General features: G+C 35.0%; 103 protein-coding genes (2 of these 103 only partly in view). 36 read left to right on the forward strand and 67 right to left on the reverse strand.

Annotated elements, in window-relative coordinates; translation table 11 throughout:
• Together rocD and ACSVH7_RS06035 are read left to right on the forward strand one after the other, a co-directional pair.
• A protein-coding gene (gene rocD / locus ACSVH7_RS06030) for an ornithine--oxo-acid transaminase (protein ID WP_438065788.1) crosses the window boundary here: on the forward strand, positions 1-1,192 show its 3' portion. It extends 92 nt beyond the left edge of the window; the window shows 1,192 of its 1,284 coding nt (coding positions 93-1,284); its start codon lies off the left edge, out of view; its stop codon occupies positions 1,190-1,192.
• Between the two features lie 8 nt (positions 1,193-1,200).
• The gene (locus ACSVH7_RS06035) at positions 1,201-2,157 is read left to right on the forward strand and encodes an arginase (protein ID WP_438065789.1); all 957 of its coding nucleotides are present in this window, start codon (positions 1,201-1,203) and stop codon (positions 2,155-2,157) included.
• A 165-nt stretch (positions 2,158-2,322) separates the two neighbouring features.
• Here ACSVH7_RS06035 and ACSVH7_RS06040 read toward each other — a convergent pair whose 3' ends face one another.
• Positions 2,323-3,699, reverse strand: a complete 1,377-nt coding sequence (locus ACSVH7_RS06040) for a RagB/SusD family nutrient uptake outer membrane protein (RefSeq protein ID WP_438065790.1) — start codon at positions 3,697-3,699, stop codon at positions 2,323-2,325.
• A 12-nt stretch (positions 3,700-3,711) separates the two neighbouring features.
• Positions 3,712-6,708, reverse strand: a complete 2,997-nt coding sequence (locus tag ACSVH7_RS06045) for a SusC/RagA family TonB-linked outer membrane protein (protein WP_438065791.1) — start codon at positions 6,706-6,708, stop codon at positions 3,712-3,714.
• A 607-nt stretch (positions 6,709-7,315) separates the two neighbouring features.
• On the opposite strand from ACSVH7_RS06045, the gene ACSVH7_RS06050 reads away from it, so the two are divergent.
• Both ACSVH7_RS06050 and ACSVH7_RS06055 read left to right on the forward strand, forming a co-directional pair.
• Positions 7,316-8,266 (forward strand): NAD(P)H-dependent flavin oxidoreductase, encoded by a 951-nt coding sequence (locus ACSVH7_RS06050; protein WP_438065792.1) that lies wholly within the window; start codon positions 7,316-7,318, stop codon positions 8,264-8,266.
• Position 8,267: 1 nt separating this feature from the next.
• Positions 8,268-8,804 (forward strand): DUF4442 domain-containing protein, encoded by a 537-nt coding sequence (locus ACSVH7_RS06055; protein ID WP_438065793.1) that lies wholly within the window; start codon positions 8,268-8,270, stop codon positions 8,802-8,804.
• On the opposite strand, the gene ACSVH7_RS06060 is transcribed toward ACSVH7_RS06055, so the two are convergent.
• Complete coding sequence (locus ACSVH7_RS06060; protein ID WP_438065794.1) at positions 8,788-9,345, reverse strand: DUF6642 family protein; 558 nt, start codon at positions 9,343-9,345, stop codon at positions 8,788-8,790. The genes ACSVH7_RS06055 and ACSVH7_RS06060 overlap by 17 nt on opposite strands.
• Before the next feature lie 193 nt (positions 9,346-9,538).
• On the opposite strand from ACSVH7_RS06060, the gene ACSVH7_RS06065 reads away from it, so the two are divergent.
• A complete protein-coding gene (locus tag ACSVH7_RS06065; RefSeq protein ID WP_438065795.1) occupies positions 9,539-10,096 on the forward strand; it encodes a DUF4494 domain-containing protein in 558 nt (185 codons plus the stop codon).
• A gap of 78 nt (positions 10,097-10,174) precedes the next feature.
• On the opposite strand, the gene ACSVH7_RS06070 is transcribed toward ACSVH7_RS06065, so the two are convergent.
• The 14 genes from ACSVH7_RS06070 to ACSVH7_RS06135 all read right to left on the reverse strand — a co-directional run bounded on the left by ACSVH7_RS06070 (position 10,175) and on the right by ACSVH7_RS06135 (position 29,314).
• A complete protein-coding gene (locus ACSVH7_RS06070) occupies positions 10,175-10,432 on the reverse strand; it encodes a DUF6952 family protein (protein ID WP_438065796.1) in 258 nt (85 codons plus the stop codon).
• Between the two features lie 48 nt (positions 10,433-10,480).
• The gene (locus ACSVH7_RS06075) at positions 10,481-10,789 is read right to left on the reverse strand and encodes a thioredoxin family protein (RefSeq protein WP_438065797.1); all 309 of its coding nucleotides are present in this window, start codon (positions 10,787-10,789) and stop codon (positions 10,481-10,483) included.
• 83 nt (positions 10,790-10,872) lie between these two features.
• On the reverse strand, positions 10,873-11,511 hold the full coding sequence (locus tag ACSVH7_RS06080) for a peroxiredoxin (protein WP_438065798.1): 639 nt from the start codon (positions 11,509-11,511) through the stop codon (positions 10,873-10,875).
• A 481-nt stretch (positions 11,512-11,992) separates the two neighbouring features.
• Complete coding sequence (locus ACSVH7_RS06085; RefSeq protein ID WP_438065799.1) at positions 11,993-13,669, reverse strand: response regulator; 1,677 nt, start codon at positions 13,667-13,669, stop codon at positions 11,993-11,995.
• 374 nt (positions 13,670-14,043) lie between these two features.
• Positions 14,044-16,965: a chemotaxis protein CheB gene (locus ACSVH7_RS06090; protein WP_438065800.1), complete on the reverse strand. Its 2,922-nt coding sequence runs from the start codon at positions 16,963-16,965 to the stop codon at positions 14,044-14,046.
• A gap of 457 nt (positions 16,966-17,422) precedes the next feature.
• Positions 17,423-18,541 (reverse strand): GTP cyclohydrolase, encoded by a 1,119-nt coding sequence (locus ACSVH7_RS06095; protein WP_438065801.1) that lies wholly within the window; start codon positions 18,539-18,541, stop codon positions 17,423-17,425.
• 587 nt (positions 18,542-19,128) lie between these two features.
• A complete protein-coding gene (locus ACSVH7_RS06100) occupies positions 19,129-20,055 on the reverse strand; it encodes a transporter (RefSeq protein ID WP_438065802.1) in 927 nt (308 codons plus the stop codon).
• A 160-nt stretch (positions 20,056-20,215) separates the two neighbouring features.
• On the reverse strand, positions 20,216-22,516 hold the full coding sequence (locus ACSVH7_RS06105) for a TonB-dependent siderophore receptor (RefSeq protein WP_438065803.1): 2,301 nt from the start codon (positions 22,514-22,516) through the stop codon (positions 20,216-20,218).
• Between the two features lie 245 nt (positions 22,517-22,761).
• Complete coding sequence (locus ACSVH7_RS06110) at positions 22,762-23,763, reverse strand: FAD:protein FMN transferase (protein WP_438065804.1); 1,002 nt, start codon at positions 23,761-23,763, stop codon at positions 22,762-22,764.
• A gap of 72 nt (positions 23,764-23,835) precedes the next feature.
• Entirely contained in the window at positions 23,836-23,970 is a 135-nt protein-coding gene (locus ACSVH7_RS06115; RefSeq protein WP_438065805.1) for a hypothetical protein, read from the reverse strand.
• A 380-nt stretch (positions 23,971-24,350) separates the two neighbouring features.
• Positions 24,351-26,534, reverse strand: a complete 2,184-nt coding sequence (locus ACSVH7_RS06120; RefSeq protein ID WP_438065806.1) for a PepSY domain-containing protein — start codon at positions 26,532-26,534, stop codon at positions 24,351-24,353.
• Between the two features lie 111 nt (positions 26,535-26,645).
• Positions 26,646-27,125, reverse strand: coding sequence for a DUF2271 domain-containing protein (locus tag ACSVH7_RS06125; protein ID WP_438065935.1), 480 nt, complete (start codon positions 27,123-27,125; stop codon positions 26,646-26,648).
• A 65-nt stretch (positions 27,126-27,190) separates the two neighbouring features.
• The gene (locus tag ACSVH7_RS06130) at positions 27,191-28,702 is read right to left on the reverse strand and encodes an ankyrin repeat domain-containing protein (RefSeq protein WP_438065807.1); all 1,512 of its coding nucleotides are present in this window, start codon (positions 28,700-28,702) and stop codon (positions 27,191-27,193) included.
• Between the two features lie 189 nt (positions 28,703-28,891).
• Positions 28,892-29,314 carry a DUF6265 family protein gene (locus ACSVH7_RS06135; protein ID WP_438065808.1) on the reverse strand — a complete coding sequence of 141 codons (423 nt, stop codon included), beginning with the start codon at positions 29,312-29,314 and terminating at the stop codon, positions 28,892-28,894.
• Positions 29,315-29,830: 516 nt separating this feature from the next.
• Here ACSVH7_RS06135 and ACSVH7_RS06140 point away from each other — a divergent pair.
• Both ACSVH7_RS06140 and ACSVH7_RS06145 read left to right on the forward strand, forming a co-directional pair.
• Positions 29,831-31,672, forward strand: coding sequence for an AHH domain-containing protein (locus tag ACSVH7_RS06140; RefSeq protein WP_438065809.1), 1,842 nt, complete (start codon positions 29,831-29,833; stop codon positions 31,670-31,672).
• Entirely contained in the window at positions 31,669-32,394 is a 726-nt protein-coding gene (locus tag ACSVH7_RS06145; RefSeq protein WP_438065810.1) for an imm11 family protein, read from the forward strand. Before ACSVH7_RS06140 ends, ACSVH7_RS06145 begins: the two co-directional genes overlap by 4 nt.
• A 127-nt stretch (positions 32,395-32,521) precedes the next feature.
• Here the strand turns inward: ACSVH7_RS06145 and ACSVH7_RS06150 are convergent, their stop codons facing one another.
• Positions 32,522-33,784: an aminotransferase class I/II-fold pyridoxal phosphate-dependent enzyme gene (locus tag ACSVH7_RS06150; RefSeq protein ID WP_438065811.1), complete on the reverse strand. Its 1,263-nt coding sequence runs from the start codon at positions 33,782-33,784 to the stop codon at positions 32,522-32,524.
• A 353-nt stretch (positions 33,785-34,137) separates the two neighbouring features.
• On the opposite strand from ACSVH7_RS06150, the gene ACSVH7_RS06155 reads away from it, so the two are divergent.
• Complete coding sequence (locus tag ACSVH7_RS06155) at positions 34,138-34,911, forward strand: NYN domain-containing protein (protein WP_438065812.1); 774 nt, start codon at positions 34,138-34,140, stop codon at positions 34,909-34,911.
• 159 nt (positions 34,912-35,070) lie between these two features.
• Here the strand turns inward: ACSVH7_RS06155 and ACSVH7_RS06160 are convergent, their stop codons facing one another.
• Positions 35,071-35,739 carry a carbonic anhydrase gene (locus ACSVH7_RS06160; protein ID WP_438065813.1) on the reverse strand — a complete coding sequence of 223 codons (669 nt, stop codon included), beginning with the start codon at positions 35,737-35,739 and terminating at the stop codon, positions 35,071-35,073.
• A gap of 168 nt (positions 35,740-35,907) precedes the next feature.
• Between ACSVH7_RS06160 and ACSVH7_RS06165 the strand changes: the two genes are divergently transcribed.
• The 3 genes from ACSVH7_RS06165 to ACSVH7_RS06175 all read left to right on the forward strand — a co-directional run bounded on the left by ACSVH7_RS06165 (position 35,908) and on the right by ACSVH7_RS06175 (position 39,417).
• A complete protein-coding gene (locus ACSVH7_RS06165) occupies positions 35,908-36,486 on the forward strand; it encodes a non-canonical purine NTP diphosphatase (RefSeq protein WP_438065814.1) in 579 nt (192 codons plus the stop codon).
• 193 nt (positions 36,487-36,679) lie between these two features.
• Positions 36,680-38,560, forward strand: a complete 1,881-nt coding sequence (locus tag ACSVH7_RS06170; protein WP_438065815.1) for a DEAD/DEAH box helicase — start codon at positions 36,680-36,682, stop codon at positions 38,558-38,560.
• An 89-nt stretch (positions 38,561-38,649) separates the two neighbouring features.
• Complete coding sequence (locus ACSVH7_RS06175) at positions 38,650-39,417, forward strand: carboxypeptidase-like regulatory domain-containing protein (RefSeq protein ID WP_438065816.1); 768 nt, start codon at positions 38,650-38,652, stop codon at positions 39,415-39,417.
• 1 nt (position 39,418) lies between these two features.
• On the opposite strand, the gene ACSVH7_RS06180 is transcribed toward ACSVH7_RS06175, so the two are convergent.
• Positions 39,419-39,808: a LytR/AlgR family response regulator transcription factor gene (locus tag ACSVH7_RS06180; protein WP_438065817.1), complete on the reverse strand. Its 390-nt coding sequence runs from the start codon at positions 39,806-39,808 to the stop codon at positions 39,419-39,421.
• 215 nt (positions 39,809-40,023) lie between these two features.
• Here ACSVH7_RS06180 and ACSVH7_RS06185 point away from each other — a divergent pair, with 215 nt between their 5' ends.
• The 4 genes from ACSVH7_RS06185 to ACSVH7_RS06200 all read left to right on the forward strand — a co-directional run bounded on the left by ACSVH7_RS06185 (position 40,024) and on the right by ACSVH7_RS06200 (position 43,710).
• The gene (locus ACSVH7_RS06185; protein WP_438065818.1) at positions 40,024-40,404 is read left to right on the forward strand and encodes a hypothetical protein; all 381 of its coding nucleotides are present in this window, start codon (positions 40,024-40,026) and stop codon (positions 40,402-40,404) included.
• A gap of 209 nt (positions 40,405-40,613) precedes the next feature.
• On the forward strand, positions 40,614-41,414 hold the full coding sequence (locus tag ACSVH7_RS06190) for an MbnP family protein (RefSeq protein ID WP_438065819.1): 801 nt from the start codon (positions 40,614-40,616) through the stop codon (positions 41,412-41,414).
• A gap of 248 nt (positions 41,415-41,662) precedes the next feature.
• The gene (locus ACSVH7_RS06195; RefSeq protein ID WP_438065820.1) at positions 41,663-42,703 is read left to right on the forward strand and encodes a cytochrome-c peroxidase; all 1,041 of its coding nucleotides are present in this window, start codon (positions 41,663-41,665) and stop codon (positions 42,701-42,703) included.
• Positions 42,704-42,747: 44 nt separating this feature from the next.
• The gene (locus ACSVH7_RS06200) at positions 42,748-43,710 is read left to right on the forward strand and encodes a transporter (protein ID WP_438065821.1); all 963 of its coding nucleotides are present in this window, start codon (positions 42,748-42,750) and stop codon (positions 43,708-43,710) included.
• 280 nt (positions 43,711-43,990) lie between these two features.
• Here ACSVH7_RS06200 and ACSVH7_RS06205 read toward each other — a convergent pair whose 3' ends face one another.
• The 3 genes from ACSVH7_RS06205 to ACSVH7_RS06215 are packed head-to-tail and all read right to left on the reverse strand — an operon-like array spanning position 43,991 to position 46,045.
• Positions 43,991-45,454, reverse strand: coding sequence for an aminoacyl-histidine dipeptidase (locus ACSVH7_RS06205; protein WP_438065822.1), 1,464 nt, complete (start codon positions 45,452-45,454; stop codon positions 43,991-43,993).
• A 15-nt stretch (positions 45,455-45,469) separates the two neighbouring features.
• A complete protein-coding gene (locus ACSVH7_RS06210) occupies positions 45,470-45,811 on the reverse strand; it encodes a DUF5615 family PIN-like protein (protein WP_159683339.1) in 342 nt (113 codons plus the stop codon).
• The gene (locus ACSVH7_RS06215; protein ID WP_024980219.1) at positions 45,812-46,045 is read right to left on the reverse strand and encodes a DUF433 domain-containing protein; all 234 of its coding nucleotides are present in this window, start codon (positions 46,043-46,045) and stop codon (positions 45,812-45,814) included.
• A 39-nt stretch (positions 46,046-46,084) separates the two neighbouring features.
• Between ACSVH7_RS06215 and ACSVH7_RS06220 the strand changes: the two genes are divergently transcribed.
• The 3 genes from ACSVH7_RS06220 to ACSVH7_RS06230 all read left to right on the forward strand — a co-directional run bounded on the left by ACSVH7_RS06220 (position 46,085) and on the right by ACSVH7_RS06230 (position 48,539).
• Positions 46,085-47,212 (forward strand): DUF3810 domain-containing protein, encoded by a 1,128-nt coding sequence (locus tag ACSVH7_RS06220; protein WP_438065823.1) that lies wholly within the window; start codon positions 46,085-46,087, stop codon positions 47,210-47,212.
• Between the two features lie 194 nt (positions 47,213-47,406).
• A complete protein-coding gene (locus ACSVH7_RS06225; protein ID WP_438065824.1) occupies positions 47,407-47,907 on the forward strand; it encodes an RNA polymerase sigma factor in 501 nt (166 codons plus the stop codon).
• Complete coding sequence (locus ACSVH7_RS06230) at positions 47,907-48,539, forward strand: hypothetical protein (protein ID WP_438065825.1); 633 nt, start codon at positions 47,907-47,909, stop codon at positions 48,537-48,539. Before ACSVH7_RS06225 ends, ACSVH7_RS06230 begins: the two co-directional genes overlap by 1 nt.
• A 34-nt stretch (positions 48,540-48,573) precedes the next feature.
• On the opposite strand, the gene ACSVH7_RS06235 is transcribed toward ACSVH7_RS06230, so the two are convergent.
• Entirely contained in the window at positions 48,574-49,383 is an 810-nt protein-coding gene (locus ACSVH7_RS06235) for a lysophospholipid acyltransferase family protein (RefSeq protein ID WP_438065826.1), read from the reverse strand.
• Between the two features lie 110 nt (positions 49,384-49,493).
• Positions 49,494-50,141 (reverse strand): NUDIX hydrolase, encoded by a 648-nt coding sequence (locus tag ACSVH7_RS06240; protein ID WP_438065827.1) that lies wholly within the window; start codon positions 50,139-50,141, stop codon positions 49,494-49,496.
• A gap of 86 nt (positions 50,142-50,227) precedes the next feature.
• On the opposite strand from ACSVH7_RS06240, the gene ACSVH7_RS06245 reads away from it, so the two are divergent.
• Complete coding sequence (locus ACSVH7_RS06245) at positions 50,228-50,668, forward strand: DUF4268 domain-containing protein (protein ID WP_438065828.1); 441 nt, start codon at positions 50,228-50,230, stop codon at positions 50,666-50,668.
• 88 nt (positions 50,669-50,756) lie between these two features.
• On the opposite strand, the gene ACSVH7_RS06250 is transcribed toward ACSVH7_RS06245, so the two are convergent.
• From ACSVH7_RS06250 to ACSVH7_RS06270, 5 genes are all read right to left on the reverse strand, one after another.
• Positions 50,757-51,158 (reverse strand): hypothetical protein, encoded by a 402-nt coding sequence (locus ACSVH7_RS06250; RefSeq protein WP_035717258.1) that lies wholly within the window; start codon positions 51,156-51,158, stop codon positions 50,757-50,759.
• A gap of 22 nt (positions 51,159-51,180) precedes the next feature.
• Positions 51,181-52,125, reverse strand: coding sequence for an NAD(P)H-dependent flavin oxidoreductase (locus tag ACSVH7_RS06255; protein WP_438065829.1), 945 nt, complete (start codon positions 52,123-52,125; stop codon positions 51,181-51,183).
• 11 nt (positions 52,126-52,136) lie between these two features.
• Entirely contained in the window at positions 52,137-53,753 is a 1,617-nt protein-coding gene (locus ACSVH7_RS06260; protein ID WP_438065830.1) for a S8 family serine peptidase, read from the reverse strand.
• A 238-nt stretch (positions 53,754-53,991) separates the two neighbouring features.
• Positions 53,992-55,167, reverse strand: a complete 1,176-nt coding sequence (gene mnmA / locus ACSVH7_RS06265; RefSeq protein ID WP_438065831.1) for a tRNA 2-thiouridine(34) synthase MnmA — start codon at positions 55,165-55,167, stop codon at positions 53,992-53,994.
• A gap of 68 nt (positions 55,168-55,235) precedes the next feature.
• Positions 55,236-55,940, reverse strand: coding sequence for a toxin-antitoxin system YwqK family antitoxin (locus ACSVH7_RS06270; protein ID WP_438065832.1), 705 nt, complete (start codon positions 55,938-55,940; stop codon positions 55,236-55,238).
• 351 nt (positions 55,941-56,291) lie between these two features.
• On the opposite strand from ACSVH7_RS06270, the gene ACSVH7_RS06275 reads away from it, so the two are divergent.
• Entirely contained in the window at positions 56,292-57,248 is a 957-nt protein-coding gene (locus ACSVH7_RS06275; RefSeq protein WP_438065833.1) for a fasciclin domain-containing protein, read from the forward strand.
• 70 nt (positions 57,249-57,318) lie between these two features.
• Here ACSVH7_RS06275 and yidC read toward each other — a convergent pair whose 3' ends face one another.
• The 6 genes from yidC to ACSVH7_RS06305 all read right to left on the reverse strand — a co-directional run bounded on the left by yidC (position 57,319) and on the right by ACSVH7_RS06305 (position 65,797).
• A complete protein-coding gene (gene yidC / locus ACSVH7_RS06280) occupies positions 57,319-59,223 on the reverse strand; it encodes a membrane protein insertase YidC (RefSeq protein ID WP_438065834.1) in 1,905 nt (634 codons plus the stop codon).
• An 89-nt stretch (positions 59,224-59,312) separates the two neighbouring features.
• Positions 59,313-60,926 (reverse strand): CTP synthase, encoded by a 1,614-nt coding sequence (locus ACSVH7_RS06285; protein WP_438065835.1) that lies wholly within the window; start codon positions 60,924-60,926, stop codon positions 59,313-59,315.
• A 261-nt stretch (positions 60,927-61,187) separates the two neighbouring features.
• Positions 61,188-61,418 carry a DUF3820 family protein gene (locus tag ACSVH7_RS06290; protein ID WP_438065836.1) on the reverse strand — a complete coding sequence of 77 codons (231 nt, stop codon included), beginning with the start codon at positions 61,416-61,418 and terminating at the stop codon, positions 61,188-61,190.
• A gap of 8 nt (positions 61,419-61,426) precedes the next feature.
• Positions 61,427-63,388 carry a PBP1 and LysM peptidoglycan-binding domain-containing protein gene (locus ACSVH7_RS06295; protein WP_438065837.1) on the reverse strand — a complete coding sequence of 654 codons (1,962 nt, stop codon included), beginning with the start codon at positions 63,386-63,388 and terminating at the stop codon, positions 61,427-61,429.
• A 127-nt stretch (positions 63,389-63,515) separates the two neighbouring features.
• A complete protein-coding gene (gene guaA, locus ACSVH7_RS06300; RefSeq protein WP_438065838.1) occupies positions 63,516-65,045 on the reverse strand; it encodes a glutamine-hydrolyzing GMP synthase in 1,530 nt (509 codons plus the stop codon).
• Between the two features lie 77 nt (positions 65,046-65,122).
• Positions 65,123-65,797: a hypothetical protein gene (locus ACSVH7_RS06305; protein WP_438065839.1), complete on the reverse strand. Its 675-nt coding sequence runs from the start codon at positions 65,795-65,797 to the stop codon at positions 65,123-65,125.
• A 679-nt stretch (positions 65,798-66,476) separates the two neighbouring features.
• Here ACSVH7_RS06305 and ACSVH7_RS06310 point away from each other — a divergent pair.
• The gene (locus ACSVH7_RS06310; protein ID WP_438065840.1) at positions 66,477-66,953 is read left to right on the forward strand and encodes a hypothetical protein; all 477 of its coding nucleotides are present in this window, start codon (positions 66,477-66,479) and stop codon (positions 66,951-66,953) included.
• Between the two features lie 139 nt (positions 66,954-67,092).
• On the opposite strand, the gene ACSVH7_RS06315 is transcribed toward ACSVH7_RS06310, so the two are convergent.
• Positions 67,093-67,518: a DUF1573 domain-containing protein gene (locus tag ACSVH7_RS06315; protein ID WP_438065841.1), complete on the reverse strand. Its 426-nt coding sequence runs from the start codon at positions 67,516-67,518 to the stop codon at positions 67,093-67,095.
• Positions 67,519-67,921: 403 nt separating this feature from the next.
• On the opposite strand from ACSVH7_RS06315, the gene ACSVH7_RS06320 reads away from it, so the two are divergent.
• Both ACSVH7_RS06320 and ACSVH7_RS06325 read left to right on the forward strand, forming a co-directional pair.
• Positions 67,922-68,659 carry a hypothetical protein gene (locus ACSVH7_RS06320; protein WP_438065842.1) on the forward strand — a complete coding sequence of 246 codons (738 nt, stop codon included), beginning with the start codon at positions 67,922-67,924 and terminating at the stop codon, positions 68,657-68,659.
• A 4-nt stretch (positions 68,660-68,663) separates the two neighbouring features.
• Complete coding sequence (locus tag ACSVH7_RS06325) at positions 68,664-69,716, forward strand: PCMD domain-containing protein (RefSeq protein ID WP_438065843.1); 1,053 nt, start codon at positions 68,664-68,666, stop codon at positions 69,714-69,716.
• A gap of 77 nt (positions 69,717-69,793) precedes the next feature.
• Here ACSVH7_RS06325 and ACSVH7_RS06330 read toward each other — a convergent pair whose 3' ends face one another.
• From ACSVH7_RS06330 to ACSVH7_RS06340, 3 genes are read right to left on the reverse strand one after another with little or no spacing between them, the layout of a single operon-like run.
• Positions 69,794-71,335, reverse strand: coding sequence for an acyl-CoA carboxylase subunit beta (locus ACSVH7_RS06330; protein ID WP_438065844.1), 1,542 nt, complete (start codon positions 71,333-71,335; stop codon positions 69,794-69,796).
• Positions 71,336-71,372: 37 nt separating this feature from the next.
• Positions 71,373-72,812, reverse strand: a complete 1,440-nt coding sequence (locus ACSVH7_RS06335) for an acetyl-CoA carboxylase biotin carboxylase subunit (RefSeq protein WP_438065845.1) — start codon at positions 72,810-72,812, stop codon at positions 71,373-71,375.
• Positions 72,813-72,856: 44 nt separating this feature from the next.
• On the reverse strand, positions 72,857-73,375 hold the full coding sequence (locus ACSVH7_RS06340) for an N-acetyltransferase family protein (RefSeq protein WP_438065846.1): 519 nt from the start codon (positions 73,373-73,375) through the stop codon (positions 72,857-72,859).
• 363 nt (positions 73,376-73,738) lie between these two features.
• Here ACSVH7_RS06340 and ACSVH7_RS06345 point away from each other — a divergent pair, with 363 nt between their 5' ends.
• The gene (locus ACSVH7_RS06345) at positions 73,739-75,091 is read left to right on the forward strand and encodes an amidohydrolase (RefSeq protein ID WP_438065847.1); all 1,353 of its coding nucleotides are present in this window, start codon (positions 73,739-73,741) and stop codon (positions 75,089-75,091) included.
• A 13-nt stretch (positions 75,092-75,104) separates the two neighbouring features.
• Here ACSVH7_RS06345 and ytxJ read toward each other — a convergent pair whose 3' ends face one another.
• Entirely contained in the window at positions 75,105-75,500 is a 396-nt protein-coding gene (gene ytxJ, locus ACSVH7_RS06350) for a bacillithiol system redox-active protein YtxJ (RefSeq protein ID WP_438065848.1), read from the reverse strand.
• Positions 75,501-75,665: 165 nt separating this feature from the next.
• On the opposite strand from ytxJ, the gene clpB reads away from it, so the two are divergent.
• The 3 genes from clpB (at position 75,666) to ACSVH7_RS06365 (ending at position 79,532) form a co-directional block, all read left to right on the forward strand.
• Positions 75,666-78,269: an ATP-dependent chaperone ClpB gene (clpB, locus tag ACSVH7_RS06355; protein WP_438065849.1), complete on the forward strand. Its 2,604-nt coding sequence runs from the start codon at positions 75,666-75,668 to the stop codon at positions 78,267-78,269.
• A 482-nt stretch (positions 78,270-78,751) separates the two neighbouring features.
• Positions 78,752-79,111 carry a hypothetical protein gene (locus ACSVH7_RS06360; protein ID WP_438065850.1) on the forward strand — a complete coding sequence of 120 codons (360 nt, stop codon included), beginning with the start codon at positions 78,752-78,754 and terminating at the stop codon, positions 79,109-79,111.
• Positions 79,112-79,277: 166 nt separating this feature from the next.
• Complete coding sequence (locus ACSVH7_RS06365) at positions 79,278-79,532, forward strand: hypothetical protein (RefSeq protein ID WP_438065851.1); 255 nt, start codon at positions 79,278-79,280, stop codon at positions 79,530-79,532.
• A gap of 115 nt (positions 79,533-79,647) precedes the next feature.
• On the opposite strand, the gene ACSVH7_RS06370 is transcribed toward ACSVH7_RS06365, so the two are convergent.
• The 4 genes from ACSVH7_RS06370 to ACSVH7_RS06385 form a co-directional block, all read right to left on the reverse strand.
• Positions 79,648-81,498 (reverse strand): CocE/NonD family hydrolase, encoded by a 1,851-nt coding sequence (locus tag ACSVH7_RS06370; RefSeq protein WP_438065852.1) that lies wholly within the window; start codon positions 81,496-81,498, stop codon positions 79,648-79,650.
• A gap of 82 nt (positions 81,499-81,580) precedes the next feature.
• A complete protein-coding gene (locus ACSVH7_RS06375) occupies positions 81,581-83,614 on the reverse strand; it encodes a protein-disulfide reductase DsbD family protein (RefSeq protein ID WP_438065853.1) in 2,034 nt (677 codons plus the stop codon).
• 9 nt (positions 83,615-83,623) lie between these two features.
• Positions 83,624-84,931 carry a tRNA lysidine(34) synthetase TilS gene (tilS, locus tag ACSVH7_RS06380; RefSeq protein WP_438065854.1) on the reverse strand — a complete coding sequence of 436 codons (1,308 nt, stop codon included), beginning with the start codon at positions 84,929-84,931 and terminating at the stop codon, positions 83,624-83,626.
• 198 nt (positions 84,932-85,129) lie between these two features.
• A complete protein-coding gene (locus ACSVH7_RS06385) occupies positions 85,130-86,416 on the reverse strand; it encodes an anthranilate synthase component I family protein (protein ID WP_438065855.1) in 1,287 nt (428 codons plus the stop codon).
• Between the two features lie 401 nt (positions 86,417-86,817).
• On the opposite strand from ACSVH7_RS06385, the gene ACSVH7_RS06390 reads away from it, so the two are divergent.
• Complete coding sequence (locus ACSVH7_RS06390) at positions 86,818-87,738, forward strand: DUF4349 domain-containing protein (RefSeq protein ID WP_438065856.1); 921 nt, start codon at positions 86,818-86,820, stop codon at positions 87,736-87,738.
• 205 nt (positions 87,739-87,943) lie between these two features.
• Complete coding sequence (locus ACSVH7_RS06395; RefSeq protein WP_438065857.1) at positions 87,944-88,318, forward strand: DoxX family membrane protein; 375 nt, start codon at positions 87,944-87,946, stop codon at positions 88,316-88,318.
• 63 nt (positions 88,319-88,381) lie between these two features.
• Here ACSVH7_RS06395 and lpdA read toward each other — a convergent pair whose 3' ends face one another.
• The 7 genes from lpdA to ACSVH7_RS06430 all read right to left on the reverse strand — a co-directional run bounded on the left by lpdA (position 88,382) and on the right by ACSVH7_RS06430 (position 95,831).
• On the reverse strand, positions 88,382-89,785 hold the full coding sequence (gene lpdA / locus ACSVH7_RS06400; protein WP_438065858.1) for a dihydrolipoyl dehydrogenase: 1,404 nt from the start codon (positions 89,783-89,785) through the stop codon (positions 88,382-88,384).
• A 163-nt stretch (positions 89,786-89,948) separates the two neighbouring features.
• On the reverse strand, positions 89,949-90,764 hold the full coding sequence (locus ACSVH7_RS06405; RefSeq protein ID WP_438065859.1) for an SDR family oxidoreductase: 816 nt from the start codon (positions 90,762-90,764) through the stop codon (positions 89,949-89,951).
• A 49-nt stretch (positions 90,765-90,813) separates the two neighbouring features.
• Positions 90,814-91,260 carry a hypothetical protein gene (locus ACSVH7_RS06410; RefSeq protein ID WP_438065860.1) on the reverse strand — a complete coding sequence of 149 codons (447 nt, stop codon included), beginning with the start codon at positions 91,258-91,260 and terminating at the stop codon, positions 90,814-90,816.
• 143 nt (positions 91,261-91,403) lie between these two features.
• Positions 91,404-91,817, reverse strand: a complete 414-nt coding sequence (locus tag ACSVH7_RS06415; protein WP_438065861.1) for an RrF2 family transcriptional regulator — start codon at positions 91,815-91,817, stop codon at positions 91,404-91,406.
• A 319-nt stretch (positions 91,818-92,136) separates the two neighbouring features.
• The gene (locus ACSVH7_RS06420) at positions 92,137-92,535 is read right to left on the reverse strand and encodes a c-type cytochrome (protein WP_438065863.1); all 399 of its coding nucleotides are present in this window, start codon (positions 92,533-92,535) and stop codon (positions 92,137-92,139) included.
• 126 nt (positions 92,536-92,661) lie between these two features.
• Positions 92,662-93,702, reverse strand: coding sequence for a PLP-dependent cysteine synthase family protein (locus tag ACSVH7_RS06425; protein WP_438065865.1), 1,041 nt, complete (start codon positions 93,700-93,702; stop codon positions 92,662-92,664).
• Between the two features lie 68 nt (positions 93,703-93,770).
• Positions 93,771-95,831 (reverse strand): S9 family peptidase, encoded by a 2,061-nt coding sequence (locus ACSVH7_RS06430; RefSeq protein ID WP_438065936.1) that lies wholly within the window; start codon positions 95,829-95,831, stop codon positions 93,771-93,773.
• 140 nt (positions 95,832-95,971) lie between these two features.
• Here ACSVH7_RS06430 and ACSVH7_RS06435 point away from each other — a divergent pair, with 140 nt between their 5' ends.
• Positions 95,972-96,292, forward strand: a complete 321-nt coding sequence (locus tag ACSVH7_RS06435) for a YbaB/EbfC family nucleoid-associated protein (protein WP_438065866.1) — start codon at positions 95,972-95,974, stop codon at positions 96,290-96,292.
• Positions 96,293-96,334: 42 nt separating this feature from the next.
• Here the strand turns inward: ACSVH7_RS06435 and ACSVH7_RS06440 are convergent, their stop codons facing one another.
• Positions 96,335-97,363, reverse strand: a complete 1,029-nt coding sequence (locus tag ACSVH7_RS06440; protein WP_438065867.1) for a threonine aldolase family protein — start codon at positions 97,361-97,363, stop codon at positions 96,335-96,337.
• An 89-nt stretch (positions 97,364-97,452) separates the two neighbouring features.
• Between ACSVH7_RS06440 and prfB the strand changes: the two genes are divergently transcribed.
• The 3 genes from prfB to ACSVH7_RS06455 all read left to right on the forward strand — a co-directional run bounded on the left by prfB (position 97,453) and on the right by ACSVH7_RS06455 (position 101,514).
• Positions 97,453-98,551, forward strand: a protein-coding gene (gene prfB / locus ACSVH7_RS06445) for a peptide chain release factor 2 (RefSeq protein WP_438065869.1) whose coding sequence is annotated in 2 segments (ribosomal slippage) — positions 97,453-97,515 and positions 97,517-98,551 — 1,098 coding nt in all. Because the reading frame shifts where the segments join, the coding sequence is not laid out codon by codon here.
• A gap of 186 nt (positions 98,552-98,737) precedes the next feature.
• Positions 98,738-99,736 carry a UDP-3-O-(3-hydroxymyristoyl)glucosamine N-acyltransferase gene (lpxD, locus tag ACSVH7_RS06450; protein ID WP_438065870.1) on the forward strand — a complete coding sequence of 333 codons (999 nt, stop codon included), beginning with the start codon at positions 98,738-98,740 and terminating at the stop codon, positions 99,734-99,736.
• A 149-nt stretch (positions 99,737-99,885) separates the two neighbouring features.
• Positions 99,886-101,514, forward strand: coding sequence for an acyl-CoA carboxylase subunit beta (locus ACSVH7_RS06455; protein WP_438065872.1), 1,629 nt, complete (start codon positions 99,886-99,888; stop codon positions 101,512-101,514).
• A 226-nt stretch (positions 101,515-101,740) separates the two neighbouring features.
• On the opposite strand, the gene ACSVH7_RS06460 is transcribed toward ACSVH7_RS06455, so the two are convergent.
• From ACSVH7_RS06460 to ACSVH7_RS06480, 5 genes are all read right to left on the reverse strand, one after another.
• On the reverse strand, positions 101,741-102,226 hold the full coding sequence (locus ACSVH7_RS06460; RefSeq protein ID WP_438065873.1) for an acetyl-CoA carboxylase biotin carboxyl carrier protein subunit: 486 nt from the start codon (positions 102,224-102,226) through the stop codon (positions 101,741-101,743).
• Positions 102,227-102,369: 143 nt separating this feature from the next.
• The gene (locus ACSVH7_RS06465; RefSeq protein ID WP_438065874.1) at positions 102,370-104,589 is read right to left on the reverse strand and encodes a B12-binding domain-containing radical SAM protein; all 2,220 of its coding nucleotides are present in this window, start codon (positions 104,587-104,589) and stop codon (positions 102,370-102,372) included.
• A 31-nt stretch (positions 104,590-104,620) separates the two neighbouring features.
• Complete coding sequence (locus tag ACSVH7_RS06470; RefSeq protein WP_438065875.1) at positions 104,621-105,271, reverse strand: SdpI family protein; 651 nt, start codon at positions 105,269-105,271, stop codon at positions 104,621-104,623.
• Between the two features lie 8 nt (positions 105,272-105,279).
• Positions 105,280-105,534 carry an autorepressor SdpR family transcription factor gene (locus tag ACSVH7_RS06475; RefSeq protein WP_438065877.1) on the reverse strand — a complete coding sequence of 85 codons (255 nt, stop codon included), beginning with the start codon at positions 105,532-105,534 and terminating at the stop codon, positions 105,280-105,282.
• Positions 105,535-105,613: 79 nt separating this feature from the next.
• The gene (locus ACSVH7_RS06480; RefSeq protein WP_438065879.1) at positions 105,614-106,897 is read right to left on the reverse strand and encodes an MFS transporter; all 1,284 of its coding nucleotides are present in this window, start codon (positions 106,895-106,897) and stop codon (positions 105,614-105,616) included.
• A 327-nt stretch (positions 106,898-107,224) separates the two neighbouring features.
• Here ACSVH7_RS06480 and bshC point away from each other — a divergent pair, with 327 nt between their 5' ends.
• Positions 107,225-108,814 carry a bacillithiol biosynthesis cysteine-adding enzyme BshC gene (bshC, locus tag ACSVH7_RS06485; RefSeq protein WP_438065881.1) on the forward strand — a complete coding sequence of 530 codons (1,590 nt, stop codon included), beginning with the start codon at positions 107,225-107,227 and terminating at the stop codon, positions 108,812-108,814.
• Positions 108,815-108,904: 90 nt separating this feature from the next.
• On the forward strand, positions 108,905-109,324 hold the full coding sequence (locus ACSVH7_RS06490; protein ID WP_438065882.1) for a nucleoside-diphosphate kinase: 420 nt from the start codon (positions 108,905-108,907) through the stop codon (positions 109,322-109,324).
• A 189-nt stretch (positions 109,325-109,513) separates the two neighbouring features.
• Here the strand turns inward: ACSVH7_RS06490 and ACSVH7_RS06495 are convergent, their stop codons facing one another.
• The 4 genes from ACSVH7_RS06495 to ACSVH7_RS06510 form a co-directional block, all read right to left on the reverse strand.
• Complete coding sequence (locus ACSVH7_RS06495) at positions 109,514-109,810, reverse strand: DUF721 domain-containing protein (protein WP_438065883.1); 297 nt, start codon at positions 109,808-109,810, stop codon at positions 109,514-109,516.
• Positions 109,791-110,231, reverse strand: coding sequence for a lipocalin family protein (locus ACSVH7_RS06500; RefSeq protein ID WP_438065885.1), 441 nt, complete (start codon positions 110,229-110,231; stop codon positions 109,791-109,793). Before ACSVH7_RS06500 ends, ACSVH7_RS06495 begins: the two co-directional genes overlap by 20 nt.
• A gap of 376 nt (positions 110,232-110,607) precedes the next feature.
• The gene (locus ACSVH7_RS06505) at positions 110,608-110,898 is read right to left on the reverse strand and encodes a type II toxin-antitoxin system RelE/ParE family toxin (protein ID WP_438065886.1); all 291 of its coding nucleotides are present in this window, start codon (positions 110,896-110,898) and stop codon (positions 110,608-110,610) included.
• Positions 110,899-110,900: 2 nt separating this feature from the next.
• Positions 110,901-111,116, reverse strand: coding sequence for a hypothetical protein (locus ACSVH7_RS06510; RefSeq protein WP_438065887.1), 216 nt, complete (start codon positions 111,114-111,116; stop codon positions 110,901-110,903).
• 196 nt (positions 111,117-111,312) lie between these two features.
• Here ACSVH7_RS06510 and ACSVH7_RS06515 point away from each other — a divergent pair, with 196 nt between their 5' ends.
• Positions 111,313-111,867 (forward strand): REP-associated tyrosine transposase, encoded by a 555-nt coding sequence (locus ACSVH7_RS06515; protein WP_438065889.1) that lies wholly within the window; start codon positions 111,313-111,315, stop codon positions 111,865-111,867.
• A 472-nt stretch (positions 111,868-112,339) separates the two neighbouring features.
• Here ACSVH7_RS06515 and ftsY read toward each other — a convergent pair whose 3' ends face one another.
• The 5 genes from ftsY to ACSVH7_RS06540 form a co-directional block, all read right to left on the reverse strand.
• Positions 112,340-113,293: a signal recognition particle-docking protein FtsY gene (ftsY, locus tag ACSVH7_RS06520; protein ID WP_438065891.1), complete on the reverse strand. Its 954-nt coding sequence runs from the start codon at positions 113,291-113,293 to the stop codon at positions 112,340-112,342.
• Positions 113,294-113,414: 121 nt separating this feature from the next.
• Complete coding sequence (locus tag ACSVH7_RS06525) at positions 113,415-113,567, reverse strand: DUF4295 domain-containing protein (protein WP_066310049.1); 153 nt, start codon at positions 113,565-113,567, stop codon at positions 113,415-113,417.
• A 67-nt stretch (positions 113,568-113,634) separates the two neighbouring features.
• Positions 113,635-113,817, reverse strand: coding sequence for a 50S ribosomal protein L33 (gene rpmG / locus ACSVH7_RS06530; RefSeq protein ID WP_017495179.1), 183 nt, complete (start codon positions 113,815-113,817; stop codon positions 113,635-113,637).
• Between the two features lie 28 nt (positions 113,818-113,845).
• Positions 113,846-114,082 carry a 50S ribosomal protein L28 gene (gene rpmB, locus ACSVH7_RS06535; RefSeq protein WP_024980263.1) on the reverse strand — a complete coding sequence of 79 codons (237 nt, stop codon included), beginning with the start codon at positions 114,080-114,082 and terminating at the stop codon, positions 113,846-113,848.
• A 74-nt stretch (positions 114,083-114,156) separates the two neighbouring features.
• Positions 114,157-115,343 carry the 3' portion of a CinA family nicotinamide mononucleotide deamidase-related protein gene (locus tag ACSVH7_RS06540; protein ID WP_438065892.1) on the reverse strand. The gene runs 64 nt beyond the window's last position, so 1,187 of the gene's 1,251 nt are visible here — the last part of the coding sequence; its start codon lies beyond the right edge, outside the window; its stop codon occupies positions 114,157-114,159.

The raw sequence follows: 115,343 nt of genomic DNA on the forward strand, positions 1-115,343 counted from the left end.
CGTAGTCCTTGAACGTGGAGAAGGAGTTTATGTCTGGGATGTAGATGGTAAAAAATATTTTGATTTTCTTTCTGCTTACTCAGCCGTAAATCAAGGACATTGTCACCCAAAGATTGTTGGTGCAATGATAGAACAAGCACAAAAGTTGACGTTAACTTCTCGTGCTTTTCACAATGATAAATTAGGTGTTTTCGAAGAATACATTACAGATTACTTCGGCTTCGATAAAGTATTACCAATGAATACAGGAGCTGAAGCAGTAGAAACCGCTTTAAAATTATGCCGTAAATGGGCGTATGAAGTAAAAGGTATTCCAGAAAATCAAGCACAAGTGATTGTTTGCGAAAATAATTTCCACGGAAGAACGACTACTATTATCTCTTTTTCTAATGATGAAGGGGCCCGTAAAAGTTTTGGTCCATTCACCGAAGGTTTTATCAGAATTCCTTATGATGATATCGATGCTTTAGAAAAAGCATTGCAATCGTCACCTAATATTGCTGGTTTTTTAGTGGAGCCTATCCAAGGTGAAGCAGGTGTGTATGTTCCATCCGAAGGGTATTTGGCTAAAGCTAAAGCACTTTGTGAAGCGCATAATGCTCTTTTTATTGCTGATGAGGTACAAACTGGAATCGCTCGTACAGGCCGTTTATTGGCTACTTGCGGAAATTGTTCTTGTGAAAAAGGTTGTGAGAAAACACCTGAAGTACAACCAGATATTCTTATTCTAGGAAAAGCCATTTCTGGTGGCGTTTATCCAGTATCGGCAGTTTTGGCCAATAATGAGATTATGAATGTGATCAAACCAGGACAACACGGTTCTACTTTTGGTGGAAATCCAGTGGCAGCTGCTGTGGCTATTGCAGCTTTGGAGGTAATAAAAGATGAAAATTTGGCTGCGAATGCAGATCGTTTAGGAAATATACTAAGGCAAGGTTTAAATGATATAGCTGCCAAAAATCCATTGATTACTTTGGTGAGAGGAAAAGGTTTGTTGAATGCAATAGTGATTAATAGCGACGAAGATTCTGATTTGGCTTGGGATATTTGTTTACGATTTAGAGATTATGGTTTGTTGGCCAAACCTACTCACGGAAACAAAATTCGTTTTGCTCCGCCATTGGTTATTACTGAAGAGCAAATTCAAGAGTGTTTAGCGATTATTGAAAAAGCGTTAAATGACTTTATCTAGAAAGTGGTATGAAGCCAATTAAGTTAATTAAAAATAGATCCGATATCGGAGCGGGAACTCGCGGCTCTGATTTAGGAGTAGATGCTATTGAAATTGCAGCTATCAATCAAGGAAGTGATTATTTTAATCAGTTTCCTTTTGAAGATGTTAAGACGCACAACGAATCGATTTACGATAAAAACAGAAGTACTGTTGCTAAACGAATTGAACATGTGGTGGAACAATGTGTGCGTGTCAGTAATGCAGTTCAAAAAAATGTAAACGACTATTTTCCTATTGTTTTATCTGGAGATCATTCGTCAGCTTTGGGAACGATTAGTGGGATAAAATCCGCGTTTCCAGAACAAAATGTTGGGGTAATTTGGATTGATGCGCATGCTGATTTGCATTCGCCTTATACGTCACCTTCTGGGAATATTCACGGAATGCCTTTGGCGGCAGCATTGGCAAATGATAATTTAGAATCCAAAACAAATGCTGTAGACCCTGATACCCAAAAGTATTGGGAAGAAATGAAACAAATAGGGTACAAAGGGGCTAAAATTCAGCCAGAGAATTTAGTATATTTTGGAGTTCGCGATACCGAAGAAGCAGAAGATCAACAAATGGAACGACTGTCTATTCGCAATTATAAAGTAGACGAAGTACGTTATAGAGGCTTAGAGACTTGTGTGGCAGAAGCTTTGGTAAAGTTGTCTCATTGCGAAGTTTTGTATATATCCTTTGATGTTGATTCAATGGATTGCGACTTGATTTCTTACGGGACAGGAACACCAGTAGCCAAAGGATTTGATCAATATGAAGTAATTGCAATAATAGATCAAATCATTAAAACCAAAAAAGTAGTTTGTATAGAAGTAGTTGAGGTGAATCCGTTATTGGATACTAAAGGAAATAAGATGGCAGAGACGGCATTTCAGGTGCTGGAGTCAGTAACTTCAACTTTAGTTTTACCCATTGAGTAAGTAGGTTTTTTTATATATGTTGATTTAGTTGAAAAGACTTAAGATCGTTTTGATTTTAAGTCTTTTTTTTTTGCCCAAGTAAATGTTGGTTTTTATTGAGTTGTAAATCAAAAAAAAACCACTCCGAATGTTGGAGTGGTTTAATTGTGCTACATCATGAGTGGGTTAATACCCAGGATTTTGAGTGATTTTTTTGTTTGTATTCAATTCTCTTAATGGAATTGGGAATACTAAACGTGGATCATTGTATTTATAGTTCTGATCTTCACCAATAATATCTTCTTTATTTCTTTTGGCATCATGAATCCAAAATCCTTCGAAAGCTAATTCTAGTTTTCTTTCTATTAGAACATCTGCTAAAGTTGGTGTAGCTATGTTACCTGCTCCAGCACGATTTCTGATTTTGTTAATATCATTAGCTGGTGTATCTCCTACTGCAGAATTTAATCTAATATTAGCTTCAGCTCTAATCAATAACAATTCAGCTAATCGAATTAAAGTTACATTTGCAAATTGGTCTTTATATTTTGAAGTTAAAGCATCTCCAAAATCATTTTCATAATAAAAATCTTGTCTTTTATCATTTGAATCATTAAATAAATCGAAGTAACCAGGACCTATAGAAATATCACCACCTCTTCCACCATTTTGAGTAGATGCATAGGAGTTATTTATTTGGTTATCACCATTTTGTTTGGTAATCTGAATTGAAAAAACATCTTCTGGTTGATCAGCTGCATGATTGTATGTTGCAATTAAATTTGCTGATAAATTATAATTATCACTATTAATTACATTGTTTGCGCTAGCCAAAGCTTCTGGATATTTTTGTTGTTGTAAATACACTCTAGCTAATAAAGCCTCAGCTGCATATTTATTTGCGAAAATTCCATTTGTACTAGGTAAATCAGTAATAGCTAATTTTAAATTATTTTCTACTAAAGTATATACTTCTTCAACTGTATTTCTTTCTGCAGACAGATCAGTTCCTAGATAATTGTAAATTGCTTTTGGACGAATTACAACACCTAATTGGGAATTGTTTTTTCCATTTTCGTAAGGTAAAGCAAAGAATCGTACCAAATCAAAATAGACTAAAGCCTGAATAAATTTCGCTTCAGCAATCGCATTTTTTCTACTGTTAAGATCTTTAATTTTATCAGCATTTTCAATCACTATGTTGGTAGTGTTGATTACATCATAACTTTCACGATATAAATCCTCTGCAAAAGAATTATCGTTAATTATCGTCTTATAATAGATGTCGCCAAAACCAGCAAAGGTTCCCCACCAATAGATATGGGCATAATCTTCATTATCACTAACACCTAATAGATCACCCATAATTTGAGTACGTCCGCCATATAATGAGCCATTGGCTAAGTTGGAATATGCACCAACTAGAAGTTGTTTTATTCCTGCTTCATTTGATAATGCCGAATTACTATCTATACTTTGTTTTGGGTTAAGTTCTAATTCACTTTCGCAACTTATTAAAGTAGCTGTTAGTAAAACTGTTAGATATAATTTTATATTTTTCATTTGTAAGTATTTTTAGAAATTAAAGTTAGCACCTATAGCAAAGGTTCTTGCAGGGGGAGCAGAATAAAATTCTTCTCCAATTCTGTTTCCTTGATCTGCTCTCGCTTCCGGGTCGTATCCTCTATAGTTTGTAAATGTTAAAACATTAACGCCAGTTAGGTAAATTCTAACTTTGCTTAAGCCTGCTTTTTCAATAATATTCTTTGGTAAAGAATAGCCTATAGTTAGATTTCTCAAACGGATAAAATCTGCGCCATCTAAATATCTAGTAGAGGCTTGTGTACCATTGCCTTTTACGTATCTGGCTTGAGGTACATTGGTGATATCACCTGGTTTTTGCCAACGATTCATTTGGTCTACAGTTTGGTTATCCCAAAAATCACCATTAGCTGATTGGTAAAGACCTGCTGAATTATAGATGCTAGCTCCCCATTCTCCTTGGAAAGTAAAAGAGAAATCTAAATTTTTATAGTTTATTGTATTTGTTAAACCAGCCATCAAAGTTGGGAAAGGATTTCCTGCTACTGTTCTTTCTGCTTCACTATAATCATTTGTTTTAGTTCTGTCAATAGATCCATCAGCATTTTTAGTGTTTTTATAAAATAAAGCATCACCATTTGCTGGATCTACACCTGCATATTCAACTAAATAAAAAGAGTTGATATTTTCTCCTACACGGTTGATAGTAAATGTACCTATGATATCCTGATTGTTATCTGGCAATTCCAATACATTTGAATTATTAGTAGTTAGATTAAAGGAAGTAGTCCAATTGAAGTCATTATTATCTATAATTTTACCATTAATTACAAACTCAAATCCTTTACTTTCAACTAAACCAATATTTCTGGCGATAGATGATGCTCCAGAACTTATAGATAATGGAACATTAAATAATAAACCATCTGTTCTTTTGTTATAATAGTCGATCTCTCCAGTGATTCTATTGTTTAAGAAGCCATAATCGATCCCTAAATCCAATTGTTTTGATTTTTCCCATGTTAAATCATTATTACCTGGTTGCGTTGGTAATAAACCTGCTTTGGTATCATATGCGGCCATGGAATACAAGGATCTAGATTGGAAGTTTCCGATTTCTGCATTTCCTGTTTCTCCATAAGATGCTCTTAACTTTAAATTAGAAATTACACTGTTGTCTTTTAAAAAATCTTCTTCTGAAATTACCCAACCAGCAGAAACTGCAGGAAAGATACCATATCTTTTGTTTTCACCGAAACGAGACGATCCATCTCTTCTGATACTAGCTTTTAATAAATACTTGTTATTGTAGGAGTAAGAAGCTCTAGCAAAAAAAGAATCAAAAGCATAATCAGTCTCACTACCAGAGCCATTGATTATTTCGGCTCCACCATCGATTGTTTGAAAGTTGTCGCTTGGGAAATAAATAGAGGTAACATCTTGATAGCGACTATTAAAGCTATTAAACTCGTGACCAGCTACTACATTTAAATTATGTGATTCTCCAAACGTTTTATCGTAAGTAAAGTAATTTGATAAAGTATAAGATTCGTTGTTTACAGCTGCAGCAAATACTTCTCCATCAGTTGCAATGAATGGATAATTAGCACCATACCAGTTGTCTTGTGTTTGAGAATACAAATCATATAAAACATCAGAATTGAATTTTAATCCTTTTGCTAATTTTAATTCACCAAAGAATTTTCCAGTAACTCTTCTTATGATAGTTTCATTGCTTTGATTATCTAAAGCAGCTAAGAAATTTACATACTGAGTAGCAGTGTTAGCAGTTCCATCTGCATTTCGTGCAGGAGAAATTGGAGCTTGAGCTACGGCTTGTAATGGTGTAGTAAACGAGTTATCATTAGTATTTCGGTGTATGCTTGAGCGTGAGAATGACAAGTTCATTCCTACTAAAAACTTATCTGAAATTTTTGTTGAAATGTTATTTCTAAAATTAAATTTTTGTAAGTCATTCGCTACTAGTATACCTTCATTTTTTTGGTAAGCAGCTGAAAGGAAATAAGTAGTTTTGTCATTACCACCAGAAGCTGAGATATCTGCATCCGTAGTGAAACCTGTTCTGAAAGCTAAATCTTGCCAATCAGTATCTACTTCTCTTTTTCTCCAATCAGTGCCTGCAGCTAATTGGTCAAACTTATTTCCAGGGTTTTGTGGATTACTTCTATTAGCATTTAATCTCGATTCCGTAAATAATTCAATGTATTGATCAGCATTTAACCATTTCAGTTTATTGGTTGCTTCACTAACACCCTGAGAAAAATTCACAGCAAAAGAAGTTTTACCCGCTTTACCTTTTTTAGTAGTGATTAAAACAACCCCATTAGCTCCTCTAGATCCGTAGATAGCAGCTGATGAAGCATCTTTTAATACATCTATGGACTCAATCTCACTTGGTGATAAAGTCAAAAGTGGATTTAATGGTGCACCATTAGTAGACTCATTTTGATTAATTAATGGCATTCCGTCTAAAACATATAAAGGTTGCGTACCAGCACTAATACTTGCTTGACCACGAACCCTGATGTTAATACCTCCTTCAACCTTACCATTAGTTTGAGTAATTTGTACACCCGCTAATTTTCCAACTAAAGCACTTTGAACATTCGAAACAGGTACGTTTTGAATATCTTTGGCTTTAACACCTACAGTTGCATCAGTCATCTTCGCTTTTGATTGCGTACCATAACCTACAACTACTACATTTTCTAGTAAGTTAGAAGCATCTTTTAATCGTACTGTAACGGAGGAACTTGCTTTTACTTCAACAGTAGACATTCCTACAAAACTTACCACTAAAACGTCATCCGCTCCTGCTTTGATTCCGAAACTACCGGAAAAATCGGTTTGTGTTGATCGTTTTGTACTTTTTACAAGTACGTTGGCCCCTGGAATTGGAATTCCAGCCTGGTCAGTTACAATTCCTGAAACTGAAATTTCTTGAGCGACCGCTATTTGCACAAATAAGGCGAACAGCAATCCCAAAAAATACTTTAGATTAATTTTCATGTTATTATTATTATGGATTAGTGACGTCAAATATCACAATATTATGTTAAACAAAAAAAGATTTTTTTATTAAAATACTTTTTTTAGGCCATTTTTAAATATAATTTATTTATTGTTTAATTTTAATGTTAAAAAATATCTTTTTATGGCGTATTTTAAGTTTAATATGACTTTAATACTAATTTCAATTGTGTAATTATAAAAATATTCAACAATTTTAAATTAAATTGTTAAATATTTTATTTCGTTTACAAACAATTATTGCATTATTTAGTGCCTTATTAGTAAATTTTTATAAAAATATATCTTATTAATTATTTAAAAACATTGTTTCTTTGACAGTAAACAGATAGATTAAGTCATTTTTTTTAGATATAAAATATTTAGAATCTTGGCAAATAAAAACGACAACATCACCGCTAGCCAATCCTACTCTTTTTTTAGAAGAAAAAAATTTACCAGTGATTTCGATCAAAATAAGTATGACACCAATTCTCATTGTACACCCAGTAAATCAAATAAAAAAACGAAATCGATTTCATTTATTTTATATGCATGCATAATATATCAATTTCTTTTTCTATTTTTGAATGTAAAATTTAAAAAAATGGAAAAACAATCATTACAGTCTTTGTTGCAAATCACTTATCCTGTGATTATGGCGCCAATGTTTTTAGTATCAAATACCGACATGGTTATTGAAGCAATGAAAAGTGGCATCGCAGGATGCATTCCAGCCTTAAACTATCGCAATCTGGAAGACTTACGAGCTTCAATTGCCGTTTTGAAAAAATCAAAAGTAAGTGGAGGAAGTTTTGGCTACAATTTGATTGTTAACAAATCTAATGTAAAATACAAAGAACAATTACGAGTTTTGTGTGAAGAAGGTGTTGATTTCATCATTACATCTTTAGGTTCACCGGAAGAAACTATTAAAGAAGCACATAAAGTTGGCATCAAAGTTTTTTGCGATGTCACTGATTTGACATTTGCCCAAAAAGTTGCTAGTTTAGGAGCCGATGCAATCATAGCCGTAAATAATCAAGCTGGAGGACACCGAGGCAATTTATCTCCCAAAGATTTAACAACACTATTGAATGAAAAAACAAGCCTTCCGGTTATTTCTGCTGGAGGCGTGGGATGCAAAGCCGATTTAGACACCATGTTAGGATATGGAGCTATAGGTGTTTCTATTGGAAGTCCATTCATAGCCTCTATAGAAGCAGGCGTTTCACAAGAATACAAACAAGCTTGTGTGGATTACGGAGCGAAAGATATTGTGATGACAGAGCGAATTTCGGGCACACCTTGTACAGTTATCAATACACCTTATGTACAAAAAATTGGCACCAAACAAACCGCGTTAGAGACCCTATTGAATAAAAATAAAAGTCTCAAAAAATGGGTTAAAATGATTCGCTTTTACATTGGCATGAAGGCTACCGAAAAAGCAGCAACTCAAGCTACTTACAAAACCGTGTGGGTTGCCGGGCCAAGCATTGAAAATACTAAAGCTATTTTACCGCTTCAGTCAATAGTCAAAAATTTAGTAGGCTAATATGTACGAGAAAATATATTTAGTACTCAACCAATATTTTGAAAAAGCCACTTTATTTAAAGTACTGTTCAATTGGTCTCCTATGTACAAAAGAAGTTGTGGTAAAATCATCCATGTATCAAAAGATTTACACACCGTAAAAATAAAAATACCTTTGACCTACAAAAACAAAAATTACGTAGGCTCTCTCTTTGGAGGGAGTTTATTTGCTGCAACTGATCCTATTTACATGATTCAATTGATGCAAATTCTGGGCAAAGATTATGTCGTTTGGGACAAAGCTTCGGTGATTCGATTTAAAAAACCAGCTTACACCACCGCTTATGCTGAATTTCACTTTTCATCGGAAGAAATAAAAGAAATTCAACAACGTGTTACCCTTGAAAAAGAAGTGAATTTTGTTAAACATTTAAAAATCACAGATCTGCATCAAAACGTGTTCACAGAATTAGAAAAAACACTTTACATCAGTAGCAAAGCATATTACAAACAAAAATTAGCCAATAAAAAAGCAGCATTAGTTAATAATAAAGTCTAAAATCCAATAGCTGACAAAGCGCATAGTGTTTTTCAAATAAGGCTTCTACCACATCGGTCACCTCATCTTCTTTTTGACACAATTCAAAAAAAACTTTATCTAAACCAAAACTTTTTTTGGAAGAAGTAGCTCCATAGCCCGAAATAGCTCGAGCTCCTGTAATATCCAAAAAGTATTGCGCTTCCTCTTCTTCTAAATCAACTATTTTAGTATTGGCAAAATGAATAATTTTGCCTTTCAATTTACCTTCGAATAGTTCGGCTATTTCTTCTAAGCTATACAAATAATCATTAAGACAAATCGAATTAGCTTCACCAGGCATCACCAAATAAATGATTTCGTAAGCACTAAAATTAGTATCGTCATACAGCAAAGCAGTGAGACTTTCCTCCAGTCCTTCTATACTGTCACAGGCTTTGTAAATACTCGTTAATTTTTGATCAAAAACCATTTTTTCTAGATGCCGCAACACCTCCGTTTGTTCCTCTTTGTCTGCATCAAAAACTCCTTCTAGACAAAAAATAAATTTATCTCGATTCATGAAAAAAAGTGCTAAAGTAAGTTTGCAAACTTAATATTCTTTTCTTAATTACTATTTTTTTTGATGCTCTTTCTTACAATAGAACCGAAAATAATTGTTTATCAAGGACTTTGGAAATTGTGAATATCTATTTTTATAATTGCGTATTTTCTTTTGGGATAGCGCTATCTTTGGCTCCCTAAAAAAAAGTAAGATGAGCACAATTTGGTACGAATGCAAAATAAAATATAGAAAAACGGATGAAACGGGTGGACAAAAGATTACTACCGAACCTTATTTGGTAGACGCCTTATCTTATACGGAAGCCGAAAAAAGAATCAACGAAGAAATGGCGGCTTACATCAGTGAAGAATTCAAAATCACCAACATAAAAGTGGGAAATTATGCTGAAATTCATCCTTTTGAAAATGCAGACCGTTGGTTCAAATCAAAAGTTTCTCTATTAGCCTATGACGAAGAAAGTGGCAAAGAGCGAAAATCGAATATGTATCTTTTGGTTCAAGCCAATGATGTCAAAGAAGCATTTGACAATACCACGATCGCCCTAAAGAACACCATGGGAGAATACACAATTCCGGCCATTTCTGAATCTCCTATTATGGATGTTTTCCCTTATTTTAGTGGTGAAGAAGAAGAATCTGAAGCCTTGGAACGTTTCAATACCTTAAAAGCATCTTCGGCGCCAAAATACACTAATGATCTTCACGAAGCCGAAGCCTTACAAGCTGAATTTGCCGAAGTAGAGGAATAGATTTACTTGATGAAGTACTCAAAAAAGCCTGCAAATTCAATTCATTTGCAGGCTTTTTTGCTTTTAAAGGCATTGCAATTATTTATCAATTGACCCTAAAACTCTTTTCATAAAGGTATTCAAAGCTTCTTTCTTATCAGAACCTGTTTGTACCATTTTATGTACTTCTAATGCACCATACATATTTGAGATCAATTCACCAAGGACATCCAACTCTTCATCCTTTAAGGAAGAAACCTCCGTAAGTGCTTCTAAAACCTCAATCGTTTCAATGATATAATCTTGATCATTTTCTTCTATAAATTGTGTAAGATGTTTGATAACTGGGAGTTTCATTCGTTTAAATGTATAAGGATTAAACTATAATTATATTTTTATTAGAATTTAAGCGATTTCTTTTACTAAATCCGCTAAAACTTCTGCTTTGTTGGTCTGTGTTTCATTAACTAATTTTCCACCAACAAATGTGGCAAAAGTAGGTAAGTTACTCACATTGGCTAATTTTCTAGATTCTGGTGAATTTTCTGCATCGACCAAAACAAAGGCAATATTTTCATTTTCAGTGGCCATTTTTTTAAATTTTGGCTTCATGATTCGACAATTACCACACCAAGAAGCTGAGTATTGAACGATTACTTTTTCGTTTTGAGCCACCAAGGTAGCTAGCGTATCTTCATTTAATTCGATTAACATAATTTTTTAATTTAAAGTTGATAAGACTCTAAGTTTCTAAGTTTTTAATCTTAGCAGCTTAGTAACTTAGAGTCTTTCTAAAATTAGTTTAAGCTTAAGTATTCAGCAGTACTTTTTCTATCAGCGCTCATCGCTTCTTTACCGGCTTCCCAGTTAGCAGGACAAACTTCTCCTTTTTCTTGAATATGCGTGTAAGCATCTACCATGCGTAAGTATTCATTTACATTACGACCTAAAGGCATGTCGTTTACACTTTCGTGGAAAATTTTCCCTGTTTCGTCAATCAAATAAGTAGCTCTGTACGTTACGTTTGAACCTTCAAGGATCACTGAATCTGTTTCTTCACTATAGCTAGTGGATTCAATATCAAGGATCCCTAAAATGTTAGCCAAGTTTCTGTTGGTATCCGCAAGAATTGGATACGTTACACCTTCAATTCCACCATTATTTTTTGGAGTATTTAACCAAGCAAAATGCACTTCGTTAGTATCACATGACGCACCAATTACGATTGTATTTCTTTTGTTAAATTCTGGCAAAGCAGCTTGAAAAGCATGCAATTCTGTTGGACATACAAAAGTAAAATCTTTTGGGTACCAAAATAAAAGAACTTTTTTGTTGTTGTTTACCGCTTCTTCAAAAATGTTGATTTTCAAATTGTCTCCCATTTCAGACATAGCATCAACCGCAATACTTGGAAATTTTTTACCTACTAATGACATAATAATATGATTTAAAATTTTGTTTTTATTTCTGAGGCAAAAATAAGCAGGAAGTAGCGGCACAACAAAGAATCTTAATTAAAATTTACTATAATCGAATAAGGTTTGCTTATTTAATAAAATTATAACACTTTTTAACGAAATCGATATCAAATACATAACAAATTGATTATCTATACATTGAAACAAAATAAAAGCCTTTTAATAACGAAAAATAGCATCGATCTTATCGAGTACAATCAAATTGTATGTGCAAAAAAAAATCCGATCAGACAAAATTATTCTTACCGCGGGAAAGCGCAGTACTAGGAGTAGAAGTTTTAACTGATTTATAAAAAAGAATTTTAATTCAGAGTAGAGAATTGTATATCAATATTTTAAAAGATAGCTTTTCAAAAATTAATAGAAGATTGGATCGATAAGTCATGATTAAAGTACTTTATATTAAGACTTTTTTCATCAAAGAAGTTCTAAAAAGGGACTAGATTTGCTTCTCTATTTCACTGAGCAATTCTTGCTTTTTGAATGGTTTTGCGAGATAACCATCACAACCTAATCCAAGAATTTTTTCTTTTTCTTCGTTTAAAGCATAGGCTGTTACTGCAATGATTTTAGTCTTGATGCCTATTTTCCTAATTTCCTCTATACATTCATAGCCATTTTTAAAAGGCATATTGATATCTAATAGTATGAGATTTGGATTAACTTTCTCCAATAAACTCATCAATTCTACACCGTTTTCAACGAGATAGGTCTTGGCTTTACTTTGCCTTAATAATTCATCAATTAGCATTCTTGAATAATGATCATCTTCAGCAATTACAATTTCGTAATTCTCCAGATAGGGTGCATTGTCATTATTTTTGATACTGACTACTTTTTTAATTTCGATTTTTTTATTGGGAATTGTAAAATAAAACGTTGATCCTTTTTTACAGAGCGACATGAACCCAATGGTTCCACCTAACAATTCTACTAACGCTTTTGCAATGCATAATCCCAATCCCGTTCCTTCATGGAAAGCTGTCTCTTCTACTTGTCTAAATCGCTGAAAAATAATATGTTTCTTTTCCTTCGGAATACCTATCCCTGTATCTTTTACATAAAATTTTAAATTTGGCCCGGATTTATAAACCCCAATTTTTATAGTTCCGGCATTGGAATATTTTAGAGAATTTTTCGTTAAATTCACAAGAATCGCATAAAGCTTGTCTTTGTCAGTTAACAACTTAGCTTCTGATTTTTTCAAATGGTTCTCTATAATTAGAGTTATATTTTTTTTATGTGCTTCAGGTGTAAAGAATTTGTGAAGTTCATCTAATAAACTTGTGATGTTAGTTGGGATTAAATTAGCTTGCATTTGCCCCGCTTCTATCTTTGAAATTTCAATAAGTTCATTTATTAGATCCAAAAGCCTGTTGCCACTATTTTCAATAATTTCTAAATATGAATTTCTTGTTTCAGAGGACAGATAAGGATCTTTTAACAGATCTGTAAAGCCAATTATTCCATTCATGGGTGTGCGAATTTCGTGGCTCATATTGGCTAGAAAAACGGATTTTAAATTATCATTCTCTTCAGCCTTTTCTTTGGCTTTTATGAGGTTTAATTCCAGCTCTTTTTCAGTAGAAATATCAGAAATTGCCAATCTAAATTCGGCATTTTGCTCAGTAGAATCAATTTGTCTATTGCCACAAATTCGGGCGTAAAAATAAGTTTTATGATTATTAGTAAACAACCTCAAATCACAATATTCTTTAGGAGTTCCTTTAATTAAACTTTTAAAATACAAATAGTACTCAGATTGATCGTCAGGGTGTATGAGTTGTGTAAATTTTGAACAATATATTGTATCATTTCCTTCATACAGCAATTTATAAGCGGTTTTGTTAATTTTATTGATACCATTTTCGGTATCAACAATAATATAACCAATAGGTGCATTTTCAAATAAATCAATATAAGTGTCACTTACAAGTAATAATTTTTCTTGTGAAGCTAATAATTCTTGATTCTGATGTTCTAACTCAATTTGATAAGTAGATAGCTCTTCAATTAAAGATTTCAGATCTTTACCAGAAGTGTTTTCATACAAAATTTCATTTTCTAACAAAGATATTTTAGCATTCGTTCTTAGTATTTTTGCATTTTTATCCATAGCCTATCTGGTGTAAAAATTTAATTTGAAGTTGGTACTAAAAAAGGAAATCCGAATCCATACTATTCAAAACTAACTAAAAAACAGATAGTTACATCGTTTTTATTGCTTTATTTCGGAATAAACATCATGCATTTGCACTATCAAAATTTTTAAAAGATTATTATTTTTTTAAAACCCAAAAATGAAACAAAGAAAAAAATACATGTTCATACGAATAGGACTACGATAATTATGTCAATTTATTTTTAATAAATTTCATTAAAAAACAAGAAACATAAAACTTATAACAGTGGCTTCCTTGTATCACCGTAGCAGGATTGAATATCCTATGCTTAGTAGGAACAATGCCTACTACGGATTAAAATTTTGATTTATTCAAAATCTACTTTCATCACGATTCCAGCTATTTTTACAGGATTTCCTAGTTTATCACGAGAAACAATAGTTCCTTTATCTCGATAATGAATATAATGTCCTTTTTTATGCAAAATTCTATATTCAACAAAATAAATTTTAGAAACCCCTTTGATGAGATTTTCCATGGCTTTCATTACGTTATTTAAATCATCGGGGTGTAAAAGTTTGGTCCAGCCCTCATACCCTTCCCCAATTTCTGCCGAAGTAAATCCGAGCATTTCATGTTTACCGCTCCCTGTTAAGACGATATTATTTGGTAAATCCCACTCCCACCAGGACATTTCTCCCATTTCAAGTGAACGCTCTAAGCGATTGTTGATAATTGAAAAATCTTTTTGAGAATTCTTTAATTTATTGATTTCGATAAAGGTGATAATGATTCCTTCAATTGCGTTTATTGTGGTTCTGTAAGGAAAAATTCGCATTAAATACCAATTCCCTTTTTTATCTTCAATATCCTTCTCAATAGATTGTAACGTTTCGGATACTTCATGAATATCGTCCACAAAGCCGCTATATAAATTATTTAAGGACAAATGATTTATAGGTCTGCCATTATCAGTAACGAGTATGTTCGTAATTTGAACGGCCACTTCATTTATCTTTCTAATATTGAGTTTTGTATCCAGATACAAATGACCAATCTTGGTGTTTTTCAATAAATTTTCAAAATCGGCTGTCATTTCTATCAATTCGTCAATTTTTCGAATATGCTCAGAATTAACGGTATATAGCTCCTCATTAACGGATTGCAATTCCTCATTAGTGCTTTGTAATTCTTCATTTGCTGCAATTAATTCCTCATTTGAGGACTGAAGTTCTTCATTACTAGTTTCCAACTCTTCTACGGTTGCTTGTAGGCTTTCACTTTTAATTTGAAGTTCTTTTTCCAATTCATCAATGCGTTCGTTGAATTGTAAGTTTATGTCAATTTTTTCAACTTTTGCGTTGTTTGCTAAAGACACTTTCTTACTATCCTCTTCAAATACGACCATGAAATAATAAAGCCCATTCCCTCTGTTTTTTATCTTACGGCAAGTCAATTTTAAGGAATGCTTATGATCCGAAGATTCGATATTATCGATGACAATCTCTACATCATTATCATTTTTGTCCGCTCTTCTTATGATACTACTTACCGCAAGAGAGAGATCTAACGGCAACATTTTTAACAAATTAAGACTTACTTGACCTATCGGAATCCTCAAAAAAGTATTTACATTTCCGATAGTATGAACGATTTCAAATTGTTTGTCTATAATAACTGACGGTGGTAAGTAATCGCCCATAATTTTATCAAACAAATCTTCTAGAAATTTATTTCTTGAAACAGGATTTTTTATGCTCGTGGTAAGATGCAACAATTCACCAGAGTTACTAACCGAATGATTACTAAAATTGAAGCTTCCCGGTTTCATGTTTACTTTTTTTTGAAATATTTTGGATTTACTGTCAATAATACTAAATCCTTCAGCTGCAGCCCCTAGAGATTCACTTGATCCTAAAAACAAAAAGCCATTTTCTCTAATTGACAAATTGAAAATAGAAATAATCTTAAACTGAATATCGTTGTTCAAATAAATTAAGAGATTACGACAAGTTATCAAATCCATTTTTGAAAAAGGCGGATCATTGGTCAAATTATGCTTTGCAAAAATCAACATGTTTCTGATACTATCACTAATTTGATAGCCATTTTCATTTCTAACAAAATACTTAGAAAGTCGATCTGCCGACACATCAGAAATGATATTATCTAAATAAAATCCGGTACTAGCATAAGTCAATGATCTTGAATCAATATCCGTAGCAAATATTTTTATGTTGCGATTTAATCCGAATAAATCCAAATATTCTCTAAATAATATGGCAATGGAATAAGCCTCCTCTCCGGTGGAACAAGCGGTTATCCAAATTCTTATTTCTTTGTGTTCACTTGATTTTTCAATTATTTTCGGAATTACATTCTCTTTCAAGCTATTAAAATAGGCTTCATCCCTAAAAAAACGCGTCACCCCAATGAGCAATTCATTAAATAAAATATCAATTTCATTAGGATTATTAGTCAAAAAACTGGTATAATCCTCAAATCTATCAAATCGTTTTAAACTGATTCGTTTCTCGATTCTTCTAATTATTGTATTTTCTTTGTAAGACGAAAAATCTACATTTTTACTAGAATATAAAATTTGGATTACTTTTTTTAATTGACTTAACTCCAAATCAAGAAAGTTTTCATTTTTTTTGGTTTTATTTACAAAGGGATGCTGCACATAACTTACCAGCTCATCTGCTAATAACTTTGGAGGCAAAACCACATCTACAAGACCCGTAGATACGGAGCTTCTTGGCATTCCATCAAATTTTGCAGATTTATCATCTTGCGCCATGGTTATACCCCCATTTTCTTTGATCGCTTTAATCCCCAACGTACCGTCACTTCCTGTACCTGAAAGGATTATTCCGATAGCATTTTTTTCTTGATCTTTGGCTAGTGACCTAAAGAACACATCTATGGGCAAATTAAAGGTACGAATCGAACTTAACTCTGTCAAATACAAAAACCCTTTGAATATGGTCATCGTAGTTTTGGGAGGAATAAGATAGATATGATTGATTTGAATTTGAGTTGCATCGCTCACCACAACTATTGGAATATTAGTCACTCTGGAGAGTAATTCATTCATAAAGCTTTTGTAATCCGGAGACAAATGCTGAATTACCACAAAAGCAGCATTGATATCTGAGGGTAAAAACTTAAAAAATTCCTGAATCGCTTCTAAACCTCCGGCAGAAGCACCTATTCCTACTACAGGATAATCTAAAATACCATTAAGTTTGGTTTCTGAATTTGAATTTTTTGACTTACGAACCATATTGAGCGTATTGATTTTTTATTAGCAACCTATGTATTGAATCTAATAAAATAACTTGACTTTTTTAAATTATTTACAGTATGCTAGTACTTATTTATTTTACAAAAATTTTAAAATTATGAATTAAAGCAATTTTAGTGCTTATTTACTTTAGATTAGGAATCCAACTTTCAATACAGTAAAATTTATCAATTTTTATCTCCAAAAGGAGGCTATATTTGAAAATGCTGCAGAAAACATCTTGTTTCTACTACTAAATAACAAAATATTTTCTAGAATTATTTTATAACTTAAATATTATGTCAAAAAATGTCTTAGTCAGAATTTAACTCCATATAAAAGTAAACAATTTATCTAATAAAGACCTAAAAATCAATATTTTAAATTACATTTAATCAAAAAAAACTCTTTTTTTTCTCACTCTAGAATTAAATATTCCCGAAAAAAGTATCTACGTTTACAGTAACTTTCTAAACGTTTTTCTACGGCAACAAATGGTAGGATTAAAATTTTTCCATAACAATTGAATGGCTAGATTATCTGCCAATTCAGGAGTTCTGATGCAGTTTTGAATTCCCTTTTGGGTAAAAGTAGTGTGATACTCTTTAAAAATAATAGCGTGAACTCCTTTGTTTTGATAGTCAGGATGTACTCCAATTAAGTAAAAAAGTACATCTTTGCTGTTTCGCTTTGCCTTCAATAGATGCAAAAACCCAAAAGGAAACAATTTGCCTTTCGCTTTTTGTAAGGCTTCAGAAAAACTTGGCATTACTATGGCAAAAGCCACTAATTTACCATTCTTATCCTCTACATATTTGATGTACTCAGGGTTGATGAAGTTGATGTATTTCTTTTTAAAAAATTCTTTCTGAATATCGGTTATCGCTACAAATGAAGAAAGTTTGGCATAAGATTCATTGAAGAGATCAAACATGCTATCCACATAAGGAAGTACTTCTTGCGTCTTGGTGAAATTAATCGATTTTAATTGGTATCGCTTCCTGATTAACTCCTGAGCTTTATCAAAAGTTTCAAGTTTTACATTCGAAAATGGAAATTTATTTTCTACATATTCCTTTTCAGTAACATAACCTAATTGTTCAAAATGTTGAGCATAGTAAGGATGATTGTACCAAGTAATCATAGTGCCTACTTCTTCAAAACCCTCGGTTAGGACTCCCACTTTGTCTAGATTAGAAAACCCCATAGGACCTTCCACATATTCTAAATTGTTCTTACGCCCAAGTTCATACACTTTTTCAAGTAACGCTTGCGTCACATTGATATCGTCAATAACATCGAACCAACCAAAACGGACCTTTTTTTTGCGTTGATTATTCACTTCATCCCAATTGATAATCGTAGCAATTCTTCCAACGATCTTTTGATTTCTTTTGGCAACAAAAAAATAGGCCTCAGCATTCTCAAAAGCAGGGTTTTTTGTTTTATCGAAGGTTTCTAATTCATCGGAAATTAATGGTGGTACCCAATACTTATTGTCTTTGTAGAGTGAAAAAGGAAAGGTAATAAATTCCGTAATTTCTTTTTTGCTTTTGGCCTCGTGTATTGTAATCATGAATTTTATAGTGAAAAATGTAAGTGCGAATATAGCCAACTTTTATACAGAAAAAAAACAATCCATCAGGGCTTCCGCATTTAAAAATTTCTGCCATGAATTCACTAATGAATCATGGATTAAAACGTGTTTTAATGGCACGAATTATAACTTTTGATGGAATTCGTGACATTCAATTTCAGTTGCGATGACAATTAGTGTCAATTGGTGTAATTGGTGGCTAACTTTTTTTTACCGCTGATTCGCTGATTTTTAAAGATTAAAAAAAGTGTAAGATAGAATTCACTAATGAATCAGGAATTAAAGCGTGTTTTAATGGCACGAATTATAACTTTTGATGGAATTCGTGACATTCAATTTCAGTTGCGATGACAATTAGTGTCAATTGGTGTAATTCGTGGCTAACTTTTTTTTACCGCTGATTCGCTGATTTTCAAAGATTAAAAAAAGTTTTAGATAGAATTTACTAATGAATCATGGATTAAAACGTGTTTTAATGACACGAATTAGCAAAGTTGATATCATTTGTAACCAAATTTTTATCCAAAATATGAGTTATACATGAATACGTTTCAAAGCCTATTAAATTAATCAAATTGTGATTTTTTTTTCTTAGATCGAGACTGTTTTTCTGGATTATTGCTGGCTTGTGCATTTTTGTAAAATCCATCATAGCGCCATGAAATTCCAAATCCGCCATATACGAACGATGGAGTATCTTTGAAATTTGTACTCACAGAAGCATCGATTTGAAAATGATCATTGAGTAAATAAGCGGCTCCACCTCGAACGATCATATCACTATAAAAGTCAGAATTATATCCTTGATTTTCAATAAATCCTGACCATTTTTTACTAAATCCTCTAGTTAAAGTCACAACGTAACCATAACTTGGATAATCAGTCCCTATATAATCGGCTATAATATTAGTGACAAAAACCCAACGACCGTCACCAAGATGATTTTGAGTAATCAACATGGCTTTTGGAGAAATACTAGACTCGAGGGAGAAAGCATAGGGATTTCCTGAAAAAACAAAATTAGCTCCCGCGTAAACAGAAACAGCTGGTAGTAATTGCCTCCAATTAAAACGTTGATTGGCTTTCCAACTGTATAAATTGATTTTCTTTTCGTAGTTTTTAAAAGGATCATATACTAAATATTTGGCTCCAAGTATTGTTTGTCTTAGATTGGCTCGATTTACCGTACTAAAATTAGTAACATATTGATCATTTTGATATTGAATGTCGGCAATCACTTCTAATCGTTCTAAAAAAGCCCCCCAACGGAGGGTGGCATCTAAACCAAAGCCATTCACATCATAATTCAATAAATTATGATGTGAAGTAATGCCGTAAACGCCCGTTTCCATTTGGATTACATGTTTTCCTACGCCATAGGCTGACATGGTTTCGCCCGGTCGATTCGAATTAATTTGATCTGTATATTGTCCATACTGAAGAAAAGGGACGATTCCGCATGCGAATAAAAAAAACGTTTTTAAGGGCTTCATAATGACCATGATTTTATTGAGAGATAACGCAATCAAATGTACTATATTTTATGAATTGGCAAAGTAGTTACCCTATTCAAAATTTATGGGGTGCTGTATACTAAAAATGCCCACAGACTTGCTGTGGGCATACTACTAATTTTAGCTGTAAATGTATTGATTATAGCTTGTATTTCAAGATTGCCATTACTTGTGTGGGTGCAATTGGGTTTACACTATAATTTTCGTGAACAGTATAATTTAACTCGTTTGTAACATTAGAAACTTTGCATAACAATGATACTTTTTTCCAATCATATCCTACAGAAAAATCTAAGGTGGCATACCCTTTTAAAGGAATATCTCTATCTTCAATAGTAATGGTATAGGTTTTTGGATTAGTCGCCGGTTTATTTTCTGTCCACACATAACGATCATTCCATCCACCTACTCTATCTCCAATATAATTAGCCATGGCGCCTATATTAACTCCTTTGAAAAAACCTTCAGGAATTTTATAGAAAACACTAAAGTTGGCCGTATGTTTTGGCGTTCTAGTTAACAAATCACCTTCGATTAAACTTCCACTTGTACCTGAAGTTTTAGTGATTTTTGTTTCATTAAAGCTATAACCTGCTAAAATGTTTAAGCCTTTTACTGGATTTGCATTAATGTCAATCTCAACACCTTTTCCTTTGGTTCCACCTACTAATTCTTTCAAATTTGTATTTACGTTTGGTGTTTTACCGTCAGCTGCAAATGCTGCTGTTTGGGCTAAGTTATTGTTTTCAATAATGTAGGCTGTAACATTTGTAGTAATCAAACCTTTCATAAAGTCTTTTTTGATTCCTACTTCATATTGATCAATAATAGAAGGATCTAATGGTTTAAAATCTACAGTAGTTCCGGTGTTAGGAGTAAACGAATTGGAATAACTAGCAAAAAGAGAAGTAGTTTTGGTAGGTTGATACACTAAACCTGCTTTAGGAGAGAAGGCTTTGTTTACATTTTTAGTCCCTATTGTTACTGTTTTTTTTGTAAAATCAGTAGTGGTTACTTGTGATTCTTGCCAAGACCAACGAATACCTGCTAACAACTTAATTTTATCGGTAAACGATATTAAATCTTGAGCAAATCCACCAAATCTAGTAGTTTCGGTAACCGCAATTTGAGTATTGGTTGCATTAGGAATATCATTTCTTTGGTTGTTGGGATCAAAAGAAAAAAGGTTAATTGTGTCATATAAACTAGGGTCATACTTCCCATTAACCACTACTGCTTTCTCATTAAAAGCATAAGTGTAATTATCTGCAACAGCATATTCATAATCTGCGCCTGTAAAAATTTGATGCTTTACTTTCCCGGTATAAAATGCTCCCTGCAAACTTAATTGATCACCAAATATTTTTTCTAAATTTTTGTTTTGAACTAAACCTCTATTCCATGTTCCACGGATTGGGTAGGTATCTAAACCAGAAATTTGAGCGGTAGACTTTTGTGTTCTATTGTAATTTTGAAATGAAGTATTGAAATTTAGTTTCCAATTATTATTAAAATCATGCTCTAATAAAGCAGAGGCACTAGCCGATTTTGTATTACCATTAGACCATTTGGCCCCGAAAAATTGATTTCTAGGTAAGTCTAAAATTTCTTTTCCAATGATTCCTGTACCGAAATCTGGGGTCCAATCCGCGCTTAAATAATCACCTTGAAGGGTAATTTGCGTTTTTTCAGAAAGTAAAAACAAGAAAGAAGGATTGAAGTAAATTCTATCATTGGTTACAAAATCTCTAAAACTTTCTGATTTTTCATAGGAACCATTAAAGCGAAATGCTATAGACTGATTCAAAGGACCATACACATCAAAAGCTGGTTTGTAGTAATTGTAACTTCCAAATTGCATCGAAGCTTCTCCTCCGAAGTTAAATTTTGGTGTTTTAGTAATCATGTTTAAAATTCCACCGGGAGCAACGTTTCCGTACAACAAAGCGGCACCACCCTTCAAAAACTCCACTTTTTCAAGCCCTGAAATTTCCGGAATAGATCCTCCGTTGTAACGGAATCCATTTTTGAACATGTTATTAGCCGTCATGTCATAGCCTCTAGACCAAAAAGATTCTTGAGCACCACCACGAGCTGATCCTACATAAACCCCGTTAGCATTTTTAATCACGTCACTCAAACGTATCGCTTGTTGTTGTTCGATAATTTCAGCTCCAATAACTTGTACGGTCTGTGGATTATCCATTGGCTTTATGCCTGAACGTATGGCTGAAACTGGTTGTCTTTGTTTGTGTGCTTTTACAATAACTTCATTCAAAACACCACCTTTCTTATTTTTAGTGGTATCGGTATCCATATGATACTCGAACGATTCAAGAGTAGGTTTTTGAACCTCTATACTGGCAACGGCTTGTGATTTTTCTTGTGCATTACTTAGCAAGAAAGTGAACAATAAACTAGGGATTACTATATATTTCATTTTTTTATTTGGAATAATTAAAAATAATAATGCAAATATAAAACCCTCTTTTTAAATGACAAAGCTTATTTAGATTAAATACCAATAAAATAAGATGTAATGTTCAAAACACTGACTACCAGTATGATAAACAACAAAACAAGATGATAAATTGCTAAAATCAAACGATAGAAGTATCTAAAAAGTAAAATCAGGACATAAAATAACATGAAGTAGAAAACAAAAACAGTCTATACTTTTAGCAATTAAGGCTTAAGCGAACGACGGATTCTCTTTTTTGAGAAATTTTTAGAGTAAATTACGGCACCTTTCTCCGTAATTAAAATACCACTATACTCAGGTAATGTATCTAGTAAACGTAGTCCTTCTTTTTGGCCCAAAACCATCAACGAAGTACTCAATGCATTAGCCGTTTCCGCATTTGGACCAAAGATAGTCACGCTACACAATCCTACAGCTGGATATCCTGTCATTGGATTGATGATATGCGAATACCGCTTTCCGCCTAAAACCACAAATTTTTCATAACTACCGGAGGTCGTAACTGCTTCTTGACCTAGGGGGACGATTGCCATCATTCGATCAGGATAAAAAGGATTAGTAATACCAATGTTCCAAGGTTTTCCGTTTGGCTGCTTTCCCCAAACACTCATATCACCGGAAGCGTTGATAATCCCCGCTTGTATTCCTTTTTGTAGCATCATCATCCGACATTTGTCTGTAGCATAACCTTCGCCTAAGGCTCCGAAACCAATCTTCATTCCTTTCGTTTTTAGAAAAATGGTTGACTGTAGACTATCCAAAATAATGTTTTGATAGCCCACTTTTTCGACAGATTTTTGGATGGCTGCTGCGGTGGGCATTTCGGACATAGAACCATCAAATTTCCAAATACGATCCATAGCTGCAAAACTGATATCAAAAGCGCCTCCAGTTATTTTAGAGAATTTTACGGCTCTTTGGGTAAGATCAAAAACTTCACGATCTACTTTTATGGGTTGTATTCCTGCATTTTGATTGACTTGAGAAATTTGAGACGAAGGGATCCAATCCGAAATTAAATTTTCGATACGAGTGATTTCGGTAATCACAACTTTGACATTTTCTTTGGCTGTGGTTGTATCTTGGGCTACGATAGTAATATCAAAACGCCCTCCCATTAGTAATGTGGTTTTTTTTTGAAGCACCTGACTGTAACTCGAAACGCTGCAAAGGAATAGAAAAATAAAAAGTCTTTTAGTTATCATAATGATGGGTATTGCAAACAAATATATTGATTTTGGCTAAGTCCCGTTTTTTTTTTACAAAGGCATTCGCTTTTAAAAAAGCTGGCCACCAATTACACCAATTGACACTAAGCATCGAAACTGAAATTGAATGTCACGAATTCCAGCAATAGTACTAATTTGTGTCAGTAAAGCACGTTTCAATTCGTGACTCAATAGTGAATTCATGGTGGATATTTTTAAAAGCGAATACCCTGTCTTAGTTGAAGAGCAAGATTGGATGTTTTAATTCTTAAAATACTTCGAAAAAAACCCATTCAAACCTTATAGCCCCGGTTGTAGTGGAAATCCTTTTTGCTCCGATTTTTCATCGGAGCAAAAAGATTGTAGCGAAAAACGGGACGATGCTTCCTGATACAGAAGAATGTTTGCCGCTCCTAATTTTTTTTAGCAGCATCCTTTGAGGAGTTTCTAAATAGAATTGCCATAATTTTTCTGTTTATCAGTAAGTCATTACTATTCAAAGCCTTTTTCAACTTACTTTCTTAACAATGCGATTTTTATTGCTTTTTTCTTAACCACTTCATTTGAGATAGATTTTCTTATTTTCAATAACAATCTGTCAAAATTTGTCCCTTGCGTTTATATTCTGAAACTTTTGTTGTGGATTCGCTCAAAAGGGTATCGAGTGCCTTCTCCACATCTTTTTGCATGGCCAAGGAACCACAAATCATGATGACTCCGTTATTGTGTAACAAATCTTTAAAAAAGAAGGCATCGCGTGTGACTAAATGAGTGACATACTCGGGATTTGAGGCTTTGGATAAGGCTAAATTGAAACTTTGCAGGCGACGTTTGGCTATCATTTCTTCTGCTTGTTTTTTATAACTAGCGACTCTTTTTGTTTCTCGCTTAAAACCGCAGTATATATGGATTTCTGATTTTGAAGTATTGCTTTGCATCATTCCTAAAAAGGGGGCGATTCCTGTTCCATTGGATATTAAAGCAACTTTAGAATGGTTTTTAGGGAAATGAAACGTGGGATTTGGAATTATTTTGCCCTTAATTTTGTCTCCAACTTGTAGTTGATTTAAGAAATTAGACCCCAAACCAAAGGGATGTAATTTGACTACTACTTGTAATTTTTGATTGACTTTACCAATAGAATACAAACGTTCTTTGGCATCGTTTGCAGGATAAATGGCTAACAAATCTCCTGATTGATAGTGGACGTTCCAAGGAGTTTGAAAAGTCATTAAAAAAGTTTCTTCTGAAGGAGAAACCTCCGTTTTATCTATGACTTTAATAGTTTGCAATCCTTTTGGAATGGCAGTATAAAGTGAAGGTGTGGTCGACACTGCAAGGTTTGTTACCGCAGACCAAGCTTGTATCCAAGCCACAAATTCTTCTGCATTTTTATCGTTTACGGTATGTAAATCTAAAAGAGGTTTCGCCCAATTTTGACTTTCTAAGGCAGTTGCTACCTCTTGAGCAAAACCACAAAAGTCTGGATACGCTTGTGAACCAAATCCAACAACTGAAACATTGACGAGCTGTTTTTGTGGAATTTTATTGAGTAAAGTCATGAATTTATTGGCATTTGAAGGTGCCTCGCCTAATCCGTGCGTAGCTGTAAAAAGGAGAAAATGAGTTGCTTTTGGAAAAAGAGTATAATTATTCATCTCCGTAACAAAAACTTTTTTATCCAAAGCGAAGAGTTGTTGCTGTATGGCATTTGCAAATCGCAAGGTACTTCCGTTTTCTGAACCTACAAGTACAATTATTTCACACTCTTTTGCATTAAATCTATTTCGAATCCGATTTGCTCTTCGCTTGAGTGTCATTGCAAATCCAGAATATATAAAAAACAAAAGGTTGATACTAGCGAGCGCCAAAATAATTGCCCATAAAATACTAGTGCTACCTGTATGTAATTGTAGATTTATGTTATAAAATTCAGTGTTATTAGTACTTCTTTTTTCAGTTACTATTACCCCAGATTCCTGATTTACTTCAATTTCACGATCTTTTAATTGCACGATATAGTACTCTTCAGGATCATCAGAAAAAGGAAAATCAATCTTAGAAACTTCCGACAATAAGATTGTTGTAAAAAATGAAGTAGCGGATGTACTAGGTGATGGTTTGGCAAGTAAATGTTGCTGCTCTGGTGCTTTGTCAAGAAAGAAATTAAATTTTTCTAGGGTAAGACAGGTTCCTGTAATTGCGATAACAAGTATAGGAAGCAATGAAATACGTCCTAAAACGATATGATAATATTGTGCAAATGTTTCTTTGGGAATGGTAGCAAACAAACTACGAATATGTTTTTGACGTTGCAATACTAAGGCCAATCCCGAAATCGCAATTAGAGCTAATAAAAAGGAAATAAAACCCATAATAAATCGTCCAGTTTCTTTCAAGAACAAAGAACGGTGTAAGGCTGTAATCCATTGTATAAATTCACTTTTAGGACTTGGACTTCCCAAAATCTCCCCGGTTTCGGGAGCTACATAAGCATTGACATCATGACCTTCGTGATCTATTCCTTGCAACAACACATAATGATTAGGAGTGATACTTAGACTAGTTATTTCTGGATAAATTTTACGCAGCGAAACGATGGCTTTAGCTACAGTAATTTCTTCAAAATGCGATGATTTATAGCTTGGATTGTTTTCTTGAATGGCATCAATTGCTAAAATAACCCCCGTTGTAGCAGCTAGGACCAAAAACAAAGAACAAAACAAAGCTAAAGTTAAATGGGCATAGCGCCAGAAGGAAAGAGTCATTGTTGGTATGCAATTATAATTGAAAAATTGTTTTAAAATATAAAAAAGGAAGCCAAATAAGCAGTACCTGTATACTACTTATTTGACTAAATTCTTGAAAGTAAAATGGTCTTACAATTTATTAAATCTAACGTAACGAATATACCCTTTACCTTCTGTTTTTGCAGCTAAACCTTCTGTAGTTAAAGGAATTTCCACATCAGAAACATAGTATTTATTATCTTCAACAGCCGTTTCGAATCTTAATTTATAGCCTTTATTAATTTTAGCCTCTTCAATTTCAATTGTGGTCATACTTCTATCGCCTCCCGTAACTGACGCTCCTGTTTTGGCGCTAATATTTTCTTTTTTCTTAGATTGATATTTGTGCCATTCTTTTAACGTATTGTACCATTTTTTATCATCTCCCATCACATAAAGTGTCTTTTCATAGGCCCCTTTTGGATCAATTAATGAGACTACCACATAGGCTCCTTCGCCCATATAATTTGACATTTGCAACATGCATTTGTATTTGTTAGTTTGTGCAGAGGCTTGAAAAGATAATAAACTGATTAGAATAAGGATACTTATTTTTAAGAATGATTTCATGTTGGACATAAGTTATAAATTTTGTGATAATTTTTTTAGAAACTAAATACTAACTACAAATCGAATTATTTCAAAAACTCAACGTCTGTTTTCTTTTTAGTTAATGATTCGTTCTCTTTAGCAAGAGTGTAAGCTGTTTCATCAAAATCGGTTTTACTCTCTTTTTGAGCGCCAATAGACAATAAATATTTCAAAATTGCATCGTCTTTGGCTAACATTGCTGCTTTATGCAAGGCCGTTAAACCGTCTTTATTTTTAGCATTAACATTAATGTTCAAACTCGCCAATTTCTCAAGCAAATTTAAATCATTTTTGATTACGGCAAAATGATACAGCGTACTGCCCTCTTTTTGTGGCGCAGCTAAATCGAAGCCTTTTTCTTTAAAAATTGCGATTTTAGCATCAAAAGGATCTTTTTTCGTTCCATTTTCTACTCCAGCACCTCTTCGTTCACCAGATTGAGGCTTGTAATATTGTATCAAATAATAACCTAGATTAAAATCATCTTTATCTAGAACCGAGAGATCTCCACGATTATTCACTAGAAAACTAAAAATCTCTGGTGTTCCTGATTTTACCGCATAAGTAAGTGCCGTTTCTTTTTTAACATTTTGTGCATTACAGTTTTTAGTAAGCAAAGCTAATTGTTCTACTACTGCTAGATCATTTCCGGACGCCGCTAGCATTAGTGCGGTATTCCCCTCAACATCGGTCGCATTGGGATCAAGCCCTTTGGCTAAAAAATAGCTTATAATTTCTTTTTGATTGGGTTTATTGGCTATAACATGCAAAACAGTTTCATTAGATCTTCCTTTGGTTTTGGGATCTATTTTTAATTCGTCTATCAAAAATTGATAGGTTGCCAAAGCTGTAGTTTCTCTTCTTGAGCCTTGAGCCGCCATTAAAAGGGCCCCATTAGTAGGCTTTACCCCTTTGCTTAAAAGTGTTTTTAAAAAGGCAACATTCCCAGTTCGAGCCGCATAATCAAAAGCAGTCAGCCCATTGTTGTCTACATCATTTAATGATAGTCCTTTAGTTGTTAAATAATTACTCAACACTAAGGTGTTATCCATTGGAATTGCCTTTAACATAAGAGTAACACCGTCTTTGTACTTTTTCTTAGGATCAATTCCTGCTTTAAAGAAAGATTCGTAAAGTTGCGGGTTCGTTTGCCCATTAGAAGCTGCAAATGTCAGTGGCGTTTCTCCTTTACTATCTTCTAAATGAATAGCGGCACCTTTAGCAATTAAATAATCAACAATTTCAATATTACCTTTGTTGGCAGCCCAATGCAAATATATTCTATTATCATGAGTGAGTTTTGTAATAGGATTGCCACTTTGTGCTAATAAAAATTTTATGGTCGCAACTGGTGCATTAGAATTGATGGCAAGAGTAGTAGCGTCAAATGCAGTCGAAGTTAGCTCCGAAGGACTATTTCCTTTTTCCATTTCAGCCTGAACTGCTGCTACATCGGGAGCTGTTTTCCAGAAAGCCGGATCCAAAAGACTATTTTTTTGTTGGGCATTGGCCCAAAAAGAGGCCATAGAAATGAGTGTAAATACAATTTTTTTCATGGAATAAAACAATTAATTTATTTAGAATAAATAAAAATAAAGGCAAAGATAAAAATAAATAGACAATGACCAATTTTTTATGACTCTTAGATCAAAAAAAACAACAAGGGTTTAATTTTCAAAAAAAAACTTCCTTCAAATAGAATAGCCCCATATAAATGAGGCTAATAGTAACAAAAAACAGCAAAACTATTCTACTTTTTGCAGTGTATAGGTCTCCGTTACAGGCTTTCCATCAAGTACACCAGAAATTTTAGCTGATAAAGTACTATCGTTTAGCACTTGATAACTTATTTTTTGGGGGAAATCGTGTTTTGCATTTTCAAAAACCAAGTGCTTCTCTTTCATAGAAATAAGCAAAAAAGAAATAGCCTCATCGTTATTCTCCCCTTTGATAGTAGCTTTATAGACTAATTCATTTTTTATTTCTTGCAACACCATTGCTTCATGATGTAAGGTATCTTTATCCTTTATAAAAAAAGAAGTTCCTTGTAAAGTACTATCATTTAATGATTTCCAATTTTCCTCTAAAACACCCTGATCGGACTTACTTTTCCAATTTCCAACCAACCATTTACAAGAGGCCATTTTTTCATTGTTACTGGTTTCCATTTTGCATGAAACTAAAAATAAAAAAACTAATAGAAGTGTCGCTTTTTGAAACATTGTAGTTGTATTTAATTAAAAGAAAGGCTAATTTAAGAAAAAAGATTGGGCTTAGATCGTCAATTTTGATATTTGAAAGTGTTGTAGCTGCAATTGTACAACGCCTTGCCTTTTTCATGAGCTTCTCAAAGCTTCTCTTTTACTGAACTCGATGCCATAAAACAGTTGAAAATAAAAAAATCCATTCGCCAAAAACGAATGGATTTTTTGTCCCACTAAATTTAACCCTTTGATTATCAAACTAATTTACAAAATATCACTAAAAGTGGGTATTTTTTTTATTAAATAAATTCCTAATTTTACTCATATTAACTTTAACCAATAGTTTTATGAAAAACAAACAAACAAACAAACAAACAAACAAACAAACAAACAAACAAACAAAACAGTCATTCACATTTTAGGAAACTCACAATCCTACTTTTAGCATTCGTAAGCTTTTTTACTAGTTGTGAGAGAGATTTGTATGAAAATGCAATTCAACAAGACAATAAAAATCTTATTATAAATGATAAGCCATTTGAAGAATTGTATTCTAGTGAAAATTTTAACAATGCATTTTCTAAATTATCCAAAAATGAAACCTCAAAAAGCACTACTATTCAGAATAAAAAAAACATTGTAGAGGAAAAATATGACTTTACATTTTCTAATTTACCTGCCAAAGTTATAGAGGTAAACAACAAAATAAGTTATACTTTTTTAATTATATCAAAAAACACTAAAAAAGAATCTTTTGATAATTTAGTAATAGAAGTTGATAGTCTTCAACAGGTAAGAGCTGCAATAGTTAAATACAATCCAAAAACTGTAACTACAACATTCCGTAATCATATTTATTTTGAGGGGGATATAGAAGTTCAACCAATTTTGTCTGAGTATCCAAAAAACACCAAAACATCTAAAACGAAAGAATATGAAATTTTTTGTATTACCGAGGTGGTTTCGGCTTGTTCAAAAATCCCTTATGACTGCCACGGTGATATATGCGGATACACATCAGTAGATGTTTGCCTTTTAGCAGGAGGTGGAGGCGGTGGTATCGTAAGTTTTGGACCAGCTGGGGCAATAAATAATACTGGTGCAATAAATTACGGAGGAGGAGGCTCAACAACTGGTACAGCTGGCGTTCAAACAAATTATATTACTACCATTCCAGTTTATGATGGATTACAAAAACAATTTGTTACTAGTTTGGAAAATGCCGGTAATCATTTTTCACAGCTTAATCCCTTGGTACAAAAAATTGTATTTGACTATTTGAGTTATAACGAATTTGAAGACCCCATCAAAACAAATGTAAAAGATGCTTTGATAAACATTGATTTAGATTGGTTGAAACAACAATCTGCTTTGAATCAAATGAGTTTTATGAATTTTTTTGTTAAAAACAACTTTTCTTTGAATAGTAAGAATTTTGTGAAGGATATGATTATTGAGTTTAAGGATAGCGAAATAACAGATCAGTCAAAAGTTTCAGAGGTTTTTAATGTAACTTCATACGCCTATCAAAACAATTACTTCAGCAAAAGTTTAGACAGTAATTTTTATACTGCTGTAGACACCGACTCTTCACTTAATTTTACAGATATTAATACAGCATTGACCTTTTCGAGATTATTTTTGGTACATTGTGCAGTATTAAAAAAGGAAAACCCTAATTGGTCTTATACAAAAGTTTTTGCTAGAGCTTACATTGACACCGTTCAAGTAATGCTTGACATAGTGGGATTAGTACCAGTATATGGAGAAGTAGCTGATTTGGAGAATGGTGTCATTTATACCATCCAAGGTGATGCACTAAATGCATCACTTAGTTTTGCTTCAACAGTTCCTGTTGCTGGATGGTTTGCTTCGGGAATTAAATTTGCAAAGCGCTCCGATGGACTAAAATATTTGGTAACAGGAGCTAACAATTTTATTAATTTTGGAGCATACAACAGTACTAAATTTAGAGCCGTTCTAGACATTGCTAAAGGAGATGTAACTAGGCAAGCTCACCACATAATTGCTAGAGCATCAAAAATTCTTGAACATCCTGCTATTCAAAAAGCCGCAAAAGCCACAACCAATCAAGGTTTTCATATTGACAGTGCACTAAATGGGATTCCTGTTGCCACTTGGAGAAACCAACCTAATCATGACAATTACAATAAAGAAATTTTGAAAAGGCTAGGAACTATACCAACCAATTTGTCTGCAAATGATACTTATCTAAGAGTCTTGGATATAATAAATGATGTAAAAGCAGTCATCATCAACAATCCAAATACACATTTAAACGATTTAAATTTTGAGATATGAGATATTTTAGAATAGAGGAAAGCCTAAACAGAAAAATCATGGGACATCTTCCCCAAACAAAAGATGTTATTCATCATTGTGATGTGTGGGAGACTCCTACATTTATTGATAATATTGGATATAATAAAATTGATTATACGCCTATTGTTTCCAATCTTATACTATTTCCTAAAGCTAAAACTACTGATTTACTAGATGGAGGAGGGATGGGTTTTTTCTTAAAATTCGTAATGAGCAACAAACTAAAAAGCATTCTTGAGAAGTATAGCGAGAATAGATTTCAGTTTTTTGAATGCCCAATATTTCATAAAGGGATTGAGTATAAAAATTATTACATTATCAATCCATACAAAATAGATATGGAGTTTATTGATTATGGAAATTCAAAATATAGGTATAAAAAAAGAGATTCGGAAGGAAACAGAAATTTAACAGAAATTAGATTTGAAAATTTTCAAGATTTTCAAGATTTTTTAAAAATACTCAATCCAATGGATGAATTTACTATTAAAAATATTGCATTGATAAGCAGTTTAGAAGAACATTTCTTTGCCTTAGAAAATGTAGAAGGCGGCAGAGGTTATTTTGTCTCCGAAAATTTAAAAAATGAAATAGAAGTAGCAGGATGTACCGGAATAGAGTTTCAGCCCATTGAGTTATCCTTTCACGAATGGAGTGTATCAGGTGGTGAAAGAGATAGAGTGTATGGTAAATCGTGGTGAATTTCTTGTCTAAACAATAGATTAGTTAAAAAAAACAAAAACATCTTGCTACATATTTTTTTTGACAAAAAAAATCCATTCGCCAAAAAGCGAATGGATTTTCTATATAAGTGAAAACCTTAAAAAATTAAGCTTCCATATCTACTGTAGTACGTGCTGCAATTTCTTTATACGTACCGTTAACCAATTTCTCACGAATTGCTTCGAAAGCTGCCAAAGTTTCCGCAATATCTTCTAAAGTATGCGAAGCCGTAGGAATCATACGCAACAAAATAATACCTTTCGGGATTACTGGATAAACTACAATCGACAAGAAAATACCGTAGTTTTCTCTCAAGTCGTTTACCATCACCATCGCTTCTGGAATACTTCCTTCTAAGTAAACAGGGGTAATACAAGTGTTAGTATCACCAATATTGAATCCTTTTTCTTTTAATCCGTTTTGTAACGCATTTACATTTACCCACAATTTATCTTTAATTGCAGAAGATTCACGCAACAATTGCAAACGTTTCAAAGAACCAATCGTTTGAATCATTGGCAATGCTTTTGCAAACATTTGAGAACGCAAGTTGTATTTCAAATAATCAATAATGTCTTTATCTGCTGCTATAAACGCACCAATATTTGCCATAGATTTAGCAAACGTAGAAAAATAAACATCAATTCCATCTTGACATCCTTGCTCCTCACCTGCTCCAGCACCTGTTTTTCCAAGCGTTCCAAAACCATGTGCATCATCAACTAACAAGCGGAAATTGTATTTTTCCTTCATGGCTACAATTTCTTTTAATTTTCCTTGTTGGCCACGCATTCCAAAAACACCTTCGGTGATGAACAAAATTCCTCCACCCGTAGTTTCAGCTAACTTTGTAGCACGAGCTAGGTTTTTTTCCATGCTCTCAATATCATTATGCTTATAAGTAAATCGCTTACCACTATGCAAACGAACCCCATCTATTATACATGCATGAGCATCTACATCATACACAATTACATCATTTCTAGTAACTAAGGCGTCAATACAAGACATGATTCCTTGGTACCCAAAATTCAACAAATAAGCCGATTCTTTCATCACAAAAGCAGCTAATTCTTGCTCCAATTGCTCGTGATATTTTGTGTGCCCACTCATCATACGGGCACCCATTGGGTAAGCTGCACCAAACTGAATAGCCGCATCGGTATCTGCCTGACGCACTTCTGGATGATTGGCTAAACCTAAATAGTCGTTCAAACTCCAGTTCAATATATTTTTTCCTTGAAATTGCATTCTTGGTCCCAACTCTCCCTCTAGTTTTGGAAAAACAAAATATCCTTCTGCCTGAGAAGCCCATTTTCCTAAAGGACCTTTATTGTTTTGAATTCTTTCGAATAAATCTTTTACCATACTATAATGACTTAATAACACATTTTATCAAGTCGCAAAAGTAAATATTTAAAGTTATAAAAACATTCAAAATTCTTTTATTTTACTTAAAATAATCCTCTTTTTAGAGCTGCATAATTAAGAATAATGGTTCACTTTGCAGCATAAAACACTTTGTTAATCCGTTTTTCTTTAATGCACTAACCAAATTTTTGAAAAAACTCCCTTTTTAGCTAGAGCCAAAAGAATCGATTGTTACCCCTACGCTTACAACTAAAAAAAGCAATGTATTTAAAACAGCCAAACATTTGAATCAACGTTAGACATAGTCGTTCTAATAAACTTTGTATCTTTGGCCCAATAAGCCTCACAAAATGTCAAACAACTCCATAGAATTAAAAATAGCCGTACTCATTGACGCCGATAATGTTCCTTACAGCAACATCAAAGGCATGATGGAAGAAATCACCAAATACGGCACACCAACCACCAAAAGAATCTACGCCGATTGGACAAAACCCAACGCCAACGGTTGGAAATCTGTATTATTAGAACACGCCATTACTCCTATTCAGCAATATAGTTATACTTCGGGCAAAAATTCCTCGGATTCGGCCCTAATTATAGACGCTATGGATTTGCTTTACTCCTATAAAGTGGATGGCTTTTGTATTGTTTCAAGTGACAGCGATTTTACTAGATTAGCTATTCGACTTAGAGAATCCGGAATGAAAGTAATAGGAATGGGTGAAAAGAAAACCCCTAATGCTTTTATCGTTGCCTGCGATCGTTTCGTATTCATAGAAGTTTTAGAAAGCGGTACCAAAAAGAAGAAACCCAAAGCCGTTTCGGTTACCTCTACTGATACTAAAAAAGTGGCCGAAAAAGAAAAAACCGTCAAAATTGACGACCTTACTATTGACTTAATTGAAGATGCCATAGATGCCATAAGCGATGATGATGGCTGGGCTTTTTTGGGCGATGTGGGAAATCTAATCGTCAAAAACAAACCCGAATTCGACCCAAGAAGTTATGGCTTTAGCAAACTCACTCCGATGCTAAAATCGTTGACAGAAATTTTAGAAATAGACGAAAGGGATTCTGAAAAAAAAGGGATTAAACATGTCTATGTAAGATTGAAATATTAAAACTTAATTATTCTTGCACCATTAAATAGCAATATATAGTCAATTTTAAAAATACATAACGACTATTTTTCTGCGATTGTACGAAGCAAATAAAAAATCAAAAAACTGCATCTTTAATAAAAATGCAGTTTTTTTGCTAAAAATCCTGCAACTTAAAAATTATCTTTTTAAACTATCTAAATAATTTTCAGGAAGAAATTCCACTTTACCCGTTTTCAAATCATACACGGCACCAACAACCATCGTACTATTATCCTTGGTAGACTTGGTTAAAACGGGTTCTAAATTTTTCAATTGCTCTACTTGCATCGCGACATTAATTTTTACTGCATTTTCAATCTCGTCACCGTGCTGATGTTTGGCCAATTTTGCCGCTGGTTTTATAGCATTGATTAAGGTTACTATATGTCCTGGAACTTCAGGCAACTTGCAAGCTGCTGCTACTGCACCACATTGTGTATGTCCCAAAACCACAATTAATTTCGCTCCCAAAACCGCATTAGCAAACTCAATACTACCATAAGAAGCATAAGACGAAACTTGTCCTGCTGTTCTTACAATAAACAAATCGCCCAATCCTTGGTCAAAAATAATTTCACTAGGCACTCTTGAATCGGAACAGCCCACAATAACCGCAAAAGGTTTTTGCCCAGAAGCTAATTCTTTAATTCTACTCACATCTTGGTGAGGTTTTATACTCTTTCCTGCTAAAAACCTGCTATTTCCTTCCTTTAAGGCAACTAACGCGCTTTCAGGAGTTACCTGTGCAAGAATAGAAGAAAAAGAAAACATAAAAAATAATCCTAAATAAATACTAAATTGTTTCATCTCTTTTGGTTTTAAAATTTGATACAAAACTAGAAGATATAAAAACATAAACATAGTTAATGTTTTTGATTACTATCATAAAAACATTTAATGATTAAAATCTAGATAGCGAAGAACTTCTTTATTTACATCCAGAAAATAATATCTTTGAAACTAAAATAGAAAGAGATGAAAATAGTATTCGCCACCAATAACGAAAACAAGATCAAAGAAATCCAAAGTATGTTACCCAATAACATTACCATAGTTAGTCTCGAAAGCATTGGCTGCTTTGAGGAAATCCCAGAAACGGCTGCCAGTATCGAGGGAAACGCTATTATGAAAGCAAATTACATCACCGAAAACTATGGATATGATTGCTTTGCAGATGATACGGGACTTGAAATAGAAGCCTTAAACAACGAACCTGGCGTTTTTTCTGCGCGTTATGCTGGGGAGCAACGTTCTTCAGAAGATAATATAAACAAGGTACTGCATCTTTTAAACAACGAAAACAACAGAAACGCACAGTTCAAAACGGTAATTTGCTTGAATTTTAAAGGAAAACAACAACTATTTACAGGAATTGCAAAAGGAAACATCACCACTGTCAAAATAGGAACGGGAGGTTTTGGATACGACCCCATTTTTCAACCTAAAGGACATCAGGAAACATTTGCAGAACTTTCAATACAAACAAAAAACCAAATTAGTCACCGCGGTAAAGCCACACAGCTTCTAATTAACTTTTTATCGACAACAATTTAACTATCAAAGCAGTACATTTTAAACGCTTAAAAACAAAAGTTCGCCTCTTTAAATACCTCTCAAAAGAAAAATTGAATTGCAAAAAAATATAACTTTCTGACTATCAATTCATAATAATTCATTAAAACTTGAAATAGCATTAGTTAATCTGAGAAATTAACATTAATTTTGCACCCTATTTTAAAAATACATAATGAACAAATTTGAACAATTAGGATTGAATGAATCGTTACTGAAGGCGATTTTAGATCTAGGATTTGAAAATCCGTCAGAGGTACAGGAAAAGGCGATTCCCCTATTATTGGAAAAAGACACAGACATGGTTGCGTTGGCTCAAACAGGGACAGGGAAAACGGCAGCTTTCGGTTTTCCGCTAATCCAAAAAATTGATGCCGACAACAGAAATACACAAGCATTAGTTTTATCGCCAACACGCGAACTTTGCCTACAGATTACAAACGAACTAAAAAACTACGCAAAATACGAAAAAGGTATTAATGTGGTTGCGATTTACGGTGGTGCTAGTATTACTGAGCAAGCCAGAGAAATCAAAAGAGGAGCACAAATTATTGTGGCAACTCCAGGAAGAATGCAGGACATGATCAATAGAGGGCTAGTTAACATCAAAAATATTGATTATTGTGTACTTGACGAAGCTGACGAAATGCTAAACATGGGATTCTATGAAGACATTTGCTCTATTTTATCTGACACTCCTGACGAAAAAAGCACATGGTTGTTCTCAGCCACTATGCCTGCAGAGGTAGCAAGAATTGCAAAACAATTCATGAGTAGCCCTGTTGAAATTACAGTAGGAACTAAAAACTCAGGTTCTGCAACGGTATCACACGAATTTTATTTGGTAAACGCAAGAGATCGTTACGAAGCCTTGAAACGTTTAGCCGATGCGAATCCAGATATCTTCTCAGTAGTATTTTGTCGTACCAAAAGAGATACCCAACAAGTCGCTGAAAAATTAATAGAAGACGGATACAGCGCTGCTGCCTTACACGGAGATTTATCGCAAGCACAACGTGATGGCGTAATGAAATCGTTTAGAGGAAGACAAATCCAAATGCTAGTAGCCACCGATGTTGCAGCACGTGGAATTGACGTTGACAACATTACACACGTAGTAAACTATCAACTTCCTGACGAAATCGAAACTTACAATCACCGTTCAGGTCGTACCGGACGCGCTGGTAAATTAGGAACCTCGATTGTAATCGTGACCAAAAGTGAATTGCGTAAAATTTCTTCTATCGAAAGAATTATCAAACAAAAGTTTGAAGAAAAAACAATTCCTTCTGGAATCGAAATCTGCGAAATTCAATTATTGCACTTAGCTAATAAAATCAAAGAAACAGAAGTAGATCACGAAATTGACAATTACCTTCCAGCAATCAATGAAGTCTTAGAAGGCTTGAGCAAAGAAGAATTAATCAAGAAAATGGTATCGGTAGAATTTAATCGTTTTATCAATTACTATAAAAAGAACAGAGACTTGTCAAGTCAATCTTCTGGATCAGATCGTCGTGAACGTGACGATAGAGAGGGTGCTTCTAGAGGAAACAATAGCGGTGCAACTCGTTACTTTGTAAACATCGGTTCAAGAGACAATTTTGACTGGATGACATTGAAAGACTTCTTGAAAGAAACCTTAGACTTAGGTCGTGATGATGTATTCAAAGTAGATGTAAAAGAAGGATTCTCTTTCTTTAATACCGATGCTGAACATACTGATAAAGTAATGGACATTTTAAATAATGTACAATTAGAAGGACGCCGAATCAATGTCGAGATTTCTAAAAATGATGGTGGCGGAAGACGCGACCACAACGGAAGAAGCTCTGGTGGATTTGGAGGCAGAAGTTCAGCACCTAGAAGAGAAGGCAACTTTGCACCAAAAAGAGAAGGTGGATTTCGTAGTGAAAGAAGCGCCGCTCCTAGAGAAGGTGGATTCAGAAGCGAAAGAGGAAGCGCTCCAAGAAGAGAAGGTACATCTGAAAGAACACCAAGAAGATCTGAAAGTTTTGGCGACAGCCCTAGACCAAGAAGACCAAGAAGAGACTAATAATGCTTTGTTAATTTTCTTATAAATATCCTAGAAAACTACAAAATATTCAATTGCGATTTACTACTTTTAAAGCTTTAAATTCGTATATGAGATATTTTGTAGTTTTCTTTTTTATAATACTTACTACCATAGGTTTCGCACAAGAAACCAATACATCCTTAAAAGTCTTGGGAACTATCGTTAATGATAGCAACGACCAACCCTTATCCTACGCCAATATTATCAATGTCAACAAAGTAAAAGGAACGACAACCGATACCAAAGGAAATTTTGAAATTGAAGTTTCTATTAGTGATACATTACATGTATCGCTTCTCGGATATCAATCACTAAAAGTGCGCGTTACAAACGATTGGATAAAAAACAAAACCACTAAAATCAGACTTACCGAAAAAGCAATTGCCCTTGAAGAGGTTATTATTCGCCCTTTCAATCTTACGGGATACCTTGAAGTCGATTCCAAATTAATTCCAATTAAGGAAAACTTTAGATACAGCATTTCAGGATTAACACAAGGGTATGAAGGAGGACAATATTCTCCAGATGCTTTTGGAAAAGTACTTGGAGCTATTTTTAATCCCGCTGATATGCTCTATAATTTCTTCGGAAAAAAACCTCGTGAACTCAAAAGACTCAAAGAATTAAAGAAAGACGATACTGTACGAAAAGCATTGGAATCAAAATATGATCGCGAAATGATTGCTACTTTATTAGGAATTGACAAAAACGAAATCCCAGAGATACTCAAACGTTGCAGCTATTCCGAATCTTTTATACAAACAGCCAATGACTTACAAATCATGGACGCCATCAGTGGCTGTTACGAAGAATACAAAATACTAAAGAAACGCTAAATTATTCATTGAGTTTTCGAGTCTTTTTAATTTTTTTAGTGGCCTTCTTAACCGCATCTTTTACTGCAATTTCACTAAAAGGTTTTATGATAAAATCGATAGGATTATAGGTAGCTGCTTTAAAAAAATAACCTGGAAAAGCGGTAGCAAAAATAATCTGAAAATCAATAAGCTCTATCTGGTCCAAGACCTCAAAGATCTGTCTATCACGCATATTAATATCCAAAAAAACAATATCTGGCTTTTTTGCATTAATTTCTAACAAAGCAGTTTCCATAGTTTTTGCGACTCCAACAATTTGTAGCTTCAAACAATGTGTGGTAATAATTTTCTTTAAAATTTCTATGTTGATCATTTCGTCATCAACAATAACTACAGAATATTGATTCATTTTTTAGAATTAAAAGAAGTGGTATTTTTTCTTATTTTTTTTTCAATTGTTAAAAATACTTAAATTTAAATCAGAAAAAACATTATCTGCATGGTTTTATTAAGAAATTATTGTTAATAGAAGTACTACTTCAAAAAAGATAATTTTTTTGGTGAAAATATTTTGAATCCAAAAAGGTTCCCCTACATTTGCCCTGAAACTAATCTCGTTTTCTGTTGAAAAAAATTGGCATTTGGCTTTTATCGATAATAATTCTATTTCCAATAATTGGGAATTTGATTATTTATACGCAATTTAAAGCCAACCAAGAGCAAATCATCAAAACCATTTGTGTACAACGAAAATTAGTCAACAATACTTGTAACGGACGTTGTGAACTACAAAAAAGCCTAAAACAATTTGATGAGAATGAGAAAAAAATGGAAAACATTCTGAAAGAAAAAGCAGATTTTGTTTACCTCATTCATTCAACACCTACAGCATTCGCAAGTAACACTCCGACAACTTCAACAACCAAGTTGAACGTTTTTCATACGTCTGGAAAAACCATTTCCAAAACAAATTCAACTTTCAGACCTCCCTCCTTTTTACTATAATCTTATTCAAAATCCATTTCAATCTCAATTGAAAGGCGTTGACTTGTATGAAAAATACAATGTCAAGCAATGATTGCATCTGAAAGATTTCGCACGTTTAAATTCGAAAATGCACTATAATCATTTCAAAAAGGAACATATATCAAGTTCTTTTTCAATACAATCATGCAAAAAAAACAAATGAATTCATAATAGTAAAAAACCAACTCATGAAAAAATATATTTTAAAAGCAACTTTAGCTTTAGCAGCAATAATTACAATAACAGCTTGTTCTAACGATAACGACGAAGCTATCACTGGAACAGGTTCTTTAATACTCGAATTTGATAACGCTTTCAAAGCCAATGACCTTATTCTAACTTCACAAGCGAATACAACTGCCAACAACGAAGTCTTAAAAATCAGCACAGTAAAATACATCGTTAGTAACATTGTGTTGACCAAAGAAGACGGAACATCGTTCACTTACCCAAAAAGCGAAAGCTACTTCATTATAGACGAAGCTACTCCAGCTAGTTTAGAAGCTCAATTAAAAAACATTCCAGCAGGTAATTATACCAAAGTAAAATTCGGAATTGGAGTAGACAAAGCACAATGGGAACTTGGTGCTACAGGACAAGGCGATTTCTTAGCCAAAGCACAAGCAGCAAAAATGATGTGGAGCTGGACTGCAGGATACAAATTCTTAGCTTTCGAAGGTACCTTTACTTCAAGCACAGTAACAACTCCAACTTCGTTTATGATCCACACTGGACAAACAGGCACCGATTACAACTACACTGAAATCACTTTGGATTTAGCTACCAAAGCATTAGTGAGAACCAACATTACCCCACAAGTACACATCATCACAGATATTTCTAAAGTGGTAGACGGAGCCAACACCATCAAATTGACAGACAACAATATGAACGGCATGGGCGCTATGATTATGAGTGGTTCAAAATTAGCCTTAATTACCGCTAATGTTAACCAAATGTTCAAAGTAGATCACGTTCATAACGACTAATCCACTTCACAAAAAGCGATTGAAAGCCGCCATCTATTGAAAACAAGGAGCGAATCATCAGGCATTTTTTGCCAGCAAGATTCCCGCCATCATTCCAAAACTTGTGAGCCGAACCCCGGCTCACAAGGTTTTTCCCTTCTGTCGGGGCTAGAAGACCAACATTTAGGATACTTTGGAAACATTCAAACTAAAATCGCTAACTCAAGTTATCGCGATTCCTTTTTTAATACCAAAATGTACCAATACAAATGAAAGCAAAACACCTGTTGTTGTTCATTTTTCCAATTCTTTTGAGTTGTTCCAACGACAACGACGAAGACTATCAAAATGCACCTATCGACTTCAAAGTCCCCTCTAACTTTCCTCCTGTTGCCTATAATTTTGCCAATAATCCGTTGACAGAAAAAGGATTTGAATTAGGAAAAAAATTATTCTATGACGGCCGATTGGCTTCAGACGGAACCGTTTCTTGTGGTTTTTGTCACGAACAAGAAACAGCTTTTACCCATCACGGACACACCGTAAGTCACGGAGTAAACGGCGCTGTAGGCACTCGAAACACGCCTTCCATTCAAAATTTAGCCTATCAAACTACCTTTATGTATGATGGTGCTACCAATCATTTGGACTTACAACCCATCATTCCTTTTACCAGTCCAATAGAAATGAATGGCGATTTCAACAAAGCGCTTGCGATGATGAAAAATGACCCTGAATACCGGAAGTTATTCAAATCCGCTTTCACTGACGGATTAATTAATTCTGAAAATATGCTAAAAGCCTTGGGACAATTTATGGTAATGGTTACCTCAAGCAATTCAAAATTTGATAAATTCAGAAGAAATGAAGGAGGCATCACACTAAGCACAACCGAAAAAGAAGGTTATACTGTTTTTAATGCCAAATGTGCCTCTTGTCACGCTACAGATTTAATGACCGACCATTCCTTTAGAAACAATGGCTTACCCGTAAATCCAGCAGTAAACGATGTGGGACGTTACCGAGTGACAGAACTAGCCACCGATTTATACAAATTCAAAGTACCAAGTTTAAGAAACATCGAAAAAACAGCTCCTTATATGCACGACGGACGCTTTGGAACACTAGAAGCCGTTTTAGATCATTATGCTAATGGTGTAGAAAACTCAACAACTTTGGATCCTATTTTAAAACAAAATGGAAAAATAGGTATCGTACTTTCTGTTCTAGAAAAAGAACAACTTATTGCCTTCTTGAAAACACTAACCGATTACGAATACCTTACTGACAAACGATTCTCGGAATTCTAAAAGGGATCAAAAATTATCATTACAAATAAAAACAACTTGTCAAAATGAAAAAAATACTCTTATTACTTCTTATTTTATGCCAACATATAGGTTTCAGCACAACGACAGAAGACCCAATTACAAGATTTACCTTTCAAAAAATGCACTTAGAAAGCTATGACGATTTTTGTGATGCTTGTGGTTGTTCAGCAAGTGGTGGAAGTATGGGCTTCAGTTCTATACTGAACTCTAATTTTGTGGGAATTCGGTATTTTTATCAAAGTTATTCTAGCCAAGACGGCCTATTTGCTAATTCGCCTTGGGTAGACGAACACTTTAACACGCTTCAAATTTGGAGCAAAATTCCCATTACCGAGCAATTACAACTTTCGCTGCTAGTCCCTTACCAATTTCATAACAGAGAAAGAACCACTGGTAACGAAACCATCAAAGGTTTAGGCGACATCACCCTAATGGGCTTGTACACTATTTATAAAACACACAAAGACAGCACTCTTTTGATTCATAAATTACAGCTTGGAGGTGGGGTAAAAATGCCCACTGGGAAGTTTAACGAAACCAACAATACTGGAAACATCAACCAAAGTTTTCAAGTCGGAACTGGGAGTTGGGATTTTTTATTAGCTACAGAATACATCCTCAAAAAGGGAAAATTAGGATTGCATACTATGGCCAATTATACCCTAAAAACAGCAAACAAAAAGCAATACCAATTTGGAAATCAGTTCAACTACGGTAGCACGCTGTTTTACTTATTGGATACCAACACTGTGCAATTTGTACCTCAATTAGGAATTGCAGGAGAAGTTTATGCCACCAATAAACAATATGGTATGAATTTACCTAATACTGCTGGAGACGTTTTGTTTAGTAAACTAGGAGTTGAAATAGGAAAAAACAATTTGTCTCTTGGAATTAATGCTATGCTCCCTATTAATCAACACTTGGCCAATAGTAAAATGGAAGCCAATTATCGTTGGAGCATTAATTTGAATTATAGTTTGTAAACATCAATCTCTCATAAAACACAAAATGAGTTAGATTTTAACAAAATAGCTTTACAAATTATTATAACCTACCTTTACTTAATTCACAAAAGAAAGTAATTATGGCAAAAAGTCTAAATGCTAAAAAAACAGCAAAAAAAGAGCCGCTAAAAACGGCTAAGGAAAAGAAAGAAGAAAAACGAGATAAAAAAAATAGTCCCAAAAGGGACTAAAATTAGTATTCAGTTATCAGTTTATAGTGTTCAGCAATTCACTGAACACTATGTAACTGAAAAACTAATTATTTCACAGGAATACTTGCTAAAATTTCTAAGAAGAATTTCCAGAATTTTTGAGAGGAACTAATATTTGCTCTTTCGTCTGGAGAATGGGCTCCGTGAATCGTTGGTCCAAAAGAAATCATATCCATTTCTGGATAATTGGTGCCTAAAATTCCACACTCTAATCCTGCGTGGCAAGCCACTACATTGGGTTTTACATTGTTTTGTTTTTCATAAATTCCAACCAACACCTCCAAAATTTCAGATTTTGGATTAGGCGTCCATCCCGGATAAGCTCCAGAAAATTCCACCTCACATCCCATCAATTCAAAGGCAGAACGCAACGCATTCGCCATATCCATTTTAGAAGACTCTACCGAAGAACGTGTCAAGCATTGCACGGTTAACTGTCCTTCGCCTACCATTACTTTGGCAATATTGTTAGACGTTTCTACCAGATTGTCAAAATCAGCACTCATACGATACACGCCGTTGTGAGCCGTATACATCGAACGCACAAAATAAAACTGAGCTATAGAAGGCATCACTTTGGTAGGAACCTCTGTTAATTTTTCAAAAACAATTTCTAAGTTAGGCTCAGTCGTTTTGAACTCCGCTTTAATCTCGTTTACGATTTGTTGCATATCAAATACAAAAGCTTCATCGTAAACTGTGGCAATAATTACCTTGGCTACACTTTCTCTCGGAATCGCATTACGCAAACTTCCTCCAGCAATTGACGCAATTTGTAATCCGAAGTTATCAAACCCATCAAACAACAAACGGTTCATTATTTTATTGGCATTCCCCAACCCTTTGTGAATATCCATACCTGAATGGCCGCCTTGCAACCCTTTTACGGTAATACTATAACCCACAGAACCTTCTGGAGTATCCTCTTCGTCGTATTCGGCTGTTGCGGTTACATCGATACCACCTGCGCATCCAATGTCGATTTCGTCATCTTCCTCGGTATCTAAATTCAATAATATTTGACCTTGTAAAATACCGCCTTGTAGGTTCAGCGCCCCTGTCATTCCTGTTTCTTCATCAATAGTAAACAAGGCTTCAATGACAGGATGTGGAATATCAGTACTTTCTAAAACAGCCATAATAGCCGCTACGCCCAAGCCGTTATCGGCTCCCAAAGTAGTTCCTTTAGCACGAACCCAGTCGCCATCAACATACATTTCAATACCTTGAGTTTCGAAATCAAAAACGGTATCGTTATTTTTTTGGTGTACCATATCCAAGTGGCCTTGCAACACGATGGGTTTGCGGTTTTCCATTCCTGGAGTAGCCGGTTTGCGAATGATTACATTTCGGATATCGTCTTCAAAGGTTTCCAACCCCAAACGATTCCCGAAATCTTTCATAAATTGAATCACTTGCTCTTCTTTTTTAGAAGGACGTGGTACGGCATTCAAATCAGCAAATTGATTCCAAAGTGCTTTAGGCTCTAAATTTCTTATTTCTTGACTCATTGTTTGTATTATTACTTATTCGATTCCTTCTATCCTATCTTTAAAAACATTGACTAATTTGTGAGTAGCGTTCATTTCTAAAACACTATCCCAAACTTTGCAAATGTTCTCGTGAAAATCTTTCATCTTCATATTCCCAAATCGGATATGAATTACTTTTGGAGGAGGATTGTTTAACATCATTTTATTGGAAAAATCAACATCTTTGGTAATTATAGTAAGGTTGTTTTCCTTTGCATATACCCAAATTTGTTCATCAAACCACTCATCGTTTATATTCTTTTGATGAATAAAATTATCCGAATTCCAAATGGAAAGGTGGTACGGCAGATTGACGTCTATTAAAAATTTTGGCATTTAGGCAACCTCTTTAATAGTAAAATTTCTGTTCATTAATTCGGATGCAAATTTAAGACAGGCATCAATATCTTCGTTTTCGAGGCTTGGATATTGCAACAAAATTTCTTCTCTAGAATCTCCAGAACTCAAAAACCCAAGAATAGTATTAACGGTAATTCTCTTGTTTCTGATGGTAGGTTTTCCGTTGCAAATTCTATCGTCAATTGTAATTCTATCAGCAATAGTTTCCATAGTGAAGTATTTTAAGGTTCAAATTTACAAAAAAAGAAAGTGCACGACGGATTTAATCCTTATTTTTATGCCAAAAGTCAAGCCTTGAAAAGAAAATACCTTTTACCGTTATTCCTCGTATTTCAGATTGTAGTACTAAAAATCATCCGATTTTTTCCAGAATTCATCGAACGATGGTACAGCAATGGCCTCTATGCCTTTATCTCGAATAGTTTGAGAATCAGTTTAGGCAAACTTCCTTTTTCGCTGGGCGATGTGTTGTATGCTTTGCTAATTATTTGGGTGATTCGTTGGTTTTGGCTACTCAAAAAAAATAAAAGCTCGCAAAACTTATCATCGAAGCAAAAATGGAAAGCCATATCGCTTTCTATTTTAAGTTTTTTATCTGTAGTTTATTTTCTTTTTCATTTGCTTTGGGGACTCAATTACTATCGAGAACCGCTGTATGAAAAAATGAAAATTGAAAGAGAATATTCGGATGCAGATTTAGCTTTATTTACTCAAAAGCTAATTGCCAAAACCAATGCGATTCAGTTGGGACTAATGAAAGACAAAAATCGTAAAGTAGTTGTTCCTTATTCCAAATCGCAATTGTTTCAAATGAATACGAATGGATACCAAAACTTGGCTCGTGAACATTCGATGTTTCGATACAGCCATTTGAGTATTAAGAAATCTCTTTTTAGTATTCCGCTAACGTATATGGGATTTGGTGGCTATTTGAATCCGTTTACCAATGAAGCCCAAGTGAATGGTTTGGGACCTTTGTATAGTTTTCCGATGACTGCTAATCACGAAATGGCGCATCAAATAGGTTTTGCCAGTGAAAGTGAGTGTAATTTCATTGGTTTTTTGGCTTCGATAAAAAATAAAGATGCTTACATTCAGTATTCAGGATACAGTTTGGCTTTGCGCTATTGTTTGCGAAATTGGCAAGCACGAGATGAAAAGAAAGTGGCACTCTTTTTAAAAACAATTCATCCTGGAGTACTAGCTAACTTCAAGGAAAGTGAAACCTTCTGGAAACAATATGACACTTTTATCGATAAAGGATTTCATGTTTTTTACGACAACTTCCTAAAAATGAACCAACAAAAAGAAGGAATGGAAGGCTATAGTAAATATGTTGATTTGATGGTAAATTATTTTAAACAGCATTCGTTGTAAGTCTTATTTCTTGTGAAAACAAAACGTGTAAAATAGCCCCGATTGCAGTGAAAATCCTTTGTGGGCTGGGGTTCAGCCGACAAAGATTGTAACGGAAAGCGGGACGACTCGTCTTGGTATTCCCAAAAGTGGTGCTCCTTAAAAAAAATAGTTTTATTTGTAACAAAAATCAGTTTTGAACCACTAATGACTATATGTCCGATACTTTAGAACACTCCTTTGTCTCGCAATTGCAAGCGAACCAGAATATCATCCACAAGATTTGTAGGCTGTATACTTCTGGTGAGGACGCGCATAAGGATTTGTTTCAAGAAATCACCATTCAGTTATGGAAAGCGTTTCCCAAGTTTAGAGGCGACAGTAAGTTCTCTACGTGGGCCTATCGAGTCGCGCTAAATACGGCTATAACCTTGTATCGCAAAGACAAACGCTCGGTGGCCACAACTGAATTTGAAGGCAGACAACATTATACTCCTGAAGTCGAATATGATTATGAAGAGGAAGAACAATTAAAATTAATGTACCAAGCCGTCTATCAATTAAACGATATTGAGAAAGCTTTGATTTTTATGTATTTAGAAGACAAAGATTACACCGAAATATCCGAAACATTAGGGATTAGCGAGGTCAATGCAAGAGTTAAAATGAACAGAATTAAGGGGAAATTGAAAAAAATACTAAATCCATTAGCCTAATGAAAGAACTGGATTTGTTAAAAAAAGATTGGCAAAAGAACGAAGCTTCTTTTGAACAGGTGACCGAAAAGGACATTTACAAGATGATTCATAAAAAATCTTCTTCGATTGTGAAGTGGATACTGATATTGAGTGTTTTGGAATTGATTTTGTGGTCTGTTTTATCTATTGGTGTCAACATAGATGATTATTTCAAAAAAATGAAACACGAGGAACTATCTGTATATTTCGACATATACAATTACGCCAGCTACCTCATAATTTTTACATTCATTTATCTTTTCTACAAAAACTACAAGATAATTTCGACCACGGCCTCTACTAAACAACTGATGCGTGACATTATTAAGACCAGAAAGACTGTAAACTACTACGTCTATTACAACCTTGGACAATTAGTACTATCGCTATTTATTGGTTTTTATATTGCCTTTAAATACAATCCAGAAACAGTTGTACTCACTGATAAAATAGGCAGCAATTATACCGTGATGATTATTACTTTCTCAATCTTGGTAGTATTTATCGCATTGATATTAGGAATATTTTGGTTATTCTATCGTCTGATTTATGGTAGATTACTTAAACGTTTATTGGACAATTACAAAGAATTAAAGAAAATAGATTTATAAAAAAAGCGGTCAAAATTTTGACCGCTTTTTTATATTAATATTCCCATTTTCGCATTTTATCGAGTTCTTTTTGTGCTTCCAATTCTTCGGCTGGAATAACTTTCAAAAAGGAAGGATGCTGCTCGATTGCGTATTCTACTTTTTCTACAATCTCTTCTATGGTTTCGTTATCATAATCAATCTCTAAAGGTTCTTTAATGATAAACGACTGTAAGATTCCTTTCTTTTTTAATCGTAAGCCCTTTTTATCAAAAGAACGTCTAAAGCCATCAATTACGATTGGAACCACAATAGGCTTGTGTTCTTTGATAATATGTGCGGTTCCTTTACGAACGGGTTTAAATGATTTTGTTGTACCTTGAGGAAACGTTATCACCCAACCATCTGCCAAAGCTATCTTGATATTTTCGGTATCATTAGGATTTACTTCTCTTTTTTCGGTAACATCTTTCCCTTTGGAACGCCAAGTTCTTTCTACTGTTATCGCACCTACATAGGCTAAAATCCTTGGCAAAAGACCAGCATGCATTGTTTCTTTAGCCGCAACATAGTATATATTCATTTTGGGTTGCCACAAATAACAAACGTTTTTGATGGTATCGTCTCTTCCGCTTAAACTCGCGTTAAACACATGAAACATAGCTACAACATCAGCAAAATAAGTTTGATGATTGGAAATAAACAACACATTAGTATCTGGTAAATTTCGAATAATTTCTGAACCCTCAATTTGTAATTCGTTGAAACCACGATACCTTCTGTGGGTAATAACACCAAAAATTCGGATTAACCATTTCTTTATAAAAAGGATATGACCAAAAGGATTCCTTTTAAATAATCCCATAATAATTCTTTTTTGAAATTGGAGTGCAAAGATACGACATATTTTCTTAACGTTTAGAAAACGCTAAACTTGCAATAAATTTACAATAAATCAAGAAAAACAGCGCTTATTTATGATTTTTTAAGCACAAAACACAAAACCTCTTTTAACTCACTCAACATCATAGCTGTAGCTCCCCAAACTATATGGTCATTGATTTTGAATGCTGGAATTGCAATATTAGTAGCATAAGAAGTCGTCAGTTTCGTCTCATGTAAAAGCGCATCACTCAAAAAATCAGACAATGGTAATTCGATTATACTCGCCACCTCTTTCGGTTCTAAAACAAAATGCAGGGTCTCGTTTGCAATTCCTAAATAGGGATGCACTAAAAAATTACTAGGCGGAATATACAAAGGAGAAAAAGGTCTGATTACTTTTATTTGCTCCCGCGAAATTCCAATTTCTTCTTCGGATTCTCTCAAAGCTGTAGTTTCGTATTCCACATCTTCATTTTCAAACTTACCTCCGGGAAAAGCAATTTGAGCCGAATGCACGCCTTCATAGGAATTTCTTTCAATCAATACCAAATGCGTTTGCTCTTGTTTTGGGTACAACAACATCAAAACCGCTGCTTTTCGTGGATTTTTATCTGCATAACTAAACGCTTTCAACGATTCGATTCGTTCTTTTGGTGCCATTTTTATATGTGAAGCAAAAGCAGGAAGCGGAGCCTCAAGTATTTGAGGGATATATTGCTGAAAATCTTGAAAATTCATAGGTAAAACTTATTTTTGCAAGCATTCCAATAAATATACTATAGTTTTGTTTGGAATACAAACCAAACTTTCTAAATTCAATTCAAATGTACAGCAAAGCAGAAAATCAAAGGTTAAAACACGATTTTTGGGTGGCCTTCGCCGAGAAATACCCAAGAAAATGGGTATTGTATGATACAAAAATTAAAGATTTCTCTTTTAAATTTTTTGCAGATAATAAAAAAGCCCAAGTACTTATTGATATCGAGCACCGAAATGATGACTTACGTTCTCAATATTTCGAAAAACTTGAAGCTTTGAAAGGTATTTTGGAAGATGAATTCATCAAAGATTTGGTTTTTGAAAAAGACTTCACTTTAGAAAATGGCAAAACCATCAGCCGCATATGGGTTGAAAAAAATGGGTATAGTATGAGTAATCGCAACCACTGGGAGTACATTTTTGACTTTTTCTTCGAAAAAATGAATGCCTTAGAACTTTTCTATCTCGAATATGATGAGTTTATAAAAGATATTGAGAAAGGGTAAAGGTTTTTGGTTTATAGTTTTTGGTTTGTGGTTTATGGTTTGAGGTTTCTAAGCTAATTACTATTCACTAATAACTATGGACTAAAAACTAAATATTATACAAATAAATCCTATTCTCATAGTTGATGTACAACTGCTTGCGATTGCCTTGTTGTTTACGAGTAATAATCATCAAAGTGCAGGCATCGCCATTCTCGTCTTTACATTCAAAAGAGTAGATGATATCAGTTTTGTTTTCTTCAATTTCTGCATATGAAAGAATGTTATACAATTGAAGCATTGGGGTATACACCACAATTCGATGTTTAGAAGTATCTAAAGTTATTGGGATATTGATTAAATCCAATTCGGACCAATCTCCCCATTTTCCCTTCTCATTTTTCTGCAAAACACTATAACCAGAAGTTTGAAACTTATAGGTTTGAGCATTCGACAGCTGAAAACAAAAAAACAGGACAAAAGACAAAAATAAAATAGTAGGTTTTGACATGGGGAGGCGTTTGGGGTTGGAGTTAAAATTGGAGTTGTCCGATTTCAATTTGGGCTTGCTTGAACTCGGCTATCATAGTATCTATTATTTCTTTTACAGGTTGAATTTCGGTAATTAATCCCGCAATCTGACCAATTTCTAATTCGCCCTCGACCAAATCACCTTCAAACATCCCGCGTTTGGCTCTGGCTCTACCAAGCAATGCCACTAAATCTTCTTTGGTAGGGCATTTTGCATACAATTCCTGCACGTCATTGTAAAACTTATTTTTCACCAATCGAACAGGCGCTAATTCTTTTAATGTTAATTGAGTATCCCCTTCTTTTATATTGACAATTACTTCTTTGAAATTATCGTGAGCTGATGATTCTACCGAAGCTGCAAAACGACTTCCCACCTGCACACCATCGGCACCTAAAGCCATTGCCGCAAGCATTCCTCTTCCTGTGGCAATTCCGCCAGCAGCAATCAAGGGAATATTTATCTTTTGCTTGACCATTGGAATCAAAGTCAATGTTGTAGTTTCCTCTCGACCATTGTGTCCACCTGCTTCAAAACCTTCGGCAACAACAGCATCTACTCCTGCTTCTTGTGCTTTCAAAGCAAATACTGAACTACTCACCACATGTACTACCGTAATTCCTTTTTCTTTCAAGAAAGCAGTCCAATTTTTGGGATTTCCTGCTGAAGTAAAAACGATTTTGACGCCTTCTTCAACAATAATATTCATTATTTCTTCCACATTCGGATATAACATGGGAACATTCACGCCAAAAGGCTTATTAGTCGCTTTTTTACATTTTTGAATGTGCTCCCTAAGTACGTCAGGATACATAGAACCAGCACCAATGACACCTAATCCTCCCGCATTGCTAACGGCACTTGCCAATTTATAACCACTGTTCCAAATCATTCCTCCTTGAATGATTGGATATTGAATGCCAAAAAGCTTTATAATTGAATTCATTGCATTGTAAATTAATATTTGATGATTTTTCCTTGAGCAGAAAAGCTTTTCCCCTGAATAGTGTACAAGTATACGCCTTTCCACAAGGTTTCTACAGAAAAAGAAGGTGTTGAATTTGTAAAAGGGACCTCCATTATTTTTTGTCCCAATAAAGAATAAATAGTAAGCTGCACCTCGTCTACTGTCGAAGGTAAAGTCACATAAACTGTTCCTTTAGCAGGATTGGGATACAACGAAAATGAAGCATTCTGATTGTTTATTGTCGCTAGAAGTCCTTTATTTACAGCCGCACTAAAATCCGGAATCCCATAGCCTAGTTGTGGCGTTGGGGTCGTATATTTATCCGAAGATTGAATAATCAAATCTCTAATTTCTTTGTTGGTTTTATCGGGCAGAGCTTGCCATAAGCACGCCACCATCCCAGCCAAAATTGGGCTCGAAAAAGAGGTTCCATTGGCTGTACCAATATTTCCAAATTCATCCGAAACTACAGAAGCTTGTCCTTGCGCCATCACTTCTGGCTTTACCCTACCATCAAAAGATGGCCCAATTGAACTAAAAGAAGCTCTGGACTTACTGGCTGTTACTGCTCCAATCGTAAGAACAGAAACCGCATCTGCTGGAGCAGCAATATTGGGATTAGTCGAGTTCCCAGAATTTCCAGCTGAAGCCACTACAAGCATTCCTCGACTAAAAGCAATCTCAGCTCCTTGACTAATAAACGTTGTGGTGCCATTCATATCGGCATAAGTATAGTTGTATTTCGAATTATCAAAATCAAAATACCCCAACGAACTATTGATAATATCCGCACCCAAACTGTCTGCCTTCTCTGCAGCTTCTACCCAAAGCGTTTCCTCAATAGGATTTTCAGAAGCATCATTCTCAGTAACAAAAAGGTAATAAGACGCATCAGGAGCCGTTCCTATCAAGGCTTGGTCTTGATTCCCGCCCATCGTAGAAAGCACTAACGTACCATGATTATCTCCAGTATAGTAATTAGGACTTCTATTCACATAATTATAACCCCCTAAAATCTGATTATTGTCTCTCAATTTTTTAAACGGCAATCGGGTGTCCACCCCAGGAAATCCGGCATCTAAAACCGCTATAATTTTACCGCTACCCGTGTAATTTTGTTGATGCAATAAATGCCCATTCAACATCTGAATTTGATTGGCTGAAGTGCCATAATTATACGTAATTGCAGTGTTATATTTTTTTTGAATTTGCTGTGATTTTGACGCAGTTATTGTTTTTCCAGTCGCATTTAAGGTCTTATCTGCGAAGCTAATCTTAGTAACAAAAGCTAAATTTTTAAGAGAAGTAATATCCGCTTGAGTACCGCGAACATGCAACGCATTTAGCCATTTTGATTGCCCCATGACTGTGATTCCAACCGACTCTTTTACAGCTTTGATATACGAAGCCGAAATCGGAACATCCTTGCTGTCCAAGGCAATTTTTTGTCGCGTTCTTCTATCAATAGCGCGCTGTGAGAGCATCAATTGAGGATTACCCAAATAGTTCTGAACATTGGTTTTATCACCAAAATACACCCAAGCATCTTGCTGTGAAAAGACCAAAAGAGATTGGAATAAGAAAAATAAAAAAACTATTTTTTTCATGCCGAAATGTACTCAAAAAATCATTATGAATTAAAATTTTAAATGTTTTTAGGAGCACAAAATTTGGGATTTCATCACGTTTGGTCCCGCTGTCCTTCCTATCTTTTTATCCAGAAAAAGGATAAAAAGGATATTCCCTCCCATCGGGGCTAGACGACACCAACTCTTTTTCAGAAGATATTTTTTGAATAGCTTTTACAGAGACTAATCACTAATAACTAAAGACTAATAACTACTACTAAGCTATAACACCAGAACCCAACAACTCGTCCTCTTCGTACCAAGCCACAAATTGTCCTTCAGTAATTGCGGATTGTGGTTCATCAAAAATCACATACATTCCTTTTTCTTCTTGATGCAACGTGGCTTTTTGCAACGGCTGACGGTAACGAATTCTCGCCATTACTTCTTTAGACTCACCCACTGACAAGGCTAAATCGGTACGAATCCAATGTGTTTCAGAAGCATCAATAAACAATCCTCTTCTAAACAATCCTGGATGATTGCTAGATAAGCCCGTGTAAATTGTATTAGTCACCACGTCAGTAGCAATAACAAACAAAGGTTCTGTTGTACCGCCAACGTTAAGTCCTTTTCGTTGTCCAACTGTAAAATAATGAGCCCCTTGGTGTTTTCCAACTACCTTGCCCATTTCTGGAGTATAAATGATTTTATGAGACAAAGAAGCTAAAGTTTCAGCTTCATCTGTTGAAGTATAAATCGGATGATTTTTGTCTATCTGAATAATTTGACCTTCTTTGGGTTGCAATTTTTGCTGTAAAAACTCTGGCAAACGTACTTTACCAATAAAACATAAACCTTGAGAATCTTTTTTCTCTGCAGTTACCAATTCCATTTCAGCCGCTATTTCACGAACCTGAGGTTTCGTTAATGCACCAATTGGAAACAAAGATTTAGCCAACTGTTCTTGCGACAATTGACATAAAAAGTACGATTGGTCTTTGTTAATATCAGCTCCTGCAATAAGGTGATACAAGGGTTTCCCTTCTATTTCAGTAGTTCGTTTTTGGCAATAATGTCCAGTAGCCACATAATCTGCTCCTAAACTCAATGCAATTTCTAAAAAAACAGCAAATTTAATTTCGCGATTACACAATACATCAGGGTTTGGAGTACGTCCTTTTTCATATTCACTGAACATGTAATCCACAATTTTTTCTTGATATTGTTCACTTAGATCAACCGTTTGGAAAGGAATTCCTAATTTTTCGGCTACCAATAAAGCATCGTTGCTATCTTCTAACCAAGGGCATTCATTGGATATCGTTACTGAGTCATCGTGCCAATTTTTCATAAATAGCCCAATAACCTCATATCCCTCTTGTTGCAACAAATAAGCAGCAACACTAGAATCTACGCCTCCTGACAAGCCAACAACCACTCTCTTTTTCATCAAAACCCTTTTTTAAAATAGGGTGCAAAGTTACAAAACATTTAGCACAGAAATTATCTAAGCAAAAGTTAATTCTTTTTACCCTTGGTAAGGCCTTCAGGATAGCTCATATTTCGCTTTTTAACCAACTTATCTTTTTCATAAAATTCCCAAACACCCTCTTTTTTACCCAAAACAAAATTTCCTTTGGAAGCAATAAAACCATTAGCATCTCTAAAAATAGCTGGTCCGTTATACTGTCCTTTCTGATAAACTGTTTCTTCTAAAACAATACCTTTATCAGAATAAATTTTGCAACTCCCGTGTTTAAAACCGTCTTCGTAATGGGTCTCTTCTGCTACTTTACCATCAGGAAAATAAACCGTTCTTAATCCCGATAACTTTCCGTTTTTATACAATTCTTTGGTCATTATCGCTTTTGAATTGAAGTGATAATAGATCCATTCTCCTTCAAAAAGTTTATTAACCACCTTGCCTTCACTTACCTTAAACTTATTTTGATTATAAAAAATAGTATATGCCGAATGGTCTTTCTCATTGAACTCTCGTGTAGCGATGATGTCTGAAGCCTTAGTATCATCATAATATTGGAAAAGCCCTACTTCTTTTCCATGTTCAAAAGTACCTTGATAGCGCACTCGTTTGGATGGCTCATATAGACCTTTCCACAGACCATTTCTTTTGCCTTCGCTATCTAATGCGTTGATAGTGGATTGAGACCAAAGTCCAGAAAAATGCAAAATGAGAACAAAAAAAATTCCTTTATTTATCATGATAAAAAATATTATTTGTGACCTATTTCATTATTGTACCAATACGTGTTGCAATTCACTAGAAATTAATTTTTAGTTTGCCACACCTCTTTTACGCTTTCGCTTGTAAATAGGCTGCATCCAACGGTGACCAAAGCCCTCAAAGGTACTAAATCCCGATTTGGTCTCAAAAGCTAATTTTTGTTTAACAAAAATTCGATTAAAATAAACAAAAATCAGCATCATACTTCATATCAGGCATTTATTGTAATTAAACAACTATTAATCATACTATAAAATTTTATTTTGTTTAATGATTTACAAATATCTTTGAACAACAAATAAACTAAGTTCAATTTAAACAAAAAAATTATGAAAATTGTATCACACCTGAAAATTGCCTTTGTGTGCATAGCATTAGCAAGCTGGATGACCTCTTGTAACAATGATGATGACAATCCAACTCCAGTAGACAACACCATTACTGGACTTGCAGTCAAAAACTCAAATTTAAAAATTTTAGTACAAGCGTTAGGGAAAGCAGAATTAGCAGCAACCTTACAAGGAACAGGCCCTTTTACTGTATTCGCTCCTACAGACGCAGCTTTTACAAAATTTTTGAGTGATAACAAATTTGCTTCACTTTCTGATGTCCCTAAAGATGTCCTTACACAAATTTTACTAAATCATGTGGTAAGTGGTACCGTAAAATCGACAGATCTCAAAACAGGCTATGTGAAAACTTTGGCTAAAAGTGCTACTTCAGGAACAAACACGATGAGTATGTATGTAGATTTAAGTTCGGGAGTAAAATTAAATGGAGTGGCTAAGGTCACCACTGCGGACGTAATGGCCTCTAACGGTGTCATTCACGTTGTAGATGCGGTCATTAATTTACCAACTATAGTGACTCATGCTACTGCTAATGCCAACTTCACCTCTCTTGTAGGAGCGCTCACTGGTGCAGGACAACCTAATTTTGTAGGAATCTTATCAGGCACAGGACCATTTACGGTTTTTGCACCTACAAACGCAGCATTCACTGCCTTGAATTCAGAATTAGCTCCTGGTGGAATTGCAGGTGTTTCAGCGGCAAACTTGACTAAAGTACTACAATATCATGTGGTTAATGGTAATATCCTTGCTGCTAGTTTAACAGAGGGACAAGTAGTTAATACCTTAGCAACACAATCATTTACAGTACAACTAGCTGGTGGCGCCAAAGTAAAAGACTTTAACAACAGACTATCGAACATAATCGCTACGGATGTGCAGTGTTCTAATGGCGTAATACACGTTGTGGACAAAGTATTTCTTCCTAAATTATAACAACGATTTATTTCAAAAAAAAAACTTCCGCTTATACCGGAAGTTTTTTTTTATATAAAGTTAAAAATGCTTATTTTTTCTTTTGTTGCGCTGCTTTTTGAGCCTCGGCTTGTTCCATTGCTTCTTGCAATTTTCGTTGGAACTTACCTTGTTTTTTAGGCTCTTTTAACTTATTCTCTTGAATTTGAGCATGAATTTTATCGCCATCAATAAAATATCTTTTGATGACCAACATAATTAAAATAGTAACTAAATTGGAAATAAAGTTATACAAACTCAAACCTGCTCCATAACTATTGAAAAAGAATAACATCATTAATGGCGAAACATAAATCATTATTTTCATCATTTTAGCCATATCAGGCATGCCTTCTTGTTGAGGCGCTGCCATTTGTTGGTCACCTGAAGTCATTTTCATGTAAAAGAAAATTGCAATCGCTGCCAAAATTGGGAATAAACTAATATGATCTCCATATAATGGAATATGGAAAGGTAATTTTACAACTTCATCAAAAGAAGATAAATCATCGGCCCAAAGGAAACTTTTTTGACGTAATTCGAAAGCTGAAGGGAAAAACTGAAAGGAAGCCATCAAGAAAGGCATTTGAATCAATGCTGGAATACAACCCGCCATTGGATTCACTCCAGCTTTGTTGTACAGCTTCATGGTTTCTTGCTGTTTTTTCATGGGGTCTTTGGCAAATTTCTCTCCCAATTCAGCAATTTCTGGGCGCAATACCTTCATTTTCGCTTGCGATAAAAAGGATTTAAAGGTAATTGGCGACATGGCCAATTTGATCAAAAGAGTAAATAGGATAATTGCAAAACCATAAGCGATGTAAGATCCTAAGAAGCCAAACAAAGGCACAAAGATAAAACGGTTAATCCAACCGATAATCCCCCAACCCATAGAGATAATTTTTTCTAAATTTTGATCATAATGCGCTAGTGTCTTATAATCGGATGGCCCTAAGTACCAATTTAATTTATAATCTAGCTCTCCATTTGTAAACGCCAAAGGCAAATTCGCTTGGAATGATTTGGTAAATGTAGTATCGATTTTTTCATCCGCCACCAAATTAGTAGAAACCAATTGCCCTTTCTCAAAAGGAGTTTTAGATACTAAAATAGAAGTAAAAAAGTGTTGTTTGAAGGCAATAAACGTTGGTTTTTCAAGGGTTTCTTCTTCCTTCTTTCCTAATCCAGCATAATCTACTTTGCCTTCTTTGTGTTCAAAATAGATCTCAGTATATTTATTTTCGTAAGAAATGCTCTTTTCGTTTCTGAACCCTTTCAAATCCCATTCTAAATCCAAAGGTTTAGCGGTATTCAATACTTGGTTCAAGCCTTGAGAACGCACATCAAAACCAATCATATAATCATTTGGTTTCACTATGTATTTATATTCCAAAAACGAATTCGGACCTGATTTCAACTTCATAGACAATACTTGATCGTCCCCTATTTTTGTTAAAGTGGGTTCAAAAAACAAGTCTTTGGTATTTAAAGTTCGGTTGTCATTGGTAGGCAAAACAATATTCAAATTAGCATTATTGTTTTTAATCAATTCGACCAACTGACCAGAACCTTTTTTGAATTTTTCAAAATTTTTCAACGTTGCCTCAGCGATAAATCCCCCTTTGTTGGCAATTTTTAATTTTATCACTTCATTTTCAATCGTAGTAAAATCATTTTTTGCAGAAGGTAAAGTCGCAGAATACGCAAAATTCCCTAATGTTTTTTGCAAAGCTACCAACTGAGTAGCATCGCCGGTAGCTACTGCAACCGTTGCTTTTTCAACGGCTCTATTCGCCAATTCTTTTGCTTTTTGAGCTTTTAAAACCAATTCCTTTTGGGCTTTTTCTGCAGCCACCACTTTAGGATCAGGTTGGTTTTGGAACATAATCCAAACCAAAATTCCAAAAATCAATATAAAACCGATAATTGAATTAATGTCAATCTTTTTTTCTTCCATTATTATCTATCTTCAAAATTCAAAACTGAAGCAGTTTACTTCAGTTTAGTGTTAGAATACAACTTAAATACTTTGTTACATCTATTGTATTATTTCTTTTTGGCTTTAACAGTAGCAGCTACAAAACTCACAAAAATAGGGTGAGGATTCGCAACAGTACTTTTATATTCTGGATGGTATTGTACCCCAATAAAAAACGGATGGTTTTCAATCTCTACGATTTCTACCAAACCAGTATCTGGATTCACCCCAGAAGCTATTAAACCCGCTTTTTGTAATTCATCTACATAAGCACTGTTGTACTCATAACGGTGACGATGCCGCTCAGATATTTCAGTTTTACCATATATTTTGTAGGCCAACGAGTCTGGTTTTATTTCACATTTCCAAGCTCCTAAACGCATTGTACCTCCTTTATCCGTTACCGTTTTTTGATCTTCCATCAAATTCACTACTGGATGAGTCGTATTCTCATTCATTTCGGTAGAATTCGCGTCTTTGTAACCCAAAATAGTTCTTGAATATTCTATAATCGACATTTGCATTCCTAAGCAAATACCAAAAAACGGAATATTATTTTCACGAACATAACGCACTGCTTCTATTTTTCCTTCGATACCTCTTTCTCCAAAACCGGGTGCCACTAAAACCCCATCCAATCCCGCTAATTTCTCAGCAATATTAGAAGGATCCAAATGCTCTGAATGAATCGAAATTACATTTACTTTTGTTTCATTTGCCGCTCCTGCGTGAATAAAGGCTTCCAAAATAGATTTGTAACAATCTTGCATTTCGACATATTTCCCAACCAAACCAATATTAACCGTATGCTTAGGGTTTTTTAAACGTTTCAAGAACGTGTTCCAATTTTTTAAATCTGGAGCTGCTTTTTTAGGCAAGTCTAATTTCTTTAAAGCTACAACATCCAAGCCTTCTTCCAACATTAAATTAGGTACTTCATAAATAGTAGAAGCATCAATCGATTGGATCACAGCTTCTCTTTTTACATTACAAAACAGGGCCAATTTGTTGCGAATATCATCTGCGATTTCGTGCTCCGTTCTACACACTAAAATATCAGCTTTAATTCCGCTCTCCATTAATGTTTTTACAGAATGCTGAGTAGGTTTTGTTTTCAATTCACCAGCCGCTGCCAAATAAGGCACTAAGGTCAAATGAATCACTATTCCGTTATTTTCGCCTAACTCCCAAACCAACTGACGAACAGACTCGATGTATGGTAAAGATTCAATATCCCCTACAGTCCCACCAATTTCAGTGATAACGATATCATAATCGCCTGATTTACCAAGCAATTGCATTCTATCTTTAATTTCGTTGGTAATATGAGGAACTACTTGCACCGTTTTTCCTAAAAACTCTCCTCTTCTTTCTTTTTCGATAACGGAAAGGTAAATTCTACCCGTAGTAACGTTATTCGCCTGTGAAGTAGGAACGTTTAAAAAACGCTCGTAGTGACCTAAATCTAAATCTGTTTCGGCTCCATCATCGGTTACGTAACATTCTCCGTGCTCGTAAGGATTAAGTGTTCCTGGGTCAACATTAATATACGGATCGAATTTTTGAATAGTCGTTCTGTATCCTCTTGCTTGTAATAATTTCGCCAATGATGCCGCTATAATTCCTTTTCCTAAAGAAGAGGTCACACCACCTGTAACAAAAATATATTTTGTTTGATTCATGCTGTTGTTGTTTGTAAAGTAGTTGTGTAAAAAACGTGGCAAAAGTACAAATAAAATTGGAATACTTATCGTCTCAGAGCATTCGCTTTTAAAAAATAAATCAACACCGATTTTACAAATTTACATAGATTGACTTGTTGAAACAATTTGCTTTTTTAAAATGTCATGAAATAAAAGAAATTTAAAAGAACCCAAACAATAAGTATCTCTTTTATTTTTGAAACTTCAACCCTATTGAGCTTCCTAAAAAAAGCGACTTATTTATGGCTTGGGATATTTCTTTTTGATATTGCGAATTAGGTCTTCTAACCCATTGACTTTTAACTCATAAACAAGTTGCAATTGCACTCCCAAAGTTCCTTTTGGAAAACCTTTATTCCTGTACCAAACGATATAATATTCGGGAATATCGATTAAAGACCAACCTTCGTATTTTCCAAAAGGCATTTTGGCGTGCGCCAATTCGATGAGTTTTTTTTGATTTTCATCCAAAACGATCCTTAATTAGCTTGTTTTATGGTCATATCAGCATCGTAATACAAAATGTAAACGCCTTTATTTAGATATCCTCCTTCAGTATTTTGAGAATAATCAAAACGATTTTCTACTTGTTCCGTTGCATCACTTTCAATGGTTTCTTGAAACGTTTTGTCCTGAGCCATACGCAGCAGAGTATCAAAAGTGACATCAAAACCTCTTGTAGCAAATGAACTAGGATAAACATTGTTTTCTTTGCGGTATTTTTGCTCAAAAACACGCGCTTCCTCTGAACTATTTTCTCTGCTAACAGACGGATACATCAATTTCAATTTAACCAGATTCGAGAATAAAATTTCATCAGTATCCAATGTTGGATTAGGCTCTAGAATCACCAATTGCACCTTGTATGTTTTCATTACAGAGAGCATCGTCGAAATGGTAGCCTTAATCATTGTAGTACTACCGGTTTCCAAAATAACATAATTCGTTTTATCAGCTTGCAATAAACTTTTAAATCCTTCAACATTTACTCCTCCTGTGGATGTTAAAGGCGCCAATTGTACTTCTTTTTGATATTGATTAAAATACATTCTCGACGACTCCTTCTTCTTGTCCACTACTGCAATCATATTACCTCCCTTACTTTTCATATACTCAAAAATAGTATTTTTCATAACCTCTGCAGCCACAATAGATTGGTACAAATTAGGATAGGATTTTCCAAATTCCTTAGATAATGGCGAAATTACAGCGACATTAGTCTCTTGCAATCCCTCAGCTGTTTTCTCTACATTATTCTGATAAAAGGGACCTATAACCACTGATGCTGATGCTAATTGATGATTTTTGATAATCTCCGCTATACGGGAGCTATTTTTAGTTTCTTGAGAATCATAAACTTTCACATCCACTTGTATTCCTAACTGCTTGGCCGAGTCTATCGCCATCAAAGCTCCCGAAAAGAAATCCAACGTCATATTTAAAAACTTATCCTTTTTTATACGTTCGATAGTAGAATTAACGGTGTCATTCGAAATTTTAGCCGTGTTAAATGGCAATAAAAGAACTAATTGTTTCGAATCAGCTGCTTGCAATTTACGGAATACGGTAATTCCTTTTTTTTGCTCTTGCCTATCAGACTTATCCAACATATGGGGCATTTTCAAAACCATTCCTTCTTGAACCCCAGTTTTCAAATCAGGGTTTAAACGAATTAATTCTTCCTGCGACAAACCTGAAGTTTTAGCCAAACTATACAAGGTTTCTTTTGGTTTTACCGTGTAATTTTGAAAATCCGAAACAATAGCCTTTGGAACAACTGTTGGCGAAAGGTCTTTTTTATCAGTAGTTACCTGAATTTCTTTTCCTTCTTTAGGACGATTTCCTATAATTATTAAATTAAAACCAACTGGAAGATTGGCTACCACTTCTGGATTTCTTTTCTCCAATTCATCAATGGTAATATTGTATTTCTTGGCAATCGAAAACTTGGTTTCTTGAGGTTGTACCAAATGAAAAACAGGAGTAACAGTTTTTGGAGCAGCAGTTGCTGTAGTAGTTTTAGTCACAACTCCATTAGGAATAACGAGTGTTTGTCCAATTTGCAAACCATCTTTTTCTAAAAAAGGGTTTGCTTTGAACAAAGCTGCTTCGGTAACATTATATTTTTTTTGAATTCCAAATAAAGTCTCTTTTGGCACTACCTCGTGCGTTACTTTTTTAGAAACAACCGATGAGCTAGTTACTGTTTTTGACTGAACTTTAGCTCCTGCTTTAGGTATTAGTAAAAGTGTGTTTTGGCTAATTCCTGCTTGAGCATCTGGATTTAATTGATAGATGTCGTAAGGACTTACTTTGTACTTTTGAGCGATTTGCGCTATGGTTTCACCTTTAGCAACTTTATGAGTGGTTGCTTTGTCTTGAGCAAACAAACTTCCTATAAAAAACAACCCACAAAACCAAATCTTACTATAATAGTGCATCCGAATAAATTATAAATTAGTACCGTTCAAAGATAGCAAAACGGTATCAAATTTTATTCCAAAATCTGATACCGTTTGCGTATTAATTATTGTAATTTCTCTTGAAAAAGAAACTCTACAACTTATTTTATTCCCACTCGATTGTGGCTGGCGGTTTCGAACTAATATCATAAACCACACGATTAACTCCTTTTACTTTGTTGATAATATCGTTAGACACTTTCATCAAAAACTCATAAGGTAAATGTACCCAATCCGCAGTCATCCCATCAGTAGATTCAACCGCTCTAAGCGCTACTACTTTTTCGTAAGTACGCTCATCGCCCATCACACCAACACTATTTACAGGCAACAAAATAGCACCTGCTTGCCAAACTTTGTCATACAATCCCCAAGATTTTAAACCGTCGATAAAAACTTTATCAACATCTTGCAAAATTTGTACTTTCTCAAGAGTAATATCTCCTAGAATACGAATAGACAAACCTGGCCCTGGGAAAGGATGTCTGCCTAACAACTCAGGATCAATTCCTAAACTAGCTCCTACTCGACGTACCTCATCTTTGAAAAGCATACGCAAAGGTTCTACAATTTTCAGTTTCATATAATCTGGTAAACCACCCACATTGTGATGCGATTTGATAGTTGCAGAAGGTCCTTTTACAGAAACAGACTCAATTACATCAGGATAAATTGTCCCTTGTGCTAACCAAGTAACATCTTCAATTTTATGCGACTCATCATCAAAAACTTCAATAAAAGCATTTCCGATGGCTTTTCTTTTTTGTTCAGGATCAGTTACTCCAGCTAAAGCATCGTAAAAACGTTGCGAAGCATCCACTCCTTTTACATTTAGTCCCATTCCTTCGTATTGATCTAATACACTCTGGAATTCGTTCTTACGAAGTAAGCCGTTATTTACAAAAATGCAATACAGATTTTTACCAATTGCTTTATGCAATAAAACTGCCGCTACTGTTGAATCTACTCCACCAGAAAGACCTAAAACTACTTTATCGTTTCCGATTTTTTCTTTCATTTCGGCTACAATTTCTTCTACGAAAGCGTTTGGTGTAAAGTTTTGAGGTACTTCGGCAATTTTTACCAAGAAATTCTCCAACATTTTGGAACCATCAGTCGAGTGAAAAACCTCTGGATGGTATTGAATAGCGTAAGTAGTTTCGCCTTCAATTTTGTAAGCCGCAAATTCTACATCGTGAGTACTTGCTAATTTAACACCGTTGGTTGGTAATGCTTTGATACTATCACTATGGCTCATCCAAACTTGGCTGTTCTCAGAAACACCTTCGAAGAAGATTTCATTTTCTTTGATGAAAGACAAATTGGCTCTACCATATTCTCTAGTATTAGAAGCTGCTACTTCTCCACCGCTAAAATGCGCTAAATATTGTGCTCCGTAACATACGGCAAGCATGGGCAATTTTCCTCTAATTTGAGATAAATCTGGATGTGGAGCATCTTCTGAACGAACAGAAAATGGGCTTCCGCCAAGAATTACTGCTTTGTAAGATGATAAATCACTAGGAAAGTGATTGTAAGGGAAGATTTCGCAGAATATGTTTAATTCTCGAACTCTTCGCGCAATAAGCTGAGTGTATTGCGATCCGAAATCTAAAATAAGTACGTTGTGTTGCATGCGCAAAAATACTTTTAAAAATCGGAAATGAAAAGTTGAATTTTGAAAAAATTTAATTTTATAAAAAAACCTTCGATTTATTCTTTTACCAAAAGTATAGTTCCTTTAAAACCAGCCGCTAAATTGTCCCAATAATTTTTAGAAAGTACTTTTTTCTGGTCGTCAATAATAATGATTTCAGCAGTATTACCTCCACTTGTCCCTGTATTTAGCGCTTCAAAATCCAATTTATTAAATCCTTCTCCCAGTAAAATTTTAATTTCAGTATAGCCTCCTCCAAGATACACTTCTTCTTTTATAATGATTGCATTTTGATATATGCGCAACAAATCACCATCAACATAAATATAATCTCTCACTTTCACGATCACATACTTGGATTTGGTGTTAATTTGGCCAAAATCGAAATTACGACGAAGCAAAGGCATATTATTTTCGTTCAACGTTTTATCGACATCTTTCTGCATTTTCTTTAGATATTCTTCTCCAGGATTGATGAATTTCTCTTTTGGAAACATATCAACATCATTCGACTTACTGATGGTTGTGGATGTTTTATTGGGATTTTCAGGTGAATTAAATACGTTAGGTTGTTCTATTTTGGGCAATTCGGCTGGTGGAATTACCTTTTTCTTTGGCGCAGCAGGAAATTTAGCTGGAGGAATAGGCTTAAATTTTGGTCCAAATTCCACTTGCGCAAACCCTTCGGAAGCGACTACAAATAACAAAAAAAACAATAACAGTTGTTTCATATGCTCTACTACTAACTTAAAAATATTGCAACTAAAGCCACAATTCTTACCTACAAAACTAAACTATTTCTGATTTTATACTAATGTATTAGAAAATACTTAACACTTTAACCATTTTTAAACCCATAAACACACTAGCTTTTCGCTCAAAAAAACAACTTTTTTAAGAGCAAAAAAAACTTAAAGACAAAAAAATAGCAGCATAAATACTGTTAACATAAAATTATCGTTTTAGGCAAAAAACAACAACTAATTTACTATTCGAACGTTCAGCCAACAAAAGGGTCATTTACTAAAATCAACCCTATTTTGAATGTAATACAATTCACAAATAGCAACATATCAAACATTTACCCCCTAAAATTAATCAACAATCCATTTGAAAAAACTAAATAAAAAATCTTAAAAACAAGCACCGATTAACGATTTTTTAACCTTCTTAAAATTGTGATATTTTACAAGTTTTAATACCTTTACATTGTGAAAAAATTAAAAAAACAAGTTCAAAAAGGCTATAATTTATAAATTCATCAAAATATACGATAACTACATTGTACCAGATGAACTAAAAACATCCTTTCAGAAATGCGTTTATAACAAGGTAAACGTTATTGGAAATAAACACAACACCAGCAACAGACCTCATAAAGTTCTAATAAAAAAATCAAAATATATTCTTATGAAAAATTTCATCACCTTTTTATGTTTCTCTTTCTCGATCTCTTTTATGGCCCAATCACATGTTTTACTAAAACATAACGGTGAAAAATTGCATGTGAATTATATCAAAACCGACCATAATTTACTCTATTTCAACTCAGGAAAAGACCAAATTGAGCAAACGATAAGCGCTTTTGCAGTAGCAGAATTGATCAATACTACCACAAACGCAATAACAAAAATTTCTGATAAGATTGTGGTAAACGGTGAGCAAGATTATCATAAAGTTCAAATTATTACTCCAAACACCACTATTGGTTTACTTTCCGCAAAAAACACCAAAATCAGAAATAGAGTCAAAGGGCAAGCGCCTTTGGCCATTCAGCAACAAAACAGTATCGCTTTGAAAAGAAAAGCGGCAAAAGAAGGCATCCCGTTTGTTGCTATAGCGAAGAATAATAGAGCGGAATCCAGTGCCACGATGTATACTTACTAAGATAAATCATTCATATTTATAAAAACAGAAGCCGTTTCGAAATGAAACGGCTTCTATGTTGTGACGTAAATTTAAAAACAAGATGATCAAAAACTAAAAAAAATATTTTTAAATTATGTCCGATTTATAGCTTTTCATTCTAGCTTTTCGCAGTAGCCGCAACTACAGTTCCTTTGATAGTTAATACTTTTGGAGTCGTTTCTGCATTAGAAGTTACTGTAACTGTTTTAGTAAAAGCTCCCATAGCAGCTGCATTGTAAGTAGCAGTAACCGTTCCTGATTTTCCTGGAGCGATTGGAGTTTTAGTATAACTAGTAGCTGTACAACCACAAGAACCTTGCACATTAGTCAAAATTACAGGAGTTTTTCCCGTGTTTTTGAATTCAAAAACAATAGGTTTTGGAGTGCCTTGAGGGATAGAACCCACATCAATAGTTTCTGATTTCCAAACCAAGACACTAGCATAATTTGCTACTTTGGTTACCATTGTTTGAACTGGAGAAATCGCCGAGAAAGACATTAATCCAAAAGCTACTGCCAATAAAGAGATTTTTAACATTTTCATAATTGCTATATTTAATTGTTTAGTGTTCTACTTTTTTACTTTTCAAATATAATAACTCTTTTTGGCATTGCTGTTAAACAAATTCAAATGATTGTTAACGACTTGTTAACGCATCAAAAACAACTTTTTTTTTACATGTACATGACATCAAAAAAACTCTTCAAGAAAATAAAAATATGATTCTAAAACAAAAGATAATTATGAAAAGAATTTGGGACAGTAATGCTTACCATAATTAGCGAAATTTGGGCATGTTCATTTTTCAGTGGATCAAAATTTAGAATCAAGAACTCGGAAGTGCATTGAAACCAATAATGGCAAAGAATTTTTCTTTTTTGAAGAATAATTTATTTTTTAAGTAAATTATTCAGAAATTTGGTAATCAAACCATAAATAAAAATCAATGATTTCGATACTTAAAAAAATCTTGTTTTCTATACTTACATTTGAGATTCTACTTTTTTCTGGCGAAATTCATGCGCAATCTCCCTCTACCAATGAAGTTTCTACATTTACCAAACTTCAAAAGGGGTTAGCGTTTATAGGAATAACTGGAGGTGCCAATACCAGAACCAGCCAAAACGAAAATTTTTTAATTACAAATGTCATTGACAAGCAAAAAGATGGTTTTAATGTTCAAGCCAATGGAGGTTATTTTTTAAGTAAATCATTTGCGATTGGAACCGCTTTGCGTTATGATTGGGCAAAACTAAATCAAATTTTAGAGGATACCGATGGAGTCCAAACCTTTGTAAAAGAAGCTAAAAGTAGCCTTGGTGCATATGTATTTATCAAAAACTATATCCCCATTACTCCCAACGGTCGGTTTAATCTTTTTAATGTGGTAAGTCTAGGAATGGATAAAGAAAATAAAGTAACCGAAAATACCACCAATGATGTATTAACCCGATATTATGCTGTTACCAACAATTACAATCTTGGAATTAATCCAGGTATTCAAGTATTTATCATCAAGGGATTTGCTACTGAAGTTGGGGTAAATCTAGCTGGACTTTCTCATACATACAAAAGAACCACTATAAACGAAGAAGAAAATACAGTAATCAAAAGCAATACTTTAGACTTAAAACTAAACATTTTATCGTTAAACATTAGCTTTTTTTATTTCTTTAAATCTTGACAATATGAGAACAAAACTTTTATTCTTAGCCCTCATCTGTGTTGTTTTGTCCAACTGTGTCTCAGAAGATTATTTTGGAAATTCAGATCAAAAAAAAATATTGAGTTTTATTTTAATAAACCAAGTAGGCAATACAATCATTGAGGAATCTACGGGTACAATCAGTGTCACTGTCGCAGCTACCGCTAATATCAAACAACTAAAGCCTCAAGAAATTGTGCTCTCTACCTTTGCCACAATTAGTCCATCGAGTGAGGAACTATTAGATTTTACTAATCCCGTAAAATACAGTGTAACCGCCGAGGACGGATCAACAAAAACTTATACCGTAACCGTAAAACAAGAAGGAAGTGAACCACAATTAGAAAATAGTTCCTTTGATGATTGGTATATGACTCCCAAAAACTACTACGAACCCGGAAAAGACGCCAACTCAATTTGGTCAAGCGGAAATGCTGGAGCGACCACTCTAGGAAACGCAAATGTTACTCCTTTTACCATCAACGGAACGAATATCGCAGCTAAATTAGTAACTCAAGATATGGGAAATCTAGCGGGATTGGTCAGTCAACGAATGGCGGCAGGCTCAATGTTTACGGGTAAATTTGAATTGGATGTGGCAAATCCAATTAATTCTGCCAAATTTGGAATTCCTTTTGCTGCACGTCCTAAGAGTTTCTCTGTAGAATATGCCTACAGTCCGGGTACTCCCTATTTGGATAGAAAAGGACAAACTTTAACCACCAAAGATGCCTGCGATATCTATGTTTTATTAGAAAACAGAAGTGGTACCGAAGTAAAAAGAATCGCTACAGGTTGGTTTCGTTCCGAAGAAAAAGTAATTGACGCTTTTAAAACCATTACAATCCCATTGACCTACGGAGAATTAAACAATTCTTTTCCAGCCTATCAAAAACCCAAAAACGGTCTTTATGGTAGTACTAATGAAGCAGTCACCCATATTACAGTGGTTTTCTCCTCAAGTTTTAATGGCGATCAGCTAGAAGGAGGTACAAATAGCACCTTATTGGTCAACAATTTCAAATTAATCTATTAATAAAAAATCCAAAGCGTAAAATAGCTTTGGATTTTTCACTAATATACGCTCACAATTATAATCGCTCAAGCAAACTATTACAACGGAATATTACCGTGTTTCCTATCTGGTCTATGAACAGTTTTTCCTTCGAGCATACTGAAGGCTTTCAACAACTTTCTACGGGTATCTTCTGGAAGAATAACCTCATCTATAAATCCGCGTTGTGCTGCGGTGTAAGGATTGGCAAATAACTCAGCATATTCAGCTTCTTTTTCTAATAGTTTTGCTTCGTGGTCTTCGGCTTCGCTAATTTCTTTTTTAAAGATAATTTCAGAAGCACCTTTGGCACCCATTACCGCAATTTCTGCCGTAGGCCAAGCAAAATTCATATCGGCACCAATGTGTTTGGAGTTCATTACATCATAAGCTCCTCCATAGGCTTTTCGAGTAATCACAGTCACTCTTGGCACGGTCGCCTCACTAAAAGCATATAATAATTTGGCACCGTGTACAATGATTCCGTTCCATTCTTGATCGGTTCCTGGCAAGAAACCGGGAACGTCTTCCAACACCAGCAACGGAATATTGAAACTGTCGCAAAAACGAACAAATCTCGCAGCCTTGATAGAGCTCTTCACATCCAAACAGCCGGCTAAAAACATTGGATTGTTGGCTACAATTCCGATACTTCTTCCTCCCAAACGGGCAAATCCAACAATTATATTTTCGGCATACTCTTTATGAATTTCATAAAAAGAATCGGCATCAATAATCCCTCGAATCACTTCGTGCATATCATACGGTTTGTTGGCACTGTCTGGAATAATTGTAGCCAATTCCATTCGTACTTCATCTCCCAAAACATAAGGTACTTTGGGAGTTGTTTCTTTATTATTTTGTGGCAAATAGCTCAAAAGATTTTTGATACTGTTCAACAAAGCCACTCCGTTGGGAGCTGTTAAATGCGCCACTCCCGACTTAGAAGCGTGTGTTACGGCTCCACCTAAAGCTTCTGAAGTTACTTCTTCGTTGGTTACTGTTTTCACGACATTGGGTCCCGTAACAAACATATAACTATTGTTTTCTACCATCATAGTAAAATCGGTCATCGCAGGGGAATACACTGCACCACCCGCGCAAGGCCCCATAATTGCTGAAATCTGAGGTATCACCCCTGAGGATTGTACATTGCGATAAAAAATATCTGCGTAACCTCCCAAAGAACGAACGCCTTCTTGAATTCGAGCACCTCCTGAGTCGTTTAATCCAATCATTGGCGCACCCACTTTGAGCGCCATATCCATTACTTTACAAATTTTCTCGGCGTGTGTTTCGGACAAAGAACCACCAAAAACGGTGAAATCTTGGGCAAAAACATAGACCAATCTTCCATTAATAGTTCCGTAACCTGTAACTACCCCATCTCCGTAAATCAGGTCCTTCTCCATACCAAAATCGGTAGTTCTGTGGGTAACCAACATCCCAATTTCTTCAAAAGAACCTTCATCTAACAAATACATCACTCGCTCTCTTGCGGTTAGCTTCTTACTGGCGTGATGTTTATCAATTCGGGCTAGACCACCACCCAATTGGGCTAGTGCTATTTTTTCGTTTAATACTTTTATTTTAGATTCCATACTTTTCTGTTGTTATTAAAATGTACCAAGCACCTATTTAATTAGGCAATCGAAGCACTTTTTGGTCCTGTAAATACTGTTGCAACGCCAATTTTGCTGCAATCAATGCTTCTTTCTGAGTTTGTTCTTTTAAAATCTCAGGATTGTAATACTTCTTTACAAAATTGGTATCAAAATCTCCCGAACGAAACGCCTCGTGCTGCATTACAAAAGCACCAAAAGGTAATGTGGTTTGCACGCCTTCCACTTTATAATCCGCAATAGCTTGTTCCATACGCTGAATAGCTTCTTCACGAGTGGCTCCGTAAGTGATTAATTTGGCCAACATCGGGTCATAATAAATAGGAACATCCATACCTTGAGCATATCCGTTATCTACTCGGACACCTTCGCCTTCGGGCAATTGGTAAACTTCTAAATTACCTACACTTGGTAAAAAGCCATTCAAAGTATCTTCGGCATACACACGTAATTCTACAGCGTGACCGTGAATTTTCAAATCCTCTTGTTGAATGGTAAGCGCTTCGCCTCTAGCCACACGAATTTGCATTTCGACTAAATCGACTCCAGCAATAATTTCAGTCACAGGATGCTCAACTTGTAAACGCGTATTCATTTCTAAGAAATAAAAGTTCAGTTGTTCATCCACCAAAAACTCCACTGTTCCTGCTCCTAAGTAATCACAAGATTTGGCTACCAATACGGCGGCTTCTCCCATTTTTTTTCGAATTTCGGGTGTGATAACCGCAGAGGGCGCTTCCTCCACTACTTTTTGATGACGACGTTGAATACTACATTCTCTTTCAAACAAGTACAATACATTGCCGTGACTATCCGCCATCACTTGAATTTCGATATGTCTTGACGAAGCGACATATTTTTCAATAAAAACCGCTCCATCACCAAAAGCAGCCACAGCCTCGCTAATAGCTCGGTTCATTTGCGCTTCAAAATCGGCTTCATTATCTACCACGCGCATCCCTTTTCCGCCACCTCCAGCAGAAGCTTTGATTAAAATAGGAAAACCAATTGCTTTTGCGGTTCGCTTAGCCTCTTCAATATCGGTAATCGCGTGGTCCACTCCAGGAACCATTGGAATATCATATTGTAGAACGGCTTCCTTGGCTGCCAATTTGCTCCCCATAATATGAATGGCTTTGGATTTTGGACCAATGAATATGATGTTGTTTTTTTCGGCTTCTTCGGCAAATTCAGCATTTTCACTCAAGAAACCATACCCTGGATGAATGGCATCAGCTTGTACCGCTTTGGCCACTTCTATAATTTTATTCCCTAACAAATAGGATTGATTGGATGGTGCTTCACCGATACAAACCGCTTCATCTGCAAAAGCTACGTGAGGCGCGTTTCGGTCTACAGTAGAATACACCGCCACTGTTTTGATTCCCATTTTTCGAGCCGTTTTCATCACACGAATGGCGATTTCTCCTCTATTGGCAACTAGTATTTTTTTCATGATTCTTATTTGCTAAAAAATGGAAATAATTGAAATTCTCAATCTCACATTATTTTTTTCATCATAATATCCGTTTGTTCATCATCACCTAACTTAAAAATATGTTTGTCAAAGGCAACAAAACCATTTTTAGTATAAAAACTAATTGCTCTATGATTTTGTTCCCAAACACCTAACCAAACGTACTGCACTTCTTTTTGAAGAGCAATGGCAATAGCATGATCGTAGAGCAATTGCCCCACTCCCTTACCATGAAAAGCCTGTAGTACATAAATACGTTCAATCTCAAGTGCTGTGTGATCTTTTAACTCCGTCTGTGCATTTCCAAAATTAATTTTCAAATACCCAATACATTTTTCATTTTCTATCGCAAAATAAAAGGCTGCCTCTTGATCCTGAAATTCTGAAGTTAGTTTCTCGATTGAAAGCCCTTCCTCAAGGTAATTTTTCATATTTTCTTCAGAATTAAATGCTGAAAAAGTTTCGGTAAACGTTTGCCTTGCTATTTGTTGCAATTGGGCAATCTCACCAATTTGAACTTTGGATATCTCTATATTGGTCATAATTTTAAATTTAATAGTATAGTTTTAAATTTGAAAGAAAAGCGGTTTTTGGTCACATCATGTCTTTCCTTGGTAAAATAGTTTCAAAATGAAAGCTGTTTAGGGTTAAATATAAAACTAATAACCCAGTAGAAGAAATTCAAATAGAATAAAAATTTGAGGACGTATGCCTCAAACTAATTAGGAGCTTCCTAAAATTAAGATTTTTCATATATTAAAGTATACAAAATCATGGTTCTATACTAGGTGTTTACATTGTTAGTATTCGTTTAAATCAAAATAAAATTTAATAAATAAAGCATATTTTTTTTAAATTAAAGTTAAAACACTAACTTTCAATCAACTAATTATTAAACATAAATTATGAAAACGATTATTTCTACCCTTTCGTTTAGTTTTTTCTCCTTTCTTGCCGTTAGCCAATCCAATCCTTCCGTAACATCAAAAGAAATCATCAATGGAATTCCTGTGGCAGAATTGAAAGAATTATGCAAAAATGATACTCCGAGATTAGAGACCATTTTTAAAGATTTACACAGTAATCCAGAACTTCCATTCATGGAAATTAGAACCTCAGGAATTATTGCTAAAGAATTAAAAGCCTTAGGTTTTCAAGTAATAGAAAAAGTAGGCAAGACCGGCGTCGTAGGCATTTTGAAAAATGGGGATGGCCCCACGGTGATGTATCGAGCTGACATGGACTGTATTGCCGTACAAGAAGCCGTAAATCTCCCGTATGCTAGTACCAAAAAAGTAAAAAATGAAGAAGGCAAAGAAGTTCCAGTCATGCATGCTTGTGGACATGATGCTCATGTTACATGGATGCTTGGTATGGCCAAACAAATGGTGAAATTGAAAAATAACTGGAAAGGCACCCTTATCCTAGTAGGACAGCCGGCTGAAGAAAACGGATTTGGAGCCATAGCTATGGCGGATGAAATGTACAATAAAGGAGTCCCTATTCCAGACTTGCTTTTGGGTATGCATACGGGTCCTGCTCCCGTAGGAGTGTACTTAAATAGACCTGGAGAACGTATGGCTGGAGCAGTACAATTAGATGTTACTTTTTTTGGAATTGGCGGACATGGATCAACTCCTGAGCAAACTAAAGACCCTATCATCATGGCTGCAAATGCCATCCTTCAATACCAAACTATAGTAAGTCGAAATTCACACCCTCAATTTCCTGTAGTATTGACCGTAGGCGCGATGGAAGCTGGAATTGATAATAATGTAATTCCCAATAAAGCTTTATTGAAACTAAACCTTCGTTGGTACCGAAAAGAAGACAAAGAACTTTTACTCAGAAGAATTGATGAAATAAATGAAGGTATCGCCGTTTCAAACCATCTTCCCAAAGAATTATACCCAAAAACTGTGATTAAACAAAATCTTGGTACCTTAAAAAATAATGAGGCTTTGACTGCAAAAATCAATATAGCCTTAGAGAAAATGGCAGGTCCAAACAAGAATTTATCGATACCTCCGGTTATGGGATCAGAAGATGTTCAAGAATTACTTAAAGATCATCCTGAAGTCCCTTACAATTATTTCATCGTTGGCATCGCCAATCATGAAGTTTTTGAAAAAGCAACAAAAGAAGGCAAACAATTCCCTTTTTCGAATCATAATCCCGATTTTTGGGTTGATTTATCTGCTATACCATTCGGAACATCCCTTGGTTTAGCAGCTGTTTTGGAAGCCTTCTCAAAATAATTAAAAAACTTGTTTATTGTCCTAAAAACTTACTTAAAGCAACTGCCTCAATAGCATCATGAGAGACATTATAAATCGCCTTTTCTTCTTTAATTAAAAGAAGTTGAGGCGATTGATGTTGTACACCAAAACGAGTGGCAATTTCATTCGAAATTTCACGATACGTAATTAAATCCAAAAAATAAGCATCAATAGCATCGTGTAAATTGAATTCCTTTTCAAATTGCTTCAATGCAAATCGACTAATACTACAACGGGTACTATGTTTAAAGATAAGTACTGATTTTTCATTAGAAAGTGACGTTAATTCCTCTAATTGTTCCATCGATTGCAAGGGAATCCAATTGATTGTATTAGCCGACTCGTTTTTTTCTTCTGAACTACCAAATAAGGAATTAAATAAACTCATTTTGTATTTTTTAGGTCTTAAATATGTCTTTTTGTCTTGATTTTATGATATAAATCAGTGATTTACCGTCAAAATGTCCGTAAATTTATAATGGAATACCCTTTGACGCTTTCTCAACAAAAATAGTTAATAAATCACAAACAATAATCATCAAATCTAACAATCATGAATAGTAATAAATTTACAATCAAATCCCAAGAGGCCATTCAGCACTCCCAACAATTGGTGCAAAGCCTAGGGCAACAACAAATCGAAAACGAACATATTTTTAAGGCAATCTTTGAAGTAGACGAGAATGTAGCGCCTTTTCTTTTGAAAAAACTAAACGTAAACGTGCCTTTGTTGCAACAAATTTTGGATAGTCAAATTCAAAATTTTCCGAAAGTTACAGGTGGCGAAATACAATTATCTAGAAACGCTAACGCAGCACTAAACGAGGCCGAAATTATTGCCAAAAAAATGAATGATGAATTCGTTAGTATTGAGCATTTAATCCTAGCTATTTTTGGTTCTAAAAGTAAAGTTGCCCAAATCCTAAAAGATCAAGGTGTGACCGAAAAAGGACTAAAAGCTGCCATTGACGAATTACGTAAAGGCGAAAGAGTAACCTCTGCTTCTGCAGAAGAAACCTATAATTCCTTGAATAAATTTGCCAAAAATCTCAACGAATTAGCTCGAACAGGAAAATTAGACCCTGTAATTGGTCGTGATGAAGAAATTCGTCGTGTCCTTCAAATTTTAACTCGTAGAACTAAGAACAATCCGATGTTGGTGGGAGAACCTGGTGTAGGTAAAACCGCTATAGCCGAGGGTTTGGCGCACCGAATCGTAGCTGGCGATGTTCCAGAAAATTTAAAAGACAAAATTGTGTTCTCACTCGACATGGGAGCACTAATCGCTGGTGCCAAATACAAAGGAGAATTCGAAGAACGTTTAAAATCAGTAGTCAAAGAAGTCATTGCTTCTGAGGGTACTATTGTGTTATTCATAGACGAAATCCACACACTGGTAGGAGCTGGTGGTGGCGAAGGTGCTATGGATGCTGCCAATATTTTAAAACCGGCTTTGGCGCGTGGTGAATTGCGTGCCATTGGTGCAACTACTTTGGACGAATATCAAAAATATTTTGAAAAAGACAAAGCATTAGAACGTCGTTTCCAAAAAATAATGGTGGAAGAACCTGATACCGAGAGTGCCATTTCGATTTTACGTGGTATCAAAGAAAAATACGAGACCCATCACCAAGTACAAATCAAAGATGAAGCCATCATCGCTTCGGTGGAGTTGTCGCAACGCTACATTACCAACCGATTCTTGCCAGACAAGGCTATCGATTTGATGGACGAGGCGGCTTCTAAATTGCGCATGGAAATCAACTCCAAACCCGAAGAACTCGACGTGCTCGATCGCAAAATCATGCAGCTAGAAATTGAAATCGAAGCCATCAAACGTGAAAAAGACGAAAGCAAACTTAAAATTTTAGGATTGGATTTGGCCAATTTAAAAGAAGACCGCAACGAAATTTATGCCAAATGGAAATCTGAAAAAGATGTGGTCGATAATATTCAATTAGTAAAAACAGAAATCGAAAACTTTAAACACGAAGCCGAACGCGCCGAACGAGAAGGCGATTATGGAAAAGTAGCCGAAATTCGTTACGGTAAAATCAAAGAAGCACAAGAAAAATTGGCAAAGTTTACGCTTCAATTACAGGAAAATCAATCTGGAACTTCTTTGATTAAGGAAGAAGTTACTCGAGAAGATATCGCCGAAGTCGTAGCCAAATGGACCGGAATTCCAGTCATGAAAATGCTACAAGGCGAACGCGAAAAACTATTGAAATTAGAGGATGAACTTCACAAACGTGTGGTAGGACAAGAAGAAGCGATTGAGGCGGTGAGCGACGCTGTTCGTAGAAGTCGTGCCGGTTTGCAAGACATGAAAAAACCGGTGGGAACCTTCCTTTTCCTAGGAACTACAGGTGTGGGTAAAACCGAATTAGCCAAAGCCTTAGCCGAATATCTATTTGACGATGAAAATGCCATGACCCGAATTGACATGAGCGAATACCAAGAACGTCACAGCGTGAGCCGATTGGTTGGAGCACCTCCTGGATACGTGGGTTATGACGAAGGTGGTCAATTGACCGAGGCCGTGCGAAGAAAACCGTATTCTGTGATTCTGCTAGACGAAATCGAAAAAGCACATCCTGACACGTTTAATATCTTGCTTCAAGTGCTGGACGAAGGACGTTTGACAGATAATAAAGGACGTTTGGCCGACTTCAAAAATACGATTATCATCATGACCTCGAATATGGGAAGCCAAATTATTCAAGATAAATTCGAGAATTTAAAAGGTAGCCTAGAAGCCGCCACCGAAGCTGCCAAAGTAGAAGTCTTAGGTTTACTAAAACAAACCGTTCGTCCCGAGTTCATCAACCGTATCGACGAAATCGTGATGTTTACTCCGCTGACCAATGCCAATATTGCTCAAATCGTAGGTTTACAACTAAAAAGTGTGACCAAAATGTTAGCGCAACAAGGCATCACTATGGACGCTACTCCCGAAGCGATAAGCTATTTGTCTCAAAAAGGCTACGATCCACAATTTGGAGCCAGACCCGTAAAACGTGTCATTCAGCGTGAAGTACTCAACGAATTATCGAAAGAAATTCTGTCTGGTAAAATCACCACCGATAGCATCGTTTTGATTGACGCTTTCGAGAATCAACTCGTTTTTAGAAATCAAACAGAGTTGGTAGAATAATCAAAGATTACTACTAACCCCTGTCAGAGTTTTGAACTCTGATAGGGGTTTTCAATAGCACCAGTCGTAAGATTGGTGTTTTTTTTTTGTAGCCAAGTTACAATTAGTAAAAAAAAAGCGTGGATATATGAAGCGCTAAAAATCAAAAATATGCACTGTTTTACATTAATTAGCACCATTTATGTTATATAAAAAATGTAATAAATACTTTAAATTTATGGAATAAAATTGCATTTCATCGATTTTATTTGACTTTAATCCGTATTTCTGCTTGGTATTTTGTAACTTAAATGAACTAAAACTAAAAACATACCTCTTTAATTATTGTAATTACTAATTGCAGTTATTCAAAACGCTTTACAGTATGATCAATTAATTTTTATGATTATGAAATCACAATTAACAAAGAGTTAGCTGTAAGTAAACACCAATAAATAAAAGGCGATACCATATATGACCGCTAAAAAATAAATTTTACATATATGAAAAATAGATTTGACGAAAACAGAATCGCTCCGATAGATATTATCGTTCATCTTTTGGCATCCTTGTATGATTGGGTTTACGATCTTATTTACGCAATTTTATCCTTTATTGAAAAAGTAGTCGCGCATATTAAAAAAACTAATTTTTTAACCCTAGGAATCGAATTCTTTGCTGGAATCTATGATTTGAATGTCCTTTTTTTTGCAGGTCTTTACGATATCGTGTATGATTTTTTGTTTTTCTTAGTAGCCTATGTAAAATGGGCTACCGATTTCAAATCGTATATTCCTTCCAAAAATACCGCACAAAATAAAGAAAGTAGTAAAGGCAATGATCTTACTTGTCCAAAGCTTTAATCCCAGATTTCAAAAACATGATACTTTGATGATGCTTAACAACTATCATTACGTTTAAAAAAAATCAATCCCTAAGAGACTAGAATTCTACCTAAAATCGTGTACTTTTGTTTTTAATTTAAAATTATTTTAATAAAATTTCTGTTCTAAATTAATTACACTTACTATGGACATTGTTAAATTCAAAATCACTCCCAAAACTATAAAAGTTGAAGTCCGTAATTCCAATAATTACGTTTTTAATTTTAATAGTGCAGTGGAAATCGATAAACAAGACCGAGACGTTTTATTAAAATTATACAATGCTTTAGATCTTTTATTTAGAAAAGAAAACACAACCGAAAACAAAAACTATATTGCTCCCAATCAAACCAATATTTTAGATCAAATAAAAGAAGTTACTGAAATTGAACAAGAATAATTATTATGATTTTCTAATTTTCATCCTTGATAATACTTACAAGACATTTGTTTTAGGACTATAATTACAAAAAAAACCTCCAAAACTCATTTTGGAGGCCTAATTAACTAAGTTATTATTTCAAAACAGTAAATTCAATTGCCGAGTCTGAATACACACGATGAGTTTGTTTTTTGAAATCTTCTTGTTTGGCATAAAATATGTTCGGCACAAAAGTTTGAGGATTCAAATCAATCAAAGGAAACCAAGTACTTTGCACTTGAATTTGAATTTTATGTCCTTTTTTGAAGGTGTGAAAAACATCTTGTAATTTTACATTTACTGGAGTTTTTTCGTTGGCCACAAAAGGCTGTGGATTCACAAAACTATTACGAAAACGACCTCTCATTACCTCACTGCGCACCATCATATGATAATTACTCATTTTTAAATACGGTTGCACTTCTTTTGTCTCAGGTTCATCATTCGGGAAAACATCCACTACTTTAACTACCCAATCCGCATCGGTTCCAGTGGTGGCTACTTGTAATTTGGCTAAAATATCTCCCGCCAAAGTAACATCTTCTGCTAAAACATCTGTTTCAAAAACCAAAACATCAGGTCTTCTAGCCGCAAATCGTTGGTCATCAGTCATATATTTTCTTGGCGTCAACCCTTGCTGTTTGATATCTTCAGAATGTGGTACTGGTTTTTTGGGATCACTCACAAATTCTTCAAAAGAGAGCATTTCAGAATTGTATTGGGCTAATTTTTGTTGCGGTTGCAAATAGAATTGTTCTTTCGCTGTATTTTTTGGAGGCCAAGTATCGTAGGTTTTCCATTCTTTTCTTCCTGTATCAAAAACATAAGCTTCGGGTAATTTGTTCTCCCCTTTTCCATTATTTTTCAAAAAATGGCGAAAAAAATTAGCCTCAATATTCTTTTGATAAAAACCAGAAATACTGTCACCAAAATTAATATTTCCTATAATTTGTTTTTCTGAATTTCTAGCCCAATCGCCGTGGCTCCAAGGCCCCATAACAATCGTATTGTAATTTTTACTGCTTTTCTCTATGGTTGAATACGTATTCAATGGACCATACAAATCCTCAGCATCAAACCATCCACCAACTGTCATTACAGCAGGTTTGATGTTTTTTAAATGCTGTAACAAACCTCTTTTTTGCCAGAATTCGTCATAGCTTGAATGTTCCTTAAGTTGTTGCCAAAATTCATTAGACGAATCGTAGTACTTGTCCAAATTCACTAAAGGTCCTGCATTTAAAAAGAATTGATAATCGTCATTGGTGCCCACATTCGGGAACTTAAACCAAGCTTCTGTCGTTGGTTTTGTTTTTTGAGGACCAAAAAGTGGCGTTACTTTCCAATAGCTTAACAAATAAGCCCCATTATGATGAAAATCATCAAAGAAGAAATCGGCAATACAAGCCTGAGGAGATACTGCTTTTAAGGCAGGATGTCCGCTCAACAAAGAATAAGAAGCATAATAACCTGGATATGAAATTCCCCAAGTCCCCACATTCCCGTTGTTATTGGCTACATTTTTCACCAACCAATCAATAGTGTCATAAGTATCAGAAGCTTCATCTACGTCCGTTTTTCCTTTTTTATTTGGAATATACCCTCTCATATTGTCGTATAAGCCATCACTCATATAACGTCCACGAACATCTTGATACACTACAATGTATCCTTCTTTCATCATCGTTTCGTTGGGTGCAATGCTTCTTTTGTACTGATCTAGGCCATAAGGAGCGCAATTATATGGAGTGCGCTGCATGATGATGGGATACTTTTTAGAGGTATCTTTTGGAGAATAAATGGAGGTAAATAGCACCAAGCCATCACGCATTTTGATGTTTACTTCTTGTTTAGTATAGTTTTCGGCAACGTAATTACTCTTTTTGTCTTGTCCCAAAATCGAAACAGCTACTAATAAGAACAGGGATACAAACAGTTTTTTCATGTGGTTATTTATTTTGATAGTTGGTAAAAATAAGAAATCCCATCCGTTTTCACAGATGGGATTAAAAAATATATTTTACAAACTAAAACTTAGCAATTCCAGCTTCTAACCAAGCTTGATATTCTTTTACGCCAACATAACTAATGGTTGGTTTGGCAGTATTTAAATTATTTCCTTCTAAATCCGTCAACACATACAAAGGTTGCGTGTTGGTTTTGTATTTTGAAATCATAAAATCCGTCCATTTATCGCCTATAGTTTCGATTTCTTCTCCTGTGGTTTTAGAAATAAATTGCTCTTTTTTAGGTAACTCACGCTTGTCATCGACATACAATGAAATGACTACAACTTTGTCTTTAAGTATCGATAGTACTTTTGGATCCGACCACACGTTGTTTTCCATTTTTCGGCAATTTACACACGCAAAACCAGTAAAATCGAGCATAATAGGCTTATTAACTTCTTTGGCATACGCCAATCCACTTTCATAATCATCAAAAACTATTATTCCATGAGGACCATTTTTGGCGCCTTCAGGAAGTACAGCTATACTAGTTAATTTTGCGCTTCCTCCTACTCCGTTGGGACTTTCACTATATTCCATTGGAGGTGGAAAAGCACTAATCAATTTCAAAGGTGCTCCCCAAAGTCCTGGAATCAGGTAGAAGGTAAAAATTAAAGTCAATAACCCCATATACAATCGTCCTACCGAGATGTGTCCTACTGGACTATCGTGTGGCAGCGTAATTTTTCCAAAAAGATACAACGATAACGCTCCAAAAATAGCAATCCATATGGCGATAAAAACTTCGCGTTCTAGCAAATGCAATTGCAAAACCAAATCTGCATTGGATAAAAATTTGAAAGCCAAAGCCAATTCTAAAAATCCAAGAACTACTTTTACGGTATTCAACCAACCTCCAGATTTTGGTAATGAATTCAACCAGCCTGGGAACATTGCGAACAACATAAAAGGTAAGGCTAAGGCTAATGAAAAACCTAACATCCCAACTACTGGTGCAATTCCGCCTTTAGAAGCAGCTTCTACTAATAAAGTTCCAACAATAGGACCTGTACAAGAAAAAGACACAATGGCTAATGCCAATGCCATAAACAAAATACCTATAATTCCACCACGGTCAGCTTGACTGTCTACTTTGTTTGCCCAAGAATTCGGTAACATAATTTCGAAAGCGCCTAAAAAAGATGTGGCGAAAACAATCAATAAAACGAAGAAAATAAGGTTAAACCAAACATTGGTAGACAAGGCATTCAAAGCATCGGCGCCGAAAATCCAAGTAACCAATAAGCCCAAACCTACATAAATAACGATAATGGAAATTCCGTAGATAATAGCATTTCTGATACCTGCTGCTTTATTTTTACTTTGCTTAGTAAAGAAACTTACCGTCATTGGAATCATTGGAAAAACACAAGGCGTTAACAATGCCGCAAAACCAGATAAAAAAGCAATAAAGAAAATCGCCCACAACCCGTGTTCTGTTGTTGCGCTTTTTGCTGGAGCTATTTGAGAAGTCTCTGTAGTATCTGAATCTTTTACAGTATCAGTGGTAGCTGTTGTTGCAGAATCTATTGTCTGCGCAGTCGTATCTTTTACTAAATCATTAATCGGAGTAGTTGGAGATGCTGTTGTAGCAGAGTTTTTCAGCTCAGGAATGGCAATGCTAAATTTCTTTTCGAGATTGATACAAACTTCTTTGCAAGCTTGAAAATTCAGCTCTACTTCTATGGTCTTAACCCCTTTATTTACGAGACTTATTTCTTGTGTAATTTGTGCTTTCTTCTCAAAAAAAGTTTCATTTACTTCAAAAATATCATTGTAAGCAGTTCTTGTTTTGCTTTCTTTGGCTTTGCCTACCAAAGTGTAATTCCCTTTTTGATTTTTGAAAGTAACTTCTAAAGGAAGTGGACCACCATCTGGAGTAAACTGTGAATATACGTGCCATTCGTTTTCGATGGTCGCATTGAATGTTACTATAAAATTGGTGGCTGATTTTTGTTCGATTTTGGTGGTCCATTTTACTGGGTCCAAAATTTGGGCGTTACCCAAACTACAAAAGAAAACTAAAAGTCCTAAAAGAAGGTGTTTTTTCATTACTATAACTTATATTAATTCTATTTTTAAAATTGTATTGGTGCTATGCTCTACTTTGAATCGTTCGTCAGGACGCATTCCTACAACCCAAACAATTGCATCATTGGAACACAAAAGCCAAGTATTTTCTTTGTCTAAAAGTGCCATTTTTTCATCTTTAAAAAACTTACTTACTTTCTTGCTTTTGCCTTTCATTCCCAAAGGAAAAAAGACGTCGCCTTCTTGCCACTTTCTGAGCACCAAAGGATAGGCTAACTTTGATTCATCGACAAAGATAGTACTTGAATCTGCTTTGTAAATGTCTGTTACTTTACAAAACTGGAGTTTTAAGGGAATCTTAACTTTGTCTTGACTTTTTTCGATGAAATACACCTCCTTTTCAGGCTCTTGTATAGGACTCAAAATAAAGAAATCGCGGTCTTTTAGCAATCTGTATTCTGACGAAAAAACTTGTTTTCCTGATTGACTATCAACTAAATTATAAATGTCATCCCAAGCCGAAAAGCCATATTCTTTAAGCCATTGGTACAAATAAGAGGCATAATTTGGCAAGCATAATAATTGCTTTAAATCAAAATAAATAATGTCCTCTTCTTCTCTTGCTACTTGCTGATAAACCATACTAGCCGCATCCGAAACCAATTCTTGTGCTTGTTGCAAATACTCTTGAGTCATTCCAAAAGCTTTTAAAAAATCAGGATTTAGTTCTTTGAGCATTGGAACTAAATGATGGCGAATTTGGTTGCGCAAATATTTATCCGAAGCGTTGCTACTGTCTTCGCGCCACTGTAAATTATTAACTTTGGCATATTCCTCAATTGCTGTTCTAGAAAAAGGCAACAATGGCCGAAGTACCGCATCATTTTGAGCAGGTATACCCGATAAACCATCTAAACCTGTGCCTCTTGAAAGGTTGATTAAAAAAGTTTCCAGATTATCATCGGCGTGATGGGCTGTTAAAACAAAGTCGAATTGATGGAGCTCTAGTTGTTCGTAGAACCAATCGTATCGCAGTTCTCTTGCGGCTACTTGTGTAGAAAGTTTATAATCATTGGCAAATGCCTGAGTATCGAATTGAGTGCAATAAAATGGAATTTGATGTTGAAGCGCATACTCTTGCACAAAACTTTGGTCTTCAAAACTTTCAATGCCGCGGAGTTGAAAATTACAATGAGCGATGGCAATGGTGTAAGGCAATTGTTGCAATAAATGCAAAAGCACCATACTGTCTAAACCACCGCTTACGGCCAACAATAATTTTTTGTTTTCGAGAAACGGAAATTGAGTTTGTAGCTGTTGGTAAAAGAGGTTTTGCATACTCAAATTTACATTTTTTTAATTAGATGCCTTTTTTTGTTTCCAAAAATAGACAATTGTTGCTCATTAGCCCAGATAGTAGCGGCATCCTCTTGTATGGCGGATGCCAATACAAGAGATATAGCGGATAGCTGGAAACCCTATTGGCAAAAAACCCTATTGTTAGCGCTCCTAAAAACAGTTTCTTTTTTAAAAATTTTATGCTAATACGCTCTTCATTGCTTTAGCTTTGAGCAAACATTCTTCGTATTCTTGCTCTGGCACCGATAAGGCCGTGATGGCACTTCCGACCGAAAAAGAAAGGTATTGCTTCTTTTGATTGTACAAAATACTGCGAATCACTACATTGAAATCGAAATCGCCTTCGGGTGTGAAATAACCTACTGCCCCGCTGTACAAGCCTCTTTTGGTCGCTTCTAATTCTTCGATAATTTTCATTGCCGAAATTTTGGGAGCCCCCGTCATACTCCCCATTGGAAAAGTGAGGCGCAATACATCAATCACCCCATATTTTTCATCCATTTTTGAGGTAATGGTTGAAATCATTTGATGGACTTGCATAAAAGAATAAATGCCACAAAGTTCTTCTACTTGCACCGAACCTTTTTGGGCAGTTCGTGATAAATCATTGCGAACCAAATCAGTAATCATAATATTTTCAGCGCGTTCTTTTGGATTGGTAGCCAAATCTTCTTTTGCTTTTTCGTCAGCCACAGGGTCTTCGTAGCGTTTTGCAGTTCCTTTTATGGGTTGCGAAATCAAATCTTCTCCTTCTTTTCTCAAATAGCGCTCTGGTGTGGCAGACAACAAGTACTGCTGGTTGTTTTTTAAGAAAACCGCAAAGGGTGGTTGCGAAATAGCGTTTAACTTTTGAAACTTTTCGAGCGGTTGAATGGTTGCGTTTTCTGCATAAAATTCCATACAAAAATTGGCTTCATAAATGTCCCCTTTATGAATGTATTCCTGCATTTTTTGTACTTGCTCGATGTATTTTTTTTGGTCTATTCTAGCTTGTATCACTACAGATTCCGGAGCGGTACTTTGATGAGGAACAATAGCCGTGATATCTTGATAATCTTCTTGCAACTCGTCATCACATAAATGCAAATATCTTGTCTCAAGCTGATTCCCTTTTAGCAAAAAAATCTTTTTGGGCTGAAAAAAGAATAAATCTGGAAAATCCAATCCATCAAAATTATTGGATTGCAAGCGCTCGCTATCGTTTTTTAAATCATAAGACAAGTAGCCAAACAGCCAGTCCTTAGTGGTTTGCTGGTACTGCTTTAAATCCTCAAAAGCATTATGATAATCGGTTTGAAGCAAAGTAAAAGCGTCTACAGCCAACATACAATCATAACTAGAATACGCTTGTGGGTAATTATTGCTATCCAAAAAAGCTACTTCACGAAACTGCTGTGCCCAGTGCAACAGTTGTTCTTTAAAAAGTGAAGGATTGTCTATAGTATAAAATTCAGAGACTCTCAATAATCATTATTTTAAGCTCCAAAATTACGACAAAAAATTCCCTTCTGCCTTCTTCCTCAAAAAAAAACAGGGTATTCATATTTAAAAAAATAAGCCACGAATTGCACGAATTAATGCTTTTTTTATCTGCTCTACCTTTCAAAATCACGGATTATTAAAGAATCCATAAAATTAGTGTGATCCTATTTAAAGTTCGAAAATTTAGTGCCTATCAGTGTAATTCGTGGCTAAAACTTTTAAAAGCGAACACTTAGAAAAAAATTGGCACACTTTTTAATAGGTAAAAAAAGTACTACTTCACTAAATAAAATTTAAGTATTGATTAAAAAACTACGCTTACTCTATTTTGGAACATTTATTTGAATTTTAACCCTTTTTTAATCTATTAAACTATTTTATTTATGAAAACAATTGTAAAAGCAGGCACCCTAGCCGTAATCATCGCAGTAGTATTATTTTCGTGCAAAAAAGCCGAGGTTCCGGCAGAAGAAACCTTAGATTACGCCACAGCTGTTGCCGATAGTGCCACCGTTAGCAACACCCAAGAAAAAACCACCGAAACTCCAAAAAATGTAGAAAAAAGGAAGCTCATTCGAACAGCAGATATCAAATTCAAAGTAAAAAGCGTTGTACAATCGACCAACTTGATTGAGAATACCACTAAAAAATGGGGTGGTTTGGTTACGTACTCCAACCTTCAAAGCACCCTAAATGACCAAATAAGTACTAAAGTTAGTCAAGACAGCACCCTAGAAACCACAAAATACCAAGTTGAAAACACTATCACCCTTCGTGTACCTCAACAAAATATGGATACCGTGGTAAAAGAAATTGCCAAAGAAATTGATTATTTAGACTACCGATTAATCAAAGCTGATGATGTTGCGCTTCGATTATTATCGAATGAGTTGTTACAAAAGAGAAGCGCTACCAATGAAAAAAGAATGGCCAATGCTATTGATACAAAAGGCAAAAAAATCAATGACATTATGAATGCCGAAACGCAACTTGAAAATAAAAAAGCGCAAAGCGACAGTAGTGCTATTGAAAACTTATCCCTTCAAGACCAAATCAATTATAGCACCATTACCCTTCAGTTGTACCAAAGAGAAGTGGTCAAACAAGAATTGGTAGCCAATGAAAAACAAGGCTATCAATTTGAGCCAGCTATTGGAATTCAAATCTTGGATGCGTTGCAATCTGGTTGGTTTCATTTGCTGTCGTTGGTAGTTTTCCTTTTAAAATTATGGTGGTTAGCTCTAATTGGTTTAGTAATTTACTTGATTTTCAATAAAGTGCCTTTCATAAAAAATATAAAATAAGGTTCATAAACCCATTTAATCCTCTCCTTTAAAAAATCAAAATCCGAAAAACAAGACTTGCAATTCACTATTTATCAATATTTTACTTAAATTTGATAGACAATTAAACATTTCCTAAAAAATATAGCTTTAAGAAGTATTACCCAACCAAGAAATGATTAGTTTTTGATTTCAAAAAAAGTAACCCCTAAAATTTATTGTAAATATGAAAATAGCCACTACTATTATTCGGATTTTGATTGGACTACTATTATTGTTCGCATCCATCAGTTATTTTTTTCATTTAATGCCTGAGCCTGAAACAACAGGAAACTTCAAAGCATTCAATGTTGGACTTGTAGCCGCGACCTACATTATGCCCCTAGCCAAAGCAGTTGAACTTTTATGTGGATTAGCTTTTGTGAGCAATCGTTTTGTGACGTTAGCCAATATTTTAATTCTTCCCATCACGATAAACATTTTGTTCATCAATATCTTTTTAGCTCCCGAAGGCATCCCGATTGCTGGCGCTTTATTCTTGGGGAATTTATTTTTGATTTATCGTTATTGGAACAATTATAAAAGTGTTTTTACTCCTTGATTTAAACAACAAAACCCGTCTCATTATCACGAGACGGGTTTCTTATTTTTGAAAGTTACGCTTTTATACGTGTAATGCTCTATTGTCTGTAGCAGCTAATGCCGCTTCTTTAATCGCTTCCGCAAAAGTAGGATGCGCGTGTGACATTCTAGAAATATCTTCGGCTGAAGCTTTAAATTCCATAGCAGTAACGGCTTCTGCAATCAAATCGGCTGTTCTAGCTCCAATCATATGAACGCCAAGAACTTCATCCGTTTTCGCATCAGCAAGGATTTTTACGAAACCGTCTAAATCTGCACTAGCACGCGCACGACCCAAGGCTTTGAACGGGAAATTACCCACTTTATATGAAACACCTGCCGCTTTTAATTGTTCTTCTGTTTGTCCAACAGCAGCAACTTCTGGCCAAGTGTAGACAACACCAGGAATTAAATTATAATCGATATGTGGTTTTTGACCTGCTAAAATTTCAGCCACCATTGTACCTTCTTCCTCAGCTTTGTGAGCCAACATCGCGCCACGCACTACATCACCAATAGCGTAGATGTTTGGCGTAGACGTTTGCAAGTGGTCATTCACTTCTATTTGACCTCTTTCAGAGATTTTCACACCCGCTTTTTCTGCATTCAATCCGTCAGTATAAGGACGACGACCTACAGAAACCAAAGAGTAATCTCCTTCTAAAGTGATGATTTCACCTTTAGCATTTTCAGCTTTCACAGTTACAACATCACCAGCTCTTTCTACCGACTGTACTTTGTGAGAAGTATAGAACTTCATTCCTTGTTTTTTAAGGACTTTGGTCAATTCTTTAGACAAAGAAGCATCCATTCCTGGAATAATTCTGTCCATAAACTCTACAACAGATACTTGTGCACCTAAACGCAAATACACTTGTCCTAATTCAATTCCAATTACACCTCCACCAATAATTACAAGGTGTTTAGGCACTTCTTTTAATTTTAACGCTTCGGTTGAAGTAATAATTCTTTCTTTATCGATTGAGATAAAAGGCAAAGAAGAAGGTTTAGAACCTGTTGCGATGATGATATTTTTGGCTTCAATAGTTTCAGAAGTTCCGTCAGCTTTGGCAACCGCAACGTGAGTCGCGTCTACAAATGAACCCAAACCATTAAAAACTGTGATTTTATTTTTATCCATCAAAAACTGAACACCTCCAGAAGTTTGATCGACAACTGCTTGTTTGCGAGCAATCATTTTCTCTAAATTCACCTTAACGGCACCAGAAAGTTCAATTCCGTGATCGGCAAAATGTTTAATTTCATCGTAATGATGTGAAGAAGCTAGAAGCGCTTTGGATGGAATACATCCTACATTTAAACAGGTTCCTCCAAGAGTGGAGTATTTCTCGATAATAGCGGTTTTGAAACCTAATTGTGCGCAACGAATTGCCGACACATATCCTCCGGGACCAGAACCTATAATGACTACGTCAAATGAACTCATAGTATGTTGTTTAATTTTTTGTGCGTCAAAATTAAGCAATAAACTTTTGTTTAAACCTAACTTTTTAAGGTTTTTTTAGGATGAATTTTAATAAAGAGACAGACTGAAAGTAGGCGCCAAACTATAGTTAATTTGCATTTTCAAAATGTCTCAAAAATAGCGCTTATAATTTACCAAAATCCTCAAAACTCACATCCCATGTTTTAGGATGATCATTTCCTCTCCAAGCAACCTCAGTTCCTCCATCAATCACAATATATTGCCCGATGATGAATCTAGAATCGTCAATCAATAAAAATTTCACTAATGGAGCGATATTTTCTGGTTTACAAAAATCACCCAAAGGTCTTGGAAGCTTGTTAATTCCTTCGGCTTTTCTTGGATCTTTCAAATCATGTTCAATCATTGGAGTTAAAACCACCCCTGGCGCAATACAATTCATAGAGATATTACTACCGGCCCATTCTTCTTTAAAGGCATTTTTCCGTACCCATTTGGTAATAGCGACTTTACTTACTTGATAGGTCCAAAAAGGGCTTTTTTGAATTAATTCATAGGCTTTTTCTTTATCAAAAGACACTAAAGCATCCACAACTTCATTTGGAATACCAGGAGTAATTACTACCGAATTTGAGGCATTAATGACCACTCTTCCGTTTGCTGATTCTTTTAAATAAGGCTGTAAACCCTCAAGCATTCTTACGATTCCGAAAAAATTCAAACCAAAAACTAACGGCGCATATTCGCCACCCACTCCCGCATTAGCAAAAACACCATCGATTTTACCTTCACTCAGCGCAATGACTTTTTGAACTGCTGCATCCACCCCTTCATCAGTAGACAAATCAGCTTGAATTTCTGCATCATTAGTATTAGAAATCCCAATAATTTTGACACCTTGTTTTTCTAGAAAAAGTCTTGTAGCCAAACCCATTCCGGATTGAGAACCCGTAATTACAACCGTTTTCATATCATTCATTTGCTTAAATTTAAATTAAAACTTCCTTTTTGTAGCTATCAATTCCATCTTATTCGTCAAAATGTAAACTTGTTTTAGTTTCATAATCCACCATAATAGCAACACCTGCTGAAACAATTCCGGTGATTATTGAAGCGGTAAGGTGTGTAACCTCAATTTCACCCACATATTTTTGAAATAGAACAGCAAAAATGGTCACTAAACCAAAAGCAAAAACACAATGCTTCAAGGCTTTTAAAAAATATCCTGGAAAATAGGATGGCTTATGTTCCATTTTTGTAGTCAAAAAAGCGATAGAGGTAACAAAAAAACTCAATGATACCGCAAGAGGGACGGCTTTGGAAAAAACAGTGGGGATTTCACTGTCAATACTATTTTGAGTCAAATAGATAGTAGGATAAGATTCTTTCATAGCAAACCAATACCGTGAAGCGTTAATTACTAAATTGATTGTTCCCGCAATTACTGAACCAATAATGATGTTCTTTTTTGTCATTTTAGTCTATTTTAGTATACTTTGACTCTTATGAATTCAATAAAAATAGGAAAAAAATGCATTACAAATGTTAATCAAAAGGTAATTTATTGGGGGGTACAGCTTCTTTTTTTACTACCAAAAAGAGAAATTACAGTACAAAACTATTGATCCACCAAAGAAGCGATAGTAATATTTTGCATAGATCGCAAAGTTTCCTCACGAACGGATATTAAACCAAGTCGAAGGTGACAGGAAGCCTCATTTTTACAATCTGAACAAGGTTCATAAAAATTGAGCGAAGCACAAGGCAAAAGTGCAATAGCACCGTCAAATAACCGATGAATATCCGCAAGTGTAATTTCATTTTTAGATTTCAAAAGATAATATCCTCCTAATTTCCCTTGTTTACTTCCAACAAAATGAGCTCGTTTCAAATCTAAAAGAATTTGCTCTAAAAATTTTTTGGGTATAGACGCTTCTTCAGAAATAGCATTGGTTTTAGCGATTTCACCCTCTTTTTGTTGTGCCAAATAGAGTAAGGCTTTTAGAGCATATTTAGTTTTTTGTGAAAGCATCGACAATCTTTTTTTGGCTAAAATACAAAAAAACAACAAACCGCTCTGTGATCGTGTAGGTTCCATATTTAAAAGTTTTATAGACCATCTGTACGGTAAACCAAAAAGACTAACCTTGTATGTGTGATGCATCAAAAAGTCTTTGCTAGCCTATTTGTACCAATGTAAGAAAAGTAGTATTCCATTTTACACTGCAACATGTAAAAACGCGCCCAAAACAAAAAATTTAATTCAAAATATCCTAAATCTATTGATGACAGGGAATAAATCTCTTACTATACCAGCTACCAAGTACAACCCTAACAATGAATAAGACTATTTACTTTTCCAGTTCTCTAATATAATTGACCAGCTGCCAGCGCTGCTCTTCCGTTAGCAGTTCATCATAACCCGCCATGGGTGATTTTCCATTAGTAATTTTCCAAAAAATAACACCATCAGATTCTTTTTTTACCTTAAAAGCTAAAAAATTGGCTGGTTTTGTGCCTAGCGTTAGTCCTGCTTCCCCGTTTCCTTTTCCCTTAACTCCATGACATAAAACACACATTTGCTCAAAAATATGTTTTCCTTCAACCGTAGCTTTAGCATTCCCTTTGAAAGGATTTTTTAAAGCATCGGCAGCTACGGGGGCTTTCCAATTAGATTCTTGACAAAAAGCTAATTGAACACCAAAAACGAAGAAACTAAACAACACCAAAGAATTGAAATGAGTTTTCATAACGAAATCGATTTAGATTACTACTCAAATTTACACAAGAAAACCGAAATATTTCATGATAATTATCATCAAACCAGATGTATGTGTATATAAAACGCCTCTACTTGAGAGGCGTTTGTTAACTTTCTATTTGATAAATTCAATTTTTTGAACTTCTTCTTCATTAACACTATCAAAGAAACCTTGATCGTTCATCCAATCGTCACTAAATACTTTACTCATATACCGGGAACCATGATCTGGAAAAATCGCTATAACATTACTATGATCATCAAATTCACCTTCGTCTGCATACTGCTTAATGGCTTGCATCACTGCTCCCGAGGTATAGCCCACAAAGAGTCCTTCTTTTCGAGCTAATTCTCTGGTGGAATGGGCACTTTCTTCATCAGACACTTTAATAAATTTATCTATAACGTCAAAATCAGTGGCCGTTGGAATTAAATTTTTACCCAATCCTTCAATTCTGTAAGGGTAAATTTCTGCGCTATCAAATTCTTTGGTTTCGTGATATTTTTTAAGCACAGAACCAAAAGCATCTACACCCAAAATTTTTACATTAGGATTTTGTTCTTTTAAATACTTTGCAGTACCAGAAATGGTTCCTCCTGTTCCGCTACAGGCAACGAGGTGTGTAATTTTTCCATTGGTTTGTTTCCAAATTTCAGGGCCTGTTGTCAAATAATGAGCATCAATATTCAACTGATTAAAATATTGATTGATATATACGGAACCTTGCGTTTCTTCATGCAATCTTTTGGCTACATTATAATAGGAACGTTCATCATCAGCCGAAACATGCGCTGGACAAACATAGACTTTTGCCCCTAAACTTCTAAGCATGTCGATTTTATCTTTAGAAGATTTTGAACTCACGGCCAAAATACAATTATAGCCTTTAATAATACTGACCATAGCAAGACTAAATCCTGTATTTCCCGAAGTAGTTTCTATTATGGTATCTCCGGGTGTAAGGATTCCTTTTCGTTCTGCTTCTTCAATAATATACAATGCAATTCTATCTTTTGAAGAGTGTCCTGGATTAAAAGCCTCTACTTTTGCATAAAAGTTACCTTTGAGTTCTTGTGTTATCGTATTAAGCTTAATAAGAGGGGTATTTCCTATTAGTTCTAAAACGTTATTATAAGCGTTTATTTCTTCTTTCATAAAAAAATAGTTAACCTAAGTTGTTGATCTAACAAAAGGGTAGGTTACAAATCTAGCAAAAAAATCAATTACTTATTAATTTTCTCTAAATCTAACAAAAAACTAAACTCTCTAGCTAATTCTTTTAAAGATTCAAATCGACCTGAAGCCCCGCCATGACCGGCATCCATGTTGGTAACAAGATACAAAACAGTATCCTCATTTTTTAAAGTTCTTAATTTAGCTACCCACTTTGCCGGTTCCCAATATTGTACCTGAGAATCATGTAAACCTGTAGAAACAAACATATTAGGGTATTTTTGTTTTTTTACATTGTCATAAGGGGAATAAGACAACATATAATCATAATACTTTTTTGAGTTAGGATTTCCCCATTCATCGTATTCTCCTGTTGTCAGCGGAATACTATCGTCTAACATGGTCGTAACAACGTCAACAAAAGGGACTTGTGCGATTACTCCATTATATAATTCTGGAGCCATATTTACAATGGCTCCCATCAACAATCCACCTGCAGAGCCACCTTCGGCATACAAATGAGAGGGCGTTGTATATTTTTGATCGATTACAAATTTTGAACAATCGATAAAATCCGTAAAAGTATTTTTCTTTTTGAGTAGTTTACCGTCTTCATACCATTGTCTTCCTAAATCTTCTCCTCCACGAATATGAGCAATTGCATAAATGAATCCTCTATCCAACAAAGTTAATCGCGTTGAAGAAAAATAGGGTTCCATCGTACTTCCATAAGAACCATAAGCATACAATAACAATGGATTTTTTCCATCTTTCTGAACTGATTTATGATAAACCATAGAAATTGGAACTTTAGTACCATCCGTAGCGGTAGCCCAAACCCTCTCTTCGATATAATTATTTTTATCAAACGTACCACCTAAAACTTCTTGCTCCTTCAAAACTACCTTTTCTTTGGTGTTCATATTGAAATCAATGATCGATGAAGGTGTGGCCATAGACTGATAGCCGTACCTCAAAACATCTGTATCAAAATCAATATTAGTCGTGGTATAAGCGCTATAGGTTTCATTATCAAAAGGCAAATAGTAATCGCCTCCACCACTCCAAGGCATAATACGAATATGATTCAATCCGTTTGAGCGTTCCTCTACCACTAAATAGTTTTTAAAAATTTCAATGCCCTCTAACAATACGTCCTCACGATGTGCAATTACCTCTTTCCAATGCTTTTTTAAAGTTGCATTTTCAGGTGTTTTCATCAATTTAAAATTGATTGCTTTATCTTTATTGGTTAAAACATAAAAAGAATCCCCGTAATGAGAAATACTATATTCCAATCCTCTAACCCTAGGCTGAAATACTTGAAATTCACCTTCGGGTTGATCTGCATTTAAAATTCTACATTCCGTAGTTAGTGTACTACTTGAACCTATAACAAGGTATTTTCTTGACTTTTCTTTGTACACATATACATTAAACGTGTCGTCTTTTTCATCAAAAACTAAAACGTCTTTTTTAGCATCTGTACCTAGTTTATGACGATATACTTTGTCTGATCGTAACGTTACTTTATCTTGTTGAGTATAAAAAAGAGTTGCGTTATCATTTGCCCAAACAGATCCACCAGTAACATTTTCAATGGTATCTGAAAGAATTTCACCAGTTTCTAAATTTTTGATTTGAATGGTATAAATCCTTCTTCCTAAAATATCAATTCCAAAGGATGCAAACTTATTATTTGGACTAATACTGATTCCTCCTAGTTTAAAATAAGAATGACCTTTGGCCAATGCATTACAATCAAAGAGAATCTCTTCTGGAGCTGTGAGACTTTCTTTTCTTCTGGAATAAATTGGGTAATCCTGCCCTTTTTCAAAGCGTGTACTATAAAAATAACCATTGTAAAAATAGGGAACTGAGGTATCATCTTCTTTAATTTTTGCCTTCATTTCCTCAAAAAGATTCGTTTGAAAATCTTTGGTATGCGCTGTTTTAGCCGTGTAATACTCATTTTCTTGATTCAAATAAGTAATCACTTCGGGGTTTTCCCTTTCATTCAACCAAAAATAATTATCAATTCGAACGTCTTTATGTTTGATTAATTGTTTCGGAATAATTTTTGCAATGGGAGCTTGTATATTTTTAGACATAGTTTGTGCTTTAACTTGTGGATTTAAAGCTGCAAAAATAAGACAAAGCCACCCCAAACGAATAGTTCTTTCCATAATTTTTATTGATTATCAACTAGCAATATAGTAATTTTGCTTTAATAATTTTAAATAAACCAAACATGGATTTAATGGGAATGATGGGAAAACTTAAAGAAACCCAACAAAAAATAGAAGACACTAAAAAAAGATTGGACACTGTTTTGATTGACGAACAAAGTTCAGACGGCTTATTAAAAATTACAGTTACCGCGAATACCGCGATAAAATCAATCCATATTGCGGATGAATTATTGGAAGACAAAGAACAATTAGAAGATTATTTGATATTAGTGCTTAACAAAGCTATTACTAGAGCAAATCAAGTGAATCAAACGGAACTTGATGCTGTTGCCAAAATGGATATGCCTATGATTCCCGGTATGGATAATTTGTTCAAATAATAAAAAAAAGGATTTAAAGTTCAAAACTCTAAATCCTTTTTTTTAGGCTACAAACAATCGTTGCAAGGTTTCTATCACATAAGAATGCATCACTTCTCGATAATCTAAATGCGTAACAATTCTCAATTTTCCTTTACCTAGAGAACTGATTGCTATATTTTTTTGCCGTAATTTTTCTATCAACAGCGCATCACTCAAACTGGGAATTACTTTAAAAATCAAAATATTGGTTTCTACAGGTTCAACTGATGCTACCCAAGGTAACCTACTCAATAAAAGTCCTAATTCTTTGGCTCTACGATGGTCTTCTGTGAGACGCATAATATTATTTTCTAACGCATAAATACCTGCCGCTGCCAAATAACCTACTTGACGCATACCGCCTCCCAAAATTTTACGTACTCGAAGTGCTCGATGAATCGTTGCTTTATCTGCTAATAAAACCGACCCAATGGGAGCACCTAATCCTTTGGATAAACAAACAGAAATCGTATCGAATAATTTTCCATAATCTTTTGGATTTTGTCTTTTGGCAACCAAAGCGTTCCAAATTCGGGCACCATCCATATGAAATTTGAGATTATTGGCATCGCAAACTTGTTTTATGTGAACTAATGTTTCAATATCATAACAAGCGCCTCCTCCTTTATTGGTGGTATTTTCTACACATACTAAACTTGTCTTTGGGCTATGATAAAACTCGGGGTCATTAATCGCTTCTGCTACTTGACTAGCCGTAATCATACCCCTATCCCCATCCAATAAACAACAAGACACCCCGCTATTAAAAGAAACGCCCCCTCCTTCATAATTATAGACATGAGCATATTTATCCGCAATCAACTGTTCACCTGGTTGTGTATGCAATTTAATAGCCGTTTGGTTTGCCATAGTTCCAGAGGGAAAAAACAAACCTGCCTCCATGCCAAACATTGCGGCAACCCTTGCTTCTAATTCAATTACAGTGGGATCTTGTTTGTAAACATCGTCTCCCACCTCGGCTTTAAACATGTATTGCAACATTTCGGCAGAAGGCTTTGTTACCGTATCACTCACTAAATTTATTTCCATAAATAACTCCTATATCAATCACAGTAAGACCTAAGCTTGTACTGTGGTATTTTTTTTATAATTTTGCAAAACAAAAATAATAATAATTTATGACAACTACCGAACAAATTAAAGGTATTGTGGAGCGCCTTGGTGCGTTGAGGAGGTATCTTTGACGTAGATGCAAAACTCATCGAAATTGCTAACGAAGAGGAAAAAACATTTGCCCCCGACTTTTGGAACAATCCTAAAGAAGCTGAACTTGTAGTAAAAAATCTGAGAAATAAAAAAAAATGGATCGAAGATTACGACAAATCCGTAGCTCTAACTGAAGAACTACAACTAGCATTTGATTTTTACAAAGAGGGAGAACTTAGCGTTGAAGAATTAGATGAACACTATTCAATTACTGAAAATCATATAGAGGCTATTGAGTTCAAAAACATGCTTTCAGACGAAGGAGATACTTTGAGCGCCGTATTACAAATTACCGCTGGAGCCGGAGGAACAGAAAGTTGCGATTGGGCCGAAATGCTAATGCGCATGTACATCATGTGGGGAGAAAAATATGGGTATAAAATCAAAGAGTTAAACTTTCAAAAAGGAGAAGCTGCTGGAATAAAAACAGTAACCTTAGAGTTTGAAGGGGATTATTCTTTTGGCTATCTAAAAGGAGAAAATGGGGTACACCGTTTGGTTCGTATATCACCATTTGATAGTAATGCCAAACGACATACTTCTTTTGCCTCTGTATATGTCTATCCTCTTGCTGATGATACCATTCAAATCGAAATTAACCCTGCTGACATTTCATGGGAAACCATGCGGTCAAGCGGTGCTGGTGGACAAAACGTCAATAAAGTTGAAACTGCAGTTCGTTTGCGCCACCATCCAACAGGGATTATCATTGAAAACTCAGAAACTCGTTCTCAATTAGATAACAAAACCAAAGCCATGCAATTGTTAAAATCTCAATTGTATGAAATCGAATTAAAAAAGAAACAAGCACTCCGAGATGAAATTGAGGCTAAAAAAATGAAAATCGAATGGGGATCACAAATTCGTAATTATGTGATGCATCCCTATAAACTCGTAAAAGATGTTAGAACCGGGCATGAAACTAGTGATGTAGATAGTGTCATGAATGGTAACATTGATCCTTTTTTAAAATCTTTTTTAATGATGATGGGACAACGAGAAGAAGAGTAAACCCCCTCTTTCTTATAACAAAAGCGGCTTCACTTTCTTATTGAGGTCGTTTTTTTTTTCTCAAAAAAAGTCTTTTTTTTCTTATTTTTAAGTTTTTTTTAACTTTTAAAAGTTAAATTGTTAGGTATAGCCATTACAAATTCCTTTATTTGGCACCATCATACAATTAATATATTTAACCATTACATGAAATCCTTTTCTATTCAAGAGATTAATGATGTCCTAAAAGGCAAGATAGTCGGAACCCTTTGCAGCCAGATAACTGCCCCTGAACAATTAGATCTTGCTACCATCAACCAAATTTCGTTTATCGGCACTAAAAAATATGAAAAACAGTGGAGTACTTCAAATGCAAGTGCAGCTATTGTAAACGAGGATATTAGCATTGAACCTGGTGAAAATAAAGCATTTATAAAAGTAAAAAATGCTGAATTAGCCATGGCACAATTGCTCAACCTCTTTGCTCCTGAAGCACCCAAATTTGATTTTGAAGTACATCCCAATGCTACAATCGACGACAGTGTTATCCTTGGCAAAGGATCTAAAATTGGAGCAGGATGCTATTTGGGTCCTAATGTAACTATTGGAAAAAATGTGACCATTTATCCTAATGTAACTATTTTGGACCATAGTATTATAGGAGATAACTCCATTGTATGGTCAGGTGTTGTTGTTCGCGAACGTTGTCAAATTGGTTCTGATTGCATCATCCATCCTAATGCAACAATTGGAGCAGATGGTTTTGGTTTTAGAGTATGTCATGAAAAAGGATTGGTCAAAATTCCGCAAATTGGGAATGTAATCATTGGAAATTCAGTAGAAATAGGCGCCAACTCTTGTATTGATCGCGGCAAATTCAGTTCAACTATTGTGGGTGATGGTTGCAAAATCGATAACTTAGTACAAATTGGCCACAACAGTAAAATGGGGCGTTTCTGCATTATGGCGGGGCATAGTGGCTTAGCGGGTTCTGTAACCCTAGGAGATGGTGTGGTTATTGGCGGAAGCGCTTCTATTAAAGACCATACCACAATAGGTTCAGGAGCAACTGTTGGGGCAGGATCAGGGGTAACTTGTGATGTTCCAGAAGGAAAAGTGGTACTAGGTTATCCAGCAGTAGCTGTCAAAGATGCTTTACGCCAATGGGCAATTTTGAAACAACTTGTTAATGATACCCGAAAATAATTTTTTTATCAAATTCTCAAAAAAGCAACGATTCCTCGTTGCTTTTTTATTATAATTAAACAATACTTCTACAATTCCACCTTTCAACTCAAAAAATAGTAGAAAGATTTTTGTAAATTAGCTTTCTATTTATAACTAGTCAACCCATTATGGATTTAAACTTCAATAAAAACGAGGACCACAACAAACTACTTACCTCAAAAATGCGTCATAAATTAGCCCAAGTAAAACTGGGAGGAGGCGAAAAAAGAATTGAAAAATTACATGCTGAAGGCAAAATGACAGCGAGGGAGCGCATTGATTATTTATTGGATAGTAACGCTAAAAGTATCGAAATTGGAGCATTTGTTGGAGAAGGCATGTATCAAGAACACGGTGGTTGCCCTTCTGGCGGAGTGGTCATCAAAATAGGATACATTCAAGGAAAACAATGCATCGTAGTCGCTAACGATGCCACGGTAAAGGCCGGAGCGTGGTTTCCCATTACAGCCAAGAAAAACCTTAGAGCACAAGAAATTGCCATGGAAAATAGATTACCCATCATCTATCTTGTAGACAGCGCTGGGGTTTATTTGCCATTACAAGATGAAATTTTTCCAGACAAAGAACATTTTGGACGAATTTTTAGGAATAATGCGCTTATGAGCAGTATGGGAATTACTCAAATCGCGGCAGTTATGGGAAGCTGCGTGGCGGGAGGTGCTTACTTACCCATCATGAGTGACGAAGCCTTGATTGTTGACAAAACTGGAAGTATCTTTTTGGCAGGAAGCTATTTGGTTAAAGCCGCTATTGGAGAAACCATTGACAATGAAACTTTAGGCGGAGCAACGACCCATTGTGAAATATCTGGAGTAACTGATTATAAAGCCAAAGATGATAAAGAGGCACTAGATAAAATTAAAAAAATTGTAAGTAAAATAGGTGATTATGAAAAAGCAGGATACAACCGAATTCAACCAGAGAAACCTAATTTAGACGAAAAAGAGATCTATGGAATTTTACCAAAAGCCAGAAACGAACCTTACGATATGCTGGACATCATCCATCGTTTGGTTGATAATTCGGAATTTGAAGCTTACAAAGAAGGCTATGGCCAATCTTTGCTCACCGGTTATGCAAGAATTGACGGATGGGCTGTAGGCATTGTAGCTAATCAACGTAAAGTGGTTAAAACTAAAAAAGGAGAAATGCAGTTTGGTGGCGTAATTTACTCTGATTCTGCAGACAAAGCCACTCGATTTATTGCCAATTGCAACCAAAAGAAAATCCCATTAGTATTTATTCAAGATGTGACCGGATTTATGGTAGGATCAAAATCTGAACATGGAGGCATTATTAAAGACGGTGCTAAAATGGTCAATGCAGTGTCCAACTCCGTAGTTCCAAAATTCACCATTATAGTAGGGAACTCTTATGGCGCTGGTAATTATGCCATGTGTGGAAAAGCCTACGATCCTCGATTGATTGTTGCCTGGCCAAGTGCCGAATTAGCCGTGATGGGCGGAACGCAAGCCGCAAAAGTCTTAGCACAAATTGAAGCTTCTTCCTTAAAAGCCAAAGGAGAAATTATAGACGAAGCTAAAGAGACAGAATTATTCAATAAAATAAAAGCTCGCTATGACGAACAAGTTTCTCCATATTACGCTGCTTCGAGATTATGGACTGATGCGATCATCGACCCTTTAGATACTCGAAATTGGATCTCGATGGGAATAGAAGCTGCAAATCACGCTCCTATAGAAAAGAAATTTAATTTGGGAGTAATCCAAACCTAATCAAACCCCAAATAACCGACACAAAACTTAAGATTAATCTTTAAAGAATCGATGTAAAACTTTGAAGGAGAGAATGCATAACAAAACAAGTTTGGTAGCAACAAATAAACTATAAAAGCAAGACTTTATGATGAAAAGTCGACAGGAATAATCACGCTACAGTCTCACTAAACCTTATTCTCTCTTTTAAAGAATGCAGCTACCCATTGTATTCTTAAGTTAGTACTCATTCAAATTCTACTAACAATTGTCCTTTATCTACGGCATCGCCAACAGTAACTGCAATCGATTTGATTACTCCATTTCGAGGCGACTGAAAACTGTTTTCCATTTTCATTGCTCCTAAAATTAGTAAATTATCGTTTTCTTGAACGGTTTGCCCAACGCTGACATTGATTTCTAAAATTAAACCAGGCATCGGTGCTTTGATGGCGTTTACTTTTTGTACCGTACTGGTATCAAATCCCATTTCTTTAATCAAAAGATCCAAAGCGTCTGCAATGGCGACAGTATACACTGAATTGTTCACTTCAATAGTGTATTCCTTCTTATGAAAATCAGCAGCTATAATCTGAGCTTGATACCGCTTGTTTTCACTTAAAATATGAAATTGATTGTCAGTTGTCGCAACCGCATCCAGCGCATTGGCTGAGGCAGCATCGCATTCGAAATGAAAAATATCATTTACTTTTAGTTGATAACTAGTACTCATATAGAAGGCTTTTGTATCTGTAAATATACACAAAGAAAACTTATTGAAAACAACCTACGGCATCAGATTCATTGCAGCCATTGCCTTTGTTTTTTTTAGGAAAATGATCCTTCAATACTTGTATTTTTTTGTAAAAATCAACACTATAACACCAACAATCCAAAAGAGCGTAATGTTTGCATCGGTTTAGAATACCAAAACAGCTCAAAATCGGGTAAATGGTGTTCAAAATCAGTTTTAAGTTCTTGATAAGAATATACTTTAGATTGAGAAACTGCAATTTTATCTAAAATAGCAACCAACCATTCACCTTCTGCTTTATTGGTTTGAATAGCAAAACTTTCTTTCTTGTCGTGAAAGGTCAATTTCGCGAGTTCCCAAGAATTCCCTTTTTTGGATTTTGTAAAATATTCAACCGAAGGTTTTCCTCCCAACCAAACTACTTTGGCTGTAGGTTTTGTGGTGAAATTTTCTTCTTCTTGAAGCGCATTAAAAATAAAATCAGGGTGAATTTTGGTTTTTGGAATTTTGAAATCGAACCATTCTTGCAGCTCAAAGTCGAAACAAATTCCATGCATAAAATTGAACAAGGATTTCTTCAGTCCGAAACTAAAGTTTTCATGGTCAATACCTGTCTTGTCTGTATAATTAATGTCATTGATTGCAAAAATCCCTTTCTCTGAACCTTGTAAGGGAAGGAGTTCTGGTGTAACACCAAATTGTTCAGGATACAATCCCACTGGGCTATGGGCAGTCATCGCAAACTGGTGCCAAAATCCGGATTGCAACACTCCCGCTTCAAACAATTGACGGACCATTTCGAGACTGTCTATCGTTTCTTGAACCGTTTGGGTGGGATAACCGTACATCAAATACGCATGCACCATAATACCTGATTCTGTAAAATTGCGAGTCACTTTGGCCACTTGCTCAACGGTTACTCCTTTATCAATTAATTGTAACAAACGATCAGAAGCTACTTCCAAACCACCTGAAACTGCTATACAACCCGAAGCCTTGAGCAATCGACATAAATCGGCCGAAAAACTTTTCTCAAAACGTATATTCGTCCACCAAGTAACCGATAGTTTTCGGCGTAAAATTTCGAGCGCTAAAGCTCGCATTAAAGCTGGTGGTGCTGCTTCGTCAACAAAATGAAAGCCATTCTGACCTGTTTGTGTCATCATTTCTTCCATTCGGTCGCACAACAAATTGGCGGCTATCGGTTCGTAGATTTTGATGTAATCCAAAGAAATGTCACAAAAAGTACATTTGCCCCAATAACAGCCATGCGCCATCGTCAACTTGTTCCAACGACCATCACTCCACATTCGATGCATTGGATTCACCACTTCGATTACCGAAATGTATTGATCCAACAGCAAATCTGTATAATCTGGAGTACCTACTTGCGATTGTTTATAATCTGGTCTGGTGGAATTGTTTTTATAAATGACTTTTCCGTCTTCTAGCAGAAAAGTTCGTTTGTACTGCTTCTCGACTGCGCTCGAGGTGATAGCATTGATAAGTTCTTCTATTGGTACTTCGCCATCATCCAAGGTAATAAAATCGAAAAAATCAAACACTCGAGCATCTGAAAGCGAACGCAATTCGGTATTAGGAAAGCCACCTCCCATAGCAATTTTGATATTCGGATAGTGCTTTTTCACCCATTGTGCCGAACGAAAAGCGCTGTACAAATTCCCAGGAAAGGGTACAGAAATCAGCAATAATTCTGGTTGAATTCTGGCTATTTTTTCTTCTAAAATAGACACTAAAATTCCATCAATATAGCTAGGTTCCTTTTGCAATGCTTCGTATAACTCGTCGAATGAATTAGCGCTTCGACCCAAACGTTCAGCATAGCGACTAAACCCAAAATTTTCATCGACACATTCGACAATAAAATCTGAAATGTCTTCAAGGTACAAAGTTGCCAAATGTTTGGCTTTATCCTGTGTTCCCATCGTACCAAAAGCCCAATCCATCCCGACATCATTCGGGACCTCCAATTGCGCAAAACGTGACGCTTCGGGCAAATAATCTTCTTGACAAATTTGCAAAGCCAAGGTTGGATTTTTGCCTTGCAAAAAAGCAATTACTGGATCTATGGTTTTGATATACTCGTCCCAAAGTGCTACTATTCTTTTCGCATTATCAGACAAGTCGCGAGTTCCCCCTTTGGGGGCTAGGGGGCTCAATCCTTCTTTCGAAAACAATTTCAAAATCACCTCAATGCCTAAATCCGCTTGCTCCGATGGTACTTCAAGGGTATTCAAAAAACCTTTGATATAAGCGGTCGCTGGATACGGGGTATTCAGTTGCGTAAACGGTGGGGTGATGAGGAAGAGTTTTGGTTTCAAGACGGTATTGTTTTGATGCAAAAATAAGGGATTAATCTTTCTTTAGCTCTTTAAATTTAAAATAGGAATATCCAACTGGAACTACGGTAATAATACCTGTAACTGTTAAGATAAGATACGCTATAAAATCTTCTGGAATAAAAAAACAAAAAATAGTAATCACTGCTCCACCTATTACCCATAATTTTCCTGCCATTTGATGGGTTAGCTTCCAAACTTCTTCGCTCTCTAACGTCCAAGGAGTTTTAATTCCTACAAAATAGTTCTGTTTAATGACTTTAAAATAATTTCCTAAAGCCATAAACAGAAAACCAATTAAAGAAACAATGATGACAGGACTAGACATAGATTGATTTTTTGCACTGAACAAAATAAATAAAGCTAGTACTGAAGTGAAGAAAACTAATATTAATCTAAGGCTTTTGTATTTATTACCCATAGTATCGATCTTGTTTTTGGGGTCAATTTTAGGAACCAACAACATAATTCCATAAGCTAAAACTGGCAATACAAAAAGAAGTCCTATTAAAGAATACCTACTGCCCCAATCATCAATTTCTCCGTTTAAATTCCAATGAATAGGCACTTTTTCTGGTAAGGAATTCCATATAAAAGCCAAATAAATAAAGGGAATTAGCACTATAAGTATTGAAAACCATTCTTTTTGTAACGTATTTTTCATGATTGAGTTTATTTTTTAAAAGTTAAAATCCATTGTAGAACATCATCCATTATGGTGGTGTTGATTGAATAAATCACAAACTGACCCGATTTTTGAGAAGTAATTAAATCGGCTTGCTTCAATAAATCCAAATGATGCGAGATACTGGGTTTACTGATATTAAAATGATCCGAAATTTCTCCAGCAGTTCTGTCCTTTTCTTTCAAAAGATCCAGAATTTCGCGCCTTGTGGCATCATTAAGGGCTTTAAAAATGACGTTCATCAATTTATGATTATATATTTAGACAAATATCTAAATATTATTTTAAAAGCACACGAAAAACTTACATTATTTTTTAAAATTAAAATTGATGACTTTTTCTAGAAATCATAAAAAGAGAACCTAAACTCAACAAAGCAGCCCCAGTCAAATAATACCCCACATACGAAATATCATAATCTGTGGCCAACCAAATGGCAATCATAGGAGCAAAAGCAGCACCAAATATTCCGGCTAAATTAAAGGTCAAGGAAGCTCCTGAATAGCGGACTTGTGTTGGAAACAACTCAGACAAAAAGGTGCCTAAAGGACCATAGGTAAATCCCATCAAGGCCATTCCAATACAAACAAAAACAGTGACTAGTACAGCACTACCTGAACTAAGAAAAAATTGGAAGAAAAAACCAAAAACAGCTATGGCAATAGTAGCCAAAACCAGCATTTTTCTGCGCCCAATGGCATCTGCAACCACTGCCGAAACAGGAATAAACAGCGCAAAAAAGAGCACGGAAAACAACTGAATCAACAGAGCATCTCTTTTGGTGAAACCCAAATCAGAGGTCGCCCAACTTAACGTAAATACTGTCATTAAGTAAAAAACCAAAAAAGTAGTCACTGCTGCCAATGTTCCAAAAATCAATTGATTCTTGTAAGAGGTAAGCAAAGTAAGAAACGGTATTTTCACTTCTTTTGCTACTTTTTTAGCCTGCTCAAAAGAAGGTGTTTCAGAAATTTTAGTTCGAATATAAAAACCAATTACTACCAAAAGAGAACTGGCTATAAAAGGAATGCGCCAACCATAATTCATAAAATCTTCGTTGGTCATACTATCCGTTAAAAGCAAAAAAGTCCCGCCTGAGAGCAACAAACCTATAGGAGCACCTAACTGTGGGAACATGCCATACCAAGCTCTTTTATGGGGTGGTGCATTTTCGATGGCTAGTAATACAGCTCCACCCCATTCTCCTCCAAGACCAACGCCTTGTCCAAAACGACACAGCATCAACAACAAAGGTGCGGCTATACCTATACTAGCATAACTTGGCAGAAAACCAATAGCAACAGTAGAAACTCCCATAGTAAGTAATGCGGCTACCAAGGTAAATTTACGACCTATCTTATCTCCAAAATGTCCAAAAAAAGCCGAACCCAAAGGTCTTGACAAAAAAGCAATAGAAAACGTAGCGAGTGACTGTAACGTAGCCATAGTAGCATCGGTACTCGGAAAAAAAAGTTGTGGAAAAACCAATACCGCGGCATTGGCATAAATATAAAAATCAAAAAACTCAATGGTCGTTCCTATCAAACTGCCAAAAAGTACATGCTGCAATGAATTTTTTCCTTTAGAAGGAGTATCTGTGGTCATTTGTGGTGGTTTTAGTTAGTGATTTAGAATTACAATAATCTATTCGGAAAATTAAAATAAAGTTTTACCCACATAAAATCACAGATTAACATTAAATCGGTAAAGAATAGATAGAAATAACACTATTTCAAACATAGCATAACTATGTGAATAGTAAAACGTCTATCTTCTTCTTTTTAAAACTATAAATTCTATGTTTCTTCTATGTGGTAAAAAATAATTTCACCCAACGGGTTACAATAATAAGTTAAAATGCATTGCTATTCAAAAAGGGAAGCTATTAAATTCCGCTTTTTTTGGTAATTTAGCCCTAAATCTATTTTAATTATGCCATCCGACTGTATCAGCTTTCAAAATTCCGGGTATTTTTCCTCACTAATCAATGATTATTTAGACCAAAAACCAAACGTACAGCCTTTGTACCATCGATTCCCAACTCTTGAAAACTTTGGCCCTCAAATAGAAGAAAAGAAAGCTAACTTCGATGACAATAAAAGAGTTGTTTTAGTTGCTACTTTAGAAGCCCAATATGCCAAAATCAATGCTTCAACGGCAACCTTAAACAACATCAAACTTTTAAATCATTCCAATACCTATACCATTACAACAGGTCATCAACTGAATTTATTCAGCGGACCTTTGTATTTTCTATATAAAATCATTTCGACCATCAATCTAACTAAGGAATTAGAACAACAATATCCTGAACAAAATTTTGTTCCAGTCTATTGGATGGCTACCGAAGACCATGATTTTGAAGAAATCAATTACTTTACTTTCAAAGGAAAAAAATTCTGTTGGAACAGAGAAAGTACTGGACCAGTAGGCCGATTATCTACTGAAGGTCTCGAAGATTTTTTAGCGATTTTTGCACTAGAGTTAGGGAGCAGTACCAATGCCGAAACGCTAAAAAATTTATTTCAAGAAGCCTATTTGAAGTACACCAATCTAGCAGACGCAACTAGATATTTGGCCAATGCTCTATTTAGCGATTACGGATTAGTCATTTTGGATGCTGATGACGCCAATTTAAAAAGACAATTTATTCCATTCATTAAGGAAGAGATACTTAAGCAAACGGCTTTTTCAAAAGTGAATGAAACTATCCATCAAATGGGTAATTACACTGTTCAAGTGAATCCTCGTGAAATCAATTTGTTTTATATAGAAGATGACTTGAGAGAGCGTATTATTTTCGAAGATGGTGGTTACAAAATAAACAATACTAAACGTCATTTTTCAGAACAAGAACTACTCGCTGAATTGGAACTTCATCCCGAAAAATTTAGCCCAAATGTAGTGATGCGTCCTTTATATCAAGAAGTTATTCTGCCTAATTTGGCCTACATTGGCGGTGGCGGAGAAATAGCTTATTGGTTAGAGCTAAAATCATTTTTTGATGCGGTAAAGGTGACTTTCCCAATGCTTATCGTACGTAACTCCGTAGTTTTGGCTACTGAAAAACAGCTCAAAAAAGCAGATGCCTTAGCCTTGAATTGGAGCGATTTATTCCAAAAACAAGCGCAATTAATCAACTACAAAACCAAACAATTATCGGAATTTGCCATCGATTTGAGCGATTTGAAACAGCAATTACAACAGCAGTTTCAAGCCCTAAATGAACTCGCTTCCAAAACCGATCGTTCTTTCGAAGGTGCCGTCAAAGCACAGGAAGTAAAACAAACCAAAGGACTAGAACAACTTGAAAAACGATTGTTAAAAGCACAAAAACGAAAATTAGCCGATAGTTTGAACCGAATCACGGCACTTCAAAATGACCTTTTCCCCAACCAAAGTTTGCAAGAACGTCAAGCTAATTTTGCAGAATTCTATTTAGAAAATGGCGAGATATTGATTCAAAAACTGATCCAAAAAATACAGCCACTAGCAACGCATTTCACAATAATAACATTCTAAAACATATAGATTGTTAATTAAATTCGTCTTTTACTAATCGGAATTGATAAAAAAGTATATTTTTGCTCCGAATTTAAAAAAACCCAAATAATGACTACGAATAGAACATTCACAATGATCAAACCTGATGCTGTAGCAAACGGACACATCGGAAACATTTTAGCTATGATTACTAATGCAGGTTTCAAAATCGTTTCTTTGAAACTTACTCAATTAACTGTGGCTGATGCTCAAGCTTTTTATGCAGTACACGCAGCAAGACCATTTTATGGAGAATTGGTAGAATTTATGTCTCGTGGTCCAATCGTGGCTGCTATCTTAGAAAAAGAAAATGCTGTAGAAGATTTCAGAACTTTAATTGGAGCAACTAATCCTGCTGAAGCTGCAGAAGGAACTATCCGTAAAGCTTACGCAACTTCTATTGGTGAGAATGCCGTTCACGGTTCAGACAGCGACGAAAATGCTGCCATCGAAGGTGCTTTCCATTTTGCAGGAAGAGAACAATTCTAAATCAGTATTCAGTAAACAGTTTTTAGTGGACAGTAAAATGTACTGAAAATAGGTATATCATAAAAAAATCCCATTTTGTCATAAAACAAAATGGGATTTTTTATTACGAGAAAATAATAATTCAATAAACGGTATTTTATAACTTCAGAAAACTGAACACTAAATTACTGAACCCTGACCACTTTTACACTATCTCAACACCACATCTCTCACCACATCACGACGTAATTCTTCATTAATCATGGTAATAATTTTGGATTTTCCATGGCTTAATTCTTCCCTTAGAACTGATGAAGTTAAAGCTACATAAAGCGTACTACCCTTCAAAACCACATCTTTAGTATACGAATTTACACCGTTGCCCATCAAATTTTTCCAAGCTTCACGTACGTCAATTTCATTAAGCCCGGTTTGCAATTTATTAACTTCAATAATATGCTTCAAAACATCACCTACCGTATTCTGATTATTCAGTCTTTTTGCCATTATCAATAATTTTTATCGGACCCGTTTTTTTATAATGATATTCTCTTTGTTCATCATTTCGCAATACTAATTCTTTGGCAGTAATACTTACCAACTCTTCTGACCACTGCGTAAAATCAGTCTTGAATTCAAGAAAAATTTGATCATTTTTCTCTCGAACACGAATCGTCTCTACCAAATCATTCGCCTGAAACGTACCGTCTAATTGTGGCATTACTTTCTTTCGAAATCCAGTATCTCCTTTTATTTCAAAATAATCAAAACTATCATTGGTCGAATATTCTTTATCCTTTCCTTGCTCAAAAACCACTTTTTCAATCTCCCAATACCCATTCAACAAAGTCACCGATTCCTTTTCAACTTTAGGCTGGCACCCTAAAAAAAACAAACAAAGGGTAACTACTACAATTACTTTTTTCATATTTTATTAACTTATATTTTTAGGAGCTGCTTCCTGCTGTCCACTAAATCTTGTGGTCCCGAACCCCGAGACCACGAGGATCCGTTCCCATCAGGGCTAGTGAATCGAGCAAAACCAGACACATTTATCAGACCACAAAGTACGAAGAAAACAAATTAGGAAACAAAAAATAGAAGGGTTTCATTAAACTATTTTTGCCTAATCTAATCCAATCCTAGATTACAACGGGACTTAAAATTCTGCAAAGTCAGACACATTTTCGCAGTTTTTCATAAGGAAGACTTCGGAGAGCGGGGGTTTAAAATAGCTCGAAGTTGGAGACGTTCGAGCAGCGGTATCGGGGCAAAACAAAGTTTATTTCTTGACGATATTTCTATTAAATCGGTTTGTTCTTCGGATTTCTATGAGTGCAAAAAACCGCATAAACTATAATTTTATACTCTTCAATTTCGTAAATGACAACATAAGGAAAATCTTTTATAAAAGCTTCTCTATAAGGACTTCTTTTTATCTGATAATGTTCCGGATATTGCCTTACCCTTTCCAAGTAAGTTTCTAAAGTATCCAAAAAACGTTCACCCAATCCTACTCTATTTTCTTCATAATAATCATATGCCTCTACAATGTCTAAGGAAGCTTCTTCTTTAATTTCTAATTGATACTCCATAGTTAAGAAGAAATATTTTTTCTAACTTCATCCCAGGAATAGGATTTACTTTTTCCTTGTAAATGATTTGCTCTGCGAACGTCTACTATTTTATAATCGCTTTCTGTAAGTTGTTCTTGCTCTTCTTCTAAAATTGCTTTTATTTTATTTAAAACAGATGCTTTTCTAGTGCTTAAAAGCATTTCTATCAATTCCATTTTTGTTAATTGCAAGTCCATAATTCCTATATTTTAGTATTTCAAAGATAATTGTTTTGATTTGGATTTACTAACCCGATAGCGCGGATTTGCAATCCGTGCCCACAACGAGCCACAAACATAATCAGTGACCACAAAGCAAATCTACTCCAAAACAAAGAAATACAAGTTATTTTTTTTTCATTTTGTAGCTTTTATTGTATTTTTAAATAAAAAAATGTCAACAAAGTATAAAGCAACAACAACAGATCAGGCGTATTTTATAACCATAACAACAGTAGGTTGGGTTGATATATTTACACGACTCAACCAAAAGTACAATATTGTTAATGCTTTGCAATATTGTCAGGAGAAAAAAGGACTTGAAATTTACGCGTATTGCATTATGCACAGTCATATCCATTTAATGTGCAAAGCCACGAATGGTTTTATTTTATCTGATGTCATGCGTGATTTTAAAAAATTTACCTCCAAAAAAATTATTCAAACTATTATAGAAGAACCTGAAAGTAGAAGGGAGTGGCTATTGACTTATTTTGAAAAAGCGTGTGCCCATCTTAAGAGAAATCAAAGTTATAAAGTATGGCAAGACGGCTATCACGCTGAAATAATAGAAACCAATTGGTTCATAAAACAAAAAGTGAATTATATCCACAATAATCCTGTAAAAGAGAAAGTAGTTAGCTCACCTGAAGATTACTATTTTAGTTCTGCTAGAAATTATGCGGGGTTGGACAATGATTTAAAGGTCATAATGTTGGATTTATTTTAGATTGTTGATGCACTGTGTGGGAACGGATTGCAAATCCGCGCTATCCAACCGAAGAAATTTATGCCATATCCGAGCGATCGGGAACCAAAAGGGCGTCGTTTTCCTTTCATTGCTAGAAAAACAATGCTCAATAACAAGTTTACACTAATTACAAAGTACGCCTAAATCAAGTAAAGAAACAAAGAAAAACAGCTTATTTCACATTTTAAAACAAAAAGGAAAGCAACTAAAAGAAAATTAAAAAGATGGAAAAGCAACAAACAAGTACAAAAAAAGCAAGAAAAAAATCAGCTTTTATCAAATTTTACTTCGCACTAAACTTCTTATAAATACCAATTAAAAAAAGAACCACGCCTGCTCCTAAAAAAGCACCGTAAACAAACTGATTCTTATCTCTCATTAAATTAGCTAGCACAAGAAAGATTAAACTAATGAAGTAAAGATATAAAGGACTCAAATTTTTCATACCAAACTATTTAAAGAAAGAATCTACAAACTCAAACTTATTAAATACTTGTAAATCTTCAATTCCCTCACCTACGCCAATATATTTTACAGGAATCTGGAACTGATCCGAAATACCAATAACAACACCACCTTTGGCCGTTCCGTCTAATTTAGTAACCGCAAGAGAAGTAACTTCAGTAGCAGCTGTAAATTGTTTGGCTTGCTCAAAAGCGTTTTGACCGGTAGAACCATCCAATACCAAAAGTACATCATGAGGCGCATCAGCAACCACTTTTTGCATCACACGCTTCACTTTAGACAATTCGTTCATCAAATTGATTTTATTATGCAAACGTCCAGCAGTATCAATAATCACTACGTCGGCATTTTGAGCCACGGCTGACTGTAGTGTATCAAAAGCTACAGAAGCGGGATCACTTCCCATTTCCTGGCGTACAATAGGTACTCCAACACGGTCTGCCCAAATCTGCAATTGATCGATGGCTGCCGCTCGGAAAGTATCTGCTGCACCAAGCACTACATTGTAACCTGATTTTTTAAATTGATAAGCCAATTTGCCAATTGTGGTGGTTTTCCCCACGCCATTTACACCTACCACCATCAATATATAAGGTTTGGCATTCACTGGAACAACAAACTCTGTTGCTTCACCATTATTGGTTTCAGATAACAAACCAGCAATTTCTTCTTGAAGAATTCTATTTAACTCCTCAACGCCTAAATATTTATCTTCAGCTACGCGCTTTTCAATACGAGTAATAATTTTTAAAGTAGTAGCAACTCCAACATCTGAGGCAACTAATATCTCCTCCAAATTATCCAATACATCATCATCAACCTTCGACTTTCCAGCAACGGCTTTGGTTAATTTAGTAAAAAAGTTGACTTTCGTTTTTTCAAGACCTTTATCTAAAGTCTCTTTCTTTTCAGTAGAAAATATACGTTTAAAAAAACTCATTTTTTGTTAGGTTAAGTAAGTCATAAAAGGAAAAATTCCTTAAATTATTTGAAAGGGTAAATATAAAAAATAAAAAAGCTACTTCCGAGAGAAAGTAGCTTTTATATAAATTGTATGTGAATTATTTCTTTTTCAAGAATTCATCAACTGCTTCAGGAGCCATAATAGATTCTACGAATGTATAAGCACCAGTTTTTGGAGATTTTACCATTTTAATGGCTTTTGATAATCTCTTAGAAGCGGTTTGTAACGATGCTACGGTTTTCTTTGCCATGATTCAAATGTTATTTGTATTTTAAAAAATTTCAAAATCATTTGAAACTTCTTAAAACTTCTAGTTATTACTTAATTTCTTTGTGAACAGTTACTCTTTTCAAGATTGGATTAAATTTTTTAATCTCTAATCTGTCTGGAGTATTTTTTTTGTTCTTTGTTGTAATGTATCTTGAAGTACCCGCAACACCAGAAGTTTTGTGTTCAGTACATTCTAAAATTACTTGGATTCTATTACCTTTCTTTGCCATCTTGCTATATATTTATTTAGGAAAAAGATTATTTTATAAATCCTTCAGACTGTGCTTTTTTCAAAACAGCTGCAATTCCATTTTTGTTAATTGTTTTTATCGTAGATGCTGCTACTCTAAGAGTAATCCATCTATCTTCTTCTGGAAGATAAAAACGCTTTTTCACTAAGTTTACAGAAAACTTTCTCTTAGTTTTATTCATAGCGTGAGAAACGTTATTTCCTACCATCGCTCTTTTACCTGTAAGGTCACAAACTCTTGACATTATGCTTATCTTTTATCGTTATTCAAAATCAGGGTGCAAAGAAAAGAAAAATAAACGGATGAAACAAAAAATAATTACACAATTTTTAAAATTTCTTTTTGCAACATTTCCAAACTCTTAGTTACCGTTCTATCGATCACTTTTTCTCGGGGTTGACCGAAATTAAAGCCCTCAACTATGATGCCTTCAGGAGTAGCCAAAGCAATAAAAACACTACCAACACTAGCATCCGAATCCCCTTTTGATGGTCCAGCATTACCAGTTGTAGCAATGGCATAATCAGTTTCGAAGATTTTTTGACAATTTATAGCCATTACTTTCGCTACTTCTGCACTAACAACACTATGCGCTTCTATAGTCGACAAAGAGACCTGTAACAACTTCGTTTTCATCTCGGTAGCATACGCCACTATACTTCCTTTAAAATAATTTGACGCCCCTGGAACACCTGCAATTAATTGTGCAATTTTTCCTCCTGTACAACTTTCAGCAGTAGCTAAAGTCTTATTTTTTTGAGTTAATTGTTTTCCAATTACAAACTCTAACGTTTCTTCTTCATCAAAACCAACAATAATATCACCAATTATCTTACTCAAAGTCGCTAATCGGTTTTCTAATTCAGTGTCTAAAACTTGCTTGTTCTTACCTCTTGCTGTTAACCGTAATCTAACCCTTCCTGGCGCAGGCAAATAGGCTAATTTTATATAACTTGGCAGATTATTCTCCCAATCTTCTATGCGTTCTGCAACTAAACTTTCACCTTGACCATAAGTCAAAACCGTTTTATGAATAATAAAAGGTCGTTCATACTCATTAACTAGCTTTGGTACCAATTGATGATCCACCAAATATTTCATTTCATAAGGCACCCCCGGCAACGAAACAAAAACAGTCTGTCCTTTTTTAATCCACATTCCTGGAGCCGTACCAACTTCATTATGCAAAATTGTACACTTTGAGGGAACTAAAGCCTGATCCACATTCATTTGTGACGCTTTTCGTTGCAGCGCTTTTTCGATTAAGACCACCACATGAGCCTCCACTGCCGCATCACGAACCAATACATCCTCAAAATAATCACAGATGGTTTTTTTAGTAATATCATCCTTAGTAGGCCCTAAACCTCCCGTAACCAAAACGATATCGACTTGATCTTGCAGCAAAGCAAAAGTGTCTAAAATAGCCTGCTTATCATCACTAATAGACAGCATTTCTTTAATCTCAATCCCTATTCGATCCAAAGCTTTGGCAATGTAAGCTG

The sequence above is a fragment of the Flavobacterium sp. TSSA_36 genome, assembly GCF_051547165.1.
In the GTDB taxonomy this organism is placed as follows: domain Bacteria; phylum Bacteroidota; class Bacteroidia; order Flavobacteriales; family Flavobacteriaceae; genus Flavobacterium.

What these genes read in the sequence shown, in the direction of transcription:
- ACSVH7_RS06035 (WP_438065789.1), top strand. Translation starts at nt 1,201, where the DNA reads ATGAAGCCAATTAAGTTAATTAAAAATAGATCCGATATCGGAGCGGGA.
- ACSVH7_RS06040 (WP_438065790.1), bottom strand. Translation starts at nt 3,699, where the DNA reads ATGAAAAATATAAAATTATATCTAACAGTTTTACTAACAGCTACTTTA.
- ACSVH7_RS06045 (WP_438065791.1), bottom strand. Translation starts at nt 6,708, where the DNA reads ATGAAAATTAATCTAAAGTATTTTTTGGGATTGCTGTTCGCCTTATTT.
- ACSVH7_RS06050 (WP_438065792.1), top strand. Translation starts at nt 7,316, where the DNA reads ATGGAAAAACAATCATTACAGTCTTTGTTGCAAATCACTTATCCTGTG.
- ACSVH7_RS06055 (WP_438065793.1), top strand. Translation starts at nt 8,268, where the DNA reads ATGTACGAGAAAATATATTTAGTACTCAACCAATATTTTGAAAAAGCC.
- ACSVH7_RS06060 (WP_438065794.1), bottom strand. Translation starts at nt 9,345, where the DNA reads ATGAATCGAGATAAATTTATTTTTTGTCTAGAAGGAGTTTTTGATGCA.
- ACSVH7_RS06065 (WP_438065795.1), top strand. Translation starts at nt 9,539, where the DNA reads ATGAGCACAATTTGGTACGAATGCAAAATAAAATATAGAAAAACGGAT.
- ACSVH7_RS06070 (WP_438065796.1), bottom strand. Translation starts at nt 10,432, where the DNA reads ATGAAACTCCCAGTTATCAAACATCTTACACAATTTATAGAAGAAAAT.
- ACSVH7_RS06075 (WP_438065797.1), bottom strand. Translation starts at nt 10,789, where the DNA reads ATGTTAATCGAATTAAATGAAGATACGCTAGCTACCTTGGTGGCTCAA.
- ACSVH7_RS06080 (WP_438065798.1), bottom strand. Translation starts at nt 11,511, where the DNA reads ATGTCATTAGTAGGTAAAAAATTTCCAAGTATTGCGGTTGATGCTATG.
- ACSVH7_RS06085 (WP_438065799.1), bottom strand. Translation starts at nt 13,669, where the DNA reads ATGGATAAAAATGCAAAAATACTAAGAACGAATGCTAAAATATCTTTG.
- ACSVH7_RS06090 (WP_438065800.1), bottom strand. Translation starts at nt 16,965, where the DNA reads ATGGTTCGTAAGTCAAAAAATTCAAATTCAGAAACCAAACTTAATGGT.
- ACSVH7_RS06095 (WP_438065801.1), bottom strand. Translation starts at nt 18,541, where the DNA reads ATGATTACAATACACGAGGCCAAAAGCAAAAAAGAAATTACGGAATTT.
- ACSVH7_RS06100 (WP_438065802.1), bottom strand. Translation starts at nt 20,055, where the DNA reads ATGAAGCCCTTAAAAACGTTTTTTTTATTCGCATGCGGAATCGTCCCT.
- ACSVH7_RS06105 (WP_438065803.1), bottom strand. Translation starts at nt 22,516, where the DNA reads ATGAAATATATAGTAATCCCTAGTTTATTGTTCACTTTCTTGCTAAGT.
- ACSVH7_RS06110 (WP_438065804.1), bottom strand. Translation starts at nt 23,763, where the DNA reads ATGATAACTAAAAGACTTTTTATTTTTCTATTCCTTTGCAGCGTTTCG.
- ACSVH7_RS06115 (WP_438065805.1), bottom strand. Translation starts at nt 23,970, where the DNA reads ATGAATTCACTATTGAGTCACGAATTGAAACGTGCTTTACTGACACAA.
- ACSVH7_RS06120 (WP_438065806.1), bottom strand. Translation starts at nt 26,534, where the DNA reads ATGACTCTTTCCTTCTGGCGCTATGCCCATTTAACTTTAGCTTTGTTT.
- ACSVH7_RS06125 (WP_438065935.1), bottom strand. Translation starts at nt 27,125, where the DNA reads ATGAAATCATTCTTAAAAATAAGTATCCTTATTCTAATCAGTTTATTA.
- ACSVH7_RS06130 (WP_438065807.1), bottom strand. Translation starts at nt 28,702, where the DNA reads ATGAAAAAAATTGTATTTACACTCATTTCTATGGCCTCTTTTTGGGCC.
- ACSVH7_RS06135 (WP_438065808.1), bottom strand. Translation starts at nt 29,314, where the DNA reads ATGGAAACCAGTAACAATGAAAAAATGGCCTCTTGTAAATGGTTGGTT.
- ACSVH7_RS06145 (WP_438065810.1), top strand. Translation starts at nt 31,669, where the DNA reads ATGAGATATTTTAGAATAGAGGAAAGCCTAAACAGAAAAATCATGGGA.
- ACSVH7_RS06150 (WP_438065811.1), bottom strand. Translation starts at nt 33,784, where the DNA reads ATGGTAAAAGATTTATTCGAAAGAATTCAAAACAATAAAGGTCCTTTA.
- ACSVH7_RS06155 (WP_438065812.1), top strand. Translation starts at nt 34,138, where the DNA reads ATGTCAAACAACTCCATAGAATTAAAAATAGCCGTACTCATTGACGCC.
- ACSVH7_RS06160 (WP_438065813.1), bottom strand. Translation starts at nt 35,739, where the DNA reads ATGAAACAATTTAGTATTTATTTAGGATTATTTTTTATGTTTTCTTTT.
- ACSVH7_RS06165 (WP_438065814.1), top strand. Translation starts at nt 35,908, where the DNA reads ATGAAAATAGTATTCGCCACCAATAACGAAAACAAGATCAAAGAAATC.
- ACSVH7_RS06170 (WP_438065815.1), top strand. Translation starts at nt 36,680, where the DNA reads ATGAACAAATTTGAACAATTAGGATTGAATGAATCGTTACTGAAGGCG.
- ACSVH7_RS06175 (WP_438065816.1), top strand. Translation starts at nt 38,650, where the DNA reads ATGAGATATTTTGTAGTTTTCTTTTTTATAATACTTACTACCATAGGT.
- ACSVH7_RS06180 (WP_438065817.1), bottom strand. Translation starts at nt 39,808, where the DNA reads ATGAATCAATATTCTGTAGTTATTGTTGATGACGAAATGATCAACATA.
- ACSVH7_RS06190 (WP_438065819.1), top strand. Translation starts at nt 40,614, where the DNA reads ATGAAAAAATATATTTTAAAAGCAACTTTAGCTTTAGCAGCAATAATT.
- ACSVH7_RS06195 (WP_438065820.1), top strand. Translation starts at nt 41,663, where the DNA reads ATGAAAGCAAAACACCTGTTGTTGTTCATTTTTCCAATTCTTTTGAGT.
- ACSVH7_RS06200 (WP_438065821.1), top strand. Translation starts at nt 42,748, where the DNA reads ATGAAAAAAATACTCTTATTACTTCTTATTTTATGCCAACATATAGGT.
- ACSVH7_RS06205 (WP_438065822.1), bottom strand. Translation starts at nt 45,454, where the DNA reads ATGAGTCAAGAAATAAGAAATTTAGAGCCTAAAGCACTTTGGAATCAA.
- ACSVH7_RS06210 (WP_159683339.1), bottom strand. Translation starts at nt 45,811, where the DNA reads ATGCCAAAATTTTTAATAGACGTCAATCTGCCGTACCACCTTTCCATT.
- ACSVH7_RS06215 (WP_024980219.1), bottom strand. Translation starts at nt 46,045, where the DNA reads ATGGAAACTATTGCTGATAGAATTACAATTGACGATAGAATTTGCAAC.
- ACSVH7_RS06225 (WP_438065824.1), top strand. Translation starts at nt 47,407, where the DNA reads ATGTCCGATACTTTAGAACACTCCTTTGTCTCGCAATTGCAAGCGAAC.
- ACSVH7_RS06230 (WP_438065825.1), top strand. Translation starts at nt 47,907, where the DNA reads ATGAAAGAACTGGATTTGTTAAAAAAAGATTGGCAAAAGAACGAAGCT.
- ACSVH7_RS06235 (WP_438065826.1), bottom strand. Translation starts at nt 49,383, where the DNA reads ATGGGATTATTTAAAAGGAATCCTTTTGGTCATATCCTTTTTATAAAG.
- ACSVH7_RS06240 (WP_438065827.1), bottom strand. Translation starts at nt 50,141, where the DNA reads ATGAATTTTCAAGATTTTCAGCAATATATCCCTCAAATACTTGAGGCT.
- ACSVH7_RS06245 (WP_438065828.1), top strand. Translation starts at nt 50,228, where the DNA reads ATGTACAGCAAAGCAGAAAATCAAAGGTTAAAACACGATTTTTGGGTG.
- ACSVH7_RS06250 (WP_035717258.1), bottom strand. Translation starts at nt 51,158, where the DNA reads ATGTCAAAACCTACTATTTTATTTTTGTCTTTTGTCCTGTTTTTTTGT.
- ACSVH7_RS06255 (WP_438065829.1), bottom strand. Translation starts at nt 52,125, where the DNA reads ATGAATTCAATTATAAAGCTTTTTGGCATTCAATATCCAATCATTCAA.
- ACSVH7_RS06260 (WP_438065830.1), bottom strand. Translation starts at nt 53,753, where the DNA reads ATGAAAAAAATAGTTTTTTTATTTTTCTTATTCCAATCTCTTTTGGTC.
- mnmA (WP_438065831.1), bottom strand. Translation starts at nt 55,167, where the DNA reads ATGAAAAAGAGAGTGGTTGTTGGCTTGTCAGGAGGCGTAGATTCTAGT.
- ACSVH7_RS06270 (WP_438065832.1), bottom strand. Translation starts at nt 55,940, where the DNA reads ATGATAAATAAAGGAATTTTTTTTGTTCTCATTTTGCATTTTTCTGGA.
- ACSVH7_RS06275 (WP_438065833.1), top strand. Translation starts at nt 56,292, where the DNA reads ATGAAAATTGTATCACACCTGAAAATTGCCTTTGTGTGCATAGCATTA.
- yidC (WP_438065834.1), bottom strand. Translation starts at nt 59,223, where the DNA reads ATGGAAGAAAAAAAGATTGACATTAATTCAATTATCGGTTTTATATTG.
- ACSVH7_RS06285 (WP_438065835.1), bottom strand. Translation starts at nt 60,926, where the DNA reads ATGAATCAAACAAAATATATTTTTGTTACAGGTGGTGTGACCTCTTCT.
- ACSVH7_RS06295 (WP_438065837.1), bottom strand. Translation starts at nt 63,388, where the DNA reads ATGCACTATTATAGTAAGATTTGGTTTTGTGGGTTGTTTTTTATAGGA.
- guaA (WP_438065838.1), bottom strand. Translation starts at nt 65,045, where the DNA reads ATGCAACACAACGTACTTATTTTAGATTTCGGATCGCAATACACTCAG.
- ACSVH7_RS06305 (WP_438065839.1), bottom strand. Translation starts at nt 65,797, where the DNA reads ATGAAACAACTGTTATTGTTTTTTTTGTTATTTGTAGTCGCTTCCGAA.
- ACSVH7_RS06310 (WP_438065840.1), top strand. Translation starts at nt 66,477, where the DNA reads ATGAAAAATTTCATCACCTTTTTATGTTTCTCTTTCTCGATCTCTTTT.
- ACSVH7_RS06315 (WP_438065841.1), bottom strand. Translation starts at nt 67,518, where the DNA reads ATGAAAATGTTAAAAATCTCTTTATTGGCAGTAGCTTTTGGATTAATG.
- ACSVH7_RS06320 (WP_438065842.1), top strand. Translation starts at nt 67,922, where the DNA reads ATGATTTCGATACTTAAAAAAATCTTGTTTTCTATACTTACATTTGAG.
- ACSVH7_RS06325 (WP_438065843.1), top strand. Translation starts at nt 68,664, where the DNA reads ATGAGAACAAAACTTTTATTCTTAGCCCTCATCTGTGTTGTTTTGTCC.
- ACSVH7_RS06330 (WP_438065844.1), bottom strand. Translation starts at nt 71,335, where the DNA reads ATGGAATCTAAAATAAAAGTATTAAACGAAAAAATAGCACTAGCCCAA.
- ACSVH7_RS06335 (WP_438065845.1), bottom strand. Translation starts at nt 72,812, where the DNA reads ATGAAAAAAATACTAGTTGCCAATAGAGGAGAAATCGCCATTCGTGTG.
- ACSVH7_RS06340 (WP_438065846.1), bottom strand. Translation starts at nt 73,375, where the DNA reads ATGACCAATATAGAGATATCCAAAGTTCAAATTGGTGAGATTGCCCAA.
- ACSVH7_RS06345 (WP_438065847.1), top strand. Translation starts at nt 73,739, where the DNA reads ATGAAAACGATTATTTCTACCCTTTCGTTTAGTTTTTTCTCCTTTCTT.
- ytxJ (WP_438065848.1), bottom strand. Translation starts at nt 75,500, where the DNA reads ATGAGTTTATTTAATTCCTTATTTGGTAGTTCAGAAGAAAAAAACGAG.
- clpB (WP_438065849.1), top strand. Translation starts at nt 75,666, where the DNA reads ATGAATAGTAATAAATTTACAATCAAATCCCAAGAGGCCATTCAGCAC.
- ACSVH7_RS06360 (WP_438065850.1), top strand. Translation starts at nt 78,752, where the DNA reads ATGAAAAATAGATTTGACGAAAACAGAATCGCTCCGATAGATATTATC.
- ACSVH7_RS06365 (WP_438065851.1), top strand. Translation starts at nt 79,278, where the DNA reads ATGGACATTGTTAAATTCAAAATCACTCCCAAAACTATAAAAGTTGAA.
- ACSVH7_RS06370 (WP_438065852.1), bottom strand. Translation starts at nt 81,498, where the DNA reads ATGAAAAAACTGTTTGTATCCCTGTTCTTATTAGTAGCTGTTTCGATT.
- ACSVH7_RS06375 (WP_438065853.1), bottom strand. Translation starts at nt 83,614, where the DNA reads ATGAAAAAACACCTTCTTTTAGGACTTTTAGTTTTCTTTTGTAGTTTG.
- tilS (WP_438065854.1), bottom strand. Translation starts at nt 84,931, where the DNA reads ATGCAAAACCTCTTTTACCAACAGCTACAAACTCAATTTCCGTTTCTC.
- ACSVH7_RS06390 (WP_438065856.1), top strand. Translation starts at nt 86,818, where the DNA reads ATGAAAACAATTGTAAAAGCAGGCACCCTAGCCGTAATCATCGCAGTA.
- ACSVH7_RS06395 (WP_438065857.1), top strand. Translation starts at nt 87,944, where the DNA reads ATGAAAATAGCCACTACTATTATTCGGATTTTGATTGGACTACTATTA.
- lpdA (WP_438065858.1), bottom strand. Translation starts at nt 89,785, where the DNA reads ATGAGTTCATTTGACGTAGTCATTATAGGTTCTGGTCCCGGAGGATAT.
- ACSVH7_RS06405 (WP_438065859.1), bottom strand. Translation starts at nt 90,764, where the DNA reads ATGAATGATATGAAAACGGTTGTAATTACGGGTTCTCAATCCGGAATG.
- ACSVH7_RS06410 (WP_438065860.1), bottom strand. Translation starts at nt 91,260, where the DNA reads ATGACAAAAAAGAACATCATTATTGGTTCAGTAATTGCGGGAACAATC.
- ACSVH7_RS06415 (WP_438065861.1), bottom strand. Translation starts at nt 91,817, where the DNA reads ATGCTTTCACAAAAAACTAAATATGCTCTAAAAGCCTTACTCTATTTG.
- ACSVH7_RS06420 (WP_438065863.1), bottom strand. Translation starts at nt 92,535, where the DNA reads ATGAAAACTCATTTCAATTCTTTGGTGTTGTTTAGTTTCTTCGTTTTT.
- ACSVH7_RS06425 (WP_438065865.1), bottom strand. Translation starts at nt 93,702, where the DNA reads ATGAAAGAAGAAATAAACGCTTATAATAACGTTTTAGAACTAATAGGA.
- ACSVH7_RS06430 (WP_438065936.1), bottom strand. Translation starts at nt 95,831, where the DNA reads ATGTCTAAAAATATACAAGCTCCCATTGCAAAAATTATTCCGAAACAA.
- ACSVH7_RS06435 (WP_438065866.1), top strand. Translation starts at nt 95,972, where the DNA reads ATGGATTTAATGGGAATGATGGGAAAACTTAAAGAAACCCAACAAAAA.
- ACSVH7_RS06440 (WP_438065867.1), bottom strand. Translation starts at nt 97,363, where the DNA reads ATGGAAATAAATTTAGTGAGTGATACGGTAACAAAGCCTTCTGCCGAA.
- lpxD (WP_438065870.1), top strand. Translation starts at nt 98,738, where the DNA reads ATGAAATCCTTTTCTATTCAAGAGATTAATGATGTCCTAAAAGGCAAG.
- ACSVH7_RS06455 (WP_438065872.1), top strand. Translation starts at nt 99,886, where the DNA reads ATGGATTTAAACTTCAATAAAAACGAGGACCACAACAAACTACTTACC.
- ACSVH7_RS06460 (WP_438065873.1), bottom strand. Translation starts at nt 102,226, where the DNA reads ATGAGTACTAGTTATCAACTAAAAGTAAATGATATTTTTCATTTCGAA.
- ACSVH7_RS06470 (WP_438065875.1), bottom strand. Translation starts at nt 105,271, where the DNA reads ATGAAAAATACGTTACAAAAAGAATGGTTTTCAATACTTATAGTGCTA.
- ACSVH7_RS06475 (WP_438065877.1), bottom strand. Translation starts at nt 105,534, where the DNA reads ATGAACGTCATTTTTAAAGCCCTTAATGATGCCACAAGGCGCGAAATT.
- ACSVH7_RS06480 (WP_438065879.1), bottom strand. Translation starts at nt 106,897, where the DNA reads ATGACCACAGATACTCCTTCTAAAGGAAAAAATTCATTGCAGCATGTA.
- bshC (WP_438065881.1), top strand. Translation starts at nt 107,225, where the DNA reads ATGCCATCCGACTGTATCAGCTTTCAAAATTCCGGGTATTTTTCCTCA.
- ACSVH7_RS06490 (WP_438065882.1), top strand. Translation starts at nt 108,905, where the DNA reads ATGACTACGAATAGAACATTCACAATGATCAAACCTGATGCTGTAGCA.
- ACSVH7_RS06495 (WP_438065883.1), bottom strand. Translation starts at nt 109,810, where the DNA reads ATGGCAAAAAGACTGAATAATCAGAATACGGTAGGTGATGTTTTGAAG.
- ACSVH7_RS06500 (WP_438065885.1), bottom strand. Translation starts at nt 110,231, where the DNA reads ATGAAAAAAGTAATTGTAGTAGTTACCCTTTGTTTGTTTTTTTTAGGG.
- ACSVH7_RS06505 (WP_438065886.1), bottom strand. Translation starts at nt 110,898, where the DNA reads ATGGAGTATCAATTAGAAATTAAAGAAGAAGCTTCCTTAGACATTGTA.
- ACSVH7_RS06510 (WP_438065887.1), bottom strand. Translation starts at nt 111,116, where the DNA reads ATGGACTTGCAATTAACAAAAATGGAATTGATAGAAATGCTTTTAAGC.
- ACSVH7_RS06515 (WP_438065889.1), top strand. Translation starts at nt 111,313, where the DNA reads ATGTCAACAAAGTATAAAGCAACAACAACAGATCAGGCGTATTTTATA.
- ftsY (WP_438065891.1), bottom strand. Translation starts at nt 113,293, where the DNA reads ATGAGTTTTTTTAAACGTATATTTTCTACTGAAAAGAAAGAGACTTTA.
- ACSVH7_RS06525 (WP_066310049.1), bottom strand. Translation starts at nt 113,567, where the DNA reads ATGGCAAAGAAAACCGTAGCATCGTTACAAACCGCTTCTAAGAGATTA.
- rpmG (WP_017495179.1), bottom strand. Translation starts at nt 113,817, where the DNA reads ATGGCAAAGAAAGGTAATAGAATCCAAGTAATTTTAGAATGTACTGAA.
- rpmB (WP_024980263.1), bottom strand. Translation starts at nt 114,082, where the DNA reads ATGTCAAGAGTTTGTGACCTTACAGGTAAAAGAGCGATGGTAGGAAAT.